100 protein-coding genes and 5 tRNA genes (2 of these 105 running past the window's edge) are annotated in these 115,343 nt (G+C 33.2%); 77 read left to right on the top strand and 28 right to left on the bottom strand.

Features of this window, described 5'->3' with window-relative positions:
• The 12 genes from FBFL15_RS03490 to FBFL15_RS03540 all read right to left on the bottom strand — a co-directional run.
• A protein-coding gene (locus tag FBFL15_RS03490) for a hypothetical protein (protein WP_014083279.1) crosses the window boundary here: on the bottom strand, window positions 1–388 show its 5' end (the start). 503 nt of this gene lie to the left of the window's left edge; only the first 388 of its 891 coding nucleotides appear in the window; its start codon is at window positions 386–388; its stop codon lies beyond the left edge, outside the window.
• Window positions 385–1,509, bottom strand: coding sequence for a serine hydrolase domain-containing protein (locus tag FBFL15_RS03495; RefSeq protein ID WP_014083280.1), 1,125 nt, complete (start codon window positions 1,507–1,509; stop codon window positions 385–387). The genes FBFL15_RS03490 and FBFL15_RS03495 overlap by 4 nt, the downstream gene beginning before the upstream one ends.
• 20 nt (window positions 1,510–1,529) lie before the next feature.
• A complete protein-coding gene (locus FBFL15_RS03500) occupies window positions 1,530–2,708 on the bottom strand; it encodes an LGFP repeat-containing protein (protein WP_014083281.1) in 1,179 nt (392 codons plus the stop codon).
• 19 nt (window positions 2,709–2,727) lie between these two features.
• Window positions 2,728–4,761 (bottom strand): LGFP repeat-containing protein, encoded by a 2,034-nt coding sequence (locus FBFL15_RS03505; protein ID WP_014083282.1) that lies wholly within the window; start codon window positions 4,759–4,761, stop codon window positions 2,728–2,730.
• Between the two features lies 1 nt (window position 4,762).
• Complete coding sequence (locus FBFL15_RS03510) at window positions 4,763–5,320, bottom strand: hypothetical protein (RefSeq protein ID WP_044032136.1); 558 nt, start codon at window positions 5,318–5,320, stop codon at window positions 4,763–4,765.
• 169 nt (window positions 5,321–5,489) lie between these two features.
• Window positions 5,490–5,615 carry a hypothetical protein gene (locus tag FBFL15_RS16970; protein WP_262493576.1) on the bottom strand — a complete coding sequence of 42 codons (126 nt, stop codon included), beginning with the start codon at window positions 5,613–5,615 and terminating at the stop codon, window positions 5,490–5,492.
• A gap of 239 nt (window positions 5,616–5,854) precedes the next feature.
• Window positions 5,855–6,400, bottom strand: a complete 546-nt coding sequence (locus FBFL15_RS03515) for a hypothetical protein (RefSeq protein ID WP_014083284.1) — start codon at window positions 6,398–6,400, stop codon at window positions 5,855–5,857.
• A gap of 48 nt (window positions 6,401–6,448) precedes the next feature.
• Window positions 6,449–7,525 (bottom strand): NHL repeat-containing protein, encoded by a 1,077-nt coding sequence (locus FBFL15_RS03520; RefSeq protein WP_014083285.1) that lies wholly within the window; start codon window positions 7,523–7,525, stop codon window positions 6,449–6,451.
• 25 nt (window positions 7,526–7,550) lie between these two features.
• Window positions 7,551–8,330 carry a tail fiber protein gene (locus FBFL15_RS16755; protein ID WP_014083286.1) on the bottom strand — a complete coding sequence of 260 codons (780 nt, stop codon included), beginning with the start codon at window positions 8,328–8,330 and terminating at the stop codon, window positions 7,551–7,553.
• A gap of 6 nt (window positions 8,331–8,336) precedes the next feature.
• On the bottom strand, window positions 8,337–8,810 hold the full coding sequence (locus FBFL15_RS03530) for a T9SS type A sorting domain-containing protein (protein WP_014083287.1): 474 nt from the start codon (window positions 8,808–8,810) through the stop codon (window positions 8,337–8,339).
• Between the two features lie 293 nt (window positions 8,811–9,103).
• Window positions 9,104–9,847, bottom strand: a complete 744-nt coding sequence (locus FBFL15_RS03535) for a LytR/AlgR family response regulator transcription factor (RefSeq protein WP_231847488.1) — start codon at window positions 9,845–9,847, stop codon at window positions 9,104–9,106.
• Window positions 9,837–12,785, bottom strand: coding sequence for a sensor histidine kinase (locus tag FBFL15_RS03540; protein WP_014083289.1), 2,949 nt, complete (start codon window positions 12,783–12,785; stop codon window positions 9,837–9,839). The genes FBFL15_RS03535 and FBFL15_RS03540 overlap by 11 nt, the downstream gene beginning before the upstream one ends.
• Window positions 12,786–13,062: 277 nt before the next feature.
• Between FBFL15_RS03540 and dnaE the strand changes: the two genes are divergently transcribed.
• On the top strand, window positions 13,063–17,607 hold the full coding sequence (gene dnaE / locus FBFL15_RS03545; RefSeq protein WP_014083290.1) for a DNA polymerase III subunit alpha: 4,545 nt from the start codon (window positions 13,063–13,065) through the stop codon (window positions 17,605–17,607).
• Window positions 17,608–17,664: 57 nt separating this feature from the next.
• On the opposite strand, the gene FBFL15_RS03550 is transcribed toward dnaE, so the two are convergent.
• Window positions 17,665–18,429 carry an alpha/beta fold hydrolase gene (locus FBFL15_RS03550; protein ID WP_014083291.1) on the bottom strand — a complete coding sequence of 255 codons (765 nt, stop codon included), beginning with the start codon at window positions 18,427–18,429 and terminating at the stop codon, window positions 17,665–17,667.
• Window positions 18,430–18,775: 346 nt separating this feature from the next.
• Here FBFL15_RS03550 and mraZ point away from each other — a divergent pair, with 346 nt between their 5' ends.
• The 15 genes from mraZ to FBFL15_RS03625 all read left to right on the top strand — a co-directional run bounded on the left by mraZ (window position 18,776) and on the right by FBFL15_RS03625 (window position 35,120).
• Window positions 18,776–19,231, top strand: coding sequence for a division/cell wall cluster transcriptional repressor MraZ (mraZ, locus tag FBFL15_RS03555; RefSeq protein WP_014083292.1), 456 nt, complete (start codon window positions 18,776–18,778; stop codon window positions 19,229–19,231).
• Between the two features lie 3 nt (window positions 19,232–19,234).
• Window positions 19,235–20,134, top strand: a complete 900-nt coding sequence (gene rsmH / locus FBFL15_RS03560; RefSeq protein ID WP_014083293.1) for a 16S rRNA (cytosine(1402)-N(4))-methyltransferase RsmH — start codon at window positions 19,235–19,237, stop codon at window positions 20,132–20,134.
• 6 nt (window positions 20,135–20,140) lie between these two features.
• Window positions 20,141–20,494, top strand: a complete 354-nt coding sequence (locus tag FBFL15_RS03565) for an FtsL-like putative cell division protein (protein ID WP_014083294.1) — start codon at window positions 20,141–20,143, stop codon at window positions 20,492–20,494.
• Entirely contained in the window at window positions 20,485–22,488 is a 2,004-nt protein-coding gene (locus tag FBFL15_RS03570) for a penicillin-binding protein (RefSeq protein ID WP_014083295.1), read from the top strand. Before FBFL15_RS03565 ends, FBFL15_RS03570 begins: the two co-directional genes overlap by 10 nt.
• The gene (locus FBFL15_RS03575; RefSeq protein WP_014083296.1) at window positions 22,485–23,936 is read left to right on the top strand and encodes a UDP-N-acetylmuramoyl-L-alanyl-D-glutamate--2,6-diaminopimelate ligase; all 1,452 of its coding nucleotides are present in this window, start codon (window positions 22,485–22,487) and stop codon (window positions 23,934–23,936) included. Before FBFL15_RS03570 ends, FBFL15_RS03575 begins: the two co-directional genes overlap by 4 nt.
• A gap of 40 nt (window positions 23,937–23,976) precedes the next feature.
• A complete protein-coding gene (gene mraY, locus FBFL15_RS03580) occupies window positions 23,977–25,206 on the top strand; it encodes a phospho-N-acetylmuramoyl-pentapeptide-transferase (RefSeq protein ID WP_014083297.1) in 1,230 nt (409 codons plus the stop codon).
• A 23-nt stretch (window positions 25,207–25,229) separates the two neighbouring features.
• A complete protein-coding gene (murD, locus tag FBFL15_RS03585; protein ID WP_014083298.1) occupies window positions 25,230–26,564 on the top strand; it encodes a UDP-N-acetylmuramoyl-L-alanine--D-glutamate ligase in 1,335 nt (444 codons plus the stop codon).
• 102 nt (window positions 26,565–26,666) lie between these two features.
• A complete protein-coding gene (locus FBFL15_RS03590; protein ID WP_014083299.1) occupies window positions 26,667–27,965 on the top strand; it encodes an FtsW/RodA/SpoVE family cell cycle protein in 1,299 nt (432 codons plus the stop codon).
• Window positions 27,966–28,004: 39 nt separating this feature from the next.
• On the top strand, window positions 28,005–29,099 hold the full coding sequence (gene murG, locus FBFL15_RS03595; protein ID WP_148267946.1) for an undecaprenyldiphospho-muramoylpentapeptide beta-N-acetylglucosaminyltransferase: 1,095 nt from the start codon (window positions 28,005–28,007) through the stop codon (window positions 29,097–29,099).
• 19 nt (window positions 29,100–29,118) lie between these two features.
• Window positions 29,119–30,504, top strand: coding sequence for a UDP-N-acetylmuramate--L-alanine ligase (murC, locus tag FBFL15_RS03600; RefSeq protein WP_014083301.1), 1,386 nt, complete (start codon window positions 29,119–29,121; stop codon window positions 30,502–30,504).
• Complete coding sequence (locus tag FBFL15_RS03605) at window positions 30,488–31,210, top strand: cell division protein FtsQ/DivIB (protein WP_014083302.1); 723 nt, start codon at window positions 30,488–30,490, stop codon at window positions 31,208–31,210. Before murC ends, FBFL15_RS03605 begins: the two co-directional genes overlap by 17 nt.
• Before the next feature lie 10 nt (window positions 31,211–31,220).
• A complete protein-coding gene (gene ftsA, locus FBFL15_RS03610) occupies window positions 31,221–32,600 on the top strand; it encodes a cell division protein FtsA (protein ID WP_044032418.1) in 1,380 nt (459 codons plus the stop codon).
• A gap of 37 nt (window positions 32,601–32,637) precedes the next feature.
• Window positions 32,638–34,548 carry a cell division protein FtsZ gene (ftsZ, locus tag FBFL15_RS03615; protein WP_014083304.1) on the top strand — a complete coding sequence of 637 codons (1,911 nt, stop codon included), beginning with the start codon at window positions 32,638–32,640 and terminating at the stop codon, window positions 34,546–34,548.
• 16 nt (window positions 34,549–34,564) lie between these two features.
• Window positions 34,565–35,014, top strand: a complete 450-nt coding sequence (locus FBFL15_RS03620) for a GatB/YqeY domain-containing protein (protein ID WP_014083305.1) — start codon at window positions 34,565–34,567, stop codon at window positions 35,012–35,014.
• A gap of 32 nt (window positions 35,015–35,046) precedes the next feature.
• Window positions 35,047–35,120: transfer RNA gene (locus FBFL15_RS03625), tRNA-Arg, on the top strand.
• A 181-nt stretch (window positions 35,121–35,301) separates the two neighbouring features.
• On the opposite strand, the gene rpe is transcribed toward FBFL15_RS03625, so the two are convergent.
• The 3 genes from rpe to FBFL15_RS16975 all read right to left on the bottom strand — a co-directional run bounded on the left by rpe (window position 35,302) and on the right by FBFL15_RS16975 (window position 36,970).
• Window positions 35,302–35,964 (bottom strand): ribulose-phosphate 3-epimerase, encoded by a 663-nt coding sequence (rpe, locus tag FBFL15_RS03630; RefSeq protein ID WP_014083306.1) that lies wholly within the window; start codon window positions 35,962–35,964, stop codon window positions 35,302–35,304.
• Window positions 35,965–36,329: 365 nt separating this feature from the next.
• Window positions 36,330–36,827 (bottom strand): hypothetical protein, encoded by a 498-nt coding sequence (locus FBFL15_RS03635; protein ID WP_014083307.1) that lies wholly within the window; start codon window positions 36,825–36,827, stop codon window positions 36,330–36,332.
• A gap of 11 nt (window positions 36,828–36,838) precedes the next feature.
• Window positions 36,839–36,970, bottom strand: coding sequence for a hypothetical protein (locus FBFL15_RS16975; protein WP_014083308.1), 132 nt, complete (start codon window positions 36,968–36,970; stop codon window positions 36,839–36,841).
• Between the two features lie 545 nt (window positions 36,971–37,515).
• Here FBFL15_RS16975 and FBFL15_RS15685 point away from each other — a divergent pair.
• Window positions 37,516–41,178 carry an SNF2-related protein gene (locus FBFL15_RS15685; RefSeq protein ID WP_014083310.1) on the top strand — a complete coding sequence of 1,221 codons (3,663 nt, stop codon included), beginning with the start codon at window positions 37,516–37,518 and terminating at the stop codon, window positions 41,176–41,178.
• Between the two features lie 252 nt (window positions 41,179–41,430).
• Here the strand turns inward: FBFL15_RS15685 and FBFL15_RS03650 are convergent, their stop codons facing one another.
• From FBFL15_RS03650 to FBFL15_RS03680, 7 genes are all read right to left on the bottom strand, one after another.
• On the bottom strand, window positions 41,431–42,819 hold the full coding sequence (locus tag FBFL15_RS03650; RefSeq protein ID WP_014083311.1) for a TolC family protein: 1,389 nt from the start codon (window positions 42,817–42,819) through the stop codon (window positions 41,431–41,433).
• Window positions 42,819–44,165, bottom strand: a complete 1,347-nt coding sequence (locus FBFL15_RS03655; RefSeq protein WP_014083312.1) for an HlyD family secretion protein — start codon at window positions 44,163–44,165, stop codon at window positions 42,819–42,821. Before FBFL15_RS03655 ends, FBFL15_RS03650 begins: the two co-directional genes overlap by 1 nt.
• 9 nt (window positions 44,166–44,174) lie before the next feature.
• Window positions 44,175–45,821 carry a peptidase domain-containing ABC transporter gene (locus FBFL15_RS03660; RefSeq protein WP_014083313.1) on the bottom strand — a complete coding sequence of 549 codons (1,647 nt, stop codon included), beginning with the start codon at window positions 45,819–45,821 and terminating at the stop codon, window positions 44,175–44,177.
• On the bottom strand, window positions 45,818–46,489 hold the full coding sequence (locus FBFL15_RS03665; RefSeq protein WP_014083314.1) for a TetR/AcrR family transcriptional regulator: 672 nt from the start codon (window positions 46,487–46,489) through the stop codon (window positions 45,818–45,820). The genes FBFL15_RS03660 and FBFL15_RS03665 overlap by 4 nt, the downstream gene beginning before the upstream one ends.
• 13 nt (window positions 46,490–46,502) lie before the next feature.
• Window positions 46,503–47,201: a TerC family protein gene (locus FBFL15_RS03670; RefSeq protein WP_014083315.1), complete on the bottom strand. Its 699-nt coding sequence runs from the start codon at window positions 47,199–47,201 to the stop codon at window positions 46,503–46,505.
• 11 nt (window positions 47,202–47,212) lie between these two features.
• Window positions 47,213–47,851, bottom strand: a complete 639-nt coding sequence (locus tag FBFL15_RS03675) for a leucine-rich repeat domain-containing protein (RefSeq protein WP_014083316.1) — start codon at window positions 47,849–47,851, stop codon at window positions 47,213–47,215.
• 92 nt (window positions 47,852–47,943) lie between these two features.
• A complete protein-coding gene (locus tag FBFL15_RS03680) occupies window positions 47,944–48,597 on the bottom strand; it encodes a hypothetical protein (RefSeq protein WP_014083317.1) in 654 nt (217 codons plus the stop codon).
• A gap of 235 nt (window positions 48,598–48,832) precedes the next feature.
• Between FBFL15_RS03680 and FBFL15_RS03685 the strand changes: the two genes are divergently transcribed.
• The 28 genes from FBFL15_RS03685 to FBFL15_RS03820 all read left to right on the top strand — a co-directional run bounded on the left by FBFL15_RS03685 (window position 48,833) and on the right by FBFL15_RS03820 (window position 77,716).
• Window positions 48,833–49,753 carry a dimethylarginine dimethylaminohydrolase family protein gene (locus FBFL15_RS03685; protein ID WP_014083318.1) on the top strand — a complete coding sequence of 307 codons (921 nt, stop codon included), beginning with the start codon at window positions 48,833–48,835 and terminating at the stop codon, window positions 49,751–49,753.
• Between the two features lie 82 nt (window positions 49,754–49,835).
• On the top strand, window positions 49,836–50,771 hold the full coding sequence (ctlX, locus tag FBFL15_RS03690) for a citrulline utilization hydrolase CtlX (RefSeq protein WP_014083319.1): 936 nt from the start codon (window positions 49,836–49,838) through the stop codon (window positions 50,769–50,771).
• Window positions 50,772–50,895: 124 nt separating this feature from the next.
• Window positions 50,896–51,261, top strand: coding sequence for a CoA-binding protein (locus FBFL15_RS03695; protein WP_014083320.1), 366 nt, complete (start codon window positions 50,896–50,898; stop codon window positions 51,259–51,261).
• An 11-nt stretch (window positions 51,262–51,272) separates the two neighbouring features.
• Window positions 51,273–51,893 carry a recombination mediator RecR gene (gene recR / locus FBFL15_RS03700; protein WP_014083321.1) on the top strand — a complete coding sequence of 207 codons (621 nt, stop codon included), beginning with the start codon at window positions 51,273–51,275 and terminating at the stop codon, window positions 51,891–51,893.
• Between the two features lie 78 nt (window positions 51,894–51,971).
• Complete coding sequence (locus FBFL15_RS03705; RefSeq protein ID WP_014083322.1) at window positions 51,972–52,760, top strand: polysaccharide biosynthesis/export family protein; 789 nt, start codon at window positions 51,972–51,974, stop codon at window positions 52,758–52,760.
• A gap of 13 nt (window positions 52,761–52,773) precedes the next feature.
• Window positions 52,774–55,248 (top strand): exopolysaccharide transport family protein, encoded by a 2,475-nt coding sequence (locus FBFL15_RS03710; protein WP_014083323.1) that lies wholly within the window; start codon window positions 52,774–52,776, stop codon window positions 55,246–55,248.
• 80 nt (window positions 55,249–55,328) lie between these two features.
• Window positions 55,329–56,720 (top strand): UDP-glucose 6-dehydrogenase, encoded by a 1,392-nt coding sequence (locus tag FBFL15_RS03715; protein ID WP_014083324.1) that lies wholly within the window; start codon window positions 55,329–55,331, stop codon window positions 56,718–56,720.
• A 99-nt stretch (window positions 56,721–56,819) separates the two neighbouring features.
• Window positions 56,820–58,256: an MBOAT family O-acyltransferase gene (locus FBFL15_RS03720; RefSeq protein ID WP_014083325.1), complete on the top strand. Its 1,437-nt coding sequence runs from the start codon at window positions 56,820–56,822 to the stop codon at window positions 58,254–58,256.
• A 12-nt stretch (window positions 58,257–58,268) separates the two neighbouring features.
• Window positions 58,269–59,207, top strand: coding sequence for a hypothetical protein (locus tag FBFL15_RS03725; RefSeq protein ID WP_014083326.1), 939 nt, complete (start codon window positions 58,269–58,271; stop codon window positions 59,205–59,207).
• 89 nt (window positions 59,208–59,296) lie between these two features.
• Window positions 59,297–60,577, top strand: coding sequence for a nucleotide sugar dehydrogenase (locus tag FBFL15_RS03730; RefSeq protein WP_014083327.1), 1,281 nt, complete (start codon window positions 59,297–59,299; stop codon window positions 60,575–60,577).
• 120 nt (window positions 60,578–60,697) lie between these two features.
• Entirely contained in the window at window positions 60,698–61,747 is a 1,050-nt protein-coding gene (rfbB, locus tag FBFL15_RS03735; protein ID WP_014083328.1) for a dTDP-glucose 4,6-dehydratase, read from the top strand.
• A gap of 22 nt (window positions 61,748–61,769) precedes the next feature.
• A complete protein-coding gene (locus FBFL15_RS03740) occupies window positions 61,770–62,534 on the top strand; it encodes a class I SAM-dependent methyltransferase (RefSeq protein WP_014083329.1) in 765 nt (254 codons plus the stop codon).
• A gap of 32 nt (window positions 62,535–62,566) precedes the next feature.
• On the top strand, window positions 62,567–63,418 hold the full coding sequence (locus FBFL15_RS03745) for an ABC transporter permease (RefSeq protein WP_014083330.1): 852 nt from the start codon (window positions 62,567–62,569) through the stop codon (window positions 63,416–63,418).
• A gap of 14 nt (window positions 63,419–63,432) precedes the next feature.
• Window positions 63,433–64,386, top strand: coding sequence for a hypothetical protein (locus tag FBFL15_RS03750; RefSeq protein WP_014083331.1), 954 nt, complete (start codon window positions 63,433–63,435; stop codon window positions 64,384–64,386).
• Window positions 64,387–64,389: 3 nt separating this feature from the next.
• Window positions 64,390–65,343, top strand: coding sequence for a hypothetical protein (locus FBFL15_RS03755; protein WP_014083331.1), 954 nt, complete (start codon window positions 64,390–64,392; stop codon window positions 65,341–65,343).
• 3 nt (window positions 65,344–65,346) lie between these two features.
• Complete coding sequence (locus FBFL15_RS03760; protein WP_014083332.1) at window positions 65,347–66,384, top strand: hypothetical protein; 1,038 nt, start codon at window positions 65,347–65,349, stop codon at window positions 66,382–66,384.
• Between the two features lie 3 nt (window positions 66,385–66,387).
• On the top strand, window positions 66,388–67,341 hold the full coding sequence (locus FBFL15_RS03765; protein ID WP_014083331.1) for a hypothetical protein: 954 nt from the start codon (window positions 66,388–66,390) through the stop codon (window positions 67,339–67,341).
• A gap of 3 nt (window positions 67,342–67,344) precedes the next feature.
• Window positions 67,345–68,298: a hypothetical protein gene (locus FBFL15_RS03770; protein WP_014083331.1), complete on the top strand. Its 954-nt coding sequence runs from the start codon at window positions 67,345–67,347 to the stop codon at window positions 68,296–68,298.
• Between the two features lie 2 nt (window positions 68,299–68,300).
• Window positions 68,301–69,212 carry a hypothetical protein gene (locus FBFL15_RS03775; RefSeq protein WP_014083333.1) on the top strand — a complete coding sequence of 304 codons (912 nt, stop codon included), beginning with the start codon at window positions 68,301–68,303 and terminating at the stop codon, window positions 69,210–69,212.
• A 32-nt stretch (window positions 69,213–69,244) separates the two neighbouring features.
• Window positions 69,245–70,546 (top strand): ABC transporter ATP-binding protein, encoded by a 1,302-nt coding sequence (locus FBFL15_RS03780; protein ID WP_014083334.1) that lies wholly within the window; start codon window positions 69,245–69,247, stop codon window positions 70,544–70,546.
• Window positions 70,547–70,610: 64 nt separating this feature from the next.
• Window positions 70,611–71,387 (top strand): glucose-1-phosphate cytidylyltransferase, encoded by a 777-nt coding sequence (gene rfbF / locus FBFL15_RS03785; RefSeq protein WP_014083335.1) that lies wholly within the window; start codon window positions 70,611–70,613, stop codon window positions 71,385–71,387.
• Window positions 71,388–71,398: 11 nt separating this feature from the next.
• A complete protein-coding gene (gene rfbG / locus FBFL15_RS03790; RefSeq protein WP_014083336.1) occupies window positions 71,399–72,493 on the top strand; it encodes a CDP-glucose 4,6-dehydratase in 1,095 nt (364 codons plus the stop codon).
• Window positions 72,494–72,499: 6 nt separating this feature from the next.
• The gene (gene rfbH, locus FBFL15_RS03795) at window positions 72,500–73,804 is read left to right on the top strand and encodes a lipopolysaccharide biosynthesis protein RfbH (protein WP_014083337.1); all 1,305 of its coding nucleotides are present in this window, start codon (window positions 72,500–72,502) and stop codon (window positions 73,802–73,804) included.
• 1 nt (window position 73,805) lies between these two features.
• Window positions 73,806–74,660 (top strand): NAD-dependent epimerase/dehydratase family protein, encoded by an 855-nt coding sequence (locus FBFL15_RS03800; RefSeq protein ID WP_014083338.1) that lies wholly within the window; start codon window positions 73,806–73,808, stop codon window positions 74,658–74,660.
• A complete protein-coding gene (locus FBFL15_RS15690) occupies window positions 74,657–75,577 on the top strand; it encodes a glycosyltransferase family 2 protein (protein WP_014083339.1) in 921 nt (306 codons plus the stop codon). The genes FBFL15_RS03800 and FBFL15_RS15690 overlap by 4 nt, the downstream gene beginning before the upstream one ends.
• A complete protein-coding gene (locus tag FBFL15_RS17060; RefSeq protein ID WP_014083340.1) occupies window positions 75,574–76,170 on the top strand; it encodes an acyltransferase in 597 nt (198 codons plus the stop codon). Before FBFL15_RS15690 ends, FBFL15_RS17060 begins: the two co-directional genes overlap by 4 nt.
• A gap of 13 nt (window positions 76,171–76,183) precedes the next feature.
• Complete coding sequence (locus tag FBFL15_RS03815; protein WP_014083341.1) at window positions 76,184–77,065, top strand: glycosyltransferase family 2 protein; 882 nt, start codon at window positions 76,184–76,186, stop codon at window positions 77,063–77,065.
• 114 nt (window positions 77,066–77,179) lie between these two features.
• The gene (locus FBFL15_RS03820) at window positions 77,180–77,716 is read left to right on the top strand and encodes a hypothetical protein (RefSeq protein WP_014083342.1); all 537 of its coding nucleotides are present in this window, start codon (window positions 77,180–77,182) and stop codon (window positions 77,714–77,716) included.
• Between the two features lie 378 nt (window positions 77,717–78,094).
• Here FBFL15_RS03820 and scpA read toward each other — a convergent pair whose 3' ends face one another.
• The 4 genes from scpA to udk all read right to left on the bottom strand — a co-directional run bounded on the left by scpA (window position 78,095) and on the right by udk (window position 82,641).
• Window positions 78,095–80,221, bottom strand: coding sequence for a methylmalonyl-CoA mutase (scpA, locus tag FBFL15_RS03825; RefSeq protein ID WP_014083343.1), 2,127 nt, complete (start codon window positions 80,219–80,221; stop codon window positions 78,095–78,097).
• 32 nt (window positions 80,222–80,253) lie between these two features.
• On the bottom strand, window positions 80,254–81,618 hold the full coding sequence (locus FBFL15_RS03830; RefSeq protein WP_014083344.1) for a methylmalonyl-CoA mutase subunit beta: 1,365 nt from the start codon (window positions 81,616–81,618) through the stop codon (window positions 80,254–80,256).
• Between the two features lie 22 nt (window positions 81,619–81,640).
• Complete coding sequence (locus FBFL15_RS03835) at window positions 81,641–81,970, bottom strand: FtsB family cell division protein (RefSeq protein WP_014083345.1); 330 nt, start codon at window positions 81,968–81,970, stop codon at window positions 81,641–81,643.
• A gap of 62 nt (window positions 81,971–82,032) precedes the next feature.
• The gene (gene udk / locus FBFL15_RS03840; RefSeq protein ID WP_014083346.1) at window positions 82,033–82,641 is read right to left on the bottom strand and encodes a uridine kinase; all 609 of its coding nucleotides are present in this window, start codon (window positions 82,639–82,641) and stop codon (window positions 82,033–82,035) included.
• A 490-nt stretch (window positions 82,642–83,131) separates the two neighbouring features.
• Between udk and FBFL15_RS03845 the strand changes: the two genes are divergently transcribed.
• From FBFL15_RS03845 to FBFL15_RS03930, 17 genes are all read left to right on the top strand, one after another.
• Window positions 83,132–84,034, top strand: a complete 903-nt coding sequence (locus FBFL15_RS03845) for a glycosyltransferase family 2 protein (RefSeq protein WP_014083347.1) — start codon at window positions 83,132–83,134, stop codon at window positions 84,032–84,034.
• 54 nt (window positions 84,035–84,088) lie between these two features.
• Window positions 84,089–84,985: a class I SAM-dependent methyltransferase gene (locus FBFL15_RS03850; protein ID WP_014083348.1), complete on the top strand. Its 897-nt coding sequence runs from the start codon at window positions 84,089–84,091 to the stop codon at window positions 84,983–84,985.
• Window positions 84,986–84,996: 11 nt separating this feature from the next.
• Window positions 84,997–85,944, top strand: coding sequence for a glycosyltransferase family 2 protein (locus tag FBFL15_RS15695; protein WP_014083349.1), 948 nt, complete (start codon window positions 84,997–84,999; stop codon window positions 85,942–85,944).
• A gap of 9 nt (window positions 85,945–85,953) precedes the next feature.
• The gene (locus tag FBFL15_RS03860) at window positions 85,954–87,096 is read left to right on the top strand and encodes a glycosyltransferase family 4 protein (RefSeq protein ID WP_014083350.1); all 1,143 of its coding nucleotides are present in this window, start codon (window positions 85,954–85,956) and stop codon (window positions 87,094–87,096) included.
• Between the two features lie 117 nt (window positions 87,097–87,213).
• Window positions 87,214–88,287, top strand: a complete 1,074-nt coding sequence (locus FBFL15_RS03865) for a DegT/DnrJ/EryC1/StrS family aminotransferase (RefSeq protein WP_014083351.1) — start codon at window positions 87,214–87,216, stop codon at window positions 88,285–88,287.
• A gap of 104 nt (window positions 88,288–88,391) precedes the next feature.
• On the top strand, window positions 88,392–89,822 hold the full coding sequence (locus tag FBFL15_RS16675; RefSeq protein ID WP_014083352.1) for a WbqC family protein: 1,431 nt from the start codon (window positions 88,392–88,394) through the stop codon (window positions 89,820–89,822).
• A gap of 18 nt (window positions 89,823–89,840) precedes the next feature.
• On the top strand, window positions 89,841–90,551 hold the full coding sequence (locus tag FBFL15_RS03880) for an rRNA adenine N-6-methyltransferase family protein (protein WP_014083353.1): 711 nt from the start codon (window positions 89,841–89,843) through the stop codon (window positions 90,549–90,551).
• Between the two features lie 9 nt (window positions 90,552–90,560).
• On the top strand, window positions 90,561–91,457 hold the full coding sequence (locus tag FBFL15_RS03885; protein WP_014083354.1) for a glycosyltransferase family 2 protein: 897 nt from the start codon (window positions 90,561–90,563) through the stop codon (window positions 91,455–91,457).
• A gap of 46 nt (window positions 91,458–91,503) precedes the next feature.
• Window positions 91,504–92,394 (top strand): polysaccharide deacetylase family protein, encoded by an 891-nt coding sequence (locus FBFL15_RS03890; RefSeq protein WP_014083355.1) that lies wholly within the window; start codon window positions 91,504–91,506, stop codon window positions 92,392–92,394.
• 55 nt (window positions 92,395–92,449) lie between these two features.
• Window positions 92,450–93,232, top strand: a complete 783-nt coding sequence (locus tag FBFL15_RS03895; protein ID WP_014083356.1) for a formyltransferase family protein — start codon at window positions 92,450–92,452, stop codon at window positions 93,230–93,232.
• Window positions 93,229–94,560 carry an O-antigen ligase family protein gene (locus FBFL15_RS03900; protein ID WP_014083357.1) on the top strand — a complete coding sequence of 444 codons (1,332 nt, stop codon included), beginning with the start codon at window positions 93,229–93,231 and terminating at the stop codon, window positions 94,558–94,560. Before FBFL15_RS03895 ends, FBFL15_RS03900 begins: the two co-directional genes overlap by 4 nt.
• A 36-nt stretch (window positions 94,561–94,596) precedes the next feature.
• Window positions 94,597–95,592, top strand: a complete 996-nt coding sequence (locus FBFL15_RS03905) for a glycosyltransferase (RefSeq protein WP_014083358.1) — start codon at window positions 94,597–94,599, stop codon at window positions 95,590–95,592.
• Window positions 95,593–95,598: 6 nt separating this feature from the next.
• On the top strand, window positions 95,599–96,711 hold the full coding sequence (locus tag FBFL15_RS03910) for a glycosyltransferase family 4 protein (protein ID WP_148267891.1): 1,113 nt from the start codon (window positions 95,599–95,601) through the stop codon (window positions 96,709–96,711).
• The gene (locus tag FBFL15_RS03915; RefSeq protein WP_014083360.1) at window positions 96,698–97,762 is read left to right on the top strand and encodes a glycosyltransferase; all 1,065 of its coding nucleotides are present in this window, start codon (window positions 96,698–96,700) and stop codon (window positions 97,760–97,762) included. Before FBFL15_RS03910 ends, FBFL15_RS03915 begins: the two co-directional genes overlap by 14 nt.
• Before the next feature lie 4 nt (window positions 97,763–97,766).
• Window positions 97,767–98,915 (top strand): glycosyltransferase family 4 protein, encoded by a 1,149-nt coding sequence (locus FBFL15_RS03920; protein WP_014083361.1) that lies wholly within the window; start codon window positions 97,767–97,769, stop codon window positions 98,913–98,915.
• 27 nt (window positions 98,916–98,942) lie between these two features.
• Window positions 98,943–100,340 carry a hypothetical protein gene (locus FBFL15_RS03925; protein ID WP_014083362.1) on the top strand — a complete coding sequence of 466 codons (1,398 nt, stop codon included), beginning with the start codon at window positions 98,943–98,945 and terminating at the stop codon, window positions 100,338–100,340.
• Window positions 100,341–100,585: 245 nt separating this feature from the next.
• Window positions 100,586–101,026 (top strand): RDD family protein, encoded by a 441-nt coding sequence (locus FBFL15_RS03930; RefSeq protein ID WP_014083363.1) that lies wholly within the window; start codon window positions 100,586–100,588, stop codon window positions 101,024–101,026.
• A gap of 204 nt (window positions 101,027–101,230) precedes the next feature.
• On the opposite strand, the gene FBFL15_RS03935 is transcribed toward FBFL15_RS03930, so the two are convergent.
• Complete coding sequence (locus tag FBFL15_RS03935) at window positions 101,231–103,363, bottom strand: S9 family peptidase (RefSeq protein ID WP_014083364.1); 2,133 nt, start codon at window positions 103,361–103,363, stop codon at window positions 101,231–101,233.
• A gap of 515 nt (window positions 103,364–103,878) precedes the next feature.
• Here FBFL15_RS03935 and FBFL15_RS03940 point away from each other — a divergent pair.
• From FBFL15_RS03940 to rpoC, 15 genes are all read left to right on the top strand, one after another.
• Window positions 103,879–104,775 carry a tyrosine-type recombinase/integrase gene (locus tag FBFL15_RS03940; protein WP_014083365.1) on the top strand — a complete coding sequence of 299 codons (897 nt, stop codon included), beginning with the start codon at window positions 103,879–103,881 and terminating at the stop codon, window positions 104,773–104,775.
• Window positions 104,776–104,811: 36 nt separating this feature from the next.
• Window positions 104,812–105,105: a ribosome hibernation-promoting factor, HPF/YfiA family gene (gene hpf, locus FBFL15_RS03945; protein WP_014083366.1), complete on the top strand. Its 294-nt coding sequence runs from the start codon at window positions 104,812–104,814 to the stop codon at window positions 105,103–105,105.
• Between the two features lie 100 nt (window positions 105,106–105,205).
• Window positions 105,206–105,279, top strand: a tRNA-Thr gene (locus tag FBFL15_RS03950).
• 21 nt (window positions 105,280–105,300) lie between these two features.
• Window positions 105,301–105,381 (top strand) — tRNA-Tyr (locus FBFL15_RS03955).
• 76 nt (window positions 105,382–105,457) lie between these two features.
• Window positions 105,458–105,529 (top strand) — tRNA-Thr (locus tag FBFL15_RS03960).
• Between the two features lie 53 nt (window positions 105,530–105,582).
• Window positions 105,583–106,767, top strand: a complete 1,185-nt coding sequence (gene tuf, locus FBFL15_RS03965) for an elongation factor Tu (RefSeq protein WP_014083367.1) — start codon at window positions 105,583–105,585, stop codon at window positions 106,765–106,767.
• Window positions 106,768–106,815: 48 nt separating this feature from the next.
• Window positions 106,816–106,886, top strand: a tRNA-Trp gene (locus FBFL15_RS03970).
• A gap of 15 nt (window positions 106,887–106,901) precedes the next feature.
• Window positions 106,902–107,099 carry a preprotein translocase subunit SecE gene (gene secE / locus FBFL15_RS03975; protein WP_014083368.1) on the top strand — a complete coding sequence of 66 codons (198 nt, stop codon included), beginning with the start codon at window positions 106,902–106,904 and terminating at the stop codon, window positions 107,097–107,099.
• A gap of 7 nt (window positions 107,100–107,106) precedes the next feature.
• Entirely contained in the window at window positions 107,107–107,658 is a 552-nt protein-coding gene (gene nusG / locus FBFL15_RS03980) for a transcription termination/antitermination protein NusG (protein WP_014083369.1), read from the top strand.
• Window positions 107,659–107,723: 65 nt separating this feature from the next.
• Window positions 107,724–108,161 carry a 50S ribosomal protein L11 gene (rplK, locus tag FBFL15_RS03985; RefSeq protein WP_014083370.1) on the top strand — a complete coding sequence of 146 codons (438 nt, stop codon included), beginning with the start codon at window positions 107,724–107,726 and terminating at the stop codon, window positions 108,159–108,161.
• Window positions 108,162–108,174: 13 nt separating this feature from the next.
• Entirely contained in the window at window positions 108,175–108,864 is a 690-nt protein-coding gene (gene rplA, locus FBFL15_RS03990) for a 50S ribosomal protein L1 (protein WP_014083371.1), read from the top strand.
• Between the two features lie 22 nt (window positions 108,865–108,886).
• Window positions 108,887–109,381 (top strand): 50S ribosomal protein L10, encoded by a 495-nt coding sequence (gene rplJ, locus FBFL15_RS03995; RefSeq protein WP_014083372.1) that lies wholly within the window; start codon window positions 108,887–108,889, stop codon window positions 109,379–109,381.
• 90 nt (window positions 109,382–109,471) lie between these two features.
• Complete coding sequence (gene rplL, locus FBFL15_RS04000) at window positions 109,472–109,840, top strand: 50S ribosomal protein L7/L12 (protein ID WP_014083373.1); 369 nt, start codon at window positions 109,472–109,474, stop codon at window positions 109,838–109,840.
• A 127-nt stretch (window positions 109,841–109,967) separates the two neighbouring features.
• On the top strand, window positions 109,968–113,780 hold the full coding sequence (rpoB, locus tag FBFL15_RS04005; RefSeq protein WP_014083374.1) for a DNA-directed RNA polymerase subunit beta: 3,813 nt from the start codon (window positions 109,968–109,970) through the stop codon (window positions 113,778–113,780).
• Between the two features lie 312 nt (window positions 113,781–114,092).
• Window positions 114,093–115,343, top strand: partial view of a DNA-directed RNA polymerase subunit beta' gene (rpoC, locus tag FBFL15_RS04010; protein ID WP_014083375.1) — the start only. 3,063 nt of this gene lie beyond the right edge of the window; the window shows 1,251 of its 4,314 coding nt (coding positions 1–1,251); its start codon is at window positions 114,093–114,095; its stop codon lies beyond the right edge, outside the window.

Here is a 115,343-nt window from a genome sequence, read left to right on the forward strand (position 1 = left end):
ATTTTTCAATGGGTTTTCCTGTGGTTATTACTTCCATTTTAAATTTTTCTGGATGCAATTCCATTTCATCTACTATTTTTTTATTGATGATCCACGAATAGGTTTTTGCTGGTAATACAATAGGGAGTTTTACATTATTCAATACATTTGTTGCCATTTCGTGATACGTAAATGCTGTTTCTATTTTTCTGTCGTGGCTCCCAATCCATTGATGGGTTGAAAGCAAGGATTCGCCATTATATACAATTTTGATATAAATTCCAGGATGATTATTTAATGCTTTGGGTAATCGAACATTATAAATGTAAGTATCCATCCAAGCGTTGTGTTGTGCGGATATTTCACCTATAAACAACACTAAAATAGCAATTAGTACTATTTTTTTCATCGTCTTCGTCTTATATTTTCCATAAATATTTTTGTTTTCCAATTAATATCAGAATTGTTAATAATTGGCCAAAGTAAATTATCTAAATCGCTGAAAATATTAGGAGATTCCGATGACGAATTGCATAGTACCACCCAATTGAACCCATTGCTCCCACGAATCATTTCGGAAACAGTGCCAGGTAAAGAACCCGTATGCCACCAATTGTTGTTTGAGTTTACTGCCCAGCCCGAAGCATAATTTTGGTTTTGAGCACTTGGAGTAGTCATTTTTTGAATGGTTTCAGGCAATAAAACATCTTCTGTATGACCGAAACCATCCATATAAGCCATCAATTTTACATAATCAGTGGCAGAAGCGATCCAACCCCCATGAGCATCCATTCGGTTTACATTCATATTGTATGGATTAAAGGCGTCTGAATAATATTTTACCTCATCCTGCCAAGTGCCCAACTCGTTTTTTTGAGCTAATTTGATGCTATGTAATCTGATGGGTTTTAAAATAGCATCTTGTATGTATTTTTCATACGATTTACCCGAAATTTTTTCTATAACTCTTCCTAAAATGGCATAACCAAAATTGGAATACGCATACACATTGGGCACTTTTTTTATTGAAGAAGCATTTTTAGTAATTTCATCCCTAATCAAATCGTTTATGTTTATGGCATTATTTCTAAACATAGGATCGTTGTTGTCATTGGTCCAAAGACCCGTGGTATGTTGCAAAAGTTGTTGAATGGTAATGGATTCTAAAACTTTTTTTGGTGTTCCAAAGTCGTTTTGTAACACACCATTTTGCCCAAAAACTTGATCTTCTAATTTTAATTTGCCTTGTTCTATCAATTTGTAAATTCCGACAGCAGTAATGGCTTTAGACAAACTAGCAATTCTAAATAAATGGTTATTGTTAACTGCAATTTTGTTTTCTTTATCCGCATAGCCATAGGATTTTTGGAATACTATTTTTTCGTTTTTGGTAATGGCAATTTGCAAACCGACCACTTTGTGGGTAGTCATGAAATGGGTTACCACTTTGTCAATTTCGGCTTCAGGATAGAGGGATTGAGAAAAGGATAATTTGAAAGTTAATAGGAAAATACAGATTAAATATTTCATTTTTTTTACATTTTATATTATTAATTTGATAAATCATACAATTTTATGCTGTAAATAACATTTAAAAATTGCGAAGTTTCTTTAAAGAGGTCTGTTTTATTGGTGGTTCCTTGCTTGTATAATTCTTTCAATTTTATATCTCTATATTTAAAACTTCCGTTTCTATAATTCCAGCTGCCACTTTCTCCTTGCAATTGCAAATAGTCGTCGGAACTATAAAAATCTTTATCACTAAAATTATAGGTAATTCTAATATATCCGTTTTCAATATCTAATGAAGTTATGTCATATTGCCAAATTCTATCATCTACTGGTATTACGCTTCCATTACCACTTCCCGTTTCTGAAACTGTTGCAATATGATTTTTATTAGTATCCATTAAACTATTGGAAGTGTTTTGAATGTTTTTTATTTCTTGTCCAAATTCGTCAAATACAGCAACATCCATAAAGCCATATAATTGTAATTCTTTTGAATTTCCCATAACTTCATCGCTACTGCCTAAACAATTTAATTGAATTGGCCTTAGCTTTATTTTAAAATTGGTATATGGTTTTGTTTTATTTGCATCTGGAAAATAAAGCACTTCTCGGTTTGGTCCCCAAAAAAGAGTACCAAATTCAAATTGTTGGTATCTAGTATATCCTTTTTCATTGATGGTTACTTCGTCTGTTTTTGGCAAACCCAGTTTTTTGCTATTTTGTCCGCCATCATTGTACCAATATTCTCGAAAAGCACCTCCAATTATTTGAGTGCCTGTTTTGGTACTAGTAGTTATGGTTCCGTTTGTAAATGTAGCAAAATCGGCATTAGTACCAGAAATACGAACAATATTAGAAATCGGCAAACCCAACCAACCATTTTCCCAACCAATTTCGCCCCATTTTTGTAAAATGGGGCCAAAAATAGCATAAGCGGTATTTGCTTTGGTATTATAATACACATTTCCGTTGTCAAAAATCCAACAATATCCTTTTTTTACTCCAAAAGAATTGGGTGTTTTTGGATTGCCAAAATGGAATTGATTCGCTTTCGCAAGCATTTTTTGCTCCATTTCTTTTATCTCTTTTTGTGCATTCAAATAGCTGTTTTCGCTGCTTTTTAATTTATCTACACCTAATTGTGCAAAGCAAATGCTTGAAATTGAAAAAACAAACAAAAGGCAATAATTAATTTTTATATTTATTATTTTTTTCATTTTTTTTTTAAATTTAATACTATCTCATTATTACTTTATCGCCCACAATAGTTCCGTTTTCAAAAGTTTGAGACATGGTGCCTTCTGTGTTTTTTTCTTCTGAAATAGGAAACCCTAATTTGTCATAGTTTTGCAAAAAAATATTGAAAATTCCATTTTTGTACTTTACACTATATGCTTCTGCTTCCCCTTTTTTCCAATAAATATATCCTTTTTCAAATTGTTGTTGAAGTCCTTTTTTATCATTGGTTTCTACAGCATCAAATTCTGGATATTCAAGTTCGCCAACTTCCCAGCCCGTTTTATTAAATCTCTCCATAATTGGACCATGATGCACAATGACTGCTTTTTTGACTTTTAATTTATACCAAATAGCACCGCCTTCAAAAAATTGGGCATGCCCTACTTCGGTATAATATTGTCCTTTCTTTGCTCCTTTTATTGGGCAAGAATATTCGTTGTTTACTGGATAACCCAAGTTGCCATTTTCCCAACCCTGACTGCCGTATTTTTCATTGATTTTACCATAAGTACCAAACAATAGCTCATTTTTCCATTCCGATTGTGGTCGATAATACATATTGCCAAATTCAAATTGTTGGACCACACCATTATCTTTTATTCCGAAAGGGTCGCTGATAGGAAAACCATAAACACCATGTTCGGTGTTGTTTTTGGCATGAATATTTCTGAAACCTAAATCAACAAAATGAACTTGATTGTTGAAAGGGGTATAAAAAATGAAACCATTATTTTTGGTTGTTGCCCAAAACCAGCCTGTTTTTCCGTCTTTGTTGGTGGTTTGTTTGGGATGACCTTGGTCGTTTTTTAAATCGCCCAAATTGTCTTTGGCATATTGGTTGGTAGCCATATAGTTGGTAATCATCGCAATAGCCGTTTCTCTGTTGTCTTCGCCTGATTTGGCATTTTTAAGATGAGATAAATCTATCTTTTTTGCGGGTTCTTTGGTTTTAGCTTCAGTTACTATTTCTGCGAATGATTTTGGACCAGCATCAAATTCTACTTCTGTAAGAGCTAAACAACTTGATGGTTTCCAAACGATATATCCTTTACTAAATTTATTGAATTTTAGATAACCTGCATCTTTCCATTTTTGGTCGGCAACATCCATTTCATTAGATTCTAGATTTCCAACTTTTTCAAAAACTCCTTTTTGTCTGTATTTTTCTCTTATTGCACCTTGAATAGAAACAACAATATCTTTTTTATTCAAATACAGCGTTGCATTTTCAAAAGTTGCAGAATTTTTATTTAATAATTTTTCAAATTTGCCTATCCAAGGATTGTCATTCCAATATTTTCTTAATTCTTTATTATTTAATTCGGGCACATTATTGACTACTGAAAAAAAGGCACTAAATCTTCCATCAGCGTTGTTTCCATAATAATTACTTATTTCAGGAACTTTAATATTATAAGGATAATTATCAATTTCACTATTTGAAGTAATTATTGAAAATGGTAACTCATTTACTATTGTTTTATCTAAAAAAAATTTTCCAAAAGCTAAAATATTTAGACCAATATGATCGTCTTGTGATAATTTACCCCTAATTGATGCATCTTTTATTACATAATCACAGTAAGGCATTTTCTCAAATGTTTTCCAATTAAATTTAAAATTTGTTAATGGATTATTATAGTAGGATTTATTTTTTACTTCATCACAAGTATTATTTTTGGAATAAAAATCATTAAAATAGCCTATATTATCATTAGGATTATCATTATCCCATTCATACATGTGTACTTCCATCATTATATTTGCACTTGGACCTTCATAAATTGTAAAATTACCTTTTCCATAAGTGCCACCTGCATCTACACCACCTATATAACTATTTTCTGGGTATTTTATAGTTTTAATGTACATTCCATCTTTAAATATATTAAAAATGAAATAGATTTCATCACTGCCACTACCATCACTAGTCTCTTGGTGGCAATGAAAACCATTGAAATCTATTTTTACTTGAGCTTGTGTGGTAATAGCAAAAAGTAAAAGGGCTAAAATTGCGGTTATTTTTTTCATTTTATCTTTCGTGTATGATATCCCCAGCGCTTATACTAAAGCTTAATTTTCCGTTGTTTATTTCTCCATAAAGCACATTTCCGTTAGAATAAGCTTTGGTAATTTTCAAATTCCATTCTTTAAAAAGGTTAAGTTCTGTTGGGCCAAATCCTGAAACAAACCTTTTATCTCTTGATGTACCCCATGTCAAAGTTGCGTTTTCCTTTGCGTTAGTATTGAAAATATAAGTATTGTTAGAGCAACTGATTTGTCTATCGCTAAAAGTATATTCAATCATAGATTGTCCAGATTTATTAGCTAAATTTAAAAGGGTATTACCATAAGCAACCCACCAATTAGGGCCACCACCATCTATATTTGTGTCAAATGCTCCAGTGGACATGATGGTGATTTTTACAGAAATGACACGGCCATCATACTGTTTAAAATAATCACCAATAACACCACTCCATTGTTGTGGAAGATCATTTCTTTGTGGTAAAATTTTTTGGGCATGTACCACTTGCATGCTAAGCATTGCCATCAAAAGCCAAACTGATTTCATAATTGTTTTTTTCATTTTTTGTCGTATTTAAGTGTTACTATTTATTTTAATTATAATCATTCTAGTTGTTTTACTTGTTTTGTTTTTATTTTATGAAATAAAATCAGTAAAAAAATATTTTTTTAAAGTATTTTAATTTATAAAATAATATTATAATAAATATAGGACTACTATTTGCTTGAATTTAATTTTCGCCAATCGATTTTATTGGTAATTTTTCAAAAGTACCCGAAATGGTTTTTACAATTTTGGGGTTATTCATGTCATACACCTCAACAGTAAAGGAGCCGTCAATGGTAGTTTTATCCACATTTGTTATTTCAAAATTTCCGCCTTTTTTTTATAATTTGTTGGCACTATTCTTCCTTGTGTTAGTTTGGTTTTATGAACAGCATCTAATATTCCGTAAGCAAAATTTTCTTTTGAAAGGTAATTTCCAACGGCAATTTACCGACGCAAGGAGGAATCGCAATAGTTGTTCGAATTATTGGATTTCTCCAATTGTCGAAATGACAAGTTAGACCTCAATTAAATTACTTTATTAGCTGATTATTTTTTATTGAAATTTAATAAAGTGAGTTCACTAAAAGTGCCCGTAATTTTTCCTGCTTTGGCTTTTTCATCCACACGATCTTCTTTCTTTTTGGCACCATCTCGTTTTACAATATCGATGAGTTCGCCAGAAAAGGAACCGTAATATTTACCATTGAGTTGTTTTATTTTTAACGAACCTCTTATTTCATACATTTTTCCGTTGCTAGATATTCCAGATGCTTGTTTGTAGGTTTTGGAAAATTCGTGAACACCTTCCGAAATAGCATCCACAACCAACATCACAAAGGGTTGTTCAAAATTTCCAGGAGCGGCATCGGTTCTCATTTTGTTCATAATGGTACCAATTATATATTTCCCATTGGCAAACATCATATTCGCACTAATTGGATTTGTTTTGGATCCATTGGTTTCATATACAATTGTTCCTTTGGAATTCATCATTTCCATGGCTTTTTTCTTAGCTTCTTCTTTGGTCATTTTGGCTTGTGAAAAACCAAAAAAACTACAAAAAATCAAAAGGATGTTAAATATACATTTCATAGCTTGTTATTATTAAATTTTGTATAAGATTATTATTATTTATTTGAATTATCTTTTAAAGAATACAACTTTACTGTTTACGCCATCTGCAACAATTAATTTATCGCATACATAAGCCAGCCCCCAAGACGATGGATAAACGGCATTGCTTGATATTGTTTTTACCTCTTCGGCAGTATTTGAGGTATTAAAATTCCATTTTTTTACTTTTGAAACCGAGTTTTCTACACAAGTAAAATACACCGCTTGCTCACTTTTTACATAAATAATATCTAATGGTGTAAAATTTATATTTAATGTTTTACTTAATGTTGCAGTTGTTCCGTTGAGGTTGTACATGTTTATTTTTTTTGAATGCAAATCGGTTGTAAACATTTTACCATCTCCAACTGCCACCCCAAGAGCCTGCTCTTTTTCTTGACTTGAGCCTTGTATTTCGGTCATTGTACGGCTGGCCGATGTTGGTTGGGTTACTTTTACTACCGATGCTGGAAACACTTGATTACTGGTACATTCATTACAGTGCAGATTTTCGCACATAATATACAAATCATTGTTTTCGTCAAAATTAATGCCTCTTGCGTTCCATGGATTACTTAATGATGTTGGGTTTACTTTATTGGCCATAACCATAAAGGCATTTTGGGTGTTCCAATTATCTGATTTCATAAAATAAACAATCTTGTTATCAACCGTGCTCGATACATACAAATTTTGATCTGCATCAAAGGCTATTGCCTCTGGATTATATACAAAATGGGTTTTATTGGGTTGATTACCGTTATAAAAATCGCCAAATTTTTCCCATATTTTTACTTTTCCTATTTGTTTTCCATTATCTATTTTATGAATGTAGGAAACAGCAAATCCACCTGATCTGCCATAAGCTATACCACAAACATAGTGTTCTGTTTCATTTTGAGTAATGTCTTTATTTGGCATATCTAGTAAGATACAACTCAAATTATGAATGGCACTTGGTCTTGCTATTTTTTCAATATAAACTTTTGATAAGTCCTTTTTATATTTCATTGCATTTTTTGGTGCTGGAGCGTCTTGTGCATTTGAAATTTGTACCGATGATATGGCTACTAAAAGCAGCATTATTTTAAAAATTGATTTCATAATGTTTGAGTTTATTTGAGTTTAATTAATTTCTTCCTTTTGGTGCTAAACCATTGTTTAAGTTTGGGATTTTAAAAGTAGTGATGCCATCTCCACCATAAGTAGTATATATCACTGAAAATAAAGCTTGATGTTGAGAAATCAATAAACTTCTACCATCGCAGGGTATAGTAACGCCAACATCATTAATTAAACCACCACCATTATTAGCATGCATAACAATGGCACCCAAAGTATTTGCACTAGCACCAGTTGAATAATTGGGAAAATCTCCTTGAGCAACTATATAAAATTTCACGCCAATATCTGATAGCATTTTTGTCCAACTAGCACTTGTCCCATCGGTGGTTAATGCTTTACCAGCTTGATTAGTTTGAGTAGGGACTCCGTTTTTGGCATACATTGCAAAGGGTACACTCAACAATTGGGTTGTTGATGTGATGGTATAATTGGATCCGCCAGTGGGGTCGGTTTCTGTTTTAATAAAATAAGGACCATTCCCCCAGTTGATGGCTACAAAATCGCCAGAAACAAAACCACCATCGCCAATTGTTAAACTTACCAAGCCATTGGCATTGGTAGCGGCCGTTTGGGTTTGGGTATAAACAGACGTTCCTGTTGCAGTTCCTTGTAAAATGGATATTCTAATTCCTACATTGGCATTTGAAACCAAAGCATTACTACTATTTCTAATGACCGCCTGATAACTCATTTTTTCTGGAGCTTGGGCGTTTCCTTTTAGAAAAAAGAGGAAAGAAAAAAGAATAAAGATTTTTCTTGCGGATGTGTATAATTTTATTGTCATAAGATATTATTTTTTAATGATTTTAAAAGATTTAGTTAAATTGTTTTCTGCTTGAATGAGCAAAATATAATTACCTGTTTGATACAAACTCATGTCAATTTGATCTTCTTGCACCCATTCGGGAGAAGTAAAAAGCAGCTTTCGGGAAATATCAAATAGTTGGTATTGAAACTTTTTATTTGTAAGATTGTTTTTGATAAACAACACGTTTGTTGTTGGGTTTGGATAGGTGCTAAACTCTAAACTGATTGCAGGAATGTCGTCTGTTCCAAGCGTAAAAATTTCATAAGGCTGTTGCACACCTTGCAAAACCGAACCTCCAGAACCAGTAGCCGTTACATAGTCTATCTGACCAATGGTAAAGCTTACTTTGCCTTGGCTGCTTGTTGCTTCTCCGCCTCCAGCATTTACAGATTGCTGTGCATTTCCTTCCAGAAAAAAGAGGAAAGAAAATAGAAAAAAGAGTATTTTTGTTTTCATATTTTTTTACTTTAATAATATATTTTAATAATTGTCCAAGTATTGCTGGAATTATTAGTTACATTCTGATAAGCTCTATTGATGTTACTCTTAACTGTATCAAAAGTCCCTGAGTTTTGCACATCATCTCATGATTTTTACTTACTAAATTACAGAACAAAAGTGCTATTCTTTTTTATAAGAATAAGATGAGAATTATTAAACTGCAACTTTCAATAATTGAAATACGAAAAAATAAAAAAAACTCCTTCGCCATTTGGAAAAGGAGTTCGAGTCAGTTGAATGAGAATAAATTATACTTTTTTAAATAAACTTAAAAATTCTTGTTTTTTATTTCGGCTTAATGCAATGTTTTTTCCATCTTGCATAATGATTTCACCTCCTTCGCCCCGAATGTATTGTTTAATAAATTTCAAATTGATAATATGCGATTTATGTGCTCTAAAAAACAAAGAATTGTCTTGTAAAACTTCTTCAAAATTAATCATCGTTTTGCTTGCCAAATGCTTGGTTTTGTCATTCATAATAATGTAGGTATAACAACTACTGGCTTCTAGATACATAATTTCGTCAATTTTTACAAAATGCAATCCATCTTGTGTAGAAAGTGCCATGGTATCTTGCATTTTACCATTGATAAACTGATGTAAATGTTTCAGCTGGTCTTTGGTAAGGTTTAATTCTTGGGCATTAAATTTTTCTAAAACCTGCTCAATATCTTTTTGGTCAATGGGTTTTAATAAATAGTCCAAAGCATTTATTTTCAATGCTTTAATGGCATATTGATCATAAGCAGTAGTAAACACCACTTTGAACGGGAGATGTGTAAATTGTGCTAACAAATCAAAACCATTTAAAACAGGCATTTCTATGTCTAAAAAAATAATATCCGGAAGGTGCTTCTCTATTAATTCTTTCGCTTTGGTGCTGTCTTGTGTGGTTGCAACAATAGAAACATTTTCCATATCGGCTAATATGTGTTCTAATGTGATGATACAATGTTTTTCGTCGTCTATGATTAATACTTTAGTCATCATAATATATTTGAAGTTCTACTTTAGTTCCTTTTATTTCATTATTTTCTGTCAAATCAGTAATTTTATAACTGTTTTTTGAATTGACTAATTGCAATCGATTGATGGTAATATCAATACCATACGATTTATGTTTTAATTGCTCTTTTTTTAATAAAGCTGCTGCTTTTCTGCCAATTCCATCATCTATTATTGCTATTGTTATAGCATTTTCATTTGTTTCTTGAATTTCAATTTTTAATAATCCTTTGTTGGGTTTATTATTTAACCCATGCCAAATTGCGTTTTCTGCAAAAGGCTGAATAATTAATGGTGGAATTTTCATATTTTCTAGTTCAATATTTTTATCAATCAAAATTTCATAATCAAATTGATGATCTAATCGTACCGCTTCAATTTCTAAATACATTTTTAGCGTATTGAGTTCTTTTTCTAAAGTGATGCTTTCATACCTAGAATTTTCTAAAATATTTCGCATTAATTTAGAAAAAGTTGTTAAATAACCGCTTGCTTCTCGGCTTTTTTGTTGTATAATAAAGCTATTAATTGAATTTAAGGAATTAAACAAAAAATGCGGATTCATTTGAGAACGAAGGGTTTGCATTTCGCTATCAGAAATTTTTCTTTTCAATTTTCCTTTCTCTTTTTCTTGATTTACCAAATATCTATTGATTAAAAATGCAGTAAGTAAAATAAATAGGATCATTAGTGTAATAAACCAATTGGTGTAATAAAAAGGAGGTGTAATTTCTAAATTTAAGTGCAACTCTTTTCTTTGGAAATGGCCTAAATTATCCCCAGCTTGAATGGTTAAACCATATTTTCCCGATGACAATTTAATCAAGGACAGCTTAGGAATTGACCCTAAATAATGCCATTTTTTTTCATAATCAAATTTATATCTGTAAATTATTTTTTCTTTTTCTGAGAACGAAAGGGTAGAAAAAAATAAATCCAATGACGTATAATCATAATTAAGTTTAATATTTAGGTTTGGGTTTGAAATTATTTTCCCATCTATATTCACAGAGGTTAATTCGAGTTTATTGATCAATTGGGTTTCTAATATATTATCTAAATCAATGATTTGAACTCTAAAATCGGTGCCAATTGCTAATTTATTGTTTTTGAGGAGTTTAAAACCATTGGTTATGTCGTTACTTGCTAATCCATCCACTTGTGTTAATCTTACAACTTTATTAGTTTTAGTATTATAATGATACAAACCTTCGGCACTACCAAACCAAACATGTCCTTTTTTATCTTTTTCAATTCCAACGATATGATGGTTTACTACATGATGTTTAAGTATATCAAAGGTTTCTATTATTTTTCCTTCTTGCGTTACTTGGTTCCAACCGCCATAACCAGAAAAAAGCAAGGTATTGTCTTTTTGAACTGAAATATTGATGTAATATTCTGTTATAAATTTAGCATTGTTTTTAAATTGTTTTAAATCGTTGATTTGCACAAATGAATGGCTTTCTTCATTAAAAAACCAGATGCCAAAACCTTTTGGCGTCCAGCTTGCTAACCAAATTTTTCCTTTATTATCTACTGTAATGTCATTAAAAGTATTATCAATACCAAAATGAGTATCGTTTTTAACAAAATCATTTTTTTTATGCAACGATATAAAATCAAAAACTTCTATTTTGCCTTTTTCAGGCATAAGCCATAGCTGGTTTTTATCGTCAAGTTCAATCTTTTTTACATTGTATTTAGTAGTAATTATTTTTTTAAATAAATTATTTTTTAATAAAAAAATACCTGTATTGGTTGCAATAATCAAGTTGGTTTTTTTGTATAAAATAGTATTGCAAATGGTATTTTTGGGTAATAAAAATGTATTATAAACTTTATTTTTGTATAAATAAATGATGTTCGATTGGTTGCTAAACCAAATATTTCCGTTTGGGTCTTCTTCTATTGTATTTATTGTTTTTAGGTTGTCATTTGGAATAATAAGATTTTCAATTGCATTGTAATTGTTATTCAATTTGATCAAGCCATTGATTGTTGAAACCCATATTTGCTTGGTTTCTTTATCAAAATAAACATGATTGATAAAATAATTGGAAGTATAAATGGTGTTTGTTTTTTTGGTTTGAATATTATAAGTCAAAATTTCGTTTGATGAGTACAAAATGATTTCCTGATTATTAGAAATATCTTTAGCAATAGAGTAATAAAAATTTGATCTTTTACTAATTTTTATACTACTCGTTTTATTTGTATCAATATTATAGTCTATTAAATTACCATCAGAGGTAAGGAAATAAGCTGTTTTGTTTATTAAAATAGAAGAAAGTATGCTTTTATTAAAGATTAAATGAGGATGTTTTTTTAATCTTCCAGTGGTGTTATCCCATATAAAAACACCTTTATGACAACTAATCCACACTTCGTTTTTATTAGGCTCAAAATAAGATGCTTGTATGACATTATCTGTTCTAAATTTATCAATTAAAAAAGTATGTTTTTTATGGGTTTTTTGATTAAAAAAATGAATATAATTAATTTCTGAATACCAAATTTTTTTGTCATGATCCAAGTATAAATAATCATATCGATTATTGTTTGGATCTGTGTCTTGAAAATTAATAGGCACTAATTTTGTAGGTTTGCTATATATCGAATTCATTTTTTGAATACCAATACCATCTTCAAAAAAATAAATTTGTTTGTTTGATAAAAGTAAATTTGAAGAAATATTTTTTGTATAAATATTATTCGTAAATTTAAATCCATCGTATATTGAAATCCCTCGTTGATTGGAAACGTAAAGGTAATTCCTAAAAGTAATAGTCGAAAAAATAGTATTTGATAGTAATTCGTCTGTAGGTTTTATGGATTCTACTTTATAACTATTCTGTCCTAATAAAATATGAAATTTTAGTAAGAGAAATGAAATTAGTAGTATTACTTTCTTTTTTTGCATATAAATAAAATGTAAATTTATAAAAAAAACTTTTTACTTTGGATAGAATTTATTGAGTTGAGACAAATAATTAGTGTATTGTAAATTATAAACATAATGGAAATTACACCTGGGGCTAGTTTGAATCTATAGATTGATTGTCTATTGATGAGCAAATCATTTTTAATGAAACAATTTGGCATAATTTAGTTTCAAACCAACAAAAAAACACTATTTTTGAAAACCTATTTTCCAAAAAAGAAAAACTTTTTTATCATTCAAAATCAACAATTTAGCTATGTATTTAATTTTCGATACTGAAACAACTGGTTTACCAAAGCGTTGGGGAGCACCAATTTCTGATACAGACAATTGGCCAAGATGCGTTCAAATAGCGTGGCAATTGCATGACGAGATGGGTAAAATACTCGAACACCAAGATTTTTTGATAGCTCCAGACGGTTTTGACATTCCGTATGATGCCGAAAAAGTGCATGGAATTTCAACAGCTTTAGCCCAACAACAAGGGGTGCCTCTTGCTGTTGTGCTAGAACATTTTAATGTTGCTTTAAGCAAAGCCCAGTTTATTGTTGGTCAAAATCTAGGTTTTGATGTCAATATTATGGGTTGCGAATTTTATCGTGCGGGTATCACCTCGCCAATGAGTAGTATGCCAATTTTAGACACTTGTACCGAAACCACCGCAGCGTTACTCAAACTACCAGGAGGCCGTGGCGGCAAGTTCAAGTTGCCCACTTTAACAGAGTTGCACCAATATTTATTTCAAACACCTTTTGGCGAAGCACACAATGCAACTGCCGATGTGGAGGCTACTGCCCGTTGTTTTTTTGAATTAATCCGTAGGGAAATTTTTACCAAAGAAGAGCTCGAAGTTGAAGTAGGCTATTTTCGAGATTTTCAAAATTATAATACGACCGAAATTGCAGCGCTTGGACTCAAACACCTTAATTTAAAAGAAGCATCGGAAGCTATTAGACAGGCACAAGGAGGCACAAAAGCTCAAGTAGTTTCTAAACAAACCCTGTCTGAAAATACAAAAATTTTAGCCGATATCCCGTTTGTTCATTTACACAATCATACCCAATTTTCGGTTTTGCAATCTACTATTAGCATACCTGCACTTGTCAAAGCGGCTGCAGCCCAAAAAATGCCCGCAGTAGCCATGACAGACCATAATAATTTGATGGGGGCTTTTCATTTTGTAAGAGATATTTTGGCACATAATAAATCAGCCGAAAGCAAGAATAAAGCGGCTCTCGAAAATGGCGAAATGCCAACAGAGGTTATCATGAAACCAATTGTAGGTTGCGAATTTTATGTGTGCGATGACCATCTAAACAAAAGTGTCAAAGACAATGGTTTTCAAATAGTGTTATTGGCCAAAAATAAAAAAGGCTATCACAATTTAGCCAAATTATCGTCTATTGCATTTACAGAGGGTTTTTATTACGTGCCTCGAATTGATAAAAAATTGATTCAAAAATACAAAGAAGACCTAATTGTATTGACAGGAAATTTATATGGCGAAGTGCCAAGCAAAATTTTGAATGTGGGCGAAAACCAAGCAGAAGAGGCCCTAATATGGTGGAAAAACGAGTTTCAAAACGATTTGTATGTCGAATTGATGCGGCACAATCAAGAAGACGAAAATAGAGTCAACGAAACCCTAATCAAACTGGCTCGTAAACACGACATCAAACTGGTTGCTACAAACAACACCTTTTATATAGAAAAAGAAAATGCCAATGCACACGATATTTTATTGTGTGTGCGTGATGGCGAAAAACAATCTTCGCCAATTGGAAGGGGTAGGGGCTATCGATTTGGATTGCCCAACCAAGAATATTATTTTAAGTCTTCGGACGAAATGAAAAAATTGTTTGCAGATTTGCCCGAAGCTATTGCAAATATTCAGGAAATAGTTGATAAGATAGAAATATACAATCTGGCCAGAGAAGTATTGTTGCCAAAGTTTGAAATTCCAACAGCGTTTTTGGTGCCAGAAGATCAAATGGATGGAGGCAAAAGGGGCGAAAACCAATATTTGAGGCACCTTACTTATGAAGGAGCCAAATTAAGGTATGCCGAAATTACCGATGAGGTTCGAGATAGACTCGATTTTGAACTTATGACAATAGAAAATTCGGGTTATCCAGGTTATTTTTTGATTGTTCAGGATTTTATCGCAGCAGCTCGAGAAATGGGGGTTTCTGTTGGTCCAGGAAGGGGGTCGGCAGCTGGGTCGGTTGTGGCTTATTGCTTAAAAATTACCAATATCGACCCACTCAAATACAACTTACTTTTTGAACGTTTCCTAAACCCCGATCGTGTGTCGTTGCCCGATATTGATATCGATTTTGACGACGAAGGCCGCAGCAGCGTGATGGACTATGTAATCAAAAAATACGGTTCAAAACAAGTAGCTCAAATTATTACTTACGGAAAAATGGCAACCAAATCGGCCATTCGAGACACGGCACGAGTATTGGATTTGCCCTTGTTTGAAGCCGATAAAATTGCCAAACTAATTCCAGGCATGATGCCCTCAAAATGGAATTTGGCTCGCTTTTTAAAGGAAGACGAAGCGGCCATCAAAAAAGCACTTCGACCAGAAGAGTTTGACAAAATCAAAGAGCTTATCGGACTCTCCAATAACAACGATTTGGGTGGCGAAACCATTCAACAGGCTAAAATTTTGGAAGGTAACCTTCGAAACACAGGAATACATGCTTGTGGGGTTATTATTACACCAGACGATATTACAAATTTTGTACCCGTTTCTACAGCCAAAGATTCTGATTTGTATGTAACTCAATTTGATAACTCGGTTGTAGAAAGTGCTGGCTTGCTCAAAATGGATTTCTTGGGTTTGAAAACCCTTACTTTAATAAAAGATACCGTAAAATTAATCAAATATCGAACAGGAAAAGACATCAATCCTGATGATTTTCCTATAGATGATTTGAAAACGTATGAATTATTTCAAAGAGGCGAAACCGTTGGTATTTTTCAATATGAAAGTCCTGGTATGCAAAAATACATGAAGGAATTAAAACCAACCGTTTTTCCCGATTTGATTGCCATGAACGCCTTGTATAGACCAGGTCCAATTGCTTACATACCCAGTTTTATCAAGCGTAAAAATGGCGAAGAACCTATTGTATATGATTTGGATGACTGCGAAGAATTGCTCAAAGATACTTATGGAATCACGGTATATCAGGAGCAAGTAATGCTTTTGTCTCAAAAATTGGCCGACTTTTCAAAGGGGGATGCCGATGTATTGAGAAAGGCAATGGGAAAAAAAATGATTGATGTTTTGGCCAAAATGGAACCTAAATTCATCAGCCAAGCCATGGCAAAAGGGCATGCGAAAGACAAACTAGAAAAAATTTGGAACGACTGGAAAGCCTTTGCCGAATATGCTTTCAACAAATCGCACTCTACTTGTTATGCTTGGGTGGCTTATCAAACGGCATACTTGAAAGCCAATTATCCTGCAGAATATATGGCCGCAGTACTGTCTAATAACATGAACGACATCAAACAGGTTTCGTTTTTTATGGAAGAGTGTAAGCGAATGGGGCTTCAAGTTTTAGGACCCGATGTAAATGAAAGTTTTTATAAATTTACAGTAAACGAAAATTATGCCATCCGTTTTGGAATGGGAGCCATAAAAGGGGTAGGCATGAATGCCGTTCAAACCATAGTCGAAAACAGAAAAAAAGGCCGTTACAAATCTATTTTTGATTTAGCCAAAAGAATTGATTTGAGGGCTGCAAACAAAAAAGCTTTTGAAAACCTAGCACTTTCTGGCGGATTCGATTCTTTTGAAGGGGTTACTCGAGCACAGTATTTTCAAGACGAAGGCGATGGTGTAGCATTTTATGAAAAAGCCATGCGATTTGGTGCCAAAGCACAAGACAACGAAAATGCTTCTCAAGTAAGTCTTTTTGGCGATTCTAGCGATATGGCTATTGCAGAACCCGCTATACCAACGTGTGAAGATTGGAGTACAATGGAAAAATTAGCTAAAGAAAAAGATGTAGTGGGTATTTATATTTCGGGACATCCGCTGGACGATTTTAAATTTGAAATGCAATATTTTTGTAATTCAAAGTTTGAAACCCTACGAAATTTAGACCAGCATCTCAATAAACAACTTACTTTTGGAGGTATTATCTCCAATGTGCAACACAAAACAACCAAAAACGGTAAAGGATGGGGCATTTTTTCGTTGGAAGGGTATGACGAAAGTTATGAATTTAAAATATTTGGCGAAGAGTATCTAAAATTCAGACATTTTTTTATCCCAAACAATTTTACATTTATCAAAATTTCAGTAAAAGAAGGTTGGACCAACAAAGAAACAGGTGCAAAAGCCGAACCTCGAATCCAGTTTTTGGCCGTTCAATACCTTCAAGATGTATTGTCGAGTTTTGCAAAAAAAATTATTATATATTTGAATATCAAAGAATTAAACGAAAAAATTATTCAAAGTTTGTGGCAAATCATTCAAAATAATCAAGGCGACAATACGATTGCTTTTGAAGTATTAGAAATGGAAACCGTCAAAACTATAGTAGAAATAACTTCAGATAATTTAGATACCACAGATGATGACGAGGTAGTTGTAGAAGACGAAGCAGCAGATGACGATGATGTTATATTGATTCCTACAAAAACTACTACAACCAAAGAAGTAGAAGAGGTTAAAGTAATAACAAAATTAGACATGAATAGTCGCAAAATAAAAATCAATATTTCGAGCAACTTATTGAGTGAGTTAGAAAAACTACAAGTCAATTTCAAACTAAATTAATAAAAAATCCCTTTCTGATATTGAAAGGGATTTTTTATATTGATATGTTGATATTTTTTACAAATGATTTTCAATCAACCATTTTTCTACAATTTCGTTAAACTCTTGTGGGTGTTCCATCATGGCTGCATGTCCACATTTGTCTATCCAATACAAAGAGGCGTTTGGCATTAGTTTATGAAACTCTTCGGCTACACTTGGTGGTGTAACGGCATCATTTTTGCCCCAAATCAAGCAAGTTTTTACGTGCATTTTTGGCAAGTCTTTTGCCATATTGTGTCTGATGGCACTTTTGGCAATCGTAAGGGTTTTGATCACTTTGATACGATCGTTTACAACGGCAAATACTTCATCTACAATTTCTTTGGTGGCTATTTTTGGGTCATAAAAAACAGCTTCGGCCTTTTTTTGAATATACTCATAGTCGCCACGTTTTGGATAGCTATCGCCCATAGCACTTTCATAAAGTCCTGAACTTCCTGTAATGACAAGCCCAGCCACTTTTTCGGGATACATTTTTGTATGATACAAAGCAATATGCCCTCCTAAAGAATTTCCTAATAAAATTACCCGATCTAATTTTTTGAAAGTGATAAAGTCTTTCACATATTTTGCAAACGCTTTTACATTTGTTTTCAACAAATTTTGAGTATATAAAGGCAATTCTGGAATAATGACACGATAGCCTTTGGCTGAAAAATGCTGGGCTACTTGATCAAAATTACTCAATCCGCCCATCAAACCATGCAAAATAACAATTGGTGCTCCTTCACCCGCTTCATAAAAACGGTACCTTCCTTCTTTTTTAAAGTGTTCTTCCATTCAAAAGTGCTTTATTTTCAATTTTCACAAATATAAGACTTTATTAAGAAATAAAAATTTTCAAATTATTTTTTTTCTATTTTTTATTCACAATTTCAAAATGCAAACCATTGTTTTAAGTATAATTTTATAATATTTTAATATGTAAAGTTTTGATTTATGTTTTTTAATGGTGTTTAAAAAGTGCCAGCTTCAATTCAAAACCACATAATGCAATGTTAAAATACCATATTTTGTTGCAAAAGTGGCGTTACGGGTCAAAACTTATTAACAAAGTGTATTTATGTGGTGGTTTGTGGATTTTATTTTATTAATTTTGCTGAATATCTTTAATTTGCAAAAAAAAGTGGAGTCCATCATCGGAACGTATGAGTGTAAAATCGACAACAAAGGTCGTATTATTTTGCCCAATGCCCTAAAAAAGCAATTGGCAAGCACTCTTGCAGATGGATTTGTACTCAAACGGTCGGTATTTCAAACGTGTTTAGAGTTGTATCCTATGGCAGAATTTAACAAAATGATGCAAAAAATCAACAAATTAAACAAGTTTAGTGCCGATAACAATAACTTTATTCGCCGTTTTTCGGCAGGTGTCAAAATGATTGACATCGATGGATTGGGCAGGTTGCTTATTCCAAAGGATTTATTGGTTTTTGGTCAATTTTCAAAAGAGATTGTACTGTCTTCTGCTGTAAATATTATAGAAATATGGGATAAAGATTTGTACGAAAAAGCAATAGACGATTCGGTGTCTGATTTTGCAAAACTAGCACAAGAAGTAATGAGCAATTTAAACGAATAATCAATGGAATATCATAACCCTGTTTTACTTCATCCATCAATAGACGGACTCAACATAAAGCCCAACGGCATTTATGTGGACATCACTTTTGGCGGTGGCGGTCATTCCAAAGAAATTTTAAATAGGCTAGGCCCAAACGGGAAATTGTTTGCTTTTGATCAAGATCAAGATGCGTTGGCCAATGCCATTGATGATGAACGTTTGACATTGATACCCGAAAATTTTAAATTCATAAAAAGATTTTTACGCTTTTATGGTGTCAAGGAAGTAGATGGGATTTTAGGCGATTTAGGGGTTTCGTCTCATCAATTTGATGTGCCAGAAAGAGGGTTTTCTACTCGTTTTGATGCCATTTTGGACATGAGAATGAATCAAAAAAGCGACTTAACTGCATACACAATTGTAAATGAATATACCGAAAATGCTTTGAAACAGCTTTTTGCTACTTATGGAGAGCTAACGAATGCGGGTATATTAGCCAAAACGATTGTAGAAGCTCGAGCAATTGAACCCATAAAAAACACGGAACAATTGAAAATGGTGTTGGGCAAATTTTTGCCAAGTCATAAAAGCCATAAAATTTTAGCACAAATATATCAAGCCATTCGGATTGAAGTCAATCAAGAAATTGAAGTTTTGAAAGAATTTTTAGAACAATCACTTGAAATCTTAAAACCCCAATCGGGCAGATTGAGTATCATTTCGTATCATTCGTTGGAAGACAGATTGGTAAAACGATTTATGAAAAACGGCATTTTTGAGGGCGAACCCGAGAAAGATTTTTTTGGAAATAGTCATTTGCCATTCAAAAATATTGGTAAATTGATAATTCCAGATTTTTTGGAAATCAAACAAAATAATAGGGCCAGAAGTGCCAAATTGCGGATAGCAGAAAAAAAGTAAAGCACCATGAACGAAGGAATTTATAGCATATTAAAAGCAAGATTTTTAATCAATGAAGATGCCAATGCTACAAAAAATTGGCGTTTTATTGCATTTTTGATTGTTTTGGCTCTAATCATGATTGCCAATACACAACGATTTGAACAAAAGGTTTTTAAAATTATTGATTTGTCAAACGAGGTAAAAGAGTTGCGTTCGGAATTTGTCGATAGACGTTCGGAGTTGATGAAACTTAAAATGGAATCGACCATTTCTAAAAAAATGGAGCAGAAACAAATTTTTCCAGCAACTGTTCCGCCCGTAAAAATTCAAGTTGAAGAACAAGAGGATAAAGGTTTTTTTTCTAAATTATGGAAATAGAAGATAAAAATATTAGAAATAGAATGTACATAGTTGCCTTATTGGTCGTGATGATATCAATAGGCATTGTGTACAAAATTTTCTATATCCAATGGATCAAGGGCAGCTATTATAGAGAGTTGGCCAAGGAAAGAACCGTAAAATTGTTTGTAATTCCTGCCAATAAAGGCAATATTTATTCGGCAGATGGCAGTTTGTTAGCCACGTCTATCCCTAATTATACCATTCGTTTTGATGCATTGGCTCCAAAAGCAACTGTTTTTGAGGCCAATGTCAAAGGGCTTGCAGATGCTTTGGCTCGATTGCTCAACAAAAATGGCAACGATGTAGAAACCATGCTTCGCAATGCTCGAACAGATAAAAACAGGTATTTGTTGGTGGCTTCAAATTTGAGTTTTTCTGATTATATGAAGGTTAAAAAATTTCCATTATTTGAATTGGGAGCTTATAAAGGAGGTATCATTGTAGAACAAAAAACAGTAAGAGAACACCCCATTGGCGAAATTGCAGAACGAACCATTGGATACCAACGATTTGACCATGATGGGGAACTGTTGAAAGTGGGTATTGAAGGGGCTTTTGGGAATTATTTGAACGGGAAAGACGGTAAAATTTTAAAACAAAAAATAGCAAAAGGCCAATGGAAACCTATTAGAGATGTCAATGAAATAGACCCTGTAGATGGCTATGATGTCATTTCGACTATAGATGTTTATATTCAGGATATAGCCCACCATGCCTTGCTCAAGCAATTGGAATTATATGAAGCAGACCACGGGTGTGTAGTGGTTATGGAAACCCAAACGGGACATGTAAAAGCCATTTCAAATTTAGGTAGAGCCTCGGACGGCAGTTATTTTGAAAGCATCAATTATGCCATTGCCGAATCGCACGAGCCAGGTTCTACATATAAATTAGCTGATATGATGACGCTTTTGGAAGATAAAAAAGTAGATACGAGTAAAATTTTTGATACACATGGAGGTGAAATCAGTTTTAGAGGTAAAAAAGTAAGAGATTCTCATGAGGGCGGGTATGGTAAAATTAGTCTGGCGGAGGGTTTTGAATTGTCGTCCAATACGGTAATGGTACAAGCGGTTTATAGTAATTATAAGAACAATCCTTGGCAATATATAGACCATTTGTTGGCCTACGGATTGAACAAAAAATTGAACTTACCTTTTCAGGGTGAAGGCAAACCCTATTTGCCACAACCCAACGAAAAAAGTTGGTCACATTTGTCTTTGCCTTGGATGGCTTTTGGATATGGCGTGTCTATTACACCTTTGCAAACCTTAACTTATTATAATGCAGTGGCAAACAATGGTGTAATGATCAAGCCAATGTTTGTGTCGGAAATTAAAGAATGGGATAATTCAATTAAAAAATTTGATACGGAAATTATCAATCCTAAAATATGTTCAGACGAAACATTAAAAATTTTAAAAGTATTATTGCAAAACGTTGTAAAAAAAGGGACTGCTGCTGCCTTATATTCCAAGGATTTTTCGATGGCTGGCAAAACAGGAACGGCTCAAGTAAATTATTCTAAAAACGGTGGTCAAAATAAATATTATGCTTCGTCGTTTGTGGGCTATTTTCCTGCCGAAAACCCAAAGTATTCTTGTATAGTGGTTATTCATAAACCCAATACAAAAGGCAATAATTATTATGGAGCTGATGTAGCGGGGCCTGTTTTTAAAAGAATTGCTCAAAAAATATTTACAGATGCACCAATAACCAATACTGTAAAAACAATTGACAAACCTATTGAAAAACAAAACAATAGCTACGAAAAATATTTTAAAAAATTAGAAAATAAACCTAAAAAAATCCCAAATTTAGCAGGAATGCCTGGTATGGATGCCGTTGCATTGTTGGGCAATTTGGGGCTTAAAGTTCGAATAGTAGGAGTAGGAAAAGTCAAACATCAATCGATAGCACCAGGAGCAGCAATTGTAAAAAATACCACAATAACACTTGAATTGTCATGAAATTGTTAAATAAAATATTAGAAAATGTAAAAATCGACAGTTTAATTGGTGTTGATGAGGTGTCAATTGAACAAATAGTATTTGATTCAAGAAAAATAGCCGCAAACGATTTGTTTGTAGCCATAAGAGGGAGTTTGTCAAACGGGCATTCGTTTATTGACAAAGCCATTCAAATGGGGGCTATTGCTATTGTATGCGATGTTTTTCCTGATCAATTAGTTTCAAATATTACTTATATCAAAGTGCCTGATACTAATGAGGCCATGGCCATAATGGCGGCTAATTATTATGAAAAACCTTCAGAAAAATTAAAATTAGTTGGTATTACGGGCACAAATGGCAAAACCACTATCGCAACTTTATTATACCAATTGTTTCAAAAAGCTGGTTATAAGGTAGGTTTGCTTTCAACAGTAAAAATTATGGTCGATCAGCAGGAGTACAAAGCCACACACACCACGCCAGATTCTATTACGATCAATAAGTATTTACATGAAATGGTTTCTCGGGGTGTTACCCACTGTTTTATGGAGGTAAGTTCGCACGGTATCCATCAAAAACGTACAGAGGGCCTGTGCTTTGAAGGGGGTGTTTTTACCAATTTGACCCATGATCATTTGGATTACCATCAATCATTTGCAGAATATAGAGATGTTAAGAAAGCCTTTTTCGATCATTTGCCACAAAAAGCATTTGCATTAACCAATATCGATGACAAAAATGGTGCTGTAATGTTGCAAAACACCAAAGCCCAAAAACGCAGTTATTCTCTTAAAACTTTGGCTGATTATAAAGCTCAAATACTTGAAAATCAATTAGCTGGATTGTTACTTACTATTAATGATAATGAAGTATGGGTACGCTTGATAGGTACTTTTAATGCTTATAATGTGTTAGCCATTTTTGGTACTGCAAGCGCTTTGGGCTTAGACAAAATGGAAACATTAAGAATCTTGTCTGAATTAGAAAGTGTTTCGGGACGATTTCAATATATGATTTCGGCAAATCAAATAACGGCCATTGTAGATTATGCTCACACGCCCGATGCCTTGGAAAATGTATTGAAAACCATTAACGATATTCGTACAAAAAACGAAAAATTATTTACAATTGTAGGTTGTGGAGGCGACAGGGATACTACCAAACGCCCGTTGATGGCCCAAATAGCTACTGCAATGAGCGATACCGTTTTTATAACTTCTGATAATCCAAGAACAGAAGACCCTCAAAGCATCATCGAAGCCATGGAAAAAGGGGTGGCTCCACAGCATTTTAATAAATTCATGTCTATTTTAGACAGAAAACAAGCCATCAAAACTGCTTGTAATTTTGCAAAACCTGGCGATATTATACTTATTGCGGGCAAAGGACACGAAACATATCAAGAAATTATGGGTGTTAAATACGATTTTGACGATATGAAAATAGTCTCAGAATTTTTAAAATAAATGAAGAATTTAAACTAAAAACCAATTAAACCACAAAACTATGCTTTATTATTTATTTGAATATTTAGATAAAACACTCAACGTACCAGGAACGGGAGTATTTCAGTATATTACTTTTCGATCGGCTTTGGCCTTTATCATGTCATTGGTATTTTCTACAGTTTATGGCAAGAGAATTATTACCTTTTTGAGAAACCAACAAGTAGGCGAAACGGTTAGAGAATTAGGCTTGGAAGGTCAAACACAAAAAGCAGGAACACCTACTATGGGCGGACTGATTATCATTTTAGCTACATTAATCCCCGTGTTATTATTCACAAAACTTAATAATATATATATAGTTTTATTAATTGTTACAACATTGTGGATGGGAACTATTGGTTTTGTAGATGATTATATCAAAATATTTAAAAAAGATAAAGAAGGGTTGAAAGGTAAATTCAAGGTTTTAGGACAAGTAGGACTAGGTCTTATTGTGGGGTCAGTATTGTATTTTCATCCTAATGTAACCATTAGAAATGATTTTAAAAGTCCCAAAATTAGTTATTCCACAACACAAAGCGACGTTAGAACTGCGGCTGTTTATGAAAAATCAACCGCAACTACTATTCCTTTTTTCAAAAACAACGAATTTGATTATGCGGAAATTCTTTCTTTTTTAGGAGACGGATATCAAAAATGGGCATGGCTCATATTTATTCCTGTGGTGATATTTATCATAACAGCCGTTTCAAATGGAGCCAATCTTACAGATGGAATTGATGGGTTGGCAGCAGGCACCTCGGCCATTTCGGTTTCTGCTTTAGGCTTGTTTACATTTGTATCTGGAAATATTATTTTTTCTAATTATTTGAATATCATGTATATACCTGAATCTGGGGAAATGACCGTTTTTATAGCCGCTTTTGCGGGGGCATTAATTGGTTTTTTATGGTACAATTCCTATCCAGCTTCGGTGTTTATGGGCGACACGGGTAGTTTGACTATTGGTGGTATTATTGCAGTTTTAGCAATCGCAGTAAGAAAAGAGATGTTAATTCCGTTGTTGTGCGGTATATTTTTAGCCGAAAATTTTTCAGTAGTCTTACAGGTTGGTTATTTTAAATATACCAAAAAACGTTTTGGCGAAGGGCGTAGAATTTTTTTAATGTCGCCATTGCATCACCATTATCAGAAAAAAGGCTATCATGAAAGTAAAATTGTAACTCGATTTTGGGTTGTAGCCATCATTTTAGCTACTTTGTCGATTGTTACTTTAAAATTAAGGTAAATTTATATAAAAAAATATAAATCATGAAAAAATTAGTAATTTTAGGAGGAGGTGAAAGCGGTGTTGGTACAGCTATATTAGGAAAGCAAAAAGGGTTTGATGTTTTTTTGTCTGATTTTGGTAAAATCAAAGAAAATTACAAAGAAATACTTATAATAAATAAAATTCCTTTTGAAGATGGCGGACATACTGAAAGCAAGGTACTACAGGCCGACGTGGTGATGAAGAGTCCTGGAATACCAGATAAAGCCCCAATTATTAAGGCTTTAAAAGAAAAAAATGTTTTGATTGTTTCTGAAATAGAATTTGCAATTGGTTATACAAATGCGAAAACAATTGGAATTACAGGCTCTAACGGTAAAACCACCACCACATTACTAACCTACCATATTTTGAAAAAAGCAGGTTTAAATGTGGGATTGGCAGGCAATATTGGAAAAAGTTTTGCTTGGCAAGTTGCAGAAAATCAGTTCGATTATTATGTATTGGAGTTAAGTAGCTTTCAGTTAGATGGCATTGTAAACTATCGGCCAGATATTGCCATTATTACGAATATAAGTCCTGATCATTTGGACCGATATGATTATAATTATGATAATTATATTGCTTCAAAATTTAGAATAACCAAAAATCAAACGAAAACCGATTGCTTGATATTTGATGCCGATGATTTGGCCATTCAAAACTGGCTTTCAAAACATACAACCAAAGCACAATTAATACCTTTTTCGCTAACCAAAACATTTGAAAACGGTGCATTTATAAAAGACAATATGATGAACATAAATTTAGATAACGATCATTTTTCGTTGAGTATTGAAGAAATTTCTTTGCAAGGAAACCACAATTTAAAAAATGCTATGGGAGCATCTGCTGTGGCTAATATGTTGAATATCAGAAAGAAAACTATTAGAGAAAGCATGTTTGACTTTGAAGGGGTAGAACATCGATTGGAACCCGTAAAAAAAGTGGATCAAGTTCAATACATCAACGACAGCAAGGCCACCAATGTCAATTCGGTATTTTTTGCGCTTCAAAGCATCAAAAATCCTATCATTTGGCTTGTGGGCGGCGAAGATAAAGGCAATGATTATGCCGAATTGATGCCACTTGTAAGAGAAAAAGTGAAAGCCATTGTTTGTATTGGAAAAGACAATCGGAAAATTATCGATTTTTTTGGCGATGTAGTAGATGATATTGTTGAAACCAATAAAATGTCTGATGCAGTAAAACAAGCACAACAATTTTCAGAAAAAGGCGATGTGGTTTTATTGGCTCCAGCTTGTGCTAGTTTTGATTTGTTTATAAATTATGAAGACAGAGGAAAACAATTTAAAGAAGCCGTACATCAATTATAATTTTTTTAATTTATAAATAAAAACTAACAAATTATTAAAAATTATATATTATAGTCTGATTAATTGTAGAAAATATTATTACCTAATTAAAATGAAAGTAAAATGAAAAAATTAATATCCAAGTTAAAAGGCGATAAAGGCATTTGGTCGTTTGTAGCACTATTGGGCATTTTTTCATTTATGCCTGTTTTTAGTGCAAGTAGCAATTTGGCCTATATGAATCACGGAACAGGAAGTACTATTGGATATTTAATATCGCATTTAGTCCATATATTTTTAGGGTTTATCATTATTTTTTGGGTTCAAAAAGTGCCTTATCATTATTATAGGGGCTTGTCAAAATTTGCATTGATCATCGTATGGTTTTTGTTGGTATATACCTTGCTCAATGGTACAGTTATTGCTGGTGCCAATGCCAGCCGATGGATCAAAATTCCATTTGTAGGTATTACATTTCAAACATCCACTTTGGCTTCGATAGTTTTGATGGTATTTGTTGCCCGTTATTTAGCCAAAAACAAGGATGTAGCTTATACTTTTAGAGATTCATTTATAGATTTGTGGATTCCTGTTGGTATTACCTTAATGCTTATTTTGCCAGCCAATTTATCTACAGCGGCACTTATTTTTGCAATGGTTTTGATGCTGACTTACGTAGGACATTATCCTTTAAAATATTTAGGAATCATTTTAGGAAGCGGTTTTTTGTTTCTAGTTTCATTTATGGTTTTGGCAAAAACTTTTCCAAATGCATTTCCCAATAGGGTAGATACTTGGATCTCTAGGATAGAAAATTTTACTACCGACAAGCCTGGCGAAGATGATTATCAAATAGAAAAAGCTAAAATAGCTATAGCCTCTGGAACAATTTATGGTTTAGGACCAGGAAAAAGTGTGCAAAAACATTTTTTACCACAATCATCCTCAGATTTTATTTATGCCATTATTGTAGAAGAGTATGGCATGATTGGCGGACTTGGAATATTGTTTATTTACATGCTTTTGTTTTTTAGGTTTATTGTTGCTGCTCAAAAAGCCAATTCTTTTTTTGGAAAATTGTTAGTGATTGGACTTGGTTTTCCCATGATTTTTCAGGCCATTATCAATATGGGCGTGGCCGTAGAATTATTTCCAGTAACAGGTCAGCCGTTGCCGCTTGTTAGCAGTGGTGGAAGCTCTATTTGGATGACATGTATTGCATTAGGAATTATTTTGAGTGTTACCAAAAAAGAAGAAGAAATTATAGAAGAATTAAAAGAAAAAGAAAGGCGAGAAGCCAGCCTTAAACGATTGATAGACGAACAAATTGTAAAAGAAAATGAAGATCAATTGACGGATTATGACATTGTAGATACTTCGGAAAACCCAATGAACCCCATTTTGAATCCAAAAAAAATATAAACCATGACTACACCAACTACACCAATGCAAACACATGAAATAGCGTCGCCCCGTTTTATTTTGAGCGGTGGCGGAACAGGTGGTCACATTTATCCTGCAATTGCAATTGCAAACGAATTGAAACGTGTTTTTCCAAAAGCCACTTTTTTATTTGTTGGTGCAAATGACAAAATGGAAATGCAAAAAGTACCCCAAGCGGGTTATGACATAGAGGGCTTGTGGATTGCTGGTTTGCAAAGACGGCTCACATTTCAAAACTTGCTGTTTCCTTTCAAATTGCTAAAAAGCCTTTGGAAGGCTAAACAAATTATCAAAAAATTCAAGCCTGATGTTGTCATTGGAACTGGAGGTTTTGCAAGTGGTCCATTGTTACAAATGGCCAACCAAGCAGGAATACCAACTTTAATTCAAGAGCAAAATTCATTTCCGGGTATTACCAATAAATTATTAAGCAAAAAAGCCCATGTTATTTGTGTGGCTTACAATCAATTAGAACGTTTTTTTCCAAAAGAAAAAATGGTTTTAACAGGCAACCCCGTACGTCAGGATTTGTTGCAGGTAGATAACAAAAAACAAGAAGCCTTGACACATTTCAATTTAGATCCCAATAAAAAAACGTTATTGGTATTGGGTGGTAGTTTGGGGGCTAAGCGTATTAATGATTTGATAGTCAAAGAGTTGGATTTTATTACAGACCAAAACATACAAATATTTTGGCAATGTGGTAAAGTAAATTTTGATACTTATACAAAATACAACAATGGAAAAAACGTTCAAGTAGTAGCTTTTATAGATCAAATGGATTTGATATATGCTGCTGCTGATTTTGTGATTTCAAGGGCTGGTGCCTCGTCTGTATCAGAGTTATGCTTGGTTGGAAAACCTGTTATTTTTATTCCTTCGCCACACGTTGCCGAAGACCATCAAACCAAAAATGCTCAAGCTATTGTGCAGCAGCATGGAGCTATTTTGTTGAAAGAACAGGAATTGAACGACCAATTTGAAGCAGTTTTTAAAGACTTGGTTAGCAACTATCAACTACAAAAAACATTAAGCGACAATATAAAAAAATTAGCCAAACCTCATGCTACTAAAGATATTGTTTCTGAAATAATAAAATTAATAAAAAAATAATTACTAAATATTATAATTCATGGATTTGAATCAAATTAAAAACGTTTATTTTATTGGTATAGGAGGCATCGGTATGAGTGCCTTAGCTCGTTATTTTCAAAACATTGGAAAAAAAGTTTGTGGATATGATAAAACCCCAACCATGCTTACTAATGAGTTGATAGACAATGGAATAAACATTCATTTTGAAGATGATATTGATGCAATTCCTACCGATTTTTATCCTGAAAACACTTTAGTAATCGTTACGCCTGCTGTTCCTATTTCTCATGCTGAATGGAATTATTTTATAGAACGTAATTTTAATGTAAAAAAAAGAGCCGAAGTTTTAGGAATTATTACTAAAGACACTTATTGTTTTGCAGTAGCAGGTACTCATGGCAAAACAACCACTTCTAGTATTTTGGGACATATTTTATTTGAAAGTGGTGTAGATGTTACCGCTTTTTTAGGCGGCATTGTAGAAAATTATAATTCTAATTTGATTGGCAATGGGGCAACCGTTACCGTAGTAGAAGCGGATGAATTTGACAGGTCTTTCTTGCATTTGCATCCCAACGTGGCTTGTGTAACGTCTATGGATGCCGATCATTTGGATATTTATGGAGATAAAAACGCAATTGAAGCTACTTTTAGAGAATTTGCCGATAAAATTACTGATAAAAATAATTTATTTATCCCAAGTGGCGTTCCACTAGCTGGTGTGTCGTTACATTTAGAATATTCAAATCAAGTTTCGCATAGTGGTTATACGGCTTGTAATATTAGAATTGAAAACGAACATTATGTATTTGATGTTCAAACACCAACCGAATATATTACAAATTTGAAATTTGCTTTGCCTGGTCAGCATAATTTGATGAACGCCCTAACAGCACTTGCAATGGCTAAAACGTATGGGATATCTAACGATAAAATTATCCAAGCCTTAGCTAGTTTTAAAGGAATTAGAAGAAGGTTTTCATATCAAATCAAACATGAAAAACGAGTATATATAGACGATTATGCCCACCATCCAACAGAAATAAATGCGGTGCATCAAGCTGTTAGAGAGTTGTATCCAAATGATCAAGTTTTGGCTATTTTTCAGCCCCATTTGTTTAGTAGAACACATGACTTTGTAGATGAATTTGCAAAAAGTTTAGATGCTTTTGACGAAGTATTGTTGTTAGATATATATCCTGCCCGAGAATTGCCTATGGAGGGGGTAACATCTGCATGGTTGTTAGGCAAAATGACCTCTAAAAATGCCCGATTAATAGATAAAAAACATTTAATTTCGGAAATTTTAGCTACAAAAAATAGAATTATTGTTACCATAGGAGCAGGCGACATTGGAGAGTTGGTGCCTGAAATTAAATCACAATTAAGTATAAACAAACTAACAAATGAAGATCAGAAATAATGAAAATATCAGATTGGTATTGGCAGTTTTAGCTTTGATTTCTTTATATTCATTTACAGTGATTAAAAATAATAAAAGAAAAATTGAAGAAACGGAAATAGAATTTGTGGGAGAAAACAATGTTTTTATTAAGAAAAAAACTATAAAAAATTTGTTGAAAGAAAAATGCGAAAATACTAGCGAGATTCAAAAAATTAGATTAATTTTGGGCGATTTGGAATCTGAATTGAATAAGAATGCTATTATAGAGAAAGCAGATGTTTTTGTAAGTATCGATGGAAAGTTGAAAGCCAAAGTAAAACAAAAAATTCCTGTTGTAAGGGTTTTTGATGATAACGGCTCATTTTACATTGATTATCAAGGAACTAAAATGCCTTTGACAAGTACTTATACCGCTAGGGTTCCTATATTTTTAGGTAATTTAGATTGGAAAAAAAATCCGGAAATTGTAAGTGTTTTAAAATACATTTATGATGATGATTTTTTGAAAAAAAACATTACCAGCATCAAATTGATGCCTAAAAATGGATTGATAATGACAAATCGAAATTATAATTTTGAAATTGAATTTGGGAATGCGATCAATATTGAACGTAAATTTAAAAATTATAAAGCTTTTTTTCAAAAAGCAATTTCGGATAGCACTATAAAAAAATATAATAAAATAAATTTAAAATTTACGCAACAAGTTGTGTGTACTAAATAAAATGTTGAATATGAAAACAGAAAACATTGCAGTTGGTCTAGATATTGGTACAACAAAAATAGTAGCCATGATTGGCAAAAAAAATGAATATGGTAAACTAGAAATACTAGGTATTGGCAAGGCTAAAAGTTTGGGAGTAGCCAGAGGAGTTGTAAATAATATTACACAAACCATCAAGTCAATACAAGAAGCTATAAGTGAGGCAGAAACAAAATCTGGTTACAAAATTTTAGATGTAGTTGTAGGAATTGCAGGACAGCACATACGCAGTATTCAACATAGCGACTATATAATCAGACCCGATTTTGAAGAAGTTATTAGTAATAAAGACATTCAATTACTTATCAATCAAGTAAATAAATTGGCCTTGCTACCAGGCGAAGAAATCATTCATGTATTGCCACAAGAATATATTGTAGATGGTCAAAGTGGTATCAAAGAACCTATTGGCATGTCTGGAGGCAGGTTGGAAGCTACCTTTCATGTGGTGGTAGGACAAGCTGCATCTATCAGAAATGTAGGCAGATGTGTACAAAGTGCTGGCATTCAATTGTCTGGACTTACATTGGAACCTCTTGCTTCGTCCGATGCCGTTTTGAGCCAGGACGAAAAAGAAGCCGGAGTTGCCTTAATAGATATTGGAGGTGGTACTACCGATTTGGCTATTTTTAAAGATGGAATTATCAGACATACTGCCGTAATCCCTTTTGGAGGCAATATTATTACGGAAGATATTAAAGCGGGTTGCTCTATCGTAGAAAAACAAGCAGAATTGTTGAAAGTAAAATTTGGATCGGCTTGGCCAGGCGAAAATAGAGAAAATGAAATCGTTTCGATTCCTGGTTTAAGAGGAAAAGAACCTAAAGAAATTTCAAAAAAACATCTTTCTAAAATTATCAATTCAAGAGTTGACGAAATAATTAATTTGGTTTTTAATGAAATAAAAGCTTATGGTTATGAAGAGCCTAGAAAAAAATTAATAGAAGGCATTGTATTAACGGGTGGCGGTGCTCAATTAGAACACATCAAACAATTGGTAGAATATATTACGGGTATGCACACCCGAATAGGTTATCCAAACGAACATTTGTCTGGAAATTCGCCAGAACAAATTTCTTCGCCTTTGTTTGCAACATCTGTAGGACTTGTATTAAACAGTGTGGAAAACAATACAGTTAGTGCGGTTAAATTAGAAGATTTGGCAGCTGCTAAAAAAGCTGCAGAATTTGTAAAAATAGTCCCAGAAAAACCAACACCAATAGTAGAAGAAGTGCCTGAAAAAATATTAGAAAAACCAGTGGTAGAGGTTGAAACAACCGAAAGAAAAATAAAAAAATCTTTTAGAGATTACGTAGAAAAAATAAAAGAATTTCTAGAAAATGCTGAATAATTTAAAATTTGTATTAAAAAAATAAAAACCAAATATTATGACAAGCAACTCAGAATTTGGAAATATAGCATTTGATTTGCCAAAAAATCAATCCAATGTCATTAAGGTGATTGGGGTAGGGGGCGGTGGCAGTAATGCCATCAACCACATGTTTAAACAAGGTATCAATGGCGTTGATTTTATTGTTTGTAATACAGATTCACAAGCATTACAAAACAGCCCTGTGCCAAACAAAATTCAATTAGGTGTGAGCCTTACTGAAGGTCTTGGTGCTGGTTCAAATCCAGATGTTGGACAGCAATCGGCTATCGAAAGTATTAGCGACATCGAAAAAATGCTCGATACCAATACCAAAATGATTTTTATTACCGCTGGAATGGGCGGTGGTACGGGTACTGGTGCAGCACCAATTATTGCTCAATTGGCCAAAGAAAGAGACATTCTTACGGTTGGAATCGTAACAATTCCGTTTCTTTTTGAAGGAAAAGTAAGAATTGAGCAAGCTAATATTGGAGTCGAAAAATTAAGAAGAGAAGTAGATTCTTTAATTGTTATTAATAATAACAAATTAAGAGAAGTATATGGAAATCTTGGTTTTAAAGCTGGTTTTTCAAAAGCAGACGAAGTTTTGGCTACTGCCTCAAAAGGTATTGCGGAAGTAATTACGCACCATTATACCCAAAATATCGATTTGAAAGATGCTAAAACCGTGTTGTCTAATAGTGGCACGGCCATCATGGGATCGGCTACTGCAACTGGCGACAACAGAGCTAAAGAAGCCATAACGACTGCTTTAGATTCTCCATTGCTTAATGACAATAAAATTACAGGGGCTAAAAACGTATTGTTGCTTATCGTTTCTGGAACAACCGAAATAACTATTGACGAAATTGGCGAAATAAACGACCACATACAGGAAGAAGCAGGCCATAATGCCAACATCATTATGGGAGTTGGCGAAGACGAAAACTTGGGCGATGCCATTGCGGTAACTATTATTGCTACTGGTTTTGACATCGAACAGCAGCACGAAATTGTAAACACCGAACCTAAAAAAATCATTCATGCCTTGGAAGGCGATCAGGTATTGATTCAAGATTTATCTCAAAAAAAAACGGTGGTCATGTTTGACACCAATAATCCTCTTGAAAACCCTATTGTTTCCAAAAAAGAGGAATTTATTAATCAAGAATTGAACAAAAAATTTATTGAAAACGATAATAATCTTTCAAAAATAGTTGATATTTCAGATAATAATATTAATTTTGCAAATATAAATCATGATTCAAATTCGGTTTCCTCTATTGAAAAACAAGAATCGAATCGAATAATTGTAAATGAAGAGGAACAAATTACTTTTTTGTTTGACAATGTTGCTCCTAATTCAATGGAACATTTGAACGAGCCCATTGCCATTAAAAAGTATGATTTGTCTGAAAACACAACAAAAACAACGGACAAATTGCCTACTCTCGACACAATTGGTAGCGCAACTCCAAAAGACGGTATTGTAAGGTATTCTTTGGAAGAATATATGGAATTGGAAAATGAGTTGAACAATTCTAAACCAGTTGAAAAAGAAGTTAAAACGCCCGTTGAAGAAGGATTGAATTTTACCTTGAAAAAGGTAGTTTTGGATGAAGAATTTGAAAAGCTCGACCTGTCAAAAGATAGCGTTTCGCCAACAGATTTGTCTATAGCCGATGCGATGAAGTTGAAATATTCTGATGAACATCGCAAAAAATTAAAAGAATTTAATTATAAATTCAATAATAATGTAACAAAAATTGAAGATTTGGAAAAAGAACCTGCTTACAAAAGGTATGATGTAGATTTGACAAATAAAAACACAAACAATCAAATATCAAGAACTTCTTTTGGAACAGACAGCAACAACGATATTCAAATCAGAAAAAATAATTCATATCTACATGATATTGTAGATTAAAATAAAAAATACAATAATGAGTTTATCAAATTTAATCATGGACGAAATAAAAACCGCCATGAGAGCCAAAGATACCGTTTCGCTTGAAGCTTTGAGAGCCGTAAAATCGGCACTTTTATTAGCTCAAACCGAAAGTGGAGCCAAACAAGAAATTACAGAAGAAGAAGAAATTAAATTATTACAACGATTAGTCAAACAACGCAAAGACAGTGCTGCTATTTATACCCAACAAGGAAGAGCTGATTTGGCAGATCCAGAATTGGCCCAAGCAGTAGTTATTGAAAAATTCTTACCTGCACAGCTTTCTGAAACTGAAATTGAAGCGGTGGTAAAACAACTTATGACTGAAAACAATTTGTCTGGAATGCCAGCCATGGGGCAGTTGATGGGTTTAGCATCAAAAGCACTTGCTGGTCAGGCAGATGGCAAAACAATTTCAACCATTGTAAAACAATTGTTGGCATAAACATATAATTTGAATTTTTATTCAAATCAAATGGCTACGTAGTTCAACTGGATAGAATATCAGATTTCGGCTCTGAGGGTTGGGGGTTCGAATCCCTTCGTGGTCACAAAAAAACTGCATTATCAAAAAGATAATGCAGTTTTTTTATTTTTTGGATGCTAATTTCTAAACAATACAACCAATAATTAATATTTTTTGGGCGTTTCCCAAGGGTTGGGCACGTATCAAACAACGTTCATTGAACTCCAAATGAAATATAATATAACGCAATTACGGTAAATAACAGATTACAATTGGGTCTGTTTTTTCAAATCGGCAATAGTAGTTGATGGATCGTGGGATTTAAACACAAAACTGCCAGCAACCAATACATCTGCACCTGCGGCAACAAGCAAATGAGCGTTTGAACTCGTTACTCCTCCGTCGATTTCGATGATGGTTTTAGCGTTTTTTCTTTCAATTAGCGCTTTAAGTTTGGATACTTTTTCATAAGTGTTTTCTATAAAACTTTGTCCTCCAAAACCTGGATTGACACTCATTATACACACCATATCTATGTCAGCAATAACATCTTCTAACAAATCGGTGTTGGTGTGTGGGTTTAGAGCCACTCCAGCCTTCATGCCCTCTTGCTTGATGGCTTGCAAGGTGCGGTGCAAATGGGGACAAGCTTCATAATGAACCGTCAAAATGTTTGCTCCCAAACCAGCAAAAGTCTTAATGTATCGGTCAGGATCGATAATCATCAAATGGACATCGATTGTTTTTTTGGCATGGCAAACGATGGCTTCCAAAACAGGCATGCCAAATGAAATATTGGGTACAAAAACGCCGTCCATAATATCAATATGAAACCAATCGGCTTCACTCTGATTGATCATTTCAATGTCTCGTTGCAAGTTTGCAAAATCGGCCGCCAAAACCGAAGGTGCTATTAAAGTTTGTTTCATTTGATTTAATTTAGATAATCCATATAAAATGGCTTTTGAGGATACAAATGTAGTCCGAAATATCTAAAAACCAAGTTGTTCCTTAAAAAAAATGTTGTGTTATTTTGATCCAGTATTTTATAAAACCATCCGTAACTCGTATTATTTTATAAATGATAAGTTAATTATCAACTATTTTTATAAAACTTGATTCTTTTCTTTGCGACTGCATTTTTGCAATATCCATTTTACGCAAAGCTCCTGAAACGCAAAGTAATTAAAATACTTTGACCGTTTGTTATGAGTTACGGACAGTCTAAATTATTTTTAATAGCATTACGGCTACTTTAATAGTATTTTTAAATTAAATAAAGTTTTATAAAATCTTATTTTATTAATGAAATAAACCTGCCTGTATTTTGATTTTCTGCTGTGGGATATACCAATTTATTATTGTACCAAACTTTATCGCAAAAAATAATAGCACCATCATTGCCAACTCCTCTATTAAAATGACATTTTATAGTATCGGTGTCTGTATTGTTCCATTTCAAATATGCTATTGGATACTCCTCAGTACTTTGGTCGTTTAGGAAAACTCTAATTGCTTTTGTGTTAATATAATTATAAATTAAATAATTTCTTGGGTTGTTTAAGTTTGCGTAATATACTTCTTGTACTTGTCCATTAATCAAATAATACAATTTGATGTCGTTGGAATTTAAAGTGTTTGGTGTTAAGGTAGATAATAAGTCCTGACCTAAATTATTTTTGATAATTAAATCAATGTTTGAACTTATACTCATTGCTTCATTCGTAGGTTCGTCATTTGGATTACAAGACAACAAACACAACGTTACTACTAAAAAAAATAATGTTTTCATAATTTATAATTTTAAGGTTTTCTTATTCCTACTACTGCTCCTGATTTATAATTAATCGTATAAGTACTTGGGTTGAAATTATTGAAAGCATATAAACCATTATAAATTCCGCTCCATCCCCAATTCATATATAATGCTAGCATTGAAACTGAGCAATCACTCCAATGAACATATCCGTCGCATACCTACGCATGACCATCTGTATAATAGTTTCATGGCCAAGTAATTTAATGTTATTTCCTTGTAAATCGTTATATAGAAGGTTGTTTGCAAATTTTACAGCATCGGTTTTACTAATAAAATTTATTTTTTTTTCATCACTCGAATTTGTGACAATCTCATTCTTTTCACATGAAGTCAAAATTATTATTCCAAAACAGAATAGTAATAATTTTTTAACAAAATAATTAAAAATTCTCATATTTAATAAAAATTAGTTTTTTGACTATTCTATTTGGTTTTCGACTTCCACATTATTGATTACAAAAAATTATAAATTAAAGAAAAAAATATATTGCTTAATTATAAGGATATAAATTTAGATACAAATATAATTATTATTTTTACTATTTCATGTTTTTTTACTGACTATTTTTAATAGCATCCATATTTTTTAAACTTGCAGTCTCAAGTTTTTTTTAAAGATAAATAAACATTAAATTTGTAGCTTATTTTTATAAAACTGACTATGGATTTTAATTACATTGACGATTACATTGATGAAAATTGTGAGTTTATCATCGAAAATCGAGCCAAAAAAATCAATACTTTTTTGATTGAACAATCTAAGCATGGATTTGTTTTTAAATGTAAAGGAAGTGCAGGCAATTTATATGAAATTCATATTGACATAACCCCACAATTGGTTAGTGATACTACTTGCAATTGTCCGTATGATTATGACGGAATTTGTAAGCACATTGTAGCATCATTGATGTCGTTGAAAAAAATGTTAATTAGTGGCGTAGTAACTTTTTATCAACCAGACATGGAATATGAAAATACCGACAGTATGAGCAAACCCAAGTTGAAGGGGCATGAAATATTATTGATCAACGACTTGATACCAATAAAAGAATTGGATAGAAGAATTAGTAAAAGTTATTATGCCAACAAAGAGTATCTGATAGAGCAAGTTACTAGAACATCCATAAAAACCCGATCGAATAATTGGAACAGCATTGGTCAAACATTTACTTTTAATCCTGAAAATCAAATATTAAGCTCTTCTTGTAGCTGCACATCTGCCCAAAAATGGTGTGAACACCGCTTATATGCTTTAGAAAAATTTGTGTCTGTGTATGATGTGGCTTTTTTTAGTGCTGAATATATCAACAATAGCATTGAGGAGCATTTGAAAGTATTTGGATTTTCGATTCACGAGCCGTATGAAGATTTTTTTGATGTGGTTTTTACACCAAAAGGACTTCGAGTGGTATCTAAATTCCAAAATGTTTTGCCAAGCGAACAAGTAGTTAGCAATACAAACCCCGAACAGGCAATTTTAGCTCAACTGCCTACCAACACAGCCGCCGCTTCGTTGCAAAAAGGTATTGGTTTGTGTTTTGAAAAAAACAATTCAAATTTTTTTAGTTTATTTCCTATTTTGGGCAAATACAACAAAGCTAAAACCGATTTTTCATCAGGCATTGAAGAATTACAATATTTTAATTTAGAATATAATATTGACGATTTAATAACTACTGAAGACCAATTTTTTGTATTGAACGTGCTAAAATTATCAAATTTAATTCAAAAAAACAAAGAGATTACTTTTGAATATATCGTTAAATTGATGACAGTATTTACAAAAATTATACCAGAATTGCCCCAACGGTTTTTGTATAGCAACAGACCAAATGATTCGTATGCTCGAAAAAATTTATCCCCATTGGTGTTTAATCAACCTGAAATCAAACTCTTTTTTGTGCTTACAGAAACAGACATGTTTTATAATTTAAAAGCCAAAATTCGGATTGATGACAATAATTTTAATATAAATGCTCAGAAATTGGTGCTTTCGCCCCTTTTTATTTTTGAAGGCCAAAATGTTTATCCAATAACTAATGCTGATTTGTCTTATCATATTTTGACTTATGCAGACACACCCGAAACGAATTATTTCAAAAGAGATTTTGAACGTTTTAATGAGAATATTTTGATTCCATTGTCTAAAAAGTTTGAAATACAACAAAAAATTTTCAAAAAAAACAAACAGACTACACCCAACAAACCACTCGAAAAACATGTTTATATCAAGGATTTAGACGGTGCGTATATTCTTTTTGATGCATTTGTTCAGTACGATAAGCAATTGGTCCCTTTGTTTTCAAACGAAATGTTGTTGCACAAGAATCAAGAAAACATCACTTATTTGGAACGTGATGAGTCTTTTGAAGACCAATTTATGGATGAAATTAAAAGTCTTCACCCCGATTTTGAAAATCAAAATCAGCTGTTTTATTTGACACCCGAACAATTGTTTGACAATTATTGGATGCTTCAAGCTACTGAAAAAATGAAATTGATGGGATTCAAAGTTTTTGGAGCCAATGATTTGAAATCTTTCAAATATAATATGAACAAACCTGTCATCAGTATTGGATTAAAATCGGATATTGATTGGTTTGATTTGGAATTGCAAATTAGTTTTGGAAACCAAAAAGTAGATTTGAAAGAATTGCAAAAATCGTATATCAAAAAGTCTAATTTTGTTGCCTTGAGCGATGGCACTGTAGGAATATTACCCGAAGATTGGCTTCAAAAATTTGGAAATTATTTCAAAGCGGGCGAAATCAAAAAAAATAGTATTCAAATATCCAATTATCAATTTGGCATTATCGACGAATTGTATCATGAAGTGGAAAGTAAACCCTCGTTTTTAAAAGAATTATTTGAAAAAAAACAGCGTTTGCAACACCTTTCAGAAATTGCCAATGTGGCCTCGCCTAAAGGATTGCAAGTAAAACTTCGTGATTATCAGCAACATGGACTCAATTGGCTCGTTTTTTTGCATCAAAACCAGTTGGGTGGTTGTTTGGCAGACGATATGGGGCTTGGCAAAACATTGCAAACTATTGCTTTTTTGCAATACCTCAAAACTACCCAAAAAGCCAAAACTCCCTCGTTGATAATTGCTCCCACTTCGTTGATTTTTAATTGGATTAATGAAATAGAAAAATTTTGCCCAACACTCAAAGTTTTGCCATTTGTAGGGTCGGGTAGGGCTACATCTACAGCAGAATTTAAAAAGTATAACATTGTTATATCTACTTATGGTTCTTTGCTTAATGATATAGAATTTCTGAAAGATTATGTATTTAATTATGTTATTTTAGATGAAAGTCAGGCCATTAAAAACCCTAATTCCAAAAGATATAAAGCCGTTCGATTGCTACAATCGTTTAACAAACTTACCCTAACGGGTACACCAATAGAAAACAATACATTTGATTTGTATGCTCAATTGAATTTTTTAAATCCAGGATTATTGGGAAGCATGAGCCATTTTAAGAGTCAATTTTCAGACACTATCGACAAAGAAAAGGACGTTGAAAGCTCTGTATTGTTGAGCAAAATTATTGCCCCTTTTGTATTGAGAAGGACCAAAGAGCAAGTGGCCAAAGAACTGCCAGACAAAACAGAAAGCGTTATTTACTGTGATATGAGCAAAGAGCAACGCAAAGTATATGAGGCATTTAAGGATAAATACAAAGATTATTTGTTAAATAAAATAGACGAAAACGGTGTAGCCAAATCGCAAATGTACATCCTAGAGGGTTTAACAAAGTTACGTCAAATATGCAATTCGACAGAACTCATCAACGACGATGTTGATTATGGAAACTATTCTGCAAAACTCGAAATATTAATAGAAACTATTAAAGAGAAAACAGGAAATCATAAAATATTGGTTTTTTCGCAATTTGTAAAAATGCTTCAAATAGTTCGTAAAAGGTTAGACGACGAACAAATTACATACGAATATTTGGATGGTCAGACCCAAAACCGACAACAAAATGTAAATAACTTTCAAACCAATTCCTCCGTTAGGGTGTTTTTGATTAGCTTGAAAGCTGGCGGCACAGGACTTAATTTGACCGAAGCGGATTATGTTTTTATCATCGATCCATGGTGGAATCCTGCGTTAGAAAACCAAGCTATAGACCGTTGTTATAGAATTGGACAAACCAAACAAGTTATGGCCTATCGCATGATTTGCAGAGATACTATCGAAGAAAAAATAGTAAGCTTGCAAACCAAGAAAAAAGCTGTAGCCTCCAGCATCATCAGTATCGACGACGAAAAAAAATCGTTTAACATAGACGAAGTCAAAGAATTGTTTGGATAAACCCAAGTTTCGCATGAGACTTCGTTATGAAATCTAAAAACACAACTGCGAAGACATCACGGAACTCCGCTAAAAAATAACGCCGCATCTTTGGACTATTTTATAAATATATTTGGTGTTAATTTTGAAGTATTTTTAGATTGTTACAGAACGCTAATGCTTCATTTGGGTTAAATATAGTTGAACATGTTGAAATGCAATAAAACCCATCAAAAAATATCCTTTATTATTTGATGGGTTTTATGATTGACATTATTCAGGATTTGCCAGTGTTTTATACAAACTGATTACACTATTCAAATATTTATTTTCTATAGATATTTCATTGATTTGTGCCGTTACCAATGCATTTTCTCGCGAGTTGATAATAAATAATGAACTTTCGCCCATGGCAAATAAACGATCTTCTGCTGTTAATAAGGTAGCATAATCACGAGCAAGTTTTGTAATGTAGTCATATTGTTTGTCTAACGATTGGATTTCTTGTTGTTGGTATTTTATTTTATTATCGATGTTTTTTCTTTCAAATTGCAAACCTAATTCCGAATCCTGAATTTTTAACTGAGCTAGTTTTAGGCTGGCCCTTTCTTTTCTTAAAAATATTGGCATACTAAACTGTACTCCAATTTTATAATCATGTAATCGAAAATTGTCCCAATATTTTGGTTCAGAAAGATAATTGTATTGCAAATCGATCTTGGGTAATAACGCATTGGCTTTTAGTTTTTTATCTTCTACAAGCATTGCAATTTTTGCATCTAATGCTTTGATTTTAGGATGATTATCCAAATCAAATCCGCCAAGATCATTTAATTGAAGGGTCGTTTTGATCGTATTTTTTAATTGCGATTCTGGCTGCAATTCGTCTTTCAGTTCCAATGGAATATTTCCTTCAAGCCACAAATAATTAGAAAGCTCAAGTTTGGCTTTTGTCAATTTCAGTTGGGCTTCTTCCATGTTTAATTGTCTTGTTTTTACTGCAATTCCAGCCTCAATACTATCAATTGCGGGTTTATCTCCCTGCTCTATCAATTGCAAAACACCTTTGTATCTAATTTGAGTATTATTCAAATAATTCTGATAACGCTGTACTTCGTCAAAACATTTTTTCCAATTTATATAACTTACGGCTGCTTCATAAATAACATCTACGGCTTTCAAGTTACGTTCGGCAATATTCAATTTTTGGGCAATTTTAGCTTTTCGAATATCGGTCATACGCTGATTAACCAATAAGCCTTGTCCTACAGGAATGCTAATACCTAAAGTAGTTAATCCGCTAATTGGCGCTGTGTTTTCGGGGTTAAGGTACAAGCCTTCCGCTTGGTTAAAACCAGCTTTTAACTCTATTCCATACCAAGTGGGTATTTTAAAACTGCTGTTCAAAATACTATAATAAGTTTTGTCTTTAAACATTTTATCATTGAAATCGACTTCAATTTTTGGGTCAAATGCTCCTCTTGCCAGCATAAGGTTGGCTTGGGCCTCGTTGAGTTTCAAATCGGCTTGTTTGACAAGGGGATGGTATTTTTTTACATAGCCTAAAAATTCATTAAAACCAAAAGTCGTTTGCATATTTTGGCTTTGTACCTGAAAAAATACGATAATCAAAAGTACGGTATAAACAATTTTTTTAGTCATTATTTTTTGGGTTTTTCAGTTTTGGTTTTTTTATAAAAATTTGGAGGAAATCCATTTAATGTTCTCCATATTTCGTACCAAATTGGAACATTTTGAAGCAAAGCCAAACTTTGTGTTCCAGCACCAATACTCAATTGGTTTGGCCATTTTTTGTCGCTAGGATCTGGAGCTATCAGCACTCGGTATTTCCCATTATCACTAATAAAATTTTCTTTGGCCACAATAATTCCACCAAATGTGCCATAGGATACATCTGGCCACCCGCTAAATACAATTGTTGGCCATCCGTCAAACCACACCCTTACTTTTTCGCCTTTATTTACCAATGGGAAATCCATAGGTTCTATAAAAGTTTCAACGGCAATATCATAAGTTGCAGGCATAATGCTTACAATGGGGCTACCCTCCTTTAAGGTTTCGCCAATTCCTGATTGTAAGGCTCTGTTTATATAGCCGTCTTGTGGTGCTGTAATGTAATACAATCCATTTCTGATTTGATAATTCTTGTATTGATTTTTGAGTTTGTTTACTTGGGCTTCTGTATCAAATTGGGCACTCAAAGCACTTTGTTTGTCGCTGCTGGCTTTAGCATTTTTTTCGGCATATTCTGCACTAATTCGATTCAGTTCCATGCTGGCATTCAATATGTCATTTTTGCTGGCAATATATTTGTTTTCCTGAGTTATAATTTTGGCCTCAACATCTTGCAATTTCATTCTTTTTTCTTCAACATCGGTCATGGGTTTTAATCCTTCTTTATTCAAATTTTGCGACCGATTGAATTGTGTTTTAGCAATTTTCAATTGTGTTTTTGTTGCTTCAAAATCGATACTATCACTTTGCACTTTCAAGTAGGCTTGTTTGAGTTTGTTTTGGGCTTGTTTGTATTTAAGCGACCGCTCGTTTGCAATGGCATCTATTTGATTATCAAGGGCTTTCACTTTGTCTGAATAGGAAATTACGGCACTTTCTTTGGATTGTACTTGTTGGCCAGTATTACGAACCAAATTGGGGTCCAAATAATCTTCTTTTATTTCTGAAATATATAATATCGTATCGCCTTTTTTTACAAAATCGCCTTCCTGTACATACCATTTTTCTATCCTTCCTGCAATTGCGGTGTGAATTGTTTGAGGGCGTTGATTGGGTTTTAACGTAGTTACATTGCCAGCGCCACTAATGTTTTGTGTCCAAGGCAAAAATAACAATACGATTAAGGCCAACACAAAACCCCATACGATTTTTCGGATCATTAGATAATGTTTTTCTTGTTTGAAAATAGCGGTCGATTTGAATTGGTCTAATTTTATAAATTGATCTATTCTATTATTTGATATGTTTAACATAGCTTGAATTTATTTAATAACTCCTTTTTCTAAAACAATAGTTTGATTGCAAATTTGTTTCCAATAGTTGTTTTTGCTTACAACAACCAATGTCCATGGGTGGTGTTTTAAACTTAAAAAATCGATAATACTTTTAGTACTTTTCTCGTCTGATTTGTCTAATGGATTTTTTAAAAACAAAATACTTGGCTTTTGAATGATACTTCGAGCCAAAACAATTTTTTGAATGGCCGATGAACTAATTTGTTTGCCTTCGGATGAAATGTGAGTTTCCAAACCCTTTGGCAATGCTTTTATAGTTTCTGTTAATTTGAGGTGTTCCAATAGTTCAAAAACCGACTCTATGCTGATGTCTGTATTGTTGCAAGTAATGTTTTCTAAAATAGTACCCTCAAATGGCATGTCTTGTGCCGTTACATACCCAATATTAGACCGATAGTCGTCTGCAGTATATTTTTTATAATTATTATTATTTATAAATATTTGACCCGAAGTTGGCTCTACTAATCTGGCCAATAATCGCATCAAGGTTGTTTTTCCCGATCCGTTTTCGCCTTCTATCAAGGTGTGTTGCTTGTGAGCTATGGCTATGTTTATCGATTTCAAAATAGACTCCTCATCATCGGGGTAGTGAAATGAAACATTCTGTGTTTCTATCGTAGTAATTTTTTTGTTGATGTTATAATTGGCATCAAACACATCATTTTCAATCTCCAAATCTACTACCGAGCCCAATTTTTCTAATGAAGTTAATACATCATAAAACAATTCTAAACCCGAAAACAATTTTTCTACTGCCGCAATAATGCTCAAAATAATAATTTCTGCTGCTACAAACTGACCAATATTCATTTGTTGATTGATGACCAATAAACCTCCAATAATCAACAAACCAGCAGTTATCATCACTTTAAAGCCTGTTAGTTGTATGAATTGCTTTAATAAAACTTTGAAATGATTCTCGCGTTGTTTTAAATATTCTGTAACTAGAAGATCATTTTTTTGTAATGAAAAATTAAAAACGGCATTACTCTTAAAACTCAAATGATTTCTGGCTATTTCCTGAAGCCAATGGGCTATTTTGTATTTGTATTTGGATTCTTTTAAGCTTGTTTGCAGCCCAGAATTAAAATTCATTCTAAAAATTAAATACAAAAGCAACAACAAAATGATGCCAAAAAAGATAAAAAAAGAATGATAAAATGATAAAAGTAATATCCCAAAAATTATTTGTAATGCCGCCCCCGAACTGTCTAATAATAGTTTTGAAACTCCTTTTTGAACTGTTAGGGTATCAAAAAATCTATTGGCTAATTCAGGCGGAAATTGATCGTGGATTTGACTGAATTTTATTTTTGGAAAACGATAGGCAAATTCAAACGACGATCGAACAAATATTTTTTGTTGTAAATTTTCTGTAATTCTAAATTGCATGATTTTTAATAAACCAACAAAGGCAACCCCCAAAACAACTATAAAAACCAATACAATCCAAGAAGTGCTTACTTTGCCCGCTTGTATAAAATTGATAATTGATTGAATACCCAATGGCAAAGACAAACTAATAAGCCCTGCAATTATGGAGTACAGAAAAATTTGATAAATATCTTGTTTGTCAATTAGAACCAGGTTCTTAAAACGTTTTAATGGTGTCATGATAAGGTTTTTTTTACTAATTCGATAAAAAATAATGATGGACAATCTTGTTCTGAAATGTCTGTTATGGTTTTTAAATGTTGTTTCAAAAATTGTTGGTGCAAAGCACTTTCAACAACCGTCGAAGCCAAACTTTTGGGATATTTATAAGCAGGATTAATTTCAGATATTATGGCTATCAATCGATTAATTACCCGCTTGTAAACTAAAAAAAAGCCAGCCTTATTCTCGTCTTCTATATTTTTTGTTCTAATGGTTTTGGTAAATTCTTCAATAATAATTTGGTTCAATAGCTGCTCATTGATGTGTGGTGTTGTTTCGTCATCCAAAACATTTTCTGTTACCAATTGTATGGCTTTTTCTAACTTTTCTATTGGATTTGACAAGTTGGTTGTTGCAAATACCATTCGATATTCCATCCAAGACCAATACCATGAAGACAAGTACATCAATAATTTGTGTTTGTTTTCAAAATAGCGGTAAATAGAACTCTCGTTAGACTGAATTCGCTCTCCTAATTTTTTAAAGGTAAAGGATTCAAAACCAATGTCATGAATCAATTCTATACTGTTTTTCAATATATTACGACCCAATTCAGATGTTTCGGGGTCCTTAACATACAGTTTTTCGTTTATAGTAATTTTCAAACTGGATAATAAATGCTGCATCTTGTATTGAAATTTAATCGTTATTTTTTGTAATTGTTTGCATTTGAACCACATCTACTATAAAGGCAAATGCCATAGAAAAATAAATATATCCTTTCGGAATTTCAAAATGCAATCCTTCTGCTATTAATGATACGCCAATCATCATCAGAAAACACAAAGCCAAAATTTTAAATGAAGGATGCTTTGAAATGAAATTGCTAATCGGTTGTGATGCCATTAACATAATTAAAACGGTTATAATAACTGCGGCGTACATGACCCAAAGTTCGCTTACCATCCCAACCGCTGTTATAATCGAATCGACTGAAAATACCAAATCCAAAACGATCACTTCACTTAATAACCTTGCAAATGAAATACTTTTTTCTGGAATTTCATCTGCTTTTATTTCTTTTTCTGTTTTGTGATATATTTCTTTTGTACTTTTGTATATCAAAAACAGACCTCCTAAAATCAAGATAATCCCTTTTCCTGTAAAATCCGTATTTAATAATGAAAATAAAGTTGTATCTAATTTAAGAATCCAAGAAATAAATGCCAATAGTACCAACCGCATCAGCATGGCAAGACCAAGCCCCCAATACCGAAGTTTATTTTTTTGAGTGTCAGGTAGTTTGTCGGCCAAAATAGAAATGAATATAATATTATCTATGCCTAAAATTATTTCGAGTGCAATTAATGAAAGTAGTGGAATAAGTGCTTCTAACATGGCTTGTAGTATTAAAAATTGATTTTAAATCCAAAATTAAGGTTTCTCATATCTATTACTTCGGGCTGAATTTGATTGTCTTTCAAATCCAGATAAATCAAATGATCCAAACTTTGTAAATTTGGTATTTCTTTAAAATGATTATTGTTTAGATACAGTTTTTCTATAAATTTTAGTTTATTTATAGAGTTTGGTAGTGTATCCAAATTGTCATTCTCTAAATGTAAGTATTTTAAATTTGGCATTTCGGCCAAAATACTAAATGCTTCATTTAATTGTAGGTTTTTGTCTTCGTTTAAATACAATTCATGTAATCGTTTCAAGTTTTTAAAATGAGTAGGTAATTTTTTAAAATTGTTTCCGCTCAAGTCCAATACTTTTAATGATTTTAACTGTGTAATACCTTGAGGAATTTCATCTAAATGGCCTTCTTTTAGAGATAAGAACTCCAAATTTTTGAAAACTGAAAAATCTATATTTTGCAAAGACTCATTGCTTCCAGTTAAATGCAATGTTTTTACTTGAAATGGGTTTTTTAGTGCATCTTTCAAGTTGTAAAAGGTAACTTTATCTTTTTGATAAACGGGTTCTTGTGCTTGTGTAATTAGGGAACAAAGCATAAAAATAAATAGTTTTATTTGTAATTTCATTATGTATGATTTTTAGATTTTATGACTCCTTTTATATTTGTGTTTAAAAATAACTCAAAATTTATAAGTTTTTTGTAAAAAAATATTTTTCATTATGGTTTATATGGCAATGAAGATTTGTGTACAATGATTCTTAGCTTTCCGTCTTTCCCTTTTTTAAAAACCCAAGTTTTATCCACCATAACCTCATGGCCTTCTTTGTCTTTTACCCAAACATTTCCCATGGTAATTGCTATTGAACCATAAATTTGTATGCCTTCATTATTTTTACCTGCGTTGTCGTATCGTGCTTCAACCCAAGGTTTCAAAGCAAAACCTTTATCGTTTGGATAATTGGGATTGCCTCCTACAAAATATGCTAATGCACCTTCTTTTGTGTTTCTAAAGGTTTGATCTCCAAAAGCTAAAGTAGGCTTAAAAAACACTTTTCCATGGTCATAATTGTATGCGTCTGAAAGCACTTGGTTGGCAAAAGATTTATAATCACCCCCCGCTTCTTTTAATTTACCAATTTTTACTAAAGCATTACACCAAGCTTGTTGCGCGGCATTTACTTCGTTATATGTAATAATTGTCTGAGCACCTTCTTCTACATATTGAAGTCCTAATTCTTCTACTACTTTTTGAACTGAAACTGTTTTCTCTACTGTTTCTGTAACTTTATTTACACTTTCATTTGCATCTTTGCATGATAATGTAATTACAGATACGCTAAAAATCGCTAAAATTAATTTTTTTGACTTCATAACTATTGCTTTTAAAAGTTTATGATGCAAATATAATAGTATTACTATCAATACACAACTCTTTAACATTTATTTAATACCTTTCGAATCAAAAAAGGTAAAACCATTTGTATTTATAAATTGCTTTCAAATGATAAAAATTTTTTAAAATTCGTATTTTTAATCTAAAAAAATAATTAATTAATAAAAATCAATTCGTTTTTTTATATTTGCACCAACTGTCAAAACCCTTTTTATGTTACCAATACATATACAAAACGAAACTTCAAAACTCAAAGCTGTCCTTTTGGGCACTGCTCAAAGCAATGGCAAAACCCCAACAGCCGAAGAGGCTTATGACCCCAAATCGTTGGAACATATTTTAGCGGGAACCTATCCTCTCGAGGCCGATATGATTCGTGAGATGGATGCCTTTGAAGCTGTTTTCTTAAAATATGGTGTTCAGGTTTTTAGGCCTACTTTAATAGAAAATTACAATCAAATTTTTGCTAGAGATATAGGATTTGTCATTGAAAATACCTTTATAAAATCCAATATTTTACCCGATAGAGAAAGAGAATTAGAGGCTATACAATATATTTTAGATCAAATCAATCCTTCGCAAGTCGTAAGGCCACCTGAGGCTGTACATATAGAAGGAGGCGATGTCATGCCTTGGAATGATTATATTTTTATTGGCACTTATAAAGGATCTGATTATAAGGATTATATTACGGCACGTACCAATCTTGAAGGTGTAGCGTATATAACAGAACTGTTTCCTCACAAAAAAGTAAAGGCTTTCGATTTGGTTAAATCTAAAATTGAAGCCCGAGATAATGCCCTTCATTTGGATTGTTGTTTTCAACCTGTGGGTACAAATAAAGGTATTATTTACAAAAGAGGCTTCAGAGAAGAAGCAGATTATTTGTTTTTGGTCGATTTGTTTGGCAAAGATAATTTATTTCATATTACAAGAGACGAAATGTACCACATGAACTCTAACGTTTTTTCCATTGCTCCAGATGTAGTTGTGTCTGAAAAAAACTTTACCCGATTAAATAATTGGCTTAGAAGTCAGGGTTTTACCGTAGAAGAAATTCCTTATGCTGAAATTGCCAAACAAGAAGGCTTATTGAGGTGTTCTACCTTACCATTGATTAGAGAAACGTACTAATTTTAATATTTATGATTAAAAATATTAAAAAATAAATCTCAAAATACAGAAAAATATAATTTTTAATAAAAATAAAAAAATAATGAAACAAACCACTAATGCCATATTAATGATTAGGCCAGTCGCTTTTCGTATGAATGAGCAAACAGCTGTAAATAATTATTATCAAAAAGTAATCGATGGGCTATTGCCAGCTACCGTAAACGCCAAAGCACAACAAGAGTTTGATGAATTTGTTGGCAAATTAACAGCTGTGGGTGTAGAGGTAATTGTAGTTCCAGACACCATAGAACCAGATACTCCAGATAGTATTTTTCCAAACAATTGGGTCTCGTTTCACGAAAATGGCGATGTGGTTTTGTATCCCATGTTTGCCGAAAACAGACGATTGGAACGCCGAGAAGACATCATCGAAATATTGGAAGCTAAAGGTTTTGAAGTGTCTGAATATATGGATTATACCGAAGCAGAAACCGATAATATTTTCTTGGAAGGCACAGGCAGCTTGCTTTTAGACAGGGCAAACGGCAAGGCTTATTGTGCCTTGTCGCCCCGTGCAGACGAAGAGCTTTTTATAGAGTTTTGTGAAGATTATGAATTTTCGCCCATTATTTTTGAAGCATTTCAAACCGTCAACGGACAACGCAAATTGATATACCACACCAACGTGATGATGTGTTTGGGCGAAACATTTGCCGTAATATGTGCCGATGCCATAGACGACAAAAAGGAACGAAAAATGGTGTTGGATTCCTTAAAATCTGATGGAAAAGAAATTATTTTGATAACAGAGGAGCAAGTAAATAATTTTGCAGGAAACATGCTCGAAGTAAGAGGTCAAAACGATAAAAGATACCTTGTAATGAGTGCCGCAGCCCATCAATGCTTGACACCAAATCAAATCATGCAATTAGAAAAACATGCAGAAATACTCAGTTCGAGCCTCGATACTATTGAAGCTTGTGGCGGCGGCAGTGCCCGATGTATGATGGCCGAAATATTTTTGCCAAAAAAATAAAGTTTGATATACTACCCTCAAACACAATCTGATATACGTATAACAGATTGTGTTTTTTTTTGCATTTTGCTTACCAATAAAAATGTTGTATCTTTGTCTTTTTTAAATCAAATTTGACAATATAATGAAAAATAAAAAAACTTTAGTACTTGGAGCATCGTCAAAACCAGACCGATATGCCTATAAAGCCATCGAAAAACTGGTTGAAAAAGGACATAGTGTTTTGGCAATAGGACAAAATACAGGAGAAGTTTCTGGTATTACAATCCGTACAAAAATGATTCCATTGTCAAATATACATACCGTAACTTTGTATCTTAACCCAGTTCGACAAAGGGATTATTATAATTATATTATTGAAAACCAGCCCAAAAGAGTGATTTTCAATCCAGGAACCGAAAATCCAGAATTTGAACAATTGCTAACATTAAATCAAATCAAAGTAGAAAATGCTTGTACTTTGGTATTGTTGGCAACAAATCAATATTAATTTTTTTTGAAATGGAATTTTCATCAAAATTATTAGAAAAAGCAGTTGTCGAGGTGTCTCAATTGCCAGGAATTGGCAAACGTTCGGCGTTAAGATTGGTTTTGCACTTACTCAAACAACCCAAAGAGCAAACTCAAATGTTGAGCGATGCGTTGTTGAAAATGCGTCAAGATATTAAACTTTGTACGAATTGTTTTAACATATCCGATGTCGATGTGTGCGAAATTTGTTCCAATCCCAAACGAAATCCCAAACTCATTTGTGTAGTAGAAGATGTAAGAGACGTAATGGCTATTGAAAATACAGGACAATTTAAAGGGGTTTATCACGTGTTGGGTGGCAAAATTTCGCCTATTGATGGAATAGGCCCAAATCAATTGAATATCAAGCCGTTAATAGAAAAAGTGAAGTTAGGATTGGTAACAGAATTGATTTTTGCTTTGAGTGCGACTATGGAAGGCGATACCACCAATTTTTATATATACAAACAAGTTCAAAACCAACAAATTGTGCTATCAACAATAGCTAGAGGCATTGCCGTTGGCGACGAATTGGAGTTTGCAGACGAAGTTACGTTAGGAAGAAGCATCTTGCATAGGATTCCTTTTGAAAACGCTTTGAAAAATGTTTGATTTATAGATAAAAAACTAGGTATATTTTTATTTTCAAGACAAAACTACTATATTTGCCGATGTAAAACCACTTTTATTATGAACCGTATCCATTATTTTTGCATCTTATGCATCAGTTTTTTGCTTTTTTCGTGTGTTTCTACCAAAAAACTCATCTATTTGCAGCCAAACAACCCAACAGAAAACAGTTCGATTGTTGCTCCTGTCAATTCCAAACCCTACCGCATTCAGGCCAATGATATTTTGAGTATCAATGTAAAAACGGTCGATCCCAAATTGTCGGCACTTTTTTCGGCTACAAGTACAGAAAATATTATAAAATCAGAACAATTGGTTTATTATGATGGCTACACCGTGTCGGATGTGGGTACAATCAGAATGCCCATATTGGGAGAAATCAAAGTAATAGGAATGACAACCTCCGAAATACGAATACTGATTGAAGAAAAATTGTTGAAAGACTATTTGAATAAAGAATCCAATTTATTTGTAAATGTAAAATTGTCAGGATTTCGTTATACCATAAATGGCGAGGTAGCCGCAACGGGTTCTAAAATTTTGTACCAAGAAAAAGTCAATATCATGGAAGCCATTGCCAATGCGGGCGATATTAGTGTAACAGGCGATAGAAAAAATGTATTGGTTATCAGGCAAAACCCACAGGGAGCAACCATGCAATCCATTGATTTAACAGATGTAAATGCCATGAACTCTCCTGTATATAATTTGCAACCCAACGATTACATATATATAAAACCACTCAAACAAAAAACATGGGGAACGGGTAAAACAGGTATAGAATCTTTAAGCACCGTAATTACCTTACTGTCTTTAGCTACAACTACTTATTTATTGTTGAAAAAATAAAATCCTAAAAAAAATGTTAGATATTAAAGATTTTACTAATTCAGATAACCAGTCTAATTTTGATTTTAAAGGGTTTTTGATTAAAATAATGAGTAACTGGCATTGGTTTTTGTTGAGCTTGTTTTTGTCGTTTATCATTGCCTATCAAGTCAATATCAGACAACAAAAAATATATGGCATTGGCACCACTGTTTCGCTAAAAGAAGAATCAAATCCTTTTTTCAATTCAAATACCAGTTTAGTATTCAATTGGGGCGGAAGTTCAGATCAAATACAAACGATAATGACCATTTTAAAATCCAGAACACACAACGAAATTGTAGTGGATAAGTTGGATTATTTTATCGATTATATCAAAAAAGAGCCTTATTTTAAACGAGATGCTTATGGCGAAGTGCCTTTTTATGTAACCATCGATAGAACTAAAAATCAATTGCTTGAACAAGATATAGTTGTAAAATTTATAGATAAAAATAAATATACCATAAAAATAGACTTGCCAGATGAAATGGTAAATGTTTTTAATTATTATAAAAACAAATCAGATGTACAGCGAGTTCCAAAATCAATAACACACACGTTCAAAATCGGGGAAATGATTCATTTACCTTATTTGAATTGGCATTTGCAATTGAAAGATCATTTTAAAACAGAAGACATTGGACAGGAATTTATTGTAAAGTTTAATAGATTTGATCAAGTTGTAGCCCATTATCAAGATATCAAGGTAACAAATGATGAAAAAGCAGGTTCTATATTGAATTTATCTATAGAAGGTACAAATAAAGCCCGTTTAGTAGATTATCTAAATGAAACAGTTAATGTGTTGATAAAAAGTGAGTTGGATAGAAAAAATCAATTTGCTACCAACACAATCAGATTTATCGATAGCACCTTAGCAGCTACGGACAAGGAGCTAAAGAAAACAAATTCAGAATTAGAAGGCTTTCAGAATGGTAAAAATATTTATGAAATTGAAGACGGAGGCAAGCTTTTTTCTGATAAATTGCAAAAAATTGAGATTGAAAAAGATGAAATAACAAGAAAAGTTGCCTATGTTAATTCTCTAAAAAATTATTTGCAAACCAATGTTGATTTTTCAAGACTTCCCGCCCCATCTGTTGCAGGAATTGCCGAACCCAATATTGTAGTAAATGTGTCAAAACTGATTACTTTGTCTATTTCTCGTTCGCAAATGGCTTATACTGTAAAGAGCGATAAGCTGTACAAGGATTTTGAAAATGAAATGGAATCTGTAAAAGGAGTGTTATTGGAGAATATTAATTCTTATAGAAATACTTTAAATTATGACTTGGCAGTAGTTCAAAAAAAGGCTCAAGAAGCAGAGGCCTCCTTAAAAGAAATACCTTTACAAGAACAAGGATTGGCCAAAATCAAACGCAAATTTGCTTTAAACGAAAATATTTACAACACCTTTTTAGCCAAAAAAAGTGAAGCCGAAATTGTTAAAGCAGCCAACTTGTCCGACATCAAATTTGTTGATGCTGCAAAAGATATAGGCGGTGGATTATTAGGACCCAAAACAGAGGTAAACTATGTAATAGCTATTTTTTTAGGTATATTATTGCCGTTTTTGATTTTGATGATAGTTTATATTGTCAATAATAAAATACAATCCGTAGAAGATATTGAACGCTTAACAAAAATTCCAATTATTGGTGTCATTGGCAAAAAACAAATGAATTCCAATTTGGCTGTTTTTGAACGCCCACGTTCGGCATTGGCAGAAGGATTTAGAAGCATTAGGTCTTCGTTGCAATTTATTTATAAGAAAAAAGGACTTGATGACGGTGCAAAAGTTTTGATGATTACATCGTCTATTGGTGGCGAAGGCAAAACATTTTGTTCCATGAATATTGCAACTATTTTTGCTTTAAGCGAAAAAAAGACTATAATTTTAGGAATGGATTTAAGAAAACCAAAAATATTTGAAGATTTTGAAATTGAAAATAAAATTGGTGTAGTAAATTATTTAATAGGACAGAAAAATATTGAAGAGATTGTCCAGAAATCACACATTCCATTTTTGGACATCATTACCTCAGGCCCAATCCCTCCAAACCCTTCAGAATTAATCTTGGGAAATCCAATGAGAAACATGATACAAACACTCAAAACACAATATGATTATATCATATTGGATACACCACCAGTGGGTTTGGTTACAGATGCTTTAGAATTGGATCAATTTTGTGATGCTGCTTTGTATGTTGTAAGACAAAATTATACCAAAAAAGACATGATAACCGTTTTGAACAACAGGAACCAACGAGGAGAGTTGAATAATTTGAGTGTCATTTTGAATGGTTTTGAAAACAAAGCCAAATATGGTTATGCTTATGGTTATGGTTTTGATTATGGCTATGGCTATGGTAATTCGAGCGGATACCATGACGATGAAAATGCTCATCAATCCATTTTTCAAAAGATTCTTTCGTATTTTAAATATAAAAAGGGCGGAATTTAATAGTTTTTTTTAATTGAAAAAAACTTGTAAATTTGCACTCTCAAAAAAATAAATAATAAGCCTCAAAAAAATAATTGAAAATGAAAATAACAAATATTTGCTGTATAGGAGCAGGATATGTGGGTGGCCCAACGATGACCGTAATTGCACAAAAATGTCCACATATAAAAGTAACAGTAGTAGATTTGAATGAAGAGCGTATTGCCGCTTGGAATGATCCAAATATTGAGAATATACCTATTTATGAACCAGGACTGAGCAATATTGTTGGCGAAGCTCGAGGTAGAAACTTGTTTTTTTCAACAGCTGTAGATGCTGCTATTGATGAAGCCCAATTGATATTTATATCAGTAAATACTCCTACAAAAACATACGGAACCGGAAGAGGTATGGCGGCCGATTTAAAATATATAGAGCTGTGTGCCAGACAAATAGCACGTGTTGCAAAAGATGATAAAATTATTGTAGAAAAATCAACCTTGCCTGTTCGTACAGCCGAAGCACTAAAAAGTATATTAGACAATACCGGAAATGGCGTTCAGTTTCAAGTATTATCTAATCCAGAATTTTTGGCCGAAGGTACTGCTGTAGAAGACTTATTGGCTCCAGACAGAGTACTTATTGGTGGCGATACAACTGCCGAAGGGCAACAAGCCATTCAATCACTTGTAGATGTATATGCACATTGGGTGCCACAAGATAGAATTCTTACTACAAATGTTTGGTCTTCAGAGTTGTCTAAACTTACAGCCAATGCTTTTTTAGCACAAAGGGTTTCCTCTATTAATGCGCTATCTGAATTGTGCGAAAAAACTGGGGCAGACGTTAATGAAGTAGCAAGAGCCATTGGAACAGATAGTCGCATTGGGTCTAAATTTTTGAAATCGTCTGTTGGTTTTGGAGGGTCTTGTTTTCAAAAAGACATTTTAAACTTGGTTTATATTTCAAAATCGTTTGGACTTCAGGAAGTTGCCGATTATTGGGAACAAGTCATTATAATGAACGATCATCAAAAAAGACGTTTTGCAAAAAATATAGTAAAAACTTTATATAATACGGTTTCAGATAAAAAAATAGCCTTTTTAGGTTGGGCTTTCAAAAAAGATACCAACGACACTCGCGAATCTGCTGCAATATACGTTGCCAATGATTTAATTTATGAGCAAGCCAATATTGCCGTTTTTGATCCAAAAGTTTCTCAAAAGCAAATGAGATTTGACTTAAATTATTTAGAAAGTCGCTCGGAGTTAGAAAATCAAAAACGATTAAAAGCATTTGAAAATCCTTATGATGCTTGCAAAGATGCTCACGCTATTGCAATTTTAACAGAGTGGGAAGAATTTAAAAACTATGATTGGCAACTAATTTATGACAATATGCAAAAGCCCGCTTTTGTTTTTGATGGTCGTAATTTGCTAGACAAAAAGGTTTTAGAAAAAATCGGATTTGTATATCAGGCCATTGGATCGTAATTTTTTGTAATCTATTCTTTTCAAATAAAATTTTGATTGGAATCAATTTTTTTGTATAATTTTTTTTGAAATCAACATCAAATCCATCAGTTTCAGCTTATGTTTTTCAATTCAATCCATTTTGCTATATTTTTACCTATTGTTTTCTTACTGTATTGGTTTGTAGCAAAAGGTAATTCAAGATTTCAAAACATATTATTATTGGTTTCAAGTTATTATTTTTATGCTTGTTGGGATTACCATTTTTTATTTTTATTGATTTTTTCAACCTTATTAGATTATTATACAGGGCTAAAAATGGCCGAATCACAAACTATTTCAACAAAAAAGTTTTGGTTTTGGCTTAGTATTAGTGTCAATTTGGGTTTTTTAGGCGTTTTCAAATATTATAATTTTTTTGTCGAAAGTTTTGCTCAAGCCCTAGCACAAATAAGGTATCATGTTCAACCTTGGACATTAAAAGTCATTTTACCTGTTGGAATTTCGTTTTACACTTTTCATGGATTATCTTATGTAATTGATATTTATAAAAATAGAATTAAACCAGAGAAAGATTTTATAGATTACTCTGTTTTTGTTAGTTTTTTTCCGCTTTTAGTAGCAGGGCCAATAGAGCGGGCTACTCATTTGTTGCCTCAAATACAAAAAGAAAGGGTTTTCGATTATCAAAAGGCTGTTGATGGTTTGCGCCAAATACTATGGGGGTTGTTCAAAAAAATTGTAATAGCAGATCAATGTGCATTGATAGCCAACACTATTTTTAACCAAGCCGATGCTTATTCAGGAAGTTCGCATGTATTTGCAGCAGTATTATTTGCTATTCAAATATATGGCGATTTTTCGGGTTATTCTGATATAGCTTTAGGAACTGCCCGTTTATTTGGGGTAGAGTTGTTAAGAAATTTTGCATTCCCTTATTTTTCCAGAGATATAGCAGAATTTTGGAGACGTTGGCATATATCACTTTCTACATGGTTTAGAGATTATTTGTATATTCCATTAGGAGGTAGTAAAGGCGGGACTTGGATGAAAGTTCGTAATACATTTATTATATTTTTAGTAAGTGGTTTTTGGCATGGAGCCAATTGGACATTTATTATTTGGGGTTTGTTAAATGCACTGTACATCATGCCGTCTATATTATTTCAATCCAATAGAAATCATTTAGATATAGTAGCACAAGGCAAATGGGTTCCTTCTTTTCGTGAAATGATTTCGATGATGGTTACCTTTGTTTTAACCACTTTTGCTTGGATATTTTTTAGAGCAGAAACCGTTACAAAAGCTTTGTCGTTTATCAAAGTTATTTTTTCAAAATCTTTGTTTACATTTCCTGATTTGTTTGGAAAAACTGTTGTGGCCTTGTGTTTGGTGTTTTTTGTTTTGGAATGGATTGGGAGAGAACAGCGTTATGCCATAGAAAAACTGGGATTACGGTGGCCCAAAATTTTCAGAATCGCCTTTTATTATGCTTTGGTAGCTGCAATATTTTATTTTTCAGGTGCAGAACAACAATTTATATATTTTCAATTTTAAACCCAAAAAAGAATGAATATATTTTTACGGAAAACCATTTTTTTCCTGCTTCCAATCCTTCTTTTGGGTGTATTTGCAGAAATTAAAGTTAGGAATGTACGGTCTATTTTGGGCGAAAAAAGCCATGAAATAGAACAATACCGTTTTGAAATTGAAACTTTAATTTTAGGTACTTCCCATGAATATGAAGGCATTAGCCCCCAATACATGAAAACCAGTGCCTACAATTTGGCCTGTGGCGACCAATCACTGTTATATGATAAAGCACTTCTCGAACAATATCAAGCCAAATTAAACAACCTCAAATTTGTAATAATCGGCTTAGATTATCCGTCGCTTTATTGGGGTTATAGAGACGACAGGGCTTTTTTTTACTATCATAATTATGGTATCAATTTGAGAAATAAAAATTTTTGGAAAGAAGATATGTCACATTTGTTGTATGTTTATTCGCCAAAAAATGCCTTTAAATTGATTACCGAAAAAACAAACAAGGAAAACGTTATTGCATTTAAAGGATGGGAAACGGCTACTACTCAACAGCCACAAGTACTTACAGATGCAGCGGGTTTGGAAAGAGTACAATTTTTTAGAGAAAATTATTTTACAGAAAGTATAAAATCAAGAGAGCATTTTATGGTTTGTAAAAAATTAGAAGAAATGATAATGTTTTGTAAGCGAAAAAAAATCACTCCAATTTTAGTAACAACTCCTTGTGATGAAACGTTTACTAAACATTTGGAGCAACGAATTGTTCAAAAAGATGCTGCATTTATTTCAAAATTAATAAAAAAATACCAATTGATTCATCTTAATTATTTGACAGACAAAAGGTTTCAAAAAACAGACTATATCGATATTGATCATTTGAATCAATTTGGAGCAAAGAAATTGTCTGTTTCTATAGATAGCGTGATTCAAAAGTTGAAAAATAAAAAAAATAGTTTTTAAGTTTTAAAAAAAAACAAGAAACGGGGTTTTATCAAAAATTAATATTAATTTTGCAAGATAATTTATATAATAAATAATTTTAATATCAAATGAGCATCAAAATAGCAGTTATCGGATTGGGTTATGTGGGATTACCTTTGGCAAGGCTTTTTGCAAAGCAATATCCGGTTGTAGGATTCGACATCAATAAAAAAAGAATCAATGAGTTAAATTCAGGACATGACAGTACTTTAGAAATAAGTAATGAATTATTACAATCGGTATTAGTAACTACTTTTTCAAGCCCAACGGGTTTGTTATGTTCTAGTGATTTAGATGATATAAAAGATTGTAATTATTATATAATTACTGTTCCAACTCCAGTAGATAAAAATAACCGTCCCGATTTAACACCACTTTACAAATCGAGTGAAACAGTTGGAAAAGTTTTGAAAAAAGGCGATATTGTAATTTATGAATCCACAGTATATCCTGGCGTAACAGAGGAAGAGTGTGTGCCTGTTTTGGAAAAAATAAGTGGTTTGAAATTCAATCAAGATTTTCATGCGGGATATTCTCCAGAAAGAATAAATCCTGGCGATAAAGAGCATACTGTTGAAAAAATACTTAAAGTTACTTCAGGATCTACACCAGAAATTGGTTTAAAAGTAGATGCACTGTACCGCTCTGTTATTGTTGCGGGGACACATTTAGCCCCATCAATAAAAGTAGCCGAAGCAGCTAAAGTAATAGAAAATTCACAACGTGATATCAATATTGCATTTGTAAACGAGTTGGCCAAAATATTCAATATGATGGAAATAGACACCCACTCTGTATTAGAAGCAGCAGGTACAAAATGGAATTTCTTACCTTTCAAACCAGGTTTGGTTGGAGGGCATTGCATAGGGGTAGATCCATATTATTTGGCTCAAAAATCTCAAGAATCGGGCTACCATCCAGAGATTATTTTAGCTGGTAGAAGACTCAATGACGGAATGGGAGAATTTATTGCAACAGTTGTTGTAAAACTCATGATTAAAAAAGGAATATTTGTAAAAAATGCCAAACTTTTAATGTTAGGTTTTACTTTCAAAGAAAATTGTCCAGATGTAAGAAATACCAAAATCATAGATGTTGTTAGAGCATTAGAAGATTTTGAAATAGACATAACGATACACGACCCATGGGCAAATCCTGATGAGGTTAAACATGAATATGATTTGGAAATGACCAAAGACTTACCAAATGAAAAATTTGATGCGATCATTTTAGGGGTTTCACATAAAGAATTTGCTGATATAGATTACAATTCATTAAAAAAAGATAATGCTATTTTATTTGATGTTAAAGGAATTTTGCCTTTAAATATTATTGACGGAAGGTTGTAATTATTCCTGAAAAATGATTATATTAGCCAACCAAAATCTATTTTTTTAAACCTAAATTTTCGATTAATTTTGCATTAAAATTGTCGTAATTTTGTTTAAAATAAACATAAATATCTACTTATGAAAAAAATTGTTATTACAGGAGGTGCCGGTTTTATAGGCTCTCATGTCGTGAGACGTTTTGTAAAAAAATATCCAAATTATCAAATATTTAATTTGGACGCATTGACTTATGCTGGCAACTTAGAAAATATTAAAGATATTGAAAATGAACCCAATTATACTTTTGTAAAAGGGGATATTGTTGATGCAGATTTTATAAATGAATTGTTTGAAAAGCATCAATTTGATGGGGTTTTGCATCTTGCCGCAGAATCTCACGTTGATCGTTCTATAACAGACCCGCTTTCGTTTGTAAAAACCAACGTTATTGGTACGATGAATTTGTTAAATGCTGCCAAAAACATTTGGAAAAACAACTTCGATGGTAAACGTTTTTACCATATTAGTACAGATGAGGTTTATGGTACATTAGGTGCCGAAGGTTTGTTTACAGAGCAAACAGCTTATGACCCAAATTCACCTTATTCTGCTTCAAAAGCCAGTTCAGATCATTTTGTAAGAGCTTATGGCGAAACTTATGGGTTGCCTTATGTGCTTACTAATTGTTCAAACAACTATGGCCCAAACCATTTTCCAGAAAAATTGATACCGTTATTTATCAATAACATCATACAAAACAAACCATTACCCGTATATGGAGACGGAAAATATACACGTGATTGGCTTTTTGTTGAAGACCATGCCGTGGCAATTGATTTGGTTTTTCATGAAGGAAAAAACCACGAAACTTATAATATAGGAGGATTTAATGAATGGCAAAATATTAATTTGGTAAAATTATTGTGCCAAATTATGGACAAAAAATTGAACAGAGTAGAAGGTACTTCAGAACAATTAATTTCTTATGTAACAGACAGACCTGGACACGATTTGCGATATGCTATTGATGCAACCAAAATCAATAAAGAATTAGGCTGGAAACCATCGGTAACATTTGAACAAGGATTAGAAAAAACAGTCAATTGGTTCTTAGAAAATCAAGCATGGCTTGAAAGTGTAACCTCTGGCGAATATGCCAAATATTATGAAAAACAGTATTCTAATTAATTCATTTTTAATACAATAAGCCATGTCGTTAAGAAGTTTTGCTCGAAATATACGTACACAATACCGCATTTTTACACATAAAGGAAATACCTACACTTGCCCTTATTGTGGATACCATGCCAGTGGATTTTATCAAATAGGTTTGCCACATCAGGCCAATATTGATCATCAAATTATTGGTGCGGGTTTAAGAAATGGAGGTTGTTACAAATGCGACTCAATGGATAGAGAGCGTGCATTATATGCTTTTTTTAATAATGAGTTAGACATTTTCAAAAATAAAAGCGATTATAGTATTCTTCATTTAGCTCCAGAGTGGCGATTGACAGATTTATTTTTGAAATACCAATACAAAGAATACATCTGTACAGATAAATTTATGGAAGGATATTCTTATCCAAGTCATGTAATAGATATGGATATTATGAATATTCCTTATAAAGATAATCGATTTGATTTGATTATTTGTAACCATATTTTAGAGCATATTCCAGATGATATTGCGGCTATGAAAGAATTATTTAGAGTGTTAAAACCTAATGGAACTGCTGTTCTTCAAGTGCCTATTTCGGCAACTTTGCAAGACACTTATGAAAACCCTGCGGTTACTACCAATGAAGATAGAGAAAAGCATTACGGACAATATGATCATGTACGTATATATGGTCAGGATTATGTAGCAAGACTGCAGTCTGTTGGTTTTAAAGTTAATAGAATCAATATTTCAAACAAATACAAACAATACGGATTAATTCCAAATGAAGATTTGTTTATTTGCTCTAAATAATTGCTGAAATAAATTAAATATTAAAATAAAAAATGAGTAATTCAAATCAAGCCTGGACAGAAGAAATAAAGGCACAAGATTCTTTGTTTTCTGTCAATTTAAAAGAAGTTTGGCATTATAGAGATTTGTTGATGATGCTTGTAAAACGTGATTATGTTACGTTTTACAAGCAAACTATTTTAGGCCCAATTTGGTTTTTTGTACAACCCATACTTACAACTTTGATGTATGTACTGCTTTTTGGTCAGATAGCAAAAATTTCTACAGACGGCACACCACAATTGGCATTTTATTTGTCAGGTATCACAATTTGGAATTATTTTTCAGAATCCTTAACTAAAACATCAACAGTATTTAGAGATAATGCTGCAGTAATGGGCAAAGTTTATTTCCCTAGATTGATAATGCCTTTGTCCATCGTTGTATCAGGGTTGATGAAATTTGGTATTCAATTTGGACTTTTTGTGGTGGTTGTTTTATATTACACTTTTATTCAACAATCCATACAACCCAATATATGGGTTTTGGCAACACCTTTTTTGTTATTAATCATGGCATTATTTTCGTTAGGGTTAGGAATGATTTTTTCATCTTTGACAACAAAATACAAAGATTTGGTTTTTTTACTTACCTTTGGTATTCAATTGTTTATGTATGCTACACCAGTTGTTTATCCTGTTACAGCCATACCCGAACATTATAGATGGGTTGTCAATTTAAATCCATTAACGGGGGTGTTTGAATGTTTTAGATATGCTTTTTTGGGTTCAGGAAGTTTTGATCCAATGAGTTTGTGGGTAAGTATTATTTCTACTATACTTTTGATGGTTGTAGGTGTAGTAATTTTTAATAAAGTAGAAAAAAGTTTTATGGACACTGTTTAATTTTTTTTCAAAAAATGATTATAGCCAATCCAATATACGATGTAGTATTTAAACGGATGATGGAGAATGAGCGGGTAGCAAAATTCTTCATAGGAACGTTATTGGATCAAACGATAGAAAGTATCGAGGTAAAACAACAAGAATTTACCTTTATGAAACATTTGGATTTAGACGATCCAAAGGTTCAGGAATTTGTGGCCAAAAAAATCAACGAACGACTGTTGATCAATGTCATGCGATTGGATTTTGTAGCAACAATAAAAACAGACACGGGCGAATATAAAAAAATATTGATAGAAATACAAAAAGCCAAACACCAAATCGATTTGATGCGGTTTCGGAATTATTTGGCAGAGCAATACAAGCGAGAGGACAAAATATTAGAAACCGCTGCACCGTTGCCTATTACTACAATTTATGTATTAGGATTCAATTTAAGCGAAATAACCTCGCCATGTATCAAGGTAGAGCGACAATATAAAGATTTGATCGAACAAAAAGTCATCAATGAAAAGAGCGATTTTGTAGAAAAATTGACCCACGACAGTTATGTAGTACAAGTAAACCGAATAACCAATAGGTTTCAAACCCGATTGGACAAAATGTTGAGTGTTTTTGAGCAAAATCATTTTACGGACGAAAAAGAAATAGTAAAAGTATTTGAACATCAAATAGATAGCGAAGATTTGAAACTCACCACATCGATATTGCACCACGCAGGCACCGACCCAAAGGACCGCAAAGAACTAGAAGACGAACAAGAAGCATGGCGAACAATAGATGCCCTAACGGGAAATATTCGACACAAAACAGATCAATTATTGCAAATCATTTCCGAGAAAGAGCAAGCCTTATTGGAAAATGAAAAAATAATTTCCGAGAAAGAGCAGGCCTTGAAAGACAAAGACAAGGAAAACGAAGCTTTGAAACAGCAAATTGCCCTATTAATGAATAAAAAAGACAAGTAAAAAATGATTATAGCCAATCCAATATACGATGTAGTATTTAAACGGATGATGGAGAATGAGCGGGTAGCAAAATTCTTCATAGGAACGTTATTGGATCAAACGATAGAAAGTATCGAGGTAAAACAACAAGAATTTACCTTTATGAAACATTTGGATTTAGACGATCCAAAGGTTCAGGAATTTGTGGCCAAAAAAATCAACGAGCGGCTACTGATTAATGTCATGCGATTGGATTTTGTAGCAACAATAAAAACAGACACGGGCGAATATAAAAAAATATTGATAGAAATACAAAAAGCCAAACACCAAATCGATTTGATGCGGTTTCGGAATTATTTGGCAGAGCAATACAAGCGAGAGGACAAAATATTAGAAACCGCTGCACCGTTGCCTATTACTACAATTTATGTATTAGGATTCAATTTAAGCGAAATAACCTCGCCATGTATCAAGGTAGAGCGACAATATAAAGATTTGATCGAACAAAAAGTCATCAATGAAAAGAGCGATTTTGTAGAAAAATTGACCCACGACAGTTATGTAGTACAAGTAAACCGAATAACCAATAGGTTTCAAACCCGATTGGACAAAATGTTGAGTGTTTTTGAGCAAAATCATTTTACGGACGAAAAAGAAATAGTAAAAGTATTTGAACATCAAATAGATAGCGAAGATTTGAAACTCACCACATCGATATTGCACCACGCAGGCACCGACCCAAAGGACCGCAAAGAACTAGAAGACGAACAAGAAGCATGGCGAACAATAGATGCCCTAACGGGAAATATTCGACACAAAACAGATCAATTATTGCAAATCATTTCCGAGAAAGAGCAAGCCTTATTGGAAAATGAAAAAATAATTTCCGAGAAAGAGCAGGCCTTGAAAGACAAAGACAAGGAAAACGAAGCTTTGAAACAGCAAATTGCCCTATTAATGAATAAAAAAGACAAGTAAAAAATGATTATAGCCAATCCAATATACGATGTAGTATTTAAACGGATGATGGAGAATGAGCGGGTAGCAAAATTCTTCATAGGAACGTTATTGGATCAAACGATAGAAAGTATCGAGGTAAAACAACAAGAATTTACCTTTATGAAACATTTGGATTTAGACGATCCAAAGGTTCAGGAATTTGTGGCCAAAAAAATCAACGAACGACTGTTGATCAATGTCATGCGATTGGATTTTGTAGCAACAATAAAAACAGACACGGGCGAATATAAAAAAATATTGATAGAAATACAAAAAGCCAAACACCAAATCGATTTGATGCGGTTTCGGAATTATTTGGCAGAGCAATACAAGCGAGAGGACAAAATATTAGAAACCGCTGCACCGTTGCCTATTACTACAATTTATGTATTAGGATTCAATTTAAGCGAAATAACCTCGCCATGTATCAAGGTAGAACGACAATATAAAGATTTGATCGAACAAAAAGTCATCAATGAAAAGAGCGATTTTGTAGAAAAATTGACCCACGACAGTTATGTAGTACAAGTAAACCGAATAACCAATAGGTTTCAAACCCGATTGGACAAAATGTTGAGTGTTTTTGAGCAAAATCATTTTACGGACGAAAAAGAAATAGTAAAAGTATTTGAACATCAAATAGATAGCGAAGATTTGAAACTCACCACATCGATATTGCACCACGCAGGCACCGACCCAAAGGACCGCAAAGAACTAGAAGACGAACAAGAAGCTTGGCGAACAATAGATGCCCTAACGGGAAATATTCGACACAAAACAGATCAATTATTGCAAATCATTTCCGAGAAAGAGCAGGCCTTATTGGAAAATGAAAAAATCATTTCCGAGAAAGAGCAAGCCTTATTGGAAAATGAAAAAATCATTTCCGAGAAAGCACAAGCTTTATTAGAAAATGAAAAAATAATTTCCGAGAAAGATCAGGCCTTGAAAGACAAAGACAAGGAAAACGAAGCTTTGAAACAGCAAATTGCCCTATTAATGAATAAAAAAGACAAGTAAAAAATGATTATAGCCAATCCAATATACGATGTAGTATTTAAACGGATGATGGAGAATGAGCGGGTAGCAAAATTCTTCATAGGAACGTTATTGGATCAAACGATAGAAAGTATCGAGGTAAAACAACAAGAATTTACCTTTATGAAACATTTGGATTTAGACGATCCAAAGGTTCAGGAATTTGTGGCCAAAAAAATCAACGAGCGGCTACTGATTAATGTCATGCGATTGGATTTTGTAGCAACAATAAAAACAGACACGGGCGAATATAAAAAAATATTGATAGAAATACAAAAAGCCAAACACCAAATCGATTTGATGCGGTTTCGGAATTATTTGGCAGAGCAATACAAGCGAGAGGACAAAATATTAGAAACCGCTGCACCGTTGCCTATTACTACAATTTATGTATTAGGATTCAATTTAAGCGAAATAACCTCGCCATGTATCAAGGTAGAGCGACAATATAAAGATTTGATCGAACAAAAAGTCATCAATGAAAAGAGCGATTTTGTAGAAAAATTGACCCACGACAGTTATGTAGTACAAGTAAACCGAATAACCAATAGGTTTCAAACCCGATTGGACAAAATGTTGAGTGTTTTTGAACAAAATCATTTTACGGACGAAAAAGAAATAGTAAAAGTATTTGAACATCAAATAGATAGCGAAGATTTGAAACTCACCACATCGATATTGCACCACGCAGGCACCGACCCTAAGGACCGCAAAGAACTAGAAGACGAACAAGAAGCCTGGCGAACAATAGATGCCCTAACGGGAAATATTCGACACAAAACAGATCAATTATTGCAAATCATTTCCGAGAAAGAGCAAGCCTTATTGGAAAATGAAAAAATAATTTCCGAGAAAGAGCAGGCCTTGAAAGACAAAGACAAGGAAAACGAAGCTTTGAAACAGCAAATTGCCCTATTAATGAATAAAAAAGACAAGTAAAAAATGATTATAGCCAATCCAATATACGATGTAGTATTTAAACGGATGATGGAGAATGAGCGGGTAGCAAAATTCTTCATAGGAACGTTATTGGATCAAACGATAGAAAGTATCGAGGTAAAACAACAAGAATTTACCTTTATGAAACATTTGGATTTAGATGATCCAAAGGTTCAGGAATTTGTGGCCAAAAAAATCAACGAACGGCTACTGATTAATGTCATGCGATTGGATTTTGTAGCAACAATAAAAACAGACACGGGCGAATATAAAAAAATATTGATAGAAATACAAAAAGCCAAACACCAAATCGATTTGATGCGGTTTCGGAATTATTTGGCAGAGCAATACAAGCGAGAGGACAAAATATTAGAAACCGCTGCACCGTTGCCTATTACTACAATTTATGTATTAGGATTCAATTTGAGCGAAATAACCTCGCCATGTATCAAGGTAGAACGACAATATAAAGATTTGATCGAACAAAAAGTCATCAATGAAAAGAGTGATTTTGTAGAAAAATTGACCCACGACAGTTATGTAGTACAAGTAAACCGAATAACCAATAGGTTTCAAACCCGATTGGACAAAATGTTGAGTGTTTTTGAGCAAAATCATTTTACGGACGAAAAAGAAATAGTAAAAGTATTTGAACATCAAATAGATAGCGAAGATTTGAAACTCACCACATCGATATTGCACCACGCAGGCACCGACCCAAAGGACCGCAAAGAACTAGAAGACGAACAAGAAGCTTGGCGAACAATAGATGCCCTAACGGGAAATATTCGACACAAAACAGATCAATTATTGCAAATCATTTCCGAGAAAGAGCAAGCTTTATTAGAAAATGAAAAAATAATTTCCGAGAAAGAGCAGGCCTTGAAAGACAAAGACAAGGAAAATGAAGCTTTGAAACAGCAAATTGCCCTATTAATGAATAAAAAAGACAAGTAAAAATGATTATAGCCAATCCAATATACGATGTAGTATTTAAACGGATGATGGAGAATGAGCGGGTAGCAAAATTCTTCATAGGAACGTTATTGGATCAAACGATAGAAAGTATCGAGGTAAAACAACAAGAATTTACCTTTATGAAACATTTGGATTTAGACGATCCAAAGGTTCAGGAATTTGTGGCCAAAAAAATCAACGAACGGCTACTGATTAATGTCATGCGATTGGATTTTGTAGCAACAATAAAAACAGACACGGGCGAATATAAAAAAATATTGATAGAAATACAAAAAGCCAAACACCAAATCGATTTGATGCGGTTTCGGAATTATTTGGCAGAGCAATACAAGCGAGAGGACAAAATATTAGAAACCGCTGCACCGTTGCCTATTACTACAATTTATGTATTAGGATTCAATTTAAGCGAAATAACCTCGCCATGTATCAAGGTAGAGCGACAATATAAAGATTTGATCGAACAAAAAGTCATCAATGAAAAGAGTGATTTTGTAGAAAAATTGACCCACGACAGTTATGTAGTACAAGTAAACCGAATAACCAATAGGTTTCAAACCCGATTGGACAAAATGTTGAGTGTTTTTGAACAAAATCATTTTACGGACGAAAAAGAAATAGTAAAAGTATTTGAACATCAAATAGATAGCGAAGATTTGAAACTCACCACATCGATATTGCACCACGCAGGCACCGACCCAAAGGACCGCAAAGAACTAGAAGACGAACAAGAAGCTTGGCGAACAATAGATGCCCTAACGGGAAATATTCGACACAAAACAGATCAATTATTGCAAATCATTTCCGAAAAAGAGCAGGCATTGATAGACAAAGACAAGGAAAACGAAGCTTTGAAACAGCAAATTGCCCTATTAATGAATAAAAAAGACAAGTAAAAATCAGGATTTAATCTGAAATATATTAAACAATGAAGTTAGCCATTAAAGCAGAAAATATTTCCAAACAATACCGACTAGGAGAAGTGGGTACTGGAACATTATCGCATGATTTGAACCGATTTTGGAGTAAAATCAGAGGTAAAGAAGACCCTTATTTGAAAATTGGCGACAGCAACGATCGTACGAGCAAGGGTTCTAGTGATTATGTTTGGTCGTTGAGAGATATTAATTTTGAAATAGAACAAGGCGATGCGGTTGGAATTATAGGACGAAATGGTGCTGGAAAAAGCACATTGCTCAAACTATTAAGTAAAGTTACCAAACCTACAACGGGGAGTTTCAAAATAAATGGACGAATTGCCTCGTTGCTCGAAGTGGGCACGGGTTTTAATCCCGAAATGACTGGACGAGAAAACATTTATTTGAATGGTGCCATATTAGGCATGCGAAAATTTGAAATCGATAGAAAACTCGACGAAATTATTGCTTTTTCGGGTGTAGAACGCTACATTGACACACCCGTAAAACGCTATTCCTCTGGTATGTATGTGCGGTTGGCATTTGCGGTAGCCGCACATTTAGAATCTGAAATTCTTATAGTAGATGAAGTATTGGCTGTGGGCGATGCCGAATTTCAAAAAAAATGCCTCGGAAAAATGGGCGACGTGTCCAAAGGCGAAGGCAGAACGGTGCTTTTTGTGAGCCATAATATGGCGGCGGTTTCTACGCTTTGTAATAAGGGGATTTATCTCAAAAACGGGCTTGTGGAATCAGTAGGGGGGATAGAAGGAATTATTAATCAATATATTACAAATGGACAAGAGAGTGCTCCTTTTGTATTGCATAAAGATATAAAATATCAAAATACTTGTCCCCATGCACATTTTGAATGTATCAGTATATTTTCTGAAGGCGAAAATAAGAACTCGGTTAGAATCGATAGAGAAGTTCAAATTGAACTTGAATACAGGGTTTTGACTGATGATGCTATTATATGGCCAAGCATTCATTTACTTGACGCTATGGGAACTTGCATTTTGGCAACATTTAATAGTCCAGCTGCATCATTTGTAGCCGATCCTTTTTTTGGAAAACCGCTAAAAAAAGGCGTTTATAAAACAGTTTGCACCATACCAGCTAATTTCTTGAATGAATCTTCATACCAAATTTCTGCTTTTTTAGTACCACAGGATACTACACAAATTGTTGTAGCTCAAGAAGTATTGTCTTTTAATGTAAACGAAACAGGCGAAATGACCAAAGACTATGTTGGGACATGGATTGGTTTGATTAGACCAAAATTAAATTGGAACACCACATTTATTAGTTAAAGTTTATTACTTTTGAACCATACTAACAAAAGGAATATTATAGCATCAAATTGAATAAATTAATATGAAAGTAGTTATTTTTGCAGGCGGAAAAGGAACAAGAATTTCCGAAGAATCGCATTTAAAGCCAAAACCCATGATAGAAATAGGAGGAAAACCTATTTTATGGCACATTATGAAAATTTATGAAAAACATGGTTTTACAGAATTTATTTTATGTTTGGGCTACAAAGGGAATGCAATTAAGGAATATTTTGTAAATTATTTCTCGTACAATGCTGATATTACAATTGAACTTCAAAACAATACGATTGAAGTTCATCATACAAAAGCAGAAAATTTTAAAGTTACATTGGTCGATACGGGATTAGATACCATGACTGCAGGAAGGTTGCAGCGAGTAGAAAAATATATTCAAGAAGACACTTTTATGCTAACTTATGGAGATGGTGTAGCAGATGTAAATATTTCAGAATTAGTAGATTACCATCATTCGCACGGTAAGTTAGCTACCATGACGGCTATTATTCCTGAAGGAAGATTTGGTACGATGGATATTGCAGAAGACGGAATTGTAAATAATTTCAAAGAAAAACCCAAAAATGACAACCATTGGATTAATGGCGGTTTTTTTGTTTTGAACAAAGAAGTCTTTAAATATTTGAATCAAGACATGACGGACATCATGTGGGAAGAACAACCTTTGATTCAATTAACGGCAGATAAACAATTGATGACTTTCAAACACCACGGTTTTTGGAAGTGTATGGATGCCATGAGAGACAAAGAAGAATTAGAAAAAATGTGGGACAAAGGTAATGCACCTTGGAAAATTTGGTAAATACAATACAAATGAATTTATTTTCAGACATTTATAGAAACAAAAAAGTTTTAATAACTGGACATACAGGCTTCAAAGGGGCTTGGCTATCCTATTGGTTGATACAATTAGGGGCAGATGTATTTGGTATTTCGGATAAAATTACTACGCAGCCTTCCCATTTTGAGTTATTACAACTTGACATGCAAAGTTATTTTATTGATATTAGAGACAATGAATTGCTCGATGCTCAAATAAAAGAGATTAATCCAGATATTATTTTTCATTTGGCAGCACAGCCTCTTGTTAGGTATTCTTACAAAGAACCCGTAGAAACTTTTGCAACAAATGTCATGGGAACGGTTCATATACTCAACACCTGTTTGTCTTTGTCCAATATCAAAGGGATTGTAAACATTACAAGCGACAAATGTTACGAAAATTTTGAAGACGACAGACCTTATAACGAAGCCGATAGAATGGGAGGATATGATCCGTATAGTGCCTCAAAAGGTGCAGCGGAACTGGTTGTAGCGTCGTTTAGAAATTCCTTTTTTAATGTCAAAGATTTTGGTACAAAACACCATTTTATACTTGCTTCTGCTCGGGCAGGAAATGTTATTGGCGGGGGCGATTGGTCTGAAGATAGATTGATTCCCGATTTGGTAAAAAATGCGGTTACAAACACCGTTACCATCATTCGGTCTCCTTATGCAACAAGACCTTGGCAACATGTTTTGGAACCTCTTTCGGGCTATCTAGTATTGGGACAAAAGATTTTAGAACAAGACATAACCGTGTCTGATGGATGGAATTTTGGACCAGAAAACAACGAAACACTTGCTGTAAAAGAAGTACTCGAAATCGCATCTAAAGTTTGGAATCAATTGCAATTTGATTTTCCAAAACTCGAAAACCAGCCTCACGAAGCCAACTTGTTGCGTTTGGATTGTACTAAAGCCAACCAGCAATTGCAGTGGTTTCCTGTTTGGAACATCAACGAATCGATACAAAAAACCATCAATTGGTACCAACAATATTATACCACAAATACAATAATAACCCCAAACGATTTGTTGGATTATATCCAACAAGCCAAAAATAAAAACTTACATTGGACTAAATAAAATATTATGGAATTTAAACATTTAAACGAAGACTTGTTACAAAGTTTAACAGCTATTGCAACTAAAAATACAACCCAAATCATTGTGCCGGGCGAAAATTACATTCCCGTTACGGGCAAAGTATTAGACGCTCAGGATTTGTTGTATGGCGTAGAATCTGTTTTAGATGGATGGCTTACAACGGGCAGATATGGCGAAGCTTTTGAAAAAGATTTTGCCAAATGGTTTGGTTCTCGAACCTCGTTGTTGGTCAATTCAGGATCTTCGGCCAACTTGGTGGCTTTTTATACCCTAACATCGCCAAAATTGAAAGCCAAACAAATTTTGCCTGGAGACGAAATAATTACAGTAGCCGCTGGATTTCCAACAACTATAAATCCAATGGTTCAATATGGTTGTGTTCCTGTTTTCATTGATGTAGATATTCCAACATACAATATCAAAGTAGAACGTATTGAAGAGGCCATCACTCCAAAAACCAAAGCCATTATGATAGCTCATGCTTTAGGCAATCCATTCAACCTGAAAGTGGTTATGGAAATAGCCAAAAAGCACAATCTTTGGGTTATTGAAGACGATTGCGACTCGCTAGGGGCTACTTACGAAGGTAAAAAAACAGGTACTTTTGGCGATTTAGCTACGGTATCTTTTTATCCAGCACACCATATTACCATGGGCGAAGGCGGTGCAGTATTGGTAAATAATCCACGAATTGGAGCTATTGCCAAAAGTTTTAGAGACTGGGGCAGAGACTGTTATTGCGAACCAGGATGCGATGATACATGTGGCAAAAGATTCGATTGGAGTTTAGGCGATTTGCCTCATGGCTACGACCACAAATACACCTACTCACACATCGGGTTTAACCTAAAAGTTACCGATATGCAGGCTGCTATTGGATTGAGTCAATTGAAAAAAGCCGAAACTTTTGTGCAACGCCGTCAAGAAAACCATGCCCTTTTGTATAACAAACTCAAACCTTTTGAAGACCATTTTATACTACCAGAAGCCACCCCAAACAGTGTGCCAAGTTGGTTTGGGTTTATGATTACCCTACGAGATTCTAGCCCCGTAAACAGAGAAGAATTGGTACAGTTTTTAGAAAAAAATAAAATTGGAACCCGATTGTTTTTTGCAGGAAACATTGTAAAACAACCCGCTTACAAAGACATGAATTACAGAGTTGTAGGCGATTTGACCAATACAGATACCATCATGAACCGTTCGTTTTGGTTGGGTGTTTGGCCTGGTTTGCAAGAACAACATTATGATTATATAGTTGCAAAAATTAATGAATTTTTGAGAAAATAAGATGGAAATAAACATTGCAATTATAGGAGCTAGCGGATTCTTAGGAAAATCATTCGTTGATTATTTTAATAATAAAAATATTCCTGTAACGGCATTTTCTAGAACTGTACAAAATAAAAATTGGAAAGAATTTGACGTTTTAAATTATAAAGATTTATCAGTTTTTGAAAGTTTTACTCATGTGTTTTATTGTGCTGCTGGGGGTGTACAACGAAATAATATAGGAAACAATGAATTGAGAATTAATTCATTGTTTCCTATTGAATTATCAAATTATCTTAATAATATTAATACATCAATAAAATTTATTTCATTTGGTTCGTATTTTGAAATTGGAGATAATTCTTTAGATAAAGAATGGACAGAAAAAGAAATAATTTATACGGACAACATTATATCATCAGAATATATTGAATCAAAGAAAATATTAACATATTACTCATATATTGCTAAAAAATCTTATCATTTTATACTTCCTACAATTTATGGTGAAAAAGAGAATTCAAAGAGACTAATACCTTATATTATTAATTCATTAAAAAAAAATGAAAAAATAACTATAAGTTCTGGCGAACAAATAAGACAATATGTATATGTTGAAGATGTTTTAAAAATAATATGGGAGAATATTGTTTTATTAAATTGTGGAGTTTATAATATTTCTGGTGAAGTAGTTAATATTAATCAAATTGTAAAATACATTTTTAGTTTATTTGATTCTGATATTGAAATATCTATTGAAAATAATTTCAGAGATCTTTCTATGATGAATTTAAAATTGAAGCAATCAAATTTAATAAAGGAAATGAATTTATCAAAATCAAGTTTATTAGATAATTTAAAAAAGTATTTATGAATGATAAACCTTTATTAACAATAGCTATACCTACTTATAATAGAGCTTCTTACTTAGAAATTAATTTAGAACAATTATTTATAAATTTAAAGGAGCTAGAATATCCAGAACAAGTTGAAATAATAATTTCAGACAATGCTTCTACGGATAATACTTCATTTATTGTAAATAAATTTCGTAAATATTCGTTACCTATAAAATATTTTCGAAATGAGATAAATTTAGGTTTTGATGGCAATTTTTATAATTGTTATGAAAATGCTACAGGCAAATATGTTTGGATTTTTGGTGATGACGAATTGTTATTTAATCATTCGCTTGCAAAAATAATGGATGTGTTAAAAAATAATGATATTGGATGTTTGTATTTAGAAGGAGTAAGTTACGCTGATACTTATGATTTGAATGCTTATAATATGCAACCTACGGAAACGGTTAAGTTAATTTCAAGTGATGAATACATACAAAAAGTGCATTTTTATTTGACATTTTGCACGGGCAATATTTTTAATAAAAGTATTTTGCCAAGCAATTTTGATTCAAAACCTTATATCGGGACAAATTTAATTCAAGTAGGTTGGTATTTAACAGCATTGAATCATACAGAAAACAACATCATATTGAAAGAAAAATATTTCTATGCTAAAAATGCCAATACGGGTGGGTATAAATTGTTTAAAACATTTTCGACAAATTTTAATTTAATCTTAAAACAACACACCACTCCAAAGCACATAAGATGGATAAACAACCAATTGATCAATAGTTTTTTTCCTATATTTTTAAATCAAAGACAATCATTTAGTAAAGAAAATGGTTATTTGGAACTGTTTAAAAATTATTACCATTATCCTTGTTTTTGGAAGAAATTGGTTTTTAAACAATTGTATAAATCTATAATAAAGAAATTAATATGAAGTGGATATTCAAAAAAATAGTTATAAAAATTTTAACTTATGCAAATAGAATAAATAACAAACAGGACCGAATTGAATTGAAACAAGGTTTCAAAAAAATTGGTAAGAATTTTTTTATTGGAAAAGATTTTATTGTATTTGGAACAAAATATATTGAAATAGGGGATGATTTTATCGCAACTGATCGTTTTCGATTGGAAGCACTAGACCAATACGGAGAAGGTAAGTTTACACCAAAAGTCATCATTGGTAATAATGTGATATTCAATACAGATGTTCATATTGGTTGTATCAATAGAGTAGAAATTGGCGATAACTGTTTGTTTGCTAGCAGGATATTTATTATAGATCATCATCATGGCGAGCCAGAGGCTGCCATTTTGCATATACCACCAAAAGATAGACTTTTGGTTTCAAAAGGACCTGTAATTATCGAAAACAATGTTTGGGTAGGCGAGGGGGTTGCCATTATGCCCAATGTACGCATTGGAAAAAATAGTATTATTGCAACCAATGCCGTAGTTACCAAGGATGTACCGCCCAATAGTGTGGTGGCAGGTGTGCCAGCCAAAGTAATTAAAACAATGGTTTAACTAAAAAATTAAAATGAATCACAATACGCCTCTCGTTTCGGTATGTTTGCCCATTTATAACGGGGCCGCTTTTTTGGAAGAAGCCCTAGCAAGTTTGGCCGCTCAAACCTATCCAAACCTAGAATTGATAGTAAGCGACGACCAATCGACAGATCATTCGCTACAAATAGTAGCCGCTTTTCAAGCCAAAGTCGGTTTTCCTATTCGTGTTTTTTCGCATGAACCTGCGGGTATTGGTGCCAATTGGAACCATTGTGTGCAACATGCCCAAGGCGAATACATCAAGTTTTTGTTTCAAGACGATGTGTTTTATCCCGAGTGTATCTCGCTAATGGTAGCACAAGCCCTTCGAAGCCCAAAAATAGGGATGGTGTATTGCAAGCGTGATTTTTTGTATGAAAAAACAGAAGAAAATTCAAATTGGATAGCAAGATATGGGGTTTTACATCAAAGATGGGATGGTTTTATTGTAAAAGACCAAGAGATTGTTCGTGGCACACAAATGTTAAAAGATAAGAAATTGCTTAAATTTCCAACTAATAAAATAGGCGAACCCACAGCCGTACTGCTTCACAGACGGGTTTTTGATAAAGTGGGGCTATTTTCGCCACATTTGAAACAAATTTTAGATGTTGAGTATTGGCTTCGGCTCATGAAACATTTTGATGTAGTTTATATCGACCAACCTTTGATTTATTTCAGAATCCACGAGCAACAAGCCAGTGCCATTAATGCCAAAAACCGTCATGAACTGGAGGATTATTATTTTTATGGCTCGTTAATTCAAAATGTATTTTGGCAGTTGCATTTTGAAGTTCAAAAGGGATTATTTTTTAACTATACTAAATTTGGAAATCAACTCAAAAAAATTTTAAAACTAAATTTTTTGAGATAAAATTTCAAGTTTGAGGTTTCAATTTTTAAGGCATACAAAGTAGCTGGCCTATGATGTTACCTATTTTATATGTATATTTAGTATAAATTTATAAATGATAAAAAATAATTTCAAATGAAAGCAAAATTATTATTTTTATTAAGTTGGATAACCCTATTGGGCTATTCACAAGAAAAAAAACAGTTATTTCACACTCCACATGTTTCTAGGGTCGTAAAAAATATACCTTTCGATTTAGACGCAAATAAAGGAATGTTGGTGTATGGCGGTGGGAGTTCATTGCGTAAAGCATTAGAAAAAATAAACTATTTTGATTTGTTAGTTCCTTTCAAAAAATTTGCAAAAGACATCAATCAAGAACATTTACAGGAAAAATTAAAAACCGCAAAAAATTTAGAAGAAACATACGAAATTATTGATAAAGAATACAAGCAATTTATGATTTTATATTTTGAATCTGACTCCAACGATGTGGTTAGATACAGATTATATAAGCCGGGAGTTGGTAATATTTTTATAGTAGAAGACGTGTATTCTGTGCAACTTATTGGTATAACAGCGGGTAATAGGTATTTATATACAAACGTAGAGGAAGCAATGTATAATGAAATTGTAAATTATATAAGGCAAAATTCAAAAATGTATCAGTAAATTTATTTTATATGTTTAATTTATAAGCAACATGAAAAGTTATAGGATTACAAAGATTTTATAGTTTCTTTGAAACCTAAAACTTGAAACTTGAAACCTGAAACCTGAAACTTGAAACTTGAAACTTCTAACCTCTAACTTCTAACTTCTTGCTTCTAAATTCTAACCTCTAACTTCTTGCTTCTAACTTCTAACCTCTAACCTCTAACCTCTAACCTCTAACTTCTTGCTTCTAACTTCTTGCTTCTAACCTCTAACTTCTAACCTCTATTTAATCTTTGTCAAAGGTATAAACTTTGACAAAGATTATAGAGACAAATCAATGCTTAACTAAACGACATAGAGACGTGTCTATTGGCTAAAAGTTGCTTTATTGCATTAATCCTGAAGTAAAACCTCCAAAATACTGATGGCAGCAGCACTAATTTTGGTACCAGGACCAAAAACGGCAGCAGCACCAGAGTCGAACAAAAACTGATAATCTTGAGCAGGAATAACCCCACCCACGATGACCATAATATCTTCTCGGCCATATTTTTGAAGTTCTGCAATTACTTGAGGTACAAGGGTTTTGTGTCCAGCGGCCAACGACGAAACACCAAGTATGTGCACATCGTTTTCTACGGCTTGTTTGGCAGCTTCGGCAGGCGTTTGAAACAAAGGCCCCATATCTACATCAAATCCAACATCGGCATAACCCGTTGCTACCACTTTTGCCCCTCTGTCGTGTCCGTCTTGTCCCATTTTGGCAATCATAATCCTTGGTCTGCGGCCTTCTTTTTCGGCAAATTGATTGGCCAATTCTTTGGCTTTTTCAAAACTTTTATCGTCTTTTATTTCTTTACTATACACACCACTAAATGATTTAATTTGTGCTTTATGTCTTCCAAAAACCACTTCCAAAGCATCGCTGATTTCGCCAAGTGTAGCTCTTTCTCGGGCAGCATCTACGGCCAATGCCAATAAATTTCCCGATCCAGTTTGTGCCGTTTGGGTTAGTTTTGCTAGGGCGGCTGCTACCTTTTCTGGGTTTCTTGTGGCTTTGATGTGCTCTAATTGTTCCATTTGTTGTTTTCTAACCAATTGATTATCAACATCCAAAATTTGCAACGGATCTTCTTGTTCCAATCGGTATTGGTTTACCCCAACAATCACATCTTGGTTACTGTCAATACGGGCTTGTTTGCGAGCCGCAGCCTCTTCAATACGAAGTTTTGGAATGCCAGATTCTACGGCTTTGGTCATCCCGCCAAGGGCTTCAACCTCTTCAATCAATTGCCAAGCACTTTGAGCAATGTCGTTGGTTAAATTTTCTATGTAATAACTACCTGCCCACGGATCGACGGTTTTGCAAATTTTGGTTTCTTCTTGCAAATAAATCTGTGTGTTTCTAGCAATTCTGGCAGAAAAATCGGTAGGCAAAGCAATGGCCTCGTCAAGAGCATTGGTATGCAACGATTGTGTGCCACCAAAGGCTGCTGCAGCGGCTTCAATACAAGTTCGGGCCACGTTATTAAAGGGGTCTTGCTCGGTCAAACTCCACCCCGATGTTTGACAATGGGTTCTCAAGGCCAATGATTTTTCATCTTTGGGTTCAAATTGTTTAACCAGTTTGGCCCATATCATTCTACCGGCTCTCATTTTGGCAATTTCCATAAAATGGTTCATTCCAATGGCCCAAAAGAAAGATAATCGAGGAGCAAATTCGTCAATTTTCATGCCAGTTGCCAGCCCTGTTCGGATGTATTCCAATCCATCGGCTAGGGTATAGGCCAGTTCAATATCGGCGGTAGCTCCTGCCTCTTGCATGTGGTAGCCAGATATAGAAATAGAATTGAATTTGGGCATGTATTTGCTGGTATATTCAAAAATATCAGCAATGATTTTCATAGAAGGCGTTGGTGGGTATATGTAAGTATTTCTTACCATAAATTCTTTCAAAATGTCATTTTGAATCGTACCCGAAAGTTGTTCTGGCTTAACACCTTGTTCCTCTGCCGCTACAATATAAAAGGCCATAATGGGCAAAACGGCACCATTCATAGTCATAGAAACGGACATTTCGTGGAGCGGAATTTGATCAAAAAGCACTTTCATATCTTCCACAGAATCAATGGCTACACCTGCTTTTCCTACATCGCCCACCACTCTTTCGTGGTCAGAATCGTACCCTCTGTGTGTGGCCAAATCAAATGCTACAGAAAGTCCTTTTTGTCCGGCGGCCAAGTTGCGTCTGTAAAAAGCATTACTTTCAGTAGCCGTAGAAAAACCTGCATATTGACGAATAGTCCATGGACGACGGACATACATAGAGGCATAAGGGCCTCGCAAATGGGGTGCAAATCCCGCAGCAAAATCCAAATGCTCCAAGCCTTCTATGGACGAGGCATCATATTGTGGTTGAATCAAAATGTCTTCGGCTGTTCTAAAAGCCGTTGTTGGCTGGGTATTTATTTCAGGTGTAACAGCCTGATCTAAACTTATATTTTGTATATTTTTTCTCATTTTTTTAAAAGGTAAAATCAAATGTATTCCGTTTATTCTAATGCCAATCGGTCTTGTTCTAATTTTTCAGACAATCTTTTTTCAATAATTGGGGCAATCAACGTTTTGCGAGGATTATTTTTTACAAATGGATACAACTCCAAATCGTGTTTCATTTGGTCTTTTGGATTTGGATATTTGTTGGTACCCAATAAAATTTCTTTTCCAGAGTCAAATAAAGCTTGCTCCTTATCGGCACTTTCTTGGATTTTTCTTTTGATAGTTCCATCGTTCAATTGTTTCAAAAAACCACCATTTGCTTCAATGTCTTTAAATAATGCCAAGGATTTTTCAGCCAATTGTTGGGTGATATTTTCTATATAATAGCTGCCATCTGCAGGATTGTTTACTTTGTCAAAATAACTTTCGTTTTTCATAATCAACAACTGATTTCTGGAAATTCTATCGCCAAATTCGTTGTTTTTGTGGTACAATGCATCGTAGGGCAAGTTGATAACGGTATTGGCCCCACCCAAAATGGCACTCATACATTCAGTTGTAGTTCGCAACATATTGACGTTATAGTCATAAATGGTTTTGTTGCGATGGCTTGGTGTGGCCACAATATGGCATGTGATATTCGAGTGGTATTCTTTTGCTAATAAGTTGAATAACAGTCGTAAAGCTCTCAATTTGGCTATTTCAAAAAAGTAATTGGTACCAACTGCTACATGCAATACTATTGTGTTTTTGTAGGTTTCTACAACATTCAAATACTCGTTGGCATGAGCCAGCGTATAGGCAATTTGTTGCACCATATTGGCACCCGCATTTTGATACAATCCTGCATGAACCCCCAAAAGTATTACTTTTTGCGTTTGGCTCACAAGCTTGTTGAGCGTTTCAAAATTGTCTTGCTCAGCGGTTTCAAACCAATTACCTTGTTTGGCCAATTGCCCAATTGGATCGATATTACAATAAATCGTTAGGTTGTTTTGTACCGCTATGCGGTCTATTTGCAATACGAAATCGATTGAGAGAAAAGATAAATCAAAGAAAACGGGAACGTGTGCTAACGAAAGACTTAAAAGCAGTTTTTCGATGTCTGTTTGGTCGTTTTCAATTACAAAATGCAAACTTTCTGCGCCTCTATTAAGGCTGTCTGTTGCTTTTTGAATGCTCTTCAAAACGTCTTGAACAAAAATAGCTTGACCTATTTTAAATTCGGTAACGGTGGTTCCAATAGGATAAGGTTTTTCAAACTCGTCTTGATGGTAAAATGGTTTTACCTTTATATCTTCGGGCGAATTCCAAACTAAAGTGTCGTTATAATCGGCACCCTTTAGTTCATACTGCAATTGATTTTTCCACTGCTTGCTGGAAACAGCCTCAAAATCAGAGAATAATTGTTGTGGCATTGTACTTGATTTTTATTTTTGTTTAATTTATTTTCGAAACTAGCGTATCATCTTTAAATTCGACGATATAGACATCTTCACTGTCTTTTTTCATAAAATATTTCTCACGAGCATATTTTTCAATTTGTCCTTCATTTTTCAATAATTTGATGCTGCGTTTGTCTTTGGCAATTTCTTGCTGGTAATACCATTTGTTTTCGTTTAATTCATCAATTTGATTGTCTAAAAACCGATGATCAAAAAACGAATAATTATCTAAAAACATCATCCAAATAAAAAAACCTATTGAAATGACAATATATTTATTTTTCCAAAAAGGTAATTTTTCTTTATTTGCGTCTTTTTTTTTCATATTTTTTTATAAATGTTAATTTTAAATTCAATTGTTTGTTAATAAAAAAATTAGCATTAAAATTATTGAATTTTCTGATTGATTACGGCTCTAACTACATCAATAGCTACATTGTTGTGTTTGTCGTTTGGAATAATGATGTCTGCAAAAGCTTTTGTGGGTTCAATAAATTGTTGGTGCATCGGTTTTAGCGTTGTTTGATAACGGTTCAACACCTCTTCCATGTCTCTACCTCTTTCGGCTATATCTCGTTTCAGACGACGAATCAATCGCTCGTCTGAATCGGCATGAACAAAAACTTTAATATCAAATAATTCTCTTAATTCTGGATTGGCCAAAATCAAAATACCTTCTACAATCAACACTTTTCGAGGGTGGGTAGTTATGGTGTCTTCGGTTCTGTTATGGGTAACAAAAGAATATACAGGTTGATGTATAATCTTACCTGATTTTAAGTCTTTTAAGTGTTGTACTAATAAATCAAAATCGATGGCCCGTGGATGATCAAAATTGATCAAAGCCCGCTCGTCAAACGACAAATGGCTGTTGTCTTTATAATAGGAATCCTGCGAAATAATATCTACCTCGGTTTGAGGCAACTTTTTCATAATTTGATGCACTACGGTTGTTTTTCCCGATCCAGTACCACCTGCAATTCCAATAATTAACATAATTTGTATGAATTTAATTTTGTTTACAAAAATAAGACATTTTATGTTAGCATATATTTGATTTTTTGAAATTGTGAAATAAAAAATATAGGCAATTTTTTTTAACGAAAACGTTGTAATTGATTTTGTTTTTTATATAAAATATAAATTTTCTGATTACAAATTCACGAAACCTACTCAACAGCATTTAATTTAAAATAGGCATAAAAGCATGAAATACGATAGGCTAAAAAAAAAATGCGTTGCAAAATCAAATATACCACAACAATGAACGACATAATTATTTAAAAATTAGGTAACATGAACAACCGTTTGAGATTGCAAATAGGATTAAATGAAGTTTCATAGCTTTTTGCAAGTCAAAAAAATTTAAGTTTGTCGAAAACTTTTTATAATTTTGCACAACTTTTTAAAAACGGTAACAAAAATGCTTTTGATTGACAATGAAAGATTTTGTAACTGGTTTTTTATTGCCTCAAAATAATTTTATATGAAACAGCTGGCCATCATCATCCCTTATTACAACAAAAAATATTTTGGCGAAACGTTGCAATCGCTTGCTAATCAAATAGATAAACGTTTTGTGGTGTATATTGGAAATGACAACAGTCCAAACGACCCTTTGGATGTATTACAACAATATGAAGGGCAATTTGACATGGTGTATCAAAAATTTGAAACCAATCTTGGGGGTACTTCCTTAACACAACAATGGGATAGGTGTATAGCCTTGTGTCAAAACGAGCCTTGGCTCATGATTTTGGGCGACGATGATGTGTTGGGACACAATGTAGTTGCGGCTTTTTATGCACATGTAAACGAAATTGTATCGCAAAATTTACATGTGATTAGATTTGCAAGTGTTTTATTTAATGAAAAAGACCAATCAGAAAGCAAAACCTACACGCATCAAAAACAAGACAATACACGAGCATTGTATTTTAAAAAAATCAAGCACCAATCACGGTCGTCGTTGAGCGAACATATTTTTAGCAACAAAGCCTATCAACAATTTGGTTTCAAAAACTACCCATTGGCTTGGCATTCAGATGATATGGCTTGGCTCGAATTTAGCAATTTTGCCGATTTATATGGCATCAACGAAGCCATAGTTCGGGTACGCATGTCGCACGACAATATAAGCGGACAACGCAGCAATTTGCGTCAAAAAGAACTGGCAAGTTTTGAATTTTATCAAGATTTAATTGAAAAATATTGGTCTAAATTTAATGAAAACGAAAAAAAAATGTTATTACAGCAATTTGAGTTTAAAACAATGGCTGTACATCAAAAAAAAATTAATACATTTGTTAAAATTTCCAAATTATACCTGTCAAAAGGTTATTTCGAACAATTATTGCGATTTTTAATACGATTTTTAATTAAATATTAAATAATAAGGTATAATTATATTTGCTCCAAACACAATAAATTTAATACACTATCAATGAAAAAACTGATTAAACGTATCATCGATTGTTTTCCACACGTCAAAAATCTCAAAGCCCGAAGCGGAAATACCTACTTTCCAAACGGACATTTTTATTCGCCCGTAATAGATATTGAAGCCATAAAAAAACGAGAACACGAAATTTGGAAACACGAAAAAACGGAAGGAATAAAAGGCATCAGCCTGAACACCGAATCTCAAAAAGCCTTACTTGGTGCATTTGAAAATTACTATGCTGATTTACCATTTGCAGCCGAAAAACAAGAAGGACTTCGATATTATTATCAAAATATCTATTATGGTTATACAGATGCCATTATGCTATATAGCATGATCAGGCATTTTCAGCCCAAACGCATCATCGAAATAGGTTCAGGTTTTTCGTCTGCCGTTATGCTCGATACCAACGACTTGCATTTTGACGGCTCGTTAAACATCACATTTATAGACCCTTATGCCGATAGATTGTTTTCGTTGATGACGGCAAAAGACAAACAAAACATCAAAGTAATAGAGCAAGATGCCCAGCAAATTCCATTGGAAACTTTTGAAGTTTTAGAGGCTGGCGATATTTTGTTTATAGATAGTACCCATATATCCAAAACAGGAAGCGATGTCAATTATATTTTATTTGAAATACTACCCGTATTGCAAAAAGGGGTGCTGATTCATTTTCATGATGTATTTTATCCGTTTGAATATCCAAAAAAATGGGTTTTTGATGGCTTCAATTGGAATGAGGATTATATTTTGAAGGCTTTTTTGATGTACAATTCTGAATTTGAAATAAAAATATTTCCTGATTATTTACATAAATTACATCCAAATTGTTTTATAAATATGCCGTTGTGTTATCAAAATACAGGAGGCAATATTTGGATACAAAAAATATAAATTTATTATAAATGAATCCACCTTTAGTATCCATTATTGTTCCAGTATATAACGTAGAAAAATACTTAGCCCGATGTTTAGACAGCATTATCCATCAAACGTATTCTCATATAGAAATTATTTTGATAAATGATGGATCGCCAGATAGCAGTGGTACCATTTGCGATGCTTATGCCAAAAAAGATAGTCGCATACAAGTTTTTCATCAAGAAAACAAAGGACAAAGTGCGGCCAGAAATCTAGGGGTTAGTAAGGCAAATGGAACTTATATTTCATTTATAGACAGTGATGATTGGATAGAATTGGAATTAATAGCCGAAAGTATGGCGCTGATGCTAAAGAATGATTTGAAAATTGTAGAATTTAGATTGAAATTTTCAACAGAAGAGCGGTTTTTTTCAAATACTTTTCAAATTCAAACGGCAAACCAAGCGTTAGAACGGATTATGAACGAAGAAACCTATGGAGTACCCATAAGAATTTATCACCAAAGTTTGGTAAAACCACTTCAATTTATAGATGGTAAAATATTTGAAGATATTTTATATACATTTCAAATTGTAAGCGCTGTAGATGCAATTGGTTTGTACGATAAAAATTTGTATCATTATTTTAATGAAAATATAAGTACAATTAGAAGTAGTTTTACATTAAAAAAACTCAACCATGTTGAAATATTTTTAGAAACCAAACAATTTGCAATCAACAAAGGATTGAATACCGTATTAATAGAAAAAATAAAAAAAGAAATTGTTCAAAAATCTATGAATTGTTATTTGGCCTTAACAGGATTACCTCATTTGGATCCTGATAAAACAAACAGGATAACATTAAAAAATTGGATTAAAGATAATTATTCATCAAATGAAAAATTTAATGTTTATACCCGATTATTGCGGTATTTGCCCATGAATATTTTTGATACTATATTTAAAATAAGAAATAAATTAATAAAATAAACAACACCAATGAAAAAATTATTTGTATTCAGTTCTTGGGATAGCTCTTTTTTTAGGGAGCAAGCTCGATTAGTAACACAAGAATTTGAAGTAGAAATGTTGGTTTTTATGCCAAAAAGTATCAGAGAATTTTTTAAATATAAAAACCTAATACAATTTCAGCACCGCATTTCGGAAGAAGGGATGTCTGTAACTTCGGTAAGTTATTTGAGTTTTTGGTTTTTGCCCTATTTCATTCAGGAAATGATAGAAAATTATTATTTTAAAAAATTAAATGCAAGACTTAATGTGGATAAAAACGCCATAATACACGTCAATACGATATATGAAGCGGGTTTTTGGGCCAATCAGTTTCACAAAAAAACGGGTGTTCCATACATTATTCACGAACAACAAAAATTTATCCTTTCGTATAGAACCAAACGCAGCATGAATTTGATTCACGAAGTGATAAGAAATGCACACAAAATGTTGGTTTCTAGCCACGATCAGGCCAGACAATTGCTCACACACGGATACCAATTTGAGTTTGAAATATTAGGAAATTATGTAGATGAAAGACTTTTTTTTCCAATTGATAAACCAGAGTCAGACGTGTTTAAAATTATTACCATTGGAGCATTTACCTATTTTAAGGACCAAAAAACAATCTTCAAAACACTCAAAGTTTTAGACGGCATTGCATTTGACAAAAAAATAGAGTTTCATTATTTTGGCATCAATGGGTGGGGAGTCAATCATACCGAAACAGTAAAAAAATTGGTACAAGAGTTTGATTATCAAAATGTTGAGGTGTTTTTATATCCAGAAAATCATTCCAGAGCTTCCATTGCACAAAAATTTCAGGAGGCAGATATGTTTATTTTATCCTCGCTCATGGAGGGCATGTGTGTATCTTTAATGGAAGCACTTGGCAGCGGATTGCCTGTTTGTACAACGCAATGTGGTGGCGTAGATGAACTCATAGACGAAGAAAATGGTAAGGTTTTTCAAATTAGAGATTTCCAATCGATGGCAGCGTTTATCGAAAAAATTATAAAAAAAGACATCGTTTACGACCGAAAACGAATTGCCGAAAAATTGATTGATGGTTTTGGCAACGTGGCATATAAAGCCAAATTGTTGCACTATTATTTAGACATGATCAAATAAATTATGGGACACCTTTGATGTTAAAAACGATTTGCTTTATAGGTACATTTCATCACTACAACAAACAAAATTCTGTATATTTGCAAAAAAATAATATAAAAAATAATATAAAAATAAATGATTAACGTAACCAAGACATTCTTTCCGCCCCTAGAAGAATATAAGGAACATTTAGCTCGTGTTTGGCAAAACCAGTGGCTAACCAATAGAGGTGCGTTATTGCTGGAACTGGAATCCAAAATCAAGCAAAGATTAGGTGTTTCAAACATTATTATAATGAATAATGGCACCATACCCATTCAAATAGCACTTAAAATATTAGGTAATCAAGGCGAAATAATTACAACCCCTTTTAGTTATGTTGCTACAACATCGGCTATAGTTTGGGAACAATGTAAGCCTGTATTTGTAGATATTCATCCAGAGTATTTAACCATAGACGAAACTAAAATCGAAGCAGCCATTACCCCAAAAACCACAGCTATTTTGGCCACACACGTTTTTGGAAATCCTTGTCATATCGAAGCGATACAAGCCATTGCTCAAAAACACAACCTCAAAGTAATTTATGATGCTGCACATTGTTTTGAAGTAACCTATCAAGGACAATCTATTTTTGAGTATGGCGATGTAAGTACATGTAGTTTTCATGCCACAAAATTGTTTCATACTGGCGAAGGCGGAGCTGTTTTTTGTGCCAATGAAATGTTACAACATCAAATGTTTTACAGTCATAACTTTGGTCATAATGGGCCTTTAGATTTTCATGGATTGGGTATCAATGGCAAAATTTCTGAATTGCAAGCGGCTATGGGATTGTCAGTTTTGCCCTATATGGACGAAATATTGCAGGGTAGAAAAAAAGTAGTAACCATTTATTTGGAAAACCTGAATTTTGAAGTCTTACAAACCATCAAAATCAGAGCCAACACCAACTGGAATTACAGTTATTTCCCTGTAATTTTCCAAACAGAAAGTCAATTGTTACACGTACAAAAGGCTTTAAACGACCAAAATATTTTTCCTAGACGTTATTTTTATCCATCTTTAAATACAATAGACTATGTAAAAGGCGGTCAAATGCCTGTTTCAGAGTCTGTTGCTGCTCGGATATTGTGCTTGCCATTATATAAAGAACTTTCTGAGGAGGATTCTTATGTGATTTGTAAAATTATAAATGATAATTTGTAGTTTATTGTTTAAAAAAGTGATCTGTTTTCAATACAACATTTATTAAAAATTGTCTTTCAAATAAATAAAAATAAATCAATTTCAATTATAAAAAAAACTTTGATATGAAATTAGGCATCATGCAGCCCTATTTTTTTCCGTATATTGGATATTTTCAATTGATCAATTCAGTTGATATTTTTGTAATATATGACGATGTCAATTATATAAAACAAGGTTGGGTAAACCGCAATAATTTGTTAATCAATAGACAAAAGCATTTGTTTACTTTGCCGCTGGACAATCCAAGTTCTTTTTCAAAAATAAATGAAATCGATGTCAATCCAAAATTTTTTGACAAATGGCGCTCAAAATTCTTGCAATCGATAGAACAATCATATAAAAAAGCCCCGTATTTTGAACCTGTTTTTGCTATAATAAAAGACACCCTTTTTTCTGGCAAAACAAAAATAGCAGAATTATCTACTGTTTCTATAACATTGATTGCGAAATATTTAGAAATGGATACTGAAATTCGACCCTCATCAACGATGTATCAAAACAACCATCTAAAAGCACAGGATAGGGTGATTGATATTTGCAAAAGAGAAAATGCCACTAGGTATTCTAATCCAATTGGAGGTAAAGATTTGTATTCCAAAACCAAGTTTAACGAACATGGAATAGATTTGAGAATAATTACTTCAAATCCAATTACTTACAAACAATTTGGAAATGAATTTGTATCAGGTTTGTCTATTATTGATGTTTTGATGTTTAATTCTGTCGAGGATACTAAAAAGCTTTTGAAAGAATTTGAACTACACGAAAAAGTAGATTTGTTAGAAAACATTGATGTGGATTTGCAAGCCAAAAACCAGCATATTTTGATAGCGGGTGCAAAAGGATTGGCAAAAGAGGTGCTGGAAATTGTTTATAAGCAAAATCCTGAATGCAACATCACTTTTTTTGATAATATCAGTAATGATTTACCTAGGAAATTGTTTGGTAGGTTTTCTATATTAAGAGATGTGAAAGAAGTGGAACATTATTTTAAAACGGTTGATAAAAAATTTACAATTGGAATAGGAAATCCATTGTTAAGGAAATCCATTCATGATATGTTTGTTGAAATAGGTGGCGAATATGTTTCGACTATAAGTAATGCTTCTGAAATTGGTAGTTTTGATGTAGAAATTGGCAAAGGAACCAATGTATTGTCCCATGCGATTTTTTCAAATAGTGTTCGGCTTGGTATTGGGTGCTTAGTATATTATCGTACTACTATAACCCATGATTGTGTAGTGGGCGATTTTGTAGAAATGTCGCCTGGAGTAACCCTTTTAGGGCGTTGCAAAGTGGGTTCTTATAGCCAAATAGGGTCTAATGCCACTATATTGCCAAAAGTAAAAATAGGCAGAAATGTTATTGTTGGTGCGGGAGCTGTAGTAACAAAAGATGTGCCAGATAATTCGATGGTAGTGGGGGTTCCTGCAAAAATTATCCGAAAGTTAGAACCATTAGTGGATGAAATAAAATCAAAAAAAAAGTTATAATTTATAAATAAATTTACAATGTCATACTGGGAGGATTTTTGGAAAGATTATAGAAAAAAAGACATAAAAAATGAGGATGATTTGTTTTATCAAGTAGGTAAAACATTTCAAAAAATGCCCATTTCGGCTCATGCATTTGATAAAATAATTAACGATATTATCGTATCTTTGCAACTTGAAAAAGAGGATGTATTGATGGAAATTTGTTGTGGCAATGGCTTAATAACCAAAAAATTATCAGAAAAATGTAAATATATATATGCATTTGATTTTACAGAACATTTAATTGCAACTGCCCAAGAATTTAAATCGGCAGACAATATTGTTTATAAAACGGGTAATGCTAAAGAAAATTTTTTCAATTTGTTTGATTTCAAAAACAAACCTAACAAATTTTTATTAAATGATTCGTTGGCTTATTTTGAGCCATTCGAATTACATGCCATGATCGATTGCATTCAAAAACAAAATAGTGATTTTGTGTTTTATGTTACCAACATCCCTTCGGACGAACGTAAATATCATTTTTATAACACGCCAGAAAGGGTACAATTTTATGAAGAAAAACAAAGACAAGGCGATATTTCAAATAATGGAATGGGAAGATGGTGGACAGAACAAGAGTTAATAACAATAGCAAATGATTTGAATATTTCGTATAAAATACAAATACCAGATACAGAAATAACTAATTTTAGAATTAATATTTTATTTTATTCTGATAAATAAATAGCCCAAATGAAATTAAGCGTCAGCATGATAACCTACGGTCAAGAAGCTTTTATAGCCCAAGCTATAAATAGTGTTTTGATGCAAAAATGTAATTTTGACTTTGAACTCATTATTTCTAATGATTGTTCTCCAGATAATACCGATGCAATAATTAATGAAATTATTGCAACACACCCTCATGGACATAAAATACAATACCACCACCATCAAAATAATATAGGTGCCATACCCAATTTTATTTTTTCTATAGAAGCCGCAAAAGGACAATATGTAGCCATTTGCGAAGGCGATGATTACTGGACTGATCCATTAAAATTACAAAAACAAGTCGATTTTTTAGATCAAAATCCAGATTATGCTTTGTGTTTTCATCAAGGGACTTCTTATTATCAAAACTCCAAAAAAACCGAAGATTTTATATCTAACAAAAATGTTTTAAACGACAAGGTTACACCTATAGAAATTATCAAAACAGGTGGTAATCTTTGTCCAACAGATGCTATAGTTTACCGCAATTATTTTGAAAAATTTCCCAAGTTTTTTTACGAAACCCAATCAGGAGATAGGGCATTAGCGCTTTTATTGATGCTTAAAGGTAAATTCAAATTCATCAACGAAAACATGTCGGTTTACAGAATACACGATGGGGGAATTTCTCGAAATTTAAGTACCGAAAAGCTGATTGGATTTAAAGAATCTAATATTCAATTGTTAGAAAATTTTGATGTTTACTCCAATTTTAAATTCCATTCGATTATTCAAGATGAAATTTCAAGTCAGGTTCGAAATATCATAATATACAACTCCGCCTATTTATGGAAACCCCAATATCTTAAAAAAATAAAAATCAAACATTTGATTTTGGCCATAGGACGATTGTTTATCAATATTTTCAAATCATAATTCAGAGGGTTACAAAAGGATTTTAACAACTTCAAAAGCTACAACAATGATGAAATTTGCCCAAAATTACACAGATGTTCTGACAAGAAAACCTAAAAATTTTAGAGATATTGCACGAGATATTGCGTTGGATTCTTTATATCTTTTAGAAAACCTCAAAGGATATGAACATAATTTGAATAAGCCAAGGGTACAAATGTTGTATTTTCATCATATTTTTAATGATGAAGAAAAAAAATTTGATGGTCTTTTGAAAAAATTATCCAAAAACCATACTTTTATTTCTTATTCCGAAGCCGTAAATAGAATTTTAACAAACACTATAGACAAACCTTATATAGCTTTTAGTTCAGATGATGGGTTGAAAAACAATTTGAAAGCTGCCGAAATTTTGAATGAATACGATGCGTCCTGTTGTTTTTTTATTAATACCGATTTGATTGAAGAGTCTAATTTTGAAACCCTCAAACACTATTGCAATACTCGAATAGATTTTCCACCAGCCGAAATGCTAACTTGGAAAGAAGTAGCAATATTACAAAATCAAGGACACGAAATAGGATCGCATACCCTTAATCATATAAATATTGCTCAAACAGCTGCAGCTCAAATACAAGAAGACATGCACAAAACATTTGAAATTTTAAAAAATAAATGTGGTAATGTCAAACATTTTGCTTATCCTTATGGGCGGTTCTTCCATTTTTCGGAAATAGGCCGACAAGCTGTTTTTGAGGCAGGGTTTCAATCTTGTGCTACTGCCGAAAGAGGGTGTCACATCAATGGGCAAACACCAATAGAAAAAAATAATTTGGCTATCAGACGAGATCAATTGATTGCACATTGGAAATGGGAGCATATTTATTATTTTTTAATAAACAATAGTAAAAAAGCGGGTTTATTGGATCCTTATTTTCCATATTCTGTTCAAAGTTAATGTAACAGATATGGGCAAGAGCTAAATATATTTTTAATTTGAAAAGTATAAAAAAATGAAAATCATTATATTAACAAGTAGTACTACAGGTGTGGCAGCACATCATCTTCCGTATTTGCTAGAACATCAAGAAATTGATGTGGCTATGGTTGTTGTTAGTAAAGGGATTTTACAAAAAAAACAATCTTTTTTTAAAAATAAATTAAAAAAGATTTTCAAAATAGGTATTTTGGGTAGCATGAATGGATTACGTATGCGAAAATGGTATAGCTCAAATACTCAAAAATACCATAAAATCATACCGTTAGATGTGTTTTGTAAAGCTAAAAACATCCCGTTTTTTGAAGTTGATGTAACCAATTCTGAACAAACCATGCAATTGTTTCGCAATTCTGGAGCAGATTTAGGCATTAGCTTAGGTAATGGATTTATTAGCAAAAGGGTTTTTTCGATACCTCGATTTGGCATGATCAATATTCATCATGAAATACTGCCCGACTATCAAAATGCTCAAAGTGTGATTTGGCAAATTTATAATCGTTCCAAAAATTCTGGTTTTACGATTCATCAAATCGATTCCAAAATAGATACAGGGGCCATTATTTATCAAGAAAAAGTACCTATAATATTCAAGTCAAGTCTAAAAGATACAGTAACCAATACATTGTGCGAAATCGAAAATAAATCGGCCTTAGGATTGTTGAAAGTACTGAAAAATTTTGACTATTATTTCAATAACAAAACCCCACAAGGTGCTGGAAATCATTATACAACACCATCTATTAGGCAATATTTTGTTATTTATAAGAATTATTTACAATTGAAAAAATCAGAATGAAGAAAAAAATATTTTTAATCTTACTCTCAATAGTCCTTTTATTTACGGATATTAACAAAATTGCCATCCCATATTTAGGATTGGTTATGGTATATATGTATTATAAGTTTTACAACAAACAATATAATGAAATCGTATTGGCCCTGACCTTTTTTGGATATTCTTTTTTTATATTGTTGAATAAAGTTACAGGATTACCAAATATCGGATTAATTTTTGCCATGTTGTTAGCTGTTTTTTTAATCAGATTGATGACGGGGTGGGAACCAGCCAAGAAATTAAAATTAGCTATTTTTCCTTATAATTTGATGTTGTATGCCTTTTTTGGACTGATATTATTTGCCATGACCAAAACCGAATTAGGGGATTATCAGGTATTTAAAATACAATTATGGATAACTTGGGCCGCTATTTTATTTGCTTCCTTACATTGTTATGACGACCACATCAACCATTTTAATTTCGAAGAATTTTTAATTATTTCTTTTTATCTTTTTGTACCACAATTTACTTTGGCTGCAGATGATGGTGGCGTCAGTTTATCACCAATACAAACTTGGCGAACCTATTCTGTATTAGATGATGGTATTCGAGGGCATGAATATGACATTATTACAGCAACACGAATTGCAGGAATTGGGATGTTAGCTTTTTTATGTCATTTGTTAGATTTTTCTGTAAAAAAAATATATTTATTTTTCTTAATGTCCTTTTTTGTTATCGTAATGATTATTTGTCAAACCAGACAATCTTTGGCTGCAATCATCATTCCGATATTGATTTTGTTGTATTTTAATTTTTTCAAACAGCAAAAATCCAATTTCAATACCTTTATAGGTATAGTGTTGGTATTGGCTTCCGTTACTTATTATTTGAATTATTTGAATGCCAATAATGTAGAATCCAGATTGGTTGAAAACGCCGATGGAGATAGCGAAGAAGGTACGGGACGTGAAGAAATTTATGCCGCAGCAAAAGCCTATATTGCAGAAAATCCTACCAATATTGGTTTTGGAAACTATGTAAGTGTAGTTGGCGGGGCGGATTATCCACATAACATATTTTTGGAAATCATGCTTGAAGAAGGGTATGTGGCGGTTTTAGTTTTGATTTGTATAGTTGGTTTTATTTTTATAGAAGTATTTAAGCTTATTATATCCCCGCAAAGTCCAGGAAAACTAGAACTATTTGCCATTTTGGCCACACTTTATTTTCTTGGTCTAGCACAATTTAGTGTTGATATTGCTCGAAATCAAACATTCTTTTATACTTTTGCTTTATTTTTATCATTGAAAAATAAGAGATTAAAAGAATTAGCCTTAAACTAAAAAGCTCCAATTTTTTAAATTTAAATTAATATCATAATGAAACCTACGATTTATGTATATGGATTATGCGATGTGTTCTACGATGCTTATTACATCAAAGGATTGACCGATTATTTTGGTAAAAATAAAATTATTTTCAATGTAGATAAATTTCCTGATTTTAAACAAGAAGTTTTTGCTGCCATCATTTTAGATCATGGAAAAGAGACAAAGTTTATTATTGATTCAAGAGATCAAAATGATATTTTGGATCAAGAACTCCAATGGTGTGATGTATATGGAAAAGTGAATTACAATGTTGAAGCATTACCTAAAGTAAACACACACAAAATTCTTCCTATTGGCCCAAGTTTTGGTATAAAAATATGGAATATACCCCAAACTATATTTTATGCTGTAATGAATTTTGTTAAATTTTACTCAAAAATAACTAAAAGGAGAAAGTTTTTAGCTAATTATAAAGCTCAAACAACCCGATTCAAACTAGAAGATTACATTAATGATTTTGAAGTAAAACCAAAATATATTTATTTTACTGGTTCTACCTGGAAATTTGATTATGAAACCAATGCCAATAGAGCAAAGTTTGTAGAAGTTTGCAAATCTTTACCCGAAATTGAATTTGAAGGCGGTTTAGCACCTCGAAACGATAATTTTGACACGGGATTTAAACATTTGGAAATAAAAAAAAGGGTGCCACTGGAGGTGTATATGCAAAAAATTAAACAAACTACTCTTACATTTAATACGCCGGCCGTACTAAAATGTCATGGTTGGAAATTGGGTGAGTTTTTAGCTCTAGGCGAAGTCATCCTCTCAACGCCTCATGTCAATGTGTTGCCTGCTCCTTTGATTGATCATGTACATATTTTATATGTACATGACGAAAATGACATGAAAAACACCATTTTGAAAATCATCAACGATGAGCATTTACGAAAAAAAATTCAGGCCAATGCCAAAGCTTATTTTGATGAATATTTAGCCCCACATCAAGTAATTAAACGGATGTATGCTTTAAATAATAAATAATCGATTGTGGAAAAAAGTATTAAAACTCCCGTTTTCTGCCCCATGATAACCCAAAAAGATATTGGTGGCGGTATCAAATCTACTATTGCTTTGATGAATGGATTGGCACATCAAAATCATGTTGTTTCGGTATTAGTACCTCAAAATTGTGAGTATTTATCAAAATTTGATCCTTCAATTCAGGTGCTTTATTTTAACGAAGACCCTCATATTTCATTGACAAAACCCTTAAAGTACCTTCGATTGTGTAGGTTTACCAAAAAAACATTTAAAACCTTACCTTATAACACTTTGTATCTTTGTTCTGATAGACCAGCTTTGATGTTGGCGTTATTTTTACAAAATACAGACTATATTATGTATATTTCAAGAGGTTGGTTTTATACCAATTGGTCTGCTCGTTTTTTACGATTTTTCTTGTTTTCAAAAGTTTCAAAATTTGTAGGTATATCAGACAAGCAAGCCAATCTCATGAAACAATACAACCAACAAAAAGAAAGGGTTTTTTTGATTCAAAATGGCATCCAAATTCCTAATCACCAATTTAATACCTTCGACAAAGCCGAAATCAATCTGACAACGATTGGTGGAATTTGTAACCGCAAAAATCAAATGCAATGTTTAGAGTTGATGATTTTGCTCATAAAAGCACAATTTAAAGTCAAGTTGCATATTTTTGGCACTACTTTTACTCCTATAGACGAAGCCTATTTACAAACGTTACAACATTTTATAGCTCAAAATCAATTGCAAGAATATGTGTTTTTTAAGGGGCATGAAACCAATTTTGATGTTATTTATAGTAATTCAGATATTGTCATATCGGCTGCTACCGAAGAAGGTTTTGGCAGAACCATCATAGAATCAATGAGTTATGGTGTACCTGTAGTTGCAAACGCATTAGCTGGTGGCCCTTCAACCATTATTACACATCAAGTTAATGGTTTGCTTTTTGACAGTTCCACTTTTGATTTGTTTGATAAAGTTACGTGGTTAATTCAAAAGGGTTCATTAAGAAAAACAATGATTCAAAATGCTTTAACGCATGTTCAAAACCATTATACAGAAGACATTATGGCTCAAAATTATTCTAATTTAATTGAAAATGGAACACGCTAAAATCAAAATTTTATACCTTTACGCCGAAGTTATGAGTTATAATGTTTCGGTTTTTAGAGAATATGTTCAAAACAACAATGCCGAGGTTCATGTTGTTCAATGGGATTTACAAAAAAAAACACCTTATAAAGCACCTGAAATGCAAGGTGTTACTTATTATAATAAATCAAATTTTACTGAAAAATCTTTATTTGACTTGGCACAAAATTTAAAGCCCCATCTTGTTGTTACTTCAGGTTGGATGGATAAAATGTATGTTAGAACTTGCATAAAAATCAGAAAATTAAACATTCCTGTGGTAGCAGTGTCTGATACTCAATACTATAACTCTTTGAGACAAAATTTGGGACGCATTTATTTTAAATTTTTTTATAAAAAAGCTTTCTCTCATTTATGGGTAGCGGGTGCTTATCAATATGAATATGCAAAAAAATTAGGTTATCAAAACAATCAAATTATATTCAATTTTCTGTCTGGCGATTTGTCTATTTTTAATCCTATTTTTAAAAATACCATAAACGACAAAACCAAAAAATACCCACACCAGTTTTTTTATGCTGGCCGATTTGCTTCGGAAAAAGGCTTGGATACCTTGCTACAAGCATGGCAAAATATAACCCATAAAAAGGATTGGACTTTGTGCTTAGTTGGTAATGGCCCCTTACAAAACCAGTTGAATATGATTCCAAATGTCAAGGTATTAGATTTTGTTCAAACCCACGAGTTTCAAGATTTGGTTGCCAATTCGGGTTGCTTTGTATTGCCCTCCAAAATGGAACCTTGGGCATTAGTGCTTCATGAGTTTACTGCTGCAGGATTGCCTATAATTTGTTCAGACGCTTGTGGTGCTGCTCCTACTTTTGTAGTATCGGGTTACAATGGATATGTGTTTGAGGCTGGAAATGCTTTGGATTTGCAACATAAAATGCAAAAAATAATAGAGGCTTCTGATGAAACTTTATTAGAAATGTCAAAAATTTCACATAAATTAGGACAACGCATCGACCCAGAAACTATTGCCAAAAACTCTTTATCTATTTTAATTCAATAACATCATGATTTTAGGAATAGACGCTTCAAACATTAGGGCTGGTGGTGGTTTAACACATTTGAAAGCCATTCTTGAAAACGGAAATCCTATCAATCAAGGGTTTACGAAGGTAATTGTTTGGTCCAATAATCAAACCTTACAACAGCTTCCAACTGTTGATTGGTTGGAAAAACAATCGCATCCACACTTGAATAAATCATCAATTTGGTTTTTTTTCTTTCAAATATTTTATTTAAAAACCATTGCTGCTCAAAATAAATGTACCGTTATTTTTGCTCCAGGAGGCACTTTTGTTAGTACTTTTTCACCTTTCGTAACCATGTCTCAAAACATGTTACCGTTTGAATATCAGGAATCTAAACATTATAATTTTGCCATGCGAGTGCGTTTGTTTATTTTGTTTTTTACCCAATCTTTTAGCTTCAAACGGGCAAGTGGTATGATTTTCTTAACTCAATATGCTCAAAATTTTATCTCTCAAAAAATTAAAATTCAATCAAATAAAACCATAAAAATACCTCATGGTGTGAGTGCTCAATTTCAATTGGCTCCACGTATTCAATGTCCTGCTTCCGATTTCAATTCGCATCATTTGTTTGAATTTTTATACGTTTCTTATGTAACGATCTACAAACATCATTGGAATATAGCACAAGCTGTTTGCGAGTTGCACCAAGAGGGATACCCCATCAAAGTAACACTAATTGGTAGCACACTGGATAGTTTTGAAAAAGTACAAAACGTATTGAATAATTTTTCAAATGCTTCAGAATGTGTAACTTACATTCCAGGATTGCCCCATCAGCAACTTATTCAACATTACCATCAGGCCAATGCTTTTGTATTTGGTTCCAGTTGCGAAAACATGCCCATTATTTTGATAGAAGCCATGAGTGCTGGTTTGCCCATTATTTCGTCTAATGCTGGGCCAATGCCAGAAGTATTGGGCGATGCTGGCTTGTATTTTAATCCAAGACAAGTATCAGAAATCAAAGAAGCGATGGTACAAATATTTGAAAATCAAAATCTTAGAATACAATTGAGTCAAAAATCATTTGCCAAAACATTAGATTATACTTGGCAAAATTGTGCCAACAATACATTTCAATTTTTGTATCAAGTGGCTCAAAAAAATGAAACAAAAATAGAGTAAAAAATAAAAAATTAATTCAATATTGATATGCTCATGGCCGTTTCAGATCATACACTTTGGACCAATATTTTACGTTTCAAGATGGATAACCCACCTGGAAAATATGATTTTTCTATTCGATTAGCTGCAGAAAACCATTGGACTACTCATTTTACCGAACAAGCTATTTTAGAATATAAAAAATTCATGTATTTGGCCGCTACGTCAAACGAAATGGTTTCACCATCGCCCATTGTAGATGTGGTATGGCACCAACATTTAATTTTTACCAATTCATACACAGCTTTGTGTTCTATTTTAGGAAAAAACATACAGCATATACCTTCAACCCATAACGAATTAGAATTTGAAAAATTCAAAGTAGCTAAAGAACACACACAAATTGCCTACGAACAAAATTTTGGCATACAACCCAAAGCCATTTGGCATTACGCAAGCATGTTCGACAGTTTAGCACTCAACAAAGCAGCTACCCATATTCGATCACTTATAATCATTGGTTTTGTGGTGTTTACAGTCTTAATTTACCCTGCTTATGTACTTCTAAAACCACTTTATACCCAGTGCAACAACCCTTATTTCCTTCTTGTTTTAGTACTATTGAGTTTTTTTTGTTTATGGGTTTTGGAAATCTACAACGAAAAAAAAGGTAAAGCACTGTTACAAAATATTGATACATCTAGCTTTATATTTAATTTAAGCCCAGCCGAATTGATTTATTTAAAATACCAAAACATCCAAGAGGTCATTCAATCCACGGTTGGCGAAATGATTCATGAGCAAATGATTGTAATCAAAGACAAAGTAGTTTTTGAAAATAACGATAGTATTAAAGTAAAAAATAAAACACAGCGACAAGTTCGACAAGAATTAAAAGCTTTAAAATCAGCCTATTACCCGCTTTTTCTTAAAAAACTTACCTCCTTAAACATATTTATAAACACGGCTACAACAATCGACGCACTGAATAAATATATACTAAAATCCAAAAAATTTCATCAAACTTTCAAAGTCAATTTTATAGTTTTAATGCTATTATTCCTGTTTGGTTTCATACGATTGTGTATGGGTATTAATTTAGATAAACCCATTTTATGGATATTAATTTATAATATTGTACTTATAGTCGTAATTTATTTATATTTAAAAAGATTAACTTTATTCTTTACAAAAAAAGTACTACCAGAATATTATAGACAAGATATTTTATCCAGTCAAAATTTAAAAAACAACTGGGGTTATATGTATTTTATTTCAGGATTAGTAGCAATGCCCGTAGCATTTGGCTCAATTGTCAAGTACAATCAGAACGCTCAAAACCAAAATAGCTCATCATGTGGCAGCAGTTGTGGCTCATCGTGCGGCAGTAGTTGCGGTTCGTCCTGTGGTAGCAGTTGTGGTGGTTGCGGCGGCGGCGGCGATTAATTGGGTAGTTCAAGTTTGTTTAATTGTTTGTGTATTAAATAGGTACTTCTGCATTTTGTTTAAAATTTTTTCATATTATTTGTATGTAACAATTTATTATTTTAACATACTAATTGTATTTCAATTTATGGATTAGTTTTTATATTGTATAAAATTTTTTATTTTATAAAAACCTAAAAGTTGCTTTAACTAATTGAATCTAGCGTATAATATTTCTCAAATTGCATAAATTATATATCACAATTATGGAAAATACAATTATCATAAACGAGGAGCTAATGGCTTCAATATCAAGAAGGTTTTTAGCATTTGCCATAGACTATTTATTCATTCAATCACTTTATTTTTCCTACGTTTATTTTATTGAAAATACAACTTTTTGGGATTATTTAGATAAAGATTTCGATATTTTTGACGTTTTAACGGGTTGTGTCATTGCATTAGTATATGGTGCTGTTGTTTACCCCATTTTTTCTGGAAATTTAGGGCATCGTATTATGGGAATAAAAGTAGTAAACTTTGATGGAAAATCTAATTTTAACAAGTTCTATGAAGGTGCTTTTAGAGAGTTTATTAAAGATATTTGTATTGTGCTCATTTTTCCAAATTTGTGGATTTTATTCGACAAAAATAATCAAAATATCTATGACAAACTTTTCAAGACAATTGTAATAAAAAGAATTTAAAGGCTATTCATTTTTTTCTTTTGGAGCCACTTCCAGCTTTACGTTTCAAGCAAAACAGCAGCAAAGGGTTTTTTGTAAACCACAAAAGGAGCTTCCGCTGGTCGCTCTTTTGTGGCAACAAAAAAATCCCTTTGCTGCCGTTTTGCTTTCCACTTCAATCTGGGCTATTACACCTCGTTTTCAATTGGTCAAACGAATGGAGGTTTATTTATTATGATCTATTACATATTGCAACACTTTAGTCATCAAATGCACCCTATCTTTGCCCATAACATTGTGTTTGTGCATGGGGTAAGCAAAAAAATCAACTTGTTTTTGGGCTTCAATACATTTTTTTAGCAATCCAAAATTATGTTGCATCACTACAACATCATCACTCGTACCATGAATCAGCAACAGTTTGCCTTTCAAATTGTTTACGGCATTCAAAGTGTTCGATTGGTCATATCCCGTTGGGTTTTCAGTTGGTGTGTCCATATACCGCTCGCCATACATGGCTTCGTACCATTTCCAGTCGGTAACTGGGCCACCCGCAACTCCCACATTAAACACCCCCGATTTTTTAAGCATGAGCGAGGTAGTCATAAACCCCCCAAAACTCCAACCATGAACCGCCAATCGACGAGCATCTACATAAGGCAATGATTTTAAATATGTAACTCCTTGCATTTGATCGGCTATTTCGTTGTTGCCCAACTGGCGATGGATCACACTTTCAAATGCCAATCCTCTGTTGTCAGACCCTCTATTGTCAATAGTAAAAACCAAATATCCTTGCTCTGCCATCCAATACATCCACAAACTGGCACCATCTAAATAAGAGTTGGTAATCATTTGAGCATGTGGCCCTCCATAAACATATACCAAAACAGGATATTTTTTTTCTGGATCAAAAAAACTTGGCTTGATCAATCGGGTGTACAAATCGGTGGTGCCATCGGCAGCCTTGATGGTTTTTATTTCGGCCGAACCCATAACATAATCGACATATTTATTGGGACTTACTAACAGCGTAGTTGCTTGGTTCTTACTGTCATATAGCACAGATTTTGAAGGGGTATTGTGGTTCGAATATTCATCAAATATCCAATGCCCATCATCTGCTATTGCTACTTGATGCTGGCCTTCATCTTTCGTAATTAACTTTTGATGGCCTTTCAAATCAACACTATACAAAAGCATATTGGTAGGGTTTGGCCCCGTAGCATAAAAATAAATCATATCGCCTTTTGCATTGTTTCCAACGATCGACTTGGCAACAAAAGCATTCTGTGTTAGTTGCTTGATCAATTGCCCATTGATACTGTAATAATACAAATTCTGATAACCATCTTGCTCGCTCATCCATACAAAATGTTCTGCATCTTGATTGATAAAATAAGCTTCATGTTCAGGTTCTACCCATGTGTTTCGGGTTTCTTGAACAATAGTTCTTATAAAACGGCCTGTTGCAGCTTCATACAAATTCAAGTTCATATTGTTTTGTTCTCGATTCAGTTCGGCTATCAAAATCCATTTATCGTCTGGACTCCAAGACACATTGGTCAAATAATCGTCGGCTTTGCCTCGAGGTGCTATAAATACGGTTTTTTGGGTAGCAAAATGATATATACCTACTTTAGGTTTTTCAGAGGCTTGTCCTGCCATTGGATATTTGATAGACTTTAATTGACCTGGCGTTTCATTAATATCCAACAAAGGATAATCGGCTACTTGAGATTCATCTTTTTGATAAAATGCCAAATACTGCGATTTTGGAGACCAAAATATGCCCCCCGAAATCCCAAATTCATTACGGGCAATGCTTTGTCCTGATACAATTGCAGGATTATTTTCGGCTGTAATGCTAATTTTTTCATTTGCCTGATTCATGACATATACATTGTTGTTTTCCGTAAAAGCCAACATACTTTTACCAATATTCCATGTAGCATTTTCGGCTTTTTCGCTCAATTCTAATCGCTTTTTACCCGTTTGATTTTGTAGCGAATATTCGTAATATTGATTGTTATCGGCTATTAAAACCGTTTGGGCATCAACCCATTGCAGGTTGTTGAGCATTTTCAAACTTGTACCCAATGCCGCATTGATTGTAGTAACATTTGTCCATTCTGTAGCCGTTTTGTTCCCAGCTATTGCCCAGTGCATTTTACTGTAATTGTCTGTAAAATACACATACTTGTTGCTGCCTGGCACCCATTGAAATCCAGCTAATTTTTCGGCTCTAAAGGCTCTGTTTTGCTGCATTACAGCTTCGTCCAAACTTATTGTTTTTTTTTGAGCCAATAACATAATTGGCGTCAAAAAAATGATACAAAAAAATTGTTTTAAATTCATACTTCTCTTTTTTTTGAGTTTACGAACAAATATAAACATTTTTGAATAAACAGGATGATATTTTTTTTTAAACTTTATACCTATAATATATTAAGTAGGTATAAATTATTAATAACAATCAATGTCGTTGAGTTTAGCATTAATTCGTATCAATCATCTTTGTGAAAGTTTTAAACTTTGACAAAGCGAAGTGCAATAATTATTATATCACGGTGAACTAAACGACAATAAAATGACATTATAAAATAGTAATTACAGACAAAGTGTTATTTGTATCTTATTTATAAATGAAATGTTTTGTTGAAAAATAGAGTGTTAATAATTTTTGTTAAAACCTGTTTTTATAATAGCTGCCTTATTTCATACTAATTCAATTGAACGTTTTGAGTATAAGAGTAGCACAGGCACGTATTAATTATTTCTTAAAATGGTTTACTAATATAAAATAAAGTACGATATTGCAACAAAATTGTATTGTAAAACACATTCATCCTAATATATTAAATTATCCCATGATGCGTCAAAACCTAGAAGCCTTTGAAAAATACTTGTTATTGGAAAAAAAATATTCACTACATACGGTAAAAGCCTATATAGATGATATCAAAACATTTCAAAACTTTGTATTGACGACATTTGAAGAGGCAACATTAGAGCAAATCAATTACAATCAAATCCGAACTTGGATTGTAACTTTGGTCGATAAAGGGCTTTCAAGTAGGTCTGTAAACCGAAAAATGAGTTCTTTGAAAGCTTTTTATAGATTTTTAATGAAAATTGGGCAGATTTTAGAAGACCCATTTATAAAACACAGGGCTTTAAAAACACCAAAAAAAATACAAATACCTTTTTCAGAACAGGAAATGACAAAAGTATTAAGTGAAAATATTTATACTATTGATTTTGAAGGAGTTAGAAATCAATTAATTATAGATTTGTTGTACACAACCGGAATGCGAAGGTCAGAATTAATAAGTTTAGAGTTACAAAATGTTAATTTGCATCAAGAAATATTAAAAATAAAAGGAAAAAGAAATAAAGAACGGCTCATACCAATATTACCAATAATTAAAAAAGAAATAGAAAAATATTTAGCGGAAAGGTCTAATTTAGAGGTAATTAAGGATAAAGACTATTTTTTTTTATTAAAAAATGGAAATAAATTGAATGAAACATTTGTATATCGATTAATAAATGATTACTTTGGTCTTGTCTCTGCGAAGGTAAAAAAGAGTCCGCACATGATACGGCATACATTTGCAACACATTTACTCAACAATGGGGCAACACTCAATTCGGTCAAAGAATTATTAGGACATTCAAGTTTGGCTTCAACACAAGTTTATACACATAATAGTGTAGCAACTCTAAAAAAAGTATATGCAAAAGCCCATCCACGAAGTTTGAAATAATTCAATAAAAAAAGTTTAACAATAAATAATTTAATTATGAAAGTAAATGTTCATGCGGTTAATTTTACGGTTGATAGTAAACTAGTAAGTTTTATTCAGGAAAAAATGAATAAATTAGAGAAGTATTATGATAAAGTTACTACATCTGATGTTTTTTTGAAAGTAGAAAAAACGAGCGAAAAAGAGAATAAAGTAGTTGACATTAAGGTTTTGGTACCAGGTGATGAATTTTTGGTAAAAAAACAATGTAAAACCTTTGAAGAAGCCGTAGATTTAGCGACAGAATCATTGGAACGATTATTAATCAAAAGGAAAGAAAAAGTTAAATAGTTTTTTTAATCAAAAAAAAGTCAAAAAAAGTTTTGTTTAAAAGACAAAAAGCTATACATTTGCAGTCCGTTAGAAATAGCGGACTTTTTTGTATGTAAATGCCGGTGTAGCTCAGTTGGCTAGAGCAGCTGATTTGTAATCAGCAGGTCGTGGGTTCGAGTCCCTCCATCGGCTCATAAATTTATTGAAAGGTTAGGGGAGATACTCAAGCGGCCAACGAGGGCAGACTGTAAATCTGCTGTGAAAACTTCGCAGGTTCGAATCCTGCTCTCCCCACAAAAAAGGTTAAAAGTTTCAATTTTTAAGTTGTTTATAAACAAGAAATTAAAATAAGAAACAAAAAAACTGTACCGCCGGTGTAGCTCAGGGGTAGAGTGCTTCCTTGGTAAGGAAGAGGTCACGGGTTCAATTCCCGTCATTGGCTCAAGAAAGAAAATTTGAACACTAATAAATAACTAAGATTAAAAATTAAGTAAAATGGCAAAGGAAAATTTTAACCGTAGCAAGCCCCACTTAAACATAGGAACAATTGGGCACGTAGATCACGGAAAAACTACATTAACAGCAGCAATTACAAAAGTATTGTCTGATGCAGGTTATTGTCAAGCAAAATCGTTCGATCAAATTGATAACGCTCCAGAAGAAAAAGAAAGAGGTATTACGATCAACACTTCACACGTTGAGTACGAAACAGCAAACCGTCACTACGCACACGTGGACTGTCCAGGTCACGCGGATTACGTAAAAAACATGGTAACTGGTGCTGCTCAAATGGATGGTGCTATTTTGGTGGTAGCTGCAACAGACGGACCAATGCCACAAACACGTGAGCACATCTTGTTGGGTCGTCAGGTAGGTATTCCAAGAATCGTTGTTTTCATGAACAAAGTGGATATGGTTGATGATGCAGAGTTGTTAGAACTTGTTGAAATGGAAATCAGAGACTTATTGTCTTTCTACGAATATGATGGAGATAATGGACCAGTTGTTCAAGGATCTGCATTAGGAGGATTGAATAATGATCCAGCTTGGGTACCAAAAATTATTGAATTGATGGAAGCTGTTGATGCTTGGATTGAAGAGCCAGAAAGAGATGTTGCAAAACCTTTCTTGATGCCTGTTGAAGACGTATTCTCTATTACTGGTCGTGGAACTGTAGCAACAGGTCGTATCGAAACTGGTGTAGCTAATACTGGAGATCCAGTAGAAATTATTGGTATGGGAGCAGAAAAATTGACTTCTACAATTACAGGAGTTGAAATGTTCCGTAAAATCCTTGATAGAGGTGAAGCAGGAGATAACGTGGGTATTCTTTTAAGAGGTATTCAAAAAGAAGACATCAAAAGAGGTATGGTAATCTGTAAACCAGGTTCTGTAAAACCACACGATCACTTCAAAGCTGAGGTTTATATCTTGAAAAAAGAAGAAGGTGGTCGTCATACACCATTCCATAACAACTACCGTCCACAATTCTATGTACGTACAACAGACGTAACAGGTATTATTACTTTGCCTGCAGGTGTAGAGATGGTAATGCCAGGAGATAACTTAACTATCGAAGTTAAATTATTAAGCGAAATTGCATTAAATGTTGGTTTACGTTTTGCAATCCGTGAAGGTGGTAGAACTGTAGGTGCTGGTCAAGTAACAGAAATCCTATAATTAAAATAAATAAACAACCAGTAGCTTTAAAAACTACTGGTTTATTCTACGGGCGTAGTTCAAGGGTAGAATAGCGGTCTCCAAAACCGTTGATGGGGGTTCGAATCCCTCCGCCCGTGCAAATCAAAAGTATTATGGCAAAAGTTGTAAATTATATATCTGAAGCGTTTGAAGAACTTAAAACAAACGTTACCTGGCCATCTTGGTCAGAAGTACAACGACTAACAATTATAGTTGCTGTTTTTTCAGTTACTTTCTCATTAGCTACATGGGGAGTTGATGAAGTATTTGCAAAAACAATAGGTATGTTCTTTAATTGGTTAAAAGCTTAATTTTGTGATGACAGATAATAATGTAAGAAAATGGTATGTAGTAAGAGCTGTTAGCGGACAAGAAAATAAAGTTAAAGCTTATATAGATACCGAAGTAACTCGTCTTGGTATTCAAGATTACGTATCGCAAGTATTGGTACCCTCTGAAAAAGTAGTATCTGTAAAAGATGGTAAAAAAACCACAAAAGAAAAAGTTTATTTCCCTGGATACATTATGATCGAAGCCAATTTAACAGGCGAAATTCCTCATATCATCAAATCTATTACAAGTGTTATTGGGTTTTTAGGTGAAACTAAAAACGGCGATCCTGTACCTTTAAGGTTGTCTGAAGTAAATAGAATGTTAGGCAAAGTGGACGAACTGTCTGTTAGTACAGAGTCTCAACACATTCCATTTACATTTGGTGAAACAGTAAAAGTAATTGATGGACCATTTAATGGTTTTAATGGAACCGTAGAACACATCAATGATGAAAAGCGTAAATTAGAAGTAATGGTAAAAATATTCGGAAGAAAAACACCATTGGAATTGAGTTTTACGCAAGTAGAAAAAGTATAATATTTGTTACACATAATGTCTTCAATAATCGCTTCCATTGATTATTGTTTTTAAATTTTAAAAAAATGGCTAAAGAAATTAGTAAAGTAGTTAAACTACAAGTTAAGGGAGGTGCTGCGAATCCGTCGCCACCGGTTGGACCTGCTTTAGGAGCTGCTGGGGTAAACATCATGGAGTTTTGTAAGCAATTTAATGCTAGAACTCAAGATAAACCTGGCAAAGTATGCCCAGTACAAATTACTGTGTATAAAGACAAATCATTTGATTTTGTTGTAAAAACTCCTCCTGCAGCCGTTCAATTAATGGAAGCTGCAAAGCTTAAATCTGGTTCTGGAGAACCAAATAGAAGAAAAGTAGCTAGTGTTACTTGGGAACAAATTAGAGCAATCGCTGAAGATAAAATGCCAGACTTAAACGCTTTTACAATAGAAAAAGCAATGAGTATGGTTGCTGGAACGGCTAGATCTATGGGTATAACTGTATCAGGAGATGCTCCTTTTTAATTAAAAGAAAGACATGGCAAAATTGACAAAAAAGCAAAAAGAGGCTGCTTCAAAAATTGAAAAGAACAAATTATACACTTTGAAAGATGCAGCAGCATTAATAAAAGTGGTTGCTTCGGCAAAATTTGATGAGTCTGTTGATATCGCAGTACGTTTGGGTGTAGATCCAAGAAAAGCGAATCAAATGGTTAGAGGTGTAGTAGCATTACCACATGGTACTGGAAAAGATGTAAGAGTTTTAGCTCTTGTAACTCCAGATAAAGAAGCTGAAGCAAAAGCTGCTGGGGCGGATTTTGTAGGTTTAGATGACTATTTACAAAAAATAAAAGATGGTTGGACAGATGTTGATGTTATTATCACTATGCCAGCTGTAATGGGTAAATTAGGTCCTTTGGGTCGTATTTTAGGACCAAGAGGTTTAATGCCAAACCCAAAAACAGGTACAGTAACTATGGAAATTGGTAAAGCTGTTCAAGAAGTGAAAGCGGGTAAAATCGACTTTAAAGTTGATAAAACGGGTATCGTACATGCTGGTATTGGAAGAATTTCTTTTGATGCAGACAAAATTGTAGATAACGCTCACGAAATTATTCAAACATTAATCAAACTTAAACCAACTGCCGCTAAAGGAACTTATATCAAAAGTATCCATTTAACTAGCACCATGAGTCCAGCAATTGCTTTGGATCCAAAAGCAGTATAATTTGTAGTTAAAAACTTTTAGTATGACTAGAGAAGAAAAATCAATCGCGATTGAAAATTTAACTGCACAGTTAGCCGGTTCAAATATTGTGTATCTAGCAGATATTTCTGGACTAAATGCAGAAACTACTTCTAATTTAAGAAGAGCTTGTTATAAAGCGGGTATTAAACTTGAAGTTGTTAAAAACACTTTGCTTGCAAAAGCAATGGAGGCTTCTGAAAATGATTACGGACAATTACCTGAAACATTATCTGGTAATACTTCAATTTTTCTTGCAGAGGTAGCTAATGCACCTGCAAAAATTATTAAAGATTTTCGTAAAAAATCTGAAAAGCCTATTTTAAAAGGGGCTTATATCAATTCTGAGGTTTATATTGGAGACAATTTGTTAGACACATTAGCTTCGCTTAAATCTAAAGAAGAGGTTATTGGAGAAATCATCGGATTGCTTCAATCGCCAGCACAAAGAGTTATTTCGGCTCTTCAAAACCAATTCAAAGACGAAGAGGTTGCTTAATTCAACTGTATTTAGTTGGAATTAAGTGCAATAAATTTTGCGCACAATAATAAATTATATTTTACAAATCATTTTAAAACGATAGAAAAAATGGCAGATTTGAAACAATTCGCAGAACAATTAGTTAATCTTACTGTAAAAGAAGTTAACGAATTAGCAACAATATTAAAAGACGATTACGGAATTGAGCCTGCTGCTGCAGCAGTAGTGGTAGCTGCTGGTGGAGATGCAGTTGCTGAAGAAGCTCAAACAGAATTTACAGTAGTATTAAAAGAAGCTGGTGCTTCTAAATTAGCTGTTGTTAAATTGGTAAAAGAACTTACTGGTTTAGGATTGAAAGAAGCTAAAGATGTTGTAGATAGCGCACCAAGCAACGTAAAAGAAGGTGTTTCTAAAGAAGAAGCTGAAGGGCTTAAGAAAGCTTTAGAAGAAGCTGGAGCTTCTGTAGAGCTTAAATAAGCTTTTCTTTAATTGAAGAACTAGGTTTAGGCCTTGGGTATAGACACTCAATGGCCTAAACCATTTTTCGTATAATAAATTTATACGTTTTATTTATACTTTTTTTTAATCAAAATTTTGTCCATTGATGATAACAAATCAGACTGAAAGATTGAATTTTGCCTCTACCAAAAATATTCCTGACTATCCAGATTTTCTTGATGTTCAGGTTAAGTCGTTTAAAGATTTTTTTCAATTAGAAACTAAATCAGACGAAAGAGGCAACGAAGGCCTTTATAATACCTTCATGGAAAATTTTCCAATAACAGATACTAGAAATAACTTTGTATTGGAATTCCTTGATTATTTTGTAGATCCACCTCGTTATACCATTCAAGAATGTATTGAAAGAGGGCTTACTTATAGTGTGCCTTTGAAAGCTAGATTGAAATTATATTGTACGGATCCTGAACATGAGGATTTTGAAACTATTGTTCAAGATGTATATTTGGGAACTATTCCTTATATGACACCTAGTGGTACTTTTGTTATTAATGGTGCTGAACGTGTGGTGGTTTCTCAATTACATAGATCGCCAGGGGTGTTCTTTGGTCAATCTTTCCATGCTAATGGAACTAAACTATATTCTGCCAGAGTGATTCCTTTTAAAGGTTCTTGGATAGAATTTTCTACCGATATCAATAGTGTAATGTATGCTTATATTGATAGAAAGAAAAAATTACCTGTTACCACGCTTTTTAGAGCGATTGGTTTTGAAAGAGATAAAGATATTCTCGAAATTTTTGATCTTGCTGAAGAAATCAAAGTTTCTAAAACAAGTTTAAAAAAATACATTGGAAGGAAATTAGCGGCTCGTGTTTTGAACACTTGGCACGAAGATTTTGTTGATGAAGATACTGGTGAAGTTGTTTCTATCGAGCGTAATGAAATTATTTTGGATAGAGATACCATTATCGATAAAGATAATGTAGAGGAAATCATCGATTCTAATGTTAAATCTATTTTGTTACATAAAGAAGATAATAATTTAGTAGATTATTCTATCATTCATAATACGTTACAAAAAGACCCTACAAATTCAGAAAAAGAGGCTGTAGAGCACATTTACCGTCAGTTGCGTAATGCAGAACCACCTGATGAAGAAACGGCTCGTGGCATTATAGATAAATTATTCTTTTCGGAACAACGGTACAATTTAGGTGAAGTTGGTCGTTATAGAATAAACAAAAAATTAGGTCTTGATACTCCTATGGAAAAGCAAGTGCTTACAAAGGAGGATATCATTACTATTGTTAAATATTTGATTGAATTGATCAATTCTAAAGCAGAGATTGATGATATAGATCACTTATCAAACCGACGAGTGAGAACGGTTGGTGAACAATTGTCTCAACAGTTTGGGGTAGGTTTAGCTAGAATGGCTAGAACGATTAGAGAAAGAATGAACGTTAGAGATAACGAGGTATTTACACCTATCGACTTGATTAATGCTAAAACATTATCTTCTGTTATCAATTCTTTCTTTGGTACCAATCAGTTGTCGCAATTTATGGATCAAACGAATCCATTAGCTGAAATTACGCACAAAAGAAGGTTGTCTGCTCTTGGACCTGGTGGACTTTCTAGAGAAAGAGCTGTTTTTGAGGTTCGTGACGTTCATTATACCCATTATGGTCGTTTATGTCCTATCGAAACTCCTGAAGGGCCAAATATTGGTTTGATTTCTTCTTTGGGTGTTTATGCAAAAGTAAACGGTATGGGTTTCATTGAAACACCTTATAGAAAAGTAACACATGGTGTAGTAGATTTAGAGGCCACTCCTGTGTATTTGAGTGCTGAAGAGGAGGAAGGAATGCTTATTGCTCAAGCGAATATTGCTATGGACGATAACGGAACCATTACGGCCGATAATGTTATTGCACGTCAAGAGGGAGATTTTCCTGTTATTGAGCCATCTGCGGTACATTATACGGATGTAGCTCCAAATCAAATTGCGTCGATTTCTGCATCTTTAATTCCTTTCTTGGAACATGATGATGCGAACCGTGCCTTGATGGGATCTAACATGATGCGTCAAGCTGTTCCATTGTTGCGACCAGAAGCGCCTATTGTGGGTACTGGATTAGAGCGTCAAGTGGCTTCAGATTCTAGAGTTTTAATTAATGCAGAAGGTCATGGAACAGTAGAGTATGTTGATGCCAATATTATTACTATAAAATACGATCGTACGGACGAAGAGCGAATGGTTAGCTTTGATGCAGACGAGAAAACGTATAACTTAATTAAATTTAGAAAAACAAATCAAGGTACAAGTATCAACTTGAAACCTATTGTTAGAAAAGGCGATAGGGTTATTCCTGGGCAAGTACTATCTGAAGGATATGCTACTCAAAATGGCGAGTTAGCTTTAGGTAGAAACCTTAAAGTAGCCTTTATGCCATGGAAAGGGTACAACTTTGAGGATGCGATTGTAATTTCTGAAAAGGTAGTTCGTGATGATATTTTTACTTCTATACATGTGGATGATTATTCATTAGAGGTTAGAGATACTAAATTAGGTAATGAAGAATTAACTAATGATATTCCAAACGTTTCTGAAGAAGCTACTAAAGATTTGGACGAAAATGGGATGATTAGAATTGGTGCAGAGGTTAAACCTGGTGACATTCTAATCGGAAAAATTACTCCAAAAGGAGAGTCAGATCCTACGCCAGAAGAGAAATTGCTTCGTGCCATTTTTGGTGATAAAGCAGGAGACGTAAAAGATGCTTCGTTAAAAGCCTCACCATCGTTGCACGGTGTAGTTTTGGATAAAAAATTATTTGCAAAAGCTGTAAAAGACAAACGCAAACGGTCTCAAGACAAAGATGCTTTGGGTGCTTTAGAAATGGAGTTTGAAACTAAATTTGTGGAATTGAAAGACAAATTAATTGAAAAACTTTTCAACATTGTCAATGGAAGAACTTCGCAAGGGGTAATGAATGATTTGGGTGAAGAAGTATTGCCAAAAGGCAAAAAATATACTCAAAAAATGCTGTATGCAGTGGAAGATTTTGCTCATTTAAGTAAAGGACAATGGGTTGCAGATGAGGCTACAAACAAAATGGTTAATGATTTGATTCATAACTATAAAATTAAATTAAACGACTTACAAGGTGCTTTAAGAAGAGAAAAATTTACAATTACTGTTGGAGATGAATTACCAGCTGGAATTTTGAAATTGGCCAAAGTTTATATTGCTAAAAAACGTAAGTTGAAAGTGGGGGATAAAATGGCTGGACGTCACGGAAACAAAGGTATTGTAGCCAGAATTGTTCGACATGAAGATATGCCTTTCTTAGAAGACGGAACTCCTGTTGATATTGTTTTGAATCCACTTGGGGTACCTTCTCGTATGAACATTGGTCAAATTTATGAAACCGTTTTGGGTTGGGCAGGTATGAATTTGGGAAGAAAATTTGCTACACCAATTTTTGATGGAGCTTCATTGGATCAAATTAATGCTTTGACAGACGAAGCTGGAATACCACGTTTTGGGCATACTTATTTGTATGACGGTGGTACTGGTGAACGATTTAATCAACGTGCTACAGTTGGTGTGATTTATATGTTGAAACTCGGACACATGGTAGATGATAAAATGCACGCCAGATCTATTGGACCATATTCATTAATCACACAGCAACCATTGGGTGGTAAAGCACAGTTTGGTGGTCAGCGTTTTGGAGAGATGGAGGTTTGGGCACTTGAGGCTTATGGTGCTTCGAGTACTTTAAGAGAAATCTTAACTGTAAAATCTGATGACGTTATTGGTAGAGCCAAAACTTATGAAGCGATAGTGAAAGGAGAAACCATGCCAGAACCTGGTTTGCCTGAATCCTTCAACGTATTGATGCACGAATTAAAAGGTCTCGGTTTAGATATTAGATTAGAAGAATAGTTTTTTGTTTTCAAGTTTCAGGTTTCAAATCGTAGCCTGAAACTTGAAACTTAAAACAAATTATGAATAAGTTTTTTAAGGATTTTTACCCGTAAACCGTTCCGATTTTTTATAAAAACGAATTGTTTTTATAACTAGCACTTCAAAAAAAATCTTTTGAAGTTTAGAGAAGTAACTCGAGGTATATTAATGTTATCAGTTGTGGGGGGTGGTGGCCATCAATACAATTGGGTTTTTTGAATATAAGCCAACTAACTTTTAACATGAATAAAAATCAATTTTTTAATTGCAAATAAATCAATAGTAAAAACTATGATGAATAATAGAAATAATAAAGACAAAAATCAAGTAAAAAGGTTTAATAAGATTTCGATAGGTTTAGCTTCTCCAGAGTCTATTTTGGCCGAATCAAGAGGCGAGGTTTTAAAGCCTGAAACCATCAATTACAGAACTCATAAACCAGAGCGTGATGGACTTTTTTGCGAAAGAATATTTGGACCTGTAAAAGATTTTGAATGTGCTTGCGGAAAATATAAAAGAATAAGATATAAAGGGATCATTTGCGACCGATGTGGAGTAGAAGTTACCGAGAAAAAAGTGCGAAGAGATAGGGTAGGGCACATCAATTTAGTGGTGCCTATTGCTCATATTTGGTATTTCCGATCTTTGCCAAATAAAATAGGTTATATCCTTGGATTGCCATCTAAGAAATTAGATATGATTATTTACTACGAAAGATATGTAGTAATCCAAGCTGGTATTGCTAAAAATCCAGAAGGGGAATCTGTTCAACGTTTGGATTTTTTAACAGAAGAAGAGTATTTGAATATTTTAGATACCTTACCTGCTGATAATCAGTATTTAGACGATTTTGATCCTAATAAATTCATCGCCAAAATGGGTGCAGAATGTATTATGGATTTATTGGCTCGTATAGACCTTGACGAATTATCGTATAGTTTAAGACATAGTGCCAATAACGAAACGTCTAAACAACGTAAAACAGAGGCTTTGAAAAGATTACAAGTAGTGGAATCTTTCCGTGAATCTAACTTGAACCGTGAAAATCGTCCTGAATGGATGATTATGAGAGTTGTTCCAGTTATTCCGCCAGAATTACGTCCGCTTGTACCTTTAGATGGTGGTCGTTTTGCTACTTCAGATTTGAATGATTTATACCGTCGTGTGATTATACGTAACAACCGTTTGAAAAGACTGATGGAGATTAAAGCTCCAGAAGTAATCTTGAGAAACGAAAAACGTATGTTACAAGAATCTGTAGATTCTCTTTTCGATAATACTCGTAAAGCTTCTGCAGTAAAAACGGAGTCCAACAGACCATTAAAATCGTTATCGGATTCCTTAAAAGGAAAACAAGGGCGTTTCCGTCAAAACTTACTTGGAAAACGTGTGGATTATTCTGCTCGTTCGGTAATTGTTGTGGGACCTGAGTTAAAATTATTTGAATGTGGTATCCCAAAAGATATGGCATCTGAATTATACAAACCTTTTGTAATCCGTAAATTGATTGAAAGAGGTATTGTAAAAACCGTAAAATCGGCC

Origin of the sequence: Flavobacterium branchiophilum FL-15, assembly GCF_000253275.1 — a bacterium.
GTDB lineage: Bacteria > Bacteroidota > Bacteroidia > Flavobacteriales > Flavobacteriaceae > Flavobacterium > Flavobacterium branchiophilum.

What these genes read in the sequence shown, in the direction of transcription:
- rpe (WP_014083306.1), bottom strand. Translation starts at nt 35,964, where the DNA reads ATGAAACAAACTTTAATAGCACCTTCGGTTTTGGCGGCCGATTTTGCA.
- FBFL15_RS03620 (WP_014083305.1), top strand. Translation starts at nt 34,565, where the DNA reads ATGAGTTTATCAAATTTAATCATGGACGAAATAAAAACCGCCATGAGA.
- FBFL15_RS03710 (WP_014083323.1), top strand. Translation starts at nt 52,774, where the DNA reads ATGTTAGATATTAAAGATTTTACTAATTCAGATAACCAGTCTAATTTT.
- FBFL15_RS03760 (WP_014083332.1), top strand. Translation starts at nt 65,347, where the DNA reads ATGATTATAGCCAATCCAATATACGATGTAGTATTTAAACGGATGATG.
- FBFL15_RS03605 (WP_014083302.1), top strand. Translation starts at nt 30,488, where the DNA reads ATGAAGATCAGAAATAATGAAAATATCAGATTGGTATTGGCAGTTTTA.
- FBFL15_RS03590 (WP_014083299.1), top strand. Translation starts at nt 26,667, where the DNA reads ATGAAAAAATTAATATCCAAGTTAAAAGGCGATAAAGGCATTTGGTCG.
- rpoB (WP_014083374.1), top strand. Translation starts at nt 109,968, where the DNA reads ATGATAACAAATCAGACTGAAAGATTGAATTTTGCCTCTACCAAAAAT.
- FBFL15_RS03895 (WP_014083356.1), top strand. Translation starts at nt 92,450, where the DNA reads ATGAAAATCATTATATTAACAAGTAGTACTACAGGTGTGGCAGCACAT.
- FBFL15_RS03775 (WP_014083333.1), top strand. Translation starts at nt 68,301, where the DNA reads ATGATTATAGCCAATCCAATATACGATGTAGTATTTAAACGGATGATG.
- FBFL15_RS03765 (WP_014083331.1), top strand. Translation starts at nt 66,388, where the DNA reads ATGATTATAGCCAATCCAATATACGATGTAGTATTTAAACGGATGATG.
- FBFL15_RS03535 (WP_231847488.1), bottom strand. Translation starts at nt 9,847, where the DNA reads ATGATGACTAAAGTATTAATCATAGACGACGAAAAACATTGTATCATC.
- FBFL15_RS03755 (WP_014083331.1), top strand. Translation starts at nt 64,390, where the DNA reads ATGATTATAGCCAATCCAATATACGATGTAGTATTTAAACGGATGATG.
- FBFL15_RS03495 (WP_014083280.1), bottom strand. Translation starts at nt 1,509, where the DNA reads ATGAAATATTTAATCTGTATTTTCCTATTAACTTTCAAATTATCCTTT.
- FBFL15_RS03695 (WP_014083320.1), top strand. Translation starts at nt 50,896, where the DNA reads ATGAAAAATAAAAAAACTTTAGTACTTGGAGCATCGTCAAAACCAGAC.
- FBFL15_RS03570 (WP_014083295.1), top strand. Translation starts at nt 20,485, where the DNA reads ATGGAAATAGAAGATAAAAATATTAGAAATAGAATGTACATAGTTGCC.
- recR (WP_014083321.1), top strand. Translation starts at nt 51,273, where the DNA reads ATGGAATTTTCATCAAAATTATTAGAAAAAGCAGTTGTCGAGGTGTCT.
- FBFL15_RS03900 (WP_014083357.1), top strand. Translation starts at nt 93,229, where the DNA reads ATGAAGAAAAAAATATTTTTAATCTTACTCTCAATAGTCCTTTTATTT.
- FBFL15_RS03500 (WP_014083281.1), bottom strand. Translation starts at nt 2,708, where the DNA reads ATGAAAAAAATAATAAATATAAAAATTAATTATTGCCTTTTGTTTGTT.
- FBFL15_RS15685 (WP_014083310.1), top strand. Translation starts at nt 37,516, where the DNA reads ATGGATTTTAATTACATTGACGATTACATTGATGAAAATTGTGAGTTT.
- FBFL15_RS03750 (WP_014083331.1), top strand. Translation starts at nt 63,433, where the DNA reads ATGATTATAGCCAATCCAATATACGATGTAGTATTTAAACGGATGATG.
- FBFL15_RS03885 (WP_014083354.1), top strand. Translation starts at nt 90,561, where the DNA reads ATGAAATTAAGCGTCAGCATGATAACCTACGGTCAAGAAGCTTTTATA.
- FBFL15_RS03815 (WP_014083341.1), top strand. Translation starts at nt 76,184, where the DNA reads ATGAATCACAATACGCCTCTCGTTTCGGTATGTTTGCCCATTTATAAC.
- FBFL15_RS03515 (WP_014083284.1), bottom strand. Translation starts at nt 6,400, where the DNA reads ATGAAATGTATATTTAACATCCTTTTGATTTTTTGTAGTTTTTTTGGT.
- secE (WP_014083368.1), top strand. Translation starts at nt 106,902, where the DNA reads ATGGCAAAAGTTGTAAATTATATATCTGAAGCGTTTGAAGAACTTAAA.
- FBFL15_RS03670 (WP_014083315.1), bottom strand. Translation starts at nt 47,201, where the DNA reads ATGTTAGAAGCACTTATTCCACTACTTTCATTAATTGCACTCGAAATA.
- FBFL15_RS03725 (WP_014083326.1), top strand. Translation starts at nt 58,269, where the DNA reads ATGAATATATTTTTACGGAAAACCATTTTTTTCCTGCTTCCAATCCTT.
- FBFL15_RS03780 (WP_014083334.1), top strand. Translation starts at nt 69,245, where the DNA reads ATGAAGTTAGCCATTAAAGCAGAAAATATTTCCAAACAATACCGACTA.
- FBFL15_RS03860 (WP_014083350.1), top strand. Translation starts at nt 85,954, where the DNA reads ATGAAAAAATTATTTGTATTCAGTTCTTGGGATAGCTCTTTTTTTAGG.
- murC (WP_014083301.1), top strand. Translation starts at nt 29,119, where the DNA reads ATGGATTTGAATCAAATTAAAAACGTTTATTTTATTGGTATAGGAGGC.
- FBFL15_RS03665 (WP_014083314.1), bottom strand. Translation starts at nt 46,489, where the DNA reads ATGCAGCATTTATTATCCAGTTTGAAAATTACTATAAACGAAAAACTG.
- udk (WP_014083346.1), bottom strand. Translation starts at nt 82,641, where the DNA reads ATGTTAATTATTGGAATTGCAGGTGGTACTGGATCGGGAAAAACAACC.
- rplJ (WP_014083372.1), top strand. Translation starts at nt 108,887, where the DNA reads ATGACTAGAGAAGAAAAATCAATCGCGATTGAAAATTTAACTGCACAG.
- FBFL15_RS03705 (WP_014083322.1), top strand. Translation starts at nt 51,972, where the DNA reads ATGAACCGTATCCATTATTTTTGCATCTTATGCATCAGTTTTTTGCTT.
- FBFL15_RS03745 (WP_014083330.1), top strand. Translation starts at nt 62,567, where the DNA reads ATGAGTAATTCAAATCAAGCCTGGACAGAAGAAATAAAGGCACAAGAT.
- FBFL15_RS03635 (WP_014083307.1), bottom strand. Translation starts at nt 36,827, where the DNA reads ATGAAAACATTATTTTTTTTAGTAGTAACGTTGTGTTTGTTGTCTTGT.
- ctlX (WP_014083319.1), top strand. Translation starts at nt 49,836, where the DNA reads ATGAAACAAACCACTAATGCCATATTAATGATTAGGCCAGTCGCTTTT.
- rfbH (WP_014083337.1), top strand. Translation starts at nt 72,500, where the DNA reads ATGGAATTTAAACATTTAAACGAAGACTTGTTACAAAGTTTAACAGCT.
- FBFL15_RS03530 (WP_014083287.1), bottom strand. Translation starts at nt 8,810, where the DNA reads ATGAAAACAAAAATACTCTTTTTTCTATTTTCTTTCCTCTTTTTTCTG.
- FBFL15_RS03850 (WP_014083348.1), top strand. Translation starts at nt 84,089, where the DNA reads ATGAAAAAACTGATTAAACGTATCATCGATTGTTTTCCACACGTCAAA.
- FBFL15_RS16975 (WP_014083308.1), bottom strand. Translation starts at nt 36,970, where the DNA reads ATGCTAGCATTATATATGAATTGGGGATGGAGCGGAATTTATAATGGT.
- FBFL15_RS03550 (WP_014083291.1), bottom strand. Translation starts at nt 18,429, where the DNA reads ATGGAAGAACACTTTAAAAAAGAAGGAAGGTACCGTTTTTATGAAGCG.
- FBFL15_RS03540 (WP_014083289.1), bottom strand. Translation starts at nt 12,785, where the DNA reads ATGCAAAAAAAGAAAGTAATACTACTAATTTCATTTCTCTTACTAAAA.
- murD (WP_014083298.1), top strand. Translation starts at nt 25,230, where the DNA reads ATGAAAAAATTAGTAATTTTAGGAGGAGGTGAAAGCGGTGTTGGTACA.
- rfbB (WP_014083328.1), top strand. Translation starts at nt 60,698, where the DNA reads ATGAAAAAAATTGTTATTACAGGAGGTGCCGGTTTTATAGGCTCTCAT.
- FBFL15_RS03935 (WP_014083364.1), bottom strand. Translation starts at nt 103,363, where the DNA reads ATGAATTTAAAACAATTTTTTTGTATCATTTTTTTGACGCCAATTATG.
- rsmH (WP_014083293.1), top strand. Translation starts at nt 19,235, where the DNA reads ATGGAATATCATAACCCTGTTTTACTTCATCCATCAATAGACGGACTC.
- FBFL15_RS17060 (WP_014083340.1), top strand. Translation starts at nt 75,574, where the DNA reads ATGAAGTGGATATTCAAAAAAATAGTTATAAAAATTTTAACTTATGCA.
- FBFL15_RS03925 (WP_014083362.1), top strand. Translation starts at nt 98,943, where the DNA reads ATGCTCATGGCCGTTTCAGATCATACACTTTGGACCAATATTTTACGT.
- FBFL15_RS03730 (WP_014083327.1), top strand. Translation starts at nt 59,297, where the DNA reads ATGAGCATCAAAATAGCAGTTATCGGATTGGGTTATGTGGGATTACCT.
- FBFL15_RS03520 (WP_014083285.1), bottom strand. Translation starts at nt 7,525, where the DNA reads ATGAAATCAATTTTTAAAATAATGCTGCTTTTAGTAGCCATATCATCG.
- FBFL15_RS03720 (WP_014083325.1), top strand. Translation starts at nt 56,820, where the DNA reads ATGTTTTTCAATTCAATCCATTTTGCTATATTTTTACCTATTGTTTTC.
- FBFL15_RS03510 (WP_044032136.1), bottom strand. Translation starts at nt 5,320, where the DNA reads ATGAAAAAAACAATTATGAAATCAGTTTGGCTTTTGATGGCAATGCTT.
- FBFL15_RS03740 (WP_014083329.1), top strand. Translation starts at nt 61,770, where the DNA reads ATGTCGTTAAGAAGTTTTGCTCGAAATATACGTACACAATACCGCATT.
- FBFL15_RS03835 (WP_014083345.1), bottom strand. Translation starts at nt 81,970, where the DNA reads ATGAAAAAAAAAGACGCAAATAAAGAAAAATTACCTTTTTGGAAAAAT.
- mraY (WP_014083297.1), top strand. Translation starts at nt 23,977, where the DNA reads ATGCTTTATTATTTATTTGAATATTTAGATAAAACACTCAACGTACCA.
- FBFL15_RS03680 (WP_014083317.1), bottom strand. Translation starts at nt 48,597, where the DNA reads ATGAAGTCAAAAAAATTAATTTTAGCGATTTTTAGCGTATCTGTAATT.
- rfbG (WP_014083336.1), top strand. Translation starts at nt 71,399, where the DNA reads ATGAATTTATTTTCAGACATTTATAGAAACAAAAAAGTTTTAATAACT.
- FBFL15_RS03575 (WP_014083296.1), top strand. Translation starts at nt 22,485, where the DNA reads ATGAAATTGTTAAATAAAATATTAGAAAATGTAAAAATCGACAGTTTA.
- FBFL15_RS03880 (WP_014083353.1), top strand. Translation starts at nt 89,841, where the DNA reads ATGTCATACTGGGAGGATTTTTGGAAAGATTATAGAAAAAAAGACATA.
- FBFL15_RS03820 (WP_014083342.1), top strand. Translation starts at nt 77,180, where the DNA reads ATGAAAGCAAAATTATTATTTTTATTAAGTTGGATAACCCTATTGGGC.
- FBFL15_RS03845 (WP_014083347.1), top strand. Translation starts at nt 83,132, where the DNA reads ATGAAACAGCTGGCCATCATCATCCCTTATTACAACAAAAAATATTTT.
- FBFL15_RS03915 (WP_014083360.1), top strand. Translation starts at nt 96,698, where the DNA reads ATGGAACACGCTAAAATCAAAATTTTATACCTTTACGCCGAAGTTATG.
- FBFL15_RS03865 (WP_014083351.1), top strand. Translation starts at nt 87,214, where the DNA reads ATGATTAACGTAACCAAGACATTCTTTCCGCCCCTAGAAGAATATAAG.
- FBFL15_RS03905 (WP_014083358.1), top strand. Translation starts at nt 94,597, where the DNA reads ATGAAACCTACGATTTATGTATATGGATTATGCGATGTGTTCTACGAT.
- ftsZ (WP_014083304.1), top strand. Translation starts at nt 32,638, where the DNA reads ATGACAAGCAACTCAGAATTTGGAAATATAGCATTTGATTTGCCAAAA.
- rplK (WP_014083370.1), top strand. Translation starts at nt 107,724, where the DNA reads ATGGCTAAAGAAATTAGTAAAGTAGTTAAACTACAAGTTAAGGGAGGT.
- tuf (WP_014083367.1), top strand. Translation starts at nt 105,583, where the DNA reads ATGGCAAAGGAAAATTTTAACCGTAGCAAGCCCCACTTAAACATAGGA.
- FBFL15_RS03800 (WP_014083338.1), top strand. Translation starts at nt 73,806, where the DNA reads ATGGAAATAAACATTGCAATTATAGGAGCTAGCGGATTCTTAGGAAAA.
- FBFL15_RS03505 (WP_014083282.1), bottom strand. Translation starts at nt 4,761, where the DNA reads ATGAAAAAAATAACCGCAATTTTAGCCCTTTTACTTTTTGCTATTACC.
- FBFL15_RS03685 (WP_014083318.1), top strand. Translation starts at nt 48,833, where the DNA reads ATGTTACCAATACATATACAAAACGAAACTTCAAAACTCAAAGCTGTC.
- ftsA (WP_044032418.1), top strand. Translation starts at nt 31,221, where the DNA reads ATGAAAACAGAAAACATTGCAGTTGGTCTAGATATTGGTACAACAAAA.
- FBFL15_RS03565 (WP_014083294.1), top strand. Translation starts at nt 20,141, where the DNA reads ATGAACGAAGGAATTTATAGCATATTAAAAGCAAGATTTTTAATCAAT.
- FBFL15_RS16755 (WP_014083286.1), bottom strand. Translation starts at nt 8,330, where the DNA reads ATGACAATAAAATTATACACATCCGCAAGAAAAATCTTTATTCTTTTT.
- FBFL15_RS03660 (WP_014083313.1), bottom strand. Translation starts at nt 45,821, where the DNA reads ATGACACCATTAAAACGTTTTAAGAACCTGGTTCTAATTGACAAACAA.
- hpf (WP_014083366.1), top strand. Translation starts at nt 104,812, where the DNA reads ATGAAAGTAAATGTTCATGCGGTTAATTTTACGGTTGATAGTAAACTA.
- dnaE (WP_014083290.1), top strand. Translation starts at nt 13,063, where the DNA reads ATGTATTTAATTTTCGATACTGAAACAACTGGTTTACCAAAGCGTTGG.
- scpA (WP_014083343.1), bottom strand. Translation starts at nt 80,221, where the DNA reads ATGAGAAAAAATATACAAAATATAAGTTTAGATCAGGCTGTTACACCT.
- rplA (WP_014083371.1), top strand. Translation starts at nt 108,175, where the DNA reads ATGGCAAAATTGACAAAAAAGCAAAAAGAGGCTGCTTCAAAAATTGAA.
- FBFL15_RS15695 (WP_014083349.1), top strand. Translation starts at nt 84,997, where the DNA reads ATGAATCCACCTTTAGTATCCATTATTGTTCCAGTATATAACGTAGAA.
- FBFL15_RS03940 (WP_014083365.1), top strand. Translation starts at nt 103,879, where the DNA reads ATGCGTCAAAACCTAGAAGCCTTTGAAAAATACTTGTTATTGGAAAAA.
- FBFL15_RS03715 (WP_014083324.1), top strand. Translation starts at nt 55,329, where the DNA reads ATGAAAATAACAAATATTTGCTGTATAGGAGCAGGATATGTGGGTGGC.
- FBFL15_RS03770 (WP_014083331.1), top strand. Translation starts at nt 67,345, where the DNA reads ATGATTATAGCCAATCCAATATACGATGTAGTATTTAAACGGATGATG.
- FBFL15_RS03920 (WP_014083361.1), top strand. Translation starts at nt 97,767, where the DNA reads ATGATTTTAGGAATAGACGCTTCAAACATTAGGGCTGGTGGTGGTTTA.
- FBFL15_RS15690 (WP_014083339.1), top strand. Translation starts at nt 74,657, where the DNA reads ATGAATGATAAACCTTTATTAACAATAGCTATACCTACTTATAATAGA.
- rfbF (WP_014083335.1), top strand. Translation starts at nt 70,611, where the DNA reads ATGAAAGTAGTTATTTTTGCAGGCGGAAAAGGAACAAGAATTTCCGAA.
- nusG (WP_014083369.1), top strand. Translation starts at nt 107,107, where the DNA reads ATGACAGATAATAATGTAAGAAAATGGTATGTAGTAAGAGCTGTTAGC.
- FBFL15_RS03650 (WP_014083311.1), bottom strand. Translation starts at nt 42,819, where the DNA reads ATGACTAAAAAAATTGTTTATACCGTACTTTTGATTATCGTATTTTTT.
- FBFL15_RS03890 (WP_014083355.1), top strand. Translation starts at nt 91,504, where the DNA reads ATGATGAAATTTGCCCAAAATTACACAGATGTTCTGACAAGAAAACCT.
- FBFL15_RS16675 (WP_014083352.1), top strand. Translation starts at nt 88,392, where the DNA reads ATGAAATTAGGCATCATGCAGCCCTATTTTTTTCCGTATATTGGATAT.
- rplL (WP_014083373.1), top strand. Translation starts at nt 109,472, where the DNA reads ATGGCAGATTTGAAACAATTCGCAGAACAATTAGTTAATCTTACTGTA.
- FBFL15_RS03655 (WP_014083312.1), bottom strand. Translation starts at nt 44,165, where the DNA reads ATGTTAAACATATCAAATAATAGAATAGATCAATTTATAAAATTAGAC.
- FBFL15_RS03830 (WP_014083344.1), bottom strand. Translation starts at nt 81,618, where the DNA reads ATGCCACAACAATTATTCTCTGATTTTGAGGCTGTTTCCAGCAAGCAG.
- FBFL15_RS03675 (WP_014083316.1), bottom strand. Translation starts at nt 47,851, where the DNA reads ATGAAATTACAAATAAAACTATTTATTTTTATGCTTTGTTCCCTAATT.
- FBFL15_RS03930 (WP_014083363.1), top strand. Translation starts at nt 100,586, where the DNA reads ATGGAAAATACAATTATCATAAACGAGGAGCTAATGGCTTCAATATCA.